The sequence below is a fragment of the Mycobacterium pseudoshottsii JCM 15466 genome (assembly GCF_003584745.1).
GTDB classification, from domain to species: domain Bacteria; phylum Actinomycetota; class Actinomycetes; order Mycobacteriales; family Mycobacteriaceae; genus Mycobacterium; species Mycobacterium marinum.
Genome location: NZ_AP018410.1, coordinates 4436857 through 4552199, shown reverse-complemented (window position 1 = coordinate 4552199; position 115343 = coordinate 4436857). Strand labels below are relative to the sequence as shown.

The 115343-nt window shown below is 65.7% G+C and carries 83 protein-coding genes, 2 tRNA genes and 4 pseudogenes (2 of these 89 only partly in view); 58 read left to right on the top strand and 31 right to left on the bottom strand.

Annotated features, from left to right (window positions below; genetic code table 11):
• The 5 genes from MPSD_RS20550 to mnmA form a co-directional block, all read left to right on the top strand.
• Positions 1–43, top strand: the end of a protein-coding gene (locus MPSD_RS20550) for a GNAT family N-acetyltransferase (RefSeq protein ID WP_020786487.1). The gene continues 818 nt to the left of window position 1, outside the view; only the last 43 of its 861 coding nucleotides appear in the window; its start codon lies beyond the left edge, outside the window; its stop codon occupies positions 41–43.
• Entirely contained in the window at positions 43–879 is an 837-nt protein-coding gene (locus MPSD_RS20545) for a lysophospholipid acyltransferase family protein (RefSeq protein WP_020786488.1), read from the top strand. Before MPSD_RS20550 ends, MPSD_RS20545 begins: the two co-directional genes overlap by 1 nt.
• 79 nt (positions 880–958) lie before the next feature.
• The gene (locus MPSD_RS20540) at positions 959–1459 is read left to right on the top strand and encodes a DUF427 domain-containing protein (RefSeq protein ID WP_020786489.1); all 501 of its coding nucleotides are present in this window, start codon (positions 959–961) and stop codon (positions 1457–1459) included.
• A 60-nt stretch (positions 1460–1519) separates the two neighbouring features.
• A complete protein-coding gene (locus MPSD_RS20535; RefSeq protein WP_011740002.1) occupies positions 1520–2701 on the top strand; it encodes a cysteine desulfurase family protein in 1182 nt (393 codons plus the stop codon).
• Positions 2698–3789, top strand: coding sequence for a tRNA 2-thiouridine(34) synthase MnmA (mnmA, locus tag MPSD_RS20530; RefSeq protein ID WP_011740003.1), 1092 nt, complete (start codon positions 2698–2700; stop codon positions 3787–3789). The genes MPSD_RS20535 and mnmA overlap by 4 nt, the downstream gene beginning before the upstream one ends.
• Here the strand turns inward: mnmA and MPSD_RS20525 are convergent.
• Positions 3786–4415 carry a sensor domain-containing protein gene (locus tag MPSD_RS20525; RefSeq protein WP_011740004.1) on the bottom strand — a complete coding sequence of 210 codons (630 nt, stop codon included), beginning with the start codon at positions 4413–4415 and terminating at the stop codon, positions 3786–3788. The genes mnmA and MPSD_RS20525 overlap by 4 nt on opposite strands.
• 95 nt (positions 4416–4510) lie before the next feature.
• On the opposite strand from MPSD_RS20525, the gene MPSD_RS20520 reads away from it, so the two are divergent.
• Positions 4511–5524, top strand: a complete 1014-nt coding sequence (locus MPSD_RS20520; RefSeq protein WP_015355111.1) for a uroporphyrinogen decarboxylase/cobalamine-independent methonine synthase family protein — start codon at positions 4511–4513, stop codon at positions 5522–5524.
• Between the two features lie 379 nt (positions 5525–5903).
• A complete protein-coding gene (locus MPSD_RS20515) occupies positions 5904–7085 on the top strand; it encodes a B12-binding domain-containing radical SAM protein (protein WP_232022607.1) in 1182 nt (393 codons plus the stop codon).
• Here MPSD_RS20515 and MPSD_RS20510 read toward each other — a convergent pair.
• Positions 7082–8284, bottom strand: a complete 1203-nt coding sequence (locus MPSD_RS20510) for an ISAs1-like element IS2404/ISMul1 family transposase (RefSeq protein WP_420811951.1) — start codon at positions 8282–8284, stop codon at positions 7082–7084. The genes MPSD_RS20515 and MPSD_RS20510 overlap by 4 nt on opposite strands.
• Positions 8285–8503: 219 nt before the next feature.
• On the opposite strand from MPSD_RS20510, the gene MPSD_RS20500 reads away from it, so the two are divergent.
• The 5 genes and pseudogenes from MPSD_RS20500 (at position 8504) to MPSD_RS20480 (ending at position 15241) form a co-directional block, all read left to right on the top strand.
• Positions 8504–8722: a hypothetical protein gene (locus MPSD_RS20500; RefSeq protein ID WP_020786492.1), complete on the top strand. Its 219-nt coding sequence runs from the start codon at positions 8504–8506 to the stop codon at positions 8720–8722.
• 289 nt (positions 8723–9011) lie between these two features.
• A complete protein-coding gene (gene ligA / locus MPSD_RS20495; RefSeq protein WP_020786493.1) occupies positions 9012–11075 on the top strand; it encodes an NAD-dependent DNA ligase LigA in 2064 nt (687 codons plus the stop codon).
• Between the two features lie 57 nt (positions 11076–11132).
• Positions 11133–11741 (top strand): TetR/AcrR family transcriptional regulator, encoded by a 609-nt coding sequence (locus tag MPSD_RS20490; RefSeq protein WP_085979884.1) that lies wholly within the window; start codon positions 11133–11135, stop codon positions 11739–11741.
• 172 nt (positions 11742–11913) lie between these two features.
• Positions 11914–12346, top strand: a pseudogene (locus MPSD_RS20485) (MmpS family transport accessory protein).
• A pseudogene (locus MPSD_RS20480) lies at positions 12343–15241 on the top strand (MMPL/RND family transporter). Before MPSD_RS20485 ends, MPSD_RS20480 begins: the two co-directional pseudogenes overlap by 4 nt.
• Before the next feature lie 10 nt (positions 15242–15251).
• Here the strand turns inward: MPSD_RS20480 and MPSD_RS20475 are convergent.
• Positions 15252–15908 carry an ACT domain-containing protein gene (locus tag MPSD_RS20475; RefSeq protein ID WP_020786497.1) on the bottom strand — a complete coding sequence of 219 codons (657 nt, stop codon included), beginning with the start codon at positions 15906–15908 and terminating at the stop codon, positions 15252–15254.
• 157 nt (positions 15909–16065) lie between these two features.
• Between MPSD_RS20475 and gatC the strand changes: the two genes are divergently transcribed.
• The 5 genes from gatC to MPSD_RS20450 all read left to right on the top strand — a co-directional run bounded on the left by gatC (position 16066) and on the right by MPSD_RS20450 (position 21345).
• Positions 16066–16365, top strand: a complete 300-nt coding sequence (gene gatC, locus MPSD_RS20470; protein WP_011740011.1) for an Asp-tRNA(Asn)/Glu-tRNA(Gln) amidotransferase subunit GatC — start codon at positions 16066–16068, stop codon at positions 16363–16365.
• Positions 16362–17843, top strand: a complete 1482-nt coding sequence (gene gatA, locus MPSD_RS20465; protein WP_012393519.1) for an Asp-tRNA(Asn)/Glu-tRNA(Gln) amidotransferase subunit GatA — start codon at positions 16362–16364, stop codon at positions 17841–17843. The genes gatC and gatA overlap by 4 nt, the downstream gene beginning before the upstream one ends.
• Positions 17844–17942: 99 nt before the next feature.
• A complete protein-coding gene (locus MPSD_RS20460; RefSeq protein ID WP_011740013.1) occupies positions 17943–18974 on the top strand; it encodes an ATP-dependent 6-phosphofructokinase in 1032 nt (343 codons plus the stop codon).
• A gap of 226 nt (positions 18975–19200) precedes the next feature.
• Positions 19201–20709: an Asp-tRNA(Asn)/Glu-tRNA(Gln) amidotransferase subunit GatB gene (gene gatB / locus MPSD_RS20455; protein WP_015355117.1), complete on the top strand. Its 1509-nt coding sequence runs from the start codon at positions 19201–19203 to the stop codon at positions 20707–20709.
• Positions 20710–20745: 36 nt separating this feature from the next.
• The gene (locus MPSD_RS20450) at positions 20746–21345 is read left to right on the top strand and encodes a flavin reductase family protein (protein WP_012393521.1); all 600 of its coding nucleotides are present in this window, start codon (positions 20746–20748) and stop codon (positions 21343–21345) included.
• Positions 21346–21370: 25 nt separating this feature from the next.
• Here MPSD_RS20450 and MPSD_RS20445 read toward each other — a convergent pair whose 3' ends face one another.
• Positions 21371–22492: a PQQ-dependent sugar dehydrogenase gene (locus MPSD_RS20445; protein ID WP_012393522.1), complete on the bottom strand. Its 1122-nt coding sequence runs from the start codon at positions 22490–22492 to the stop codon at positions 21371–21373.
• A 230-nt stretch (positions 22493–22722) separates the two neighbouring features.
• On the opposite strand from MPSD_RS20445, the gene MPSD_RS20440 reads away from it, so the two are divergent.
• Positions 22723–23571, top strand: a complete 849-nt coding sequence (locus MPSD_RS20440) for a DoxX family protein (RefSeq protein ID WP_012393523.1) — start codon at positions 22723–22725, stop codon at positions 23569–23571.
• A gap of 8 nt (positions 23572–23579) precedes the next feature.
• Here MPSD_RS20440 and MPSD_RS20435 read toward each other — a convergent pair whose 3' ends face one another.
• Entirely contained in the window at positions 23580–23939 is a 360-nt protein-coding gene (locus MPSD_RS20435) for a PH domain-containing protein (RefSeq protein ID WP_369797349.1), read from the bottom strand.
• A gap of 71 nt (positions 23940–24010) precedes the next feature.
• Between MPSD_RS20435 and MPSD_RS30300 the strand changes: the two genes are divergently transcribed.
• From MPSD_RS30300 to ilvC, 4 genes are all read left to right on the top strand, one after another.
• Positions 24011–24142, top strand: a complete 132-nt coding sequence (locus MPSD_RS30300) for a hypothetical protein (RefSeq protein ID WP_011740018.1) — start codon at positions 24011–24013, stop codon at positions 24140–24142.
• 143 nt (positions 24143–24285) lie between these two features.
• The gene (locus MPSD_RS20430; RefSeq protein WP_012393526.1) at positions 24286–26142 is read left to right on the top strand and encodes an acetolactate synthase large subunit; all 1857 of its coding nucleotides are present in this window, start codon (positions 24286–24288) and stop codon (positions 26140–26142) included.
• On the top strand, positions 26142–26651 hold the full coding sequence (ilvN, locus tag MPSD_RS20425) for an acetolactate synthase small subunit (RefSeq protein ID WP_011740020.1): 510 nt from the start codon (positions 26142–26144) through the stop codon (positions 26649–26651). The genes MPSD_RS20430 and ilvN overlap by 1 nt, the downstream gene beginning before the upstream one ends.
• Positions 26652–26723: 72 nt before the next feature.
• Positions 26724–27725 (top strand): ketol-acid reductoisomerase, encoded by a 1002-nt coding sequence (gene ilvC / locus MPSD_RS20420; RefSeq protein WP_036427193.1) that lies wholly within the window; start codon positions 26724–26726, stop codon positions 27723–27725.
• Positions 27726–27811: 86 nt separating this feature from the next.
• Here ilvC and wrbA read toward each other — a convergent pair whose 3' ends face one another.
• Together wrbA and MPSD_RS20410 are read right to left on the bottom strand one after the other, a co-directional pair.
• A complete protein-coding gene (wrbA, locus tag MPSD_RS20415) occupies positions 27812–28414 on the bottom strand; it encodes an NAD(P)H:quinone oxidoreductase (RefSeq protein ID WP_015355124.1) in 603 nt (200 codons plus the stop codon).
• Positions 28411–29841, bottom strand: a complete 1431-nt coding sequence (locus MPSD_RS20410) for a phytoene desaturase family protein (protein WP_086085634.1) — start codon at positions 29839–29841, stop codon at positions 28411–28413. The genes wrbA and MPSD_RS20410 overlap by 4 nt, the downstream gene beginning before the upstream one ends.
• A 30-nt stretch (positions 29842–29871) precedes the next feature.
• Here MPSD_RS20410 and serA point away from each other — a divergent pair, with 30 nt between their 5' ends.
• Both serA and MPSD_RS20400 read left to right on the top strand, forming a co-directional pair.
• Positions 29872–31458 (top strand): phosphoglycerate dehydrogenase, encoded by a 1587-nt coding sequence (gene serA, locus MPSD_RS20405; protein ID WP_086085635.1) that lies wholly within the window; start codon positions 29872–29874, stop codon positions 31456–31458.
• A gap of 55 nt (positions 31459–31513) precedes the next feature.
• Positions 31514–32533 (top strand): 3-isopropylmalate dehydrogenase, encoded by a 1020-nt coding sequence (locus MPSD_RS20400; RefSeq protein WP_015355127.1) that lies wholly within the window; start codon positions 31514–31516, stop codon positions 32531–32533.
• Here the strand turns inward: MPSD_RS20400 and MPSD_RS20395 are convergent.
• On the bottom strand, positions 32433–33707 hold the full coding sequence (locus tag MPSD_RS20395) for an MFS transporter (RefSeq protein ID WP_134427185.1): 1275 nt from the start codon (positions 33705–33707) through the stop codon (positions 32433–32435). The two genes, MPSD_RS20400 and MPSD_RS20395, sit on opposite strands and share 101 nt — an antisense overlap.
• Before the next feature lie 161 nt (positions 33708–33868).
• Complete coding sequence (locus tag MPSD_RS20390; protein ID WP_420811950.1) at positions 33869–35071, bottom strand: ISAs1-like element IS2404/ISMul1 family transposase; 1203 nt, start codon at positions 35069–35071, stop codon at positions 33869–33871.
• A 232-nt stretch (positions 35072–35303) separates the two neighbouring features.
• On the opposite strand from MPSD_RS20390, the gene MPSD_RS20380 reads away from it, so the two are divergent.
• From MPSD_RS20380 to MPSD_RS20365, 4 genes are all read left to right on the top strand, one after another.
• Positions 35304–36101 (top strand): fumarylacetoacetate hydrolase family protein, encoded by a 798-nt coding sequence (locus tag MPSD_RS20380; protein ID WP_020786501.1) that lies wholly within the window; start codon positions 35304–35306, stop codon positions 36099–36101.
• 59 nt (positions 36102–36160) lie between these two features.
• A complete protein-coding gene (gene gltX, locus MPSD_RS20375; protein ID WP_020786502.1) occupies positions 36161–37567 on the top strand; it encodes a glutamate--tRNA ligase in 1407 nt (468 codons plus the stop codon).
• Positions 37568–37710: 143 nt separating this feature from the next.
• Positions 37711–37782: transfer RNA gene (locus MPSD_RS20370), tRNA-Gln, on the top strand.
• Between the two features lie 72 nt (positions 37783–37854).
• Positions 37855–37927: transfer RNA gene (locus MPSD_RS20365), tRNA-Glu, on the top strand.
• Between the two features lie 16 nt (positions 37928–37943).
• On the opposite strand, the gene MPSD_RS20360 is transcribed toward MPSD_RS20365, so the two are convergent.
• The gene (locus MPSD_RS20360; protein ID WP_011740027.1) at positions 37944–38465 is read right to left on the bottom strand and encodes a pyridoxamine 5'-phosphate oxidase family protein; all 522 of its coding nucleotides are present in this window, start codon (positions 38463–38465) and stop codon (positions 37944–37946) included.
• Positions 38466–38617: 152 nt separating this feature from the next.
• Between MPSD_RS20360 and MPSD_RS20355 the strand changes: the two genes are divergently transcribed.
• Complete coding sequence (locus MPSD_RS20355) at positions 38618–39583, top strand: NAD(P)H-dependent flavin oxidoreductase (protein ID WP_086084753.1); 966 nt, start codon at positions 38618–38620, stop codon at positions 39581–39583.
• A 25-nt stretch (positions 39584–39608) separates the two neighbouring features.
• Here MPSD_RS20355 and MPSD_RS20350 read toward each other — a convergent pair whose 3' ends face one another.
• The 4 genes from MPSD_RS20350 to MPSD_RS20335 all read right to left on the bottom strand — a co-directional run bounded on the left by MPSD_RS20350 (position 39609) and on the right by MPSD_RS20335 (position 45609).
• A complete protein-coding gene (locus MPSD_RS20350; protein ID WP_086084754.1) occupies positions 39609–42470 on the bottom strand; it encodes an MMPL/RND family transporter in 2862 nt (953 codons plus the stop codon).
• Entirely contained in the window at positions 42467–42895 is a 429-nt protein-coding gene (locus tag MPSD_RS20345) for an MmpS family transport accessory protein (RefSeq protein ID WP_012393537.1), read from the bottom strand. The genes MPSD_RS20350 and MPSD_RS20345 overlap by 4 nt, the downstream gene beginning before the upstream one ends.
• Before the next feature lie 218 nt (positions 42896–43113).
• The gene (locus tag MPSD_RS20340) at positions 43114–44364 is read right to left on the bottom strand and encodes an aminotransferase class I/II-fold pyridoxal phosphate-dependent enzyme (protein ID WP_036426398.1); all 1251 of its coding nucleotides are present in this window, start codon (positions 44362–44364) and stop codon (positions 43114–43116) included.
• Between the two features lie 543 nt (positions 44365–44907).
• A complete protein-coding gene (locus MPSD_RS20335) occupies positions 44908–45609 on the bottom strand; it encodes an IclR family transcriptional regulator (RefSeq protein WP_012393539.1) in 702 nt (233 codons plus the stop codon).
• A gap of 82 nt (positions 45610–45691) precedes the next feature.
• On the opposite strand from MPSD_RS20335, the gene leuC reads away from it, so the two are divergent.
• From leuC to MPSD_RS20320, 3 genes are all read left to right on the top strand, one after another.
• Complete coding sequence (gene leuC, locus MPSD_RS20330; protein WP_020786507.1) at positions 45692–47113, top strand: 3-isopropylmalate dehydratase large subunit; 1422 nt, start codon at positions 45692–45694, stop codon at positions 47111–47113.
• Between the two features lie 24 nt (positions 47114–47137).
• Positions 47138–47734, top strand: a complete 597-nt coding sequence (gene leuD / locus MPSD_RS20325) for a 3-isopropylmalate dehydratase small subunit (RefSeq protein ID WP_011740035.1) — start codon at positions 47138–47140, stop codon at positions 47732–47734.
• Between the two features lie 224 nt (positions 47735–47958).
• Positions 47959–48621, top strand: a complete 663-nt coding sequence (locus MPSD_RS20320; protein ID WP_086084755.1) for an HU family DNA-binding protein — start codon at positions 47959–47961, stop codon at positions 48619–48621.
• Positions 48622–48682: 61 nt separating this feature from the next.
• Here the strand turns inward: MPSD_RS20320 and mutT1 are convergent, their stop codons facing one another.
• The 3 genes from mutT1 to cofC form a co-directional block, all read right to left on the bottom strand.
• Entirely contained in the window at positions 48683–49621 is a 939-nt protein-coding gene (gene mutT1 / locus MPSD_RS20315; protein ID WP_011740037.1) for an 8-oxo-(d)GTP phosphatase MutT1, read from the bottom strand.
• Positions 49622–49700: 79 nt separating this feature from the next.
• A complete protein-coding gene (locus tag MPSD_RS20310) occupies positions 49701–51917 on the bottom strand; it encodes an RNA degradosome polyphosphate kinase (RefSeq protein WP_012393542.1) in 2217 nt (738 codons plus the stop codon).
• Between the two features lie 78 nt (positions 51918–51995).
• Positions 51996–52649 carry a 2-phospho-L-lactate guanylyltransferase gene (gene cofC / locus MPSD_RS20305; protein WP_086084756.1) on the bottom strand — a complete coding sequence of 218 codons (654 nt, stop codon included), beginning with the start codon at positions 52647–52649 and terminating at the stop codon, positions 51996–51998.
• 191 nt (positions 52650–52840) lie between these two features.
• On the opposite strand from cofC, the gene MPSD_RS20295 reads away from it, so the two are divergent.
• Together MPSD_RS20295 and MPSD_RS20290 are read left to right on the top strand one after the other, a co-directional pair.
• Positions 52841–53848, top strand: coding sequence for an NAD(P)H-dependent glycerol-3-phosphate dehydrogenase (locus MPSD_RS20295; protein ID WP_020724647.1), 1008 nt, complete (start codon positions 52841–52843; stop codon positions 53846–53848).
• Positions 53849–53939: 91 nt separating this feature from the next.
• Complete coding sequence (locus MPSD_RS20290; protein ID WP_086084757.1) at positions 53940–55061, top strand: D-alanine--D-alanine ligase family protein; 1122 nt, start codon at positions 53940–53942, stop codon at positions 55059–55061.
• Here MPSD_RS20290 and MPSD_RS20285 read toward each other — a convergent pair.
• Complete coding sequence (locus MPSD_RS20285; RefSeq protein WP_015355140.1) at positions 55058–55642, bottom strand: DUF3515 domain-containing protein; 585 nt, start codon at positions 55640–55642, stop codon at positions 55058–55060. The two genes, MPSD_RS20290 and MPSD_RS20285, sit on opposite strands and share 4 nt — an antisense overlap.
• 207 nt (positions 55643–55849) lie before the next feature.
• Here MPSD_RS20285 and MPSD_RS20280 point away from each other — a divergent pair, with 207 nt between their 5' ends.
• Genes MPSD_RS20280 through MPSD_RS20260 form a run of 5 tightly spaced genes read left to right on the top strand, consistent with a single transcriptional unit; the run spans position 55850 to position 59449 of the window.
• Complete coding sequence (locus tag MPSD_RS20280; protein ID WP_015355141.1) at positions 55850–56815, top strand: thiamine-phosphate kinase; 966 nt, start codon at positions 55850–55852, stop codon at positions 56813–56815.
• Positions 56816–56840: 25 nt separating this feature from the next.
• Positions 56841–57131 (top strand): DUF1330 domain-containing protein, encoded by a 291-nt coding sequence (locus tag MPSD_RS20275; RefSeq protein ID WP_011740044.1) that lies wholly within the window; start codon positions 56841–56843, stop codon positions 57129–57131.
• Positions 57128–57811 carry a uracil-DNA glycosylase gene (locus MPSD_RS20270; RefSeq protein WP_020786510.1) on the top strand — a complete coding sequence of 228 codons (684 nt, stop codon included), beginning with the start codon at positions 57128–57130 and terminating at the stop codon, positions 57809–57811. The genes MPSD_RS20275 and MPSD_RS20270 overlap by 4 nt, the downstream gene beginning before the upstream one ends.
• 5 nt (positions 57812–57816) lie before the next feature.
• Positions 57817–58749 carry an NADP-dependent oxidoreductase gene (locus MPSD_RS20265; RefSeq protein ID WP_020786511.1) on the top strand — a complete coding sequence of 311 codons (933 nt, stop codon included), beginning with the start codon at positions 57817–57819 and terminating at the stop codon, positions 58747–58749.
• 49 nt (positions 58750–58798) lie between these two features.
• Complete coding sequence (locus MPSD_RS20260) at positions 58799–59449, top strand: nitroreductase (RefSeq protein ID WP_012393550.1); 651 nt, start codon at positions 58799–58801, stop codon at positions 59447–59449.
• Between the two features lie 155 nt (positions 59450–59604).
• On the opposite strand, the gene rpmB is transcribed toward MPSD_RS20260, so the two are convergent.
• On the bottom strand, positions 59605–59799 hold the full coding sequence (gene rpmB / locus MPSD_RS20255) for a 50S ribosomal protein L28 (RefSeq protein ID WP_011740047.1): 195 nt from the start codon (positions 59797–59799) through the stop codon (positions 59605–59607).
• Between the two features lie 281 nt (positions 59800–60080).
• On the opposite strand from rpmB, the gene MPSD_RS20250 reads away from it, so the two are divergent.
• Genes MPSD_RS20250 through MPSD_RS20240 form a run of 3 tightly spaced genes read left to right on the top strand, consistent with a single transcriptional unit; the run spans position 60081 to position 64727 of the window.
• Positions 60081–61775: a DAK2 domain-containing protein gene (locus MPSD_RS20250; RefSeq protein ID WP_117420489.1), complete on the top strand. Its 1695-nt coding sequence runs from the start codon at positions 60081–60083 to the stop codon at positions 61773–61775.
• A 2-nt stretch (positions 61776–61777) separates the two neighbouring features.
• On the top strand, positions 61778–64009 hold the full coding sequence (gene recG, locus MPSD_RS20245; protein WP_015355144.1) for an ATP-dependent DNA helicase RecG: 2232 nt from the start codon (positions 61778–61780) through the stop codon (positions 64007–64009).
• Positions 64010–64013: 4 nt separating this feature from the next.
• Positions 64014–64727, top strand: coding sequence for an HNH endonuclease family protein (locus MPSD_RS20240; protein WP_020724652.1), 714 nt, complete (start codon positions 64014–64016; stop codon positions 64725–64727).
• Positions 64728–64731: 4 nt separating this feature from the next.
• On the opposite strand, the gene MPSD_RS20235 is transcribed toward MPSD_RS20240, so the two are convergent.
• Positions 64732–65580 carry an aldo/keto reductase gene (locus MPSD_RS20235; RefSeq protein ID WP_036426399.1) on the bottom strand — a complete coding sequence of 283 codons (849 nt, stop codon included), beginning with the start codon at positions 65578–65580 and terminating at the stop codon, positions 64732–64734.
• A gap of 614 nt (positions 65581–66194) precedes the next feature.
• Here MPSD_RS20235 and MPSD_RS20225 point away from each other — a divergent pair.
• From MPSD_RS20225 to coaD, 6 genes are all read left to right on the top strand, one after another.
• Positions 66195–67256, top strand: coding sequence for an alpha/beta hydrolase (locus MPSD_RS20225; protein WP_272890004.1), 1062 nt, complete (start codon positions 66195–66197; stop codon positions 67254–67256).
• A gap of 186 nt (positions 67257–67442) precedes the next feature.
• Positions 67443–68210: a DsbA family protein gene (locus MPSD_RS20220; RefSeq protein WP_020786514.1), complete on the top strand. Its 768-nt coding sequence runs from the start codon at positions 67443–67445 to the stop codon at positions 68208–68210.
• A gap of 5 nt (positions 68211–68215) precedes the next feature.
• The gene (locus tag MPSD_RS20215) at positions 68216–68854 is read left to right on the top strand and encodes a vitamin K epoxide reductase family protein (protein ID WP_086084758.1); all 639 of its coding nucleotides are present in this window, start codon (positions 68216–68218) and stop codon (positions 68852–68854) included.
• A gap of 42 nt (positions 68855–68896) precedes the next feature.
• The gene (locus MPSD_RS20210) at positions 68897–72292 is read left to right on the top strand and encodes a pyruvate carboxylase (protein WP_086084759.1); all 3396 of its coding nucleotides are present in this window, start codon (positions 68897–68899) and stop codon (positions 72290–72292) included.
• On the top strand, positions 72289–72843 hold the full coding sequence (gene rsmD, locus MPSD_RS20205) for a 16S rRNA (guanine(966)-N(2))-methyltransferase RsmD (RefSeq protein WP_081435690.1): 555 nt from the start codon (positions 72289–72291) through the stop codon (positions 72841–72843). Before MPSD_RS20210 ends, rsmD begins: the two co-directional genes overlap by 4 nt.
• Before the next feature lie 73 nt (positions 72844–72916).
• Complete coding sequence (gene coaD, locus MPSD_RS20200; protein WP_011740055.1) at positions 72917–73390, top strand: pantetheine-phosphate adenylyltransferase; 474 nt, start codon at positions 72917–72919, stop codon at positions 73388–73390.
• Between the two features lie 73 nt (positions 73391–73463).
• On the opposite strand, the gene MPSD_RS20195 is transcribed toward coaD, so the two are convergent.
• The 3 genes and pseudogenes from MPSD_RS20195 to MPSD_RS20185 form a co-directional block, all read right to left on the bottom strand.
• Entirely contained in the window at positions 73464–73646 is a 183-nt protein-coding gene (locus MPSD_RS20195; protein WP_011740056.1) for a hypothetical protein, read from the bottom strand.
• A gap of 156 nt (positions 73647–73802) precedes the next feature.
• Positions 73803–74699, bottom strand: coding sequence for a formyltetrahydrofolate deformylase (gene purU / locus MPSD_RS20190; protein WP_015355151.1), 897 nt, complete (start codon positions 74697–74699; stop codon positions 73803–73805).
• A gap of 33 nt (positions 74700–74732) precedes the next feature.
• Positions 74733–75860: pseudogene (locus tag MPSD_RS20185) on the bottom strand (permease).
• 552 nt (positions 75861–76412) lie between these two features.
• Between MPSD_RS20185 and MPSD_RS20175 the strand changes: the two are divergent.
• Together MPSD_RS20175 and MPSD_RS20170 are read left to right on the top strand one after the other, a co-directional pair.
• Positions 76413–77675 (top strand): glycosyltransferase, encoded by a 1263-nt coding sequence (locus tag MPSD_RS20175; protein ID WP_020786520.1) that lies wholly within the window; start codon positions 76413–76415, stop codon positions 77673–77675.
• Positions 77676–77835: 160 nt separating this feature from the next.
• On the top strand, positions 77836–78633 hold the full coding sequence (locus MPSD_RS20170) for a class I SAM-dependent methyltransferase (protein WP_020786521.1): 798 nt from the start codon (positions 77836–77838) through the stop codon (positions 78631–78633).
• Positions 78634–78683: 50 nt separating this feature from the next.
• Here the strand turns inward: MPSD_RS20170 and MPSD_RS20165 are convergent, their stop codons facing one another.
• On the bottom strand, positions 78684–79940 hold the full coding sequence (locus MPSD_RS20165) for a saccharopine dehydrogenase family protein (protein ID WP_086084760.1): 1257 nt from the start codon (positions 79938–79940) through the stop codon (positions 78684–78686).
• A gap of 281 nt (positions 79941–80221) precedes the next feature.
• Here MPSD_RS20165 and MPSD_RS20160 point away from each other — a divergent pair, with 281 nt between their 5' ends.
• The 6 genes from MPSD_RS20160 to MPSD_RS20135 all read left to right on the top strand — a co-directional run bounded on the left by MPSD_RS20160 (position 80222) and on the right by MPSD_RS20135 (position 94312).
• A complete protein-coding gene (locus tag MPSD_RS20160) occupies positions 80222–81310 on the top strand; it encodes an LLM class flavin-dependent oxidoreductase (protein ID WP_020786523.1) in 1089 nt (362 codons plus the stop codon).
• A 948-nt stretch (positions 81311–82258) separates the two neighbouring features.
• Entirely contained in the window at positions 82259–84007 is a 1749-nt protein-coding gene (locus MPSD_RS20155; RefSeq protein ID WP_086084768.1) for an AMP-binding protein, read from the top strand.
• 4 nt (positions 84008–84011) lie between these two features.
• Positions 84012–84650, top strand: a complete 639-nt coding sequence (locus tag MPSD_RS20150; protein ID WP_012393568.1) for a chorismate--pyruvate lyase family protein — start codon at positions 84012–84014, stop codon at positions 84648–84650.
• A 118-nt stretch (positions 84651–84768) separates the two neighbouring features.
• Positions 84769–86877, top strand: coding sequence for a p-hydroxybenzoic acid--AMP ligase FadD22 (locus MPSD_RS20145; RefSeq protein WP_020786526.1), 2109 nt, complete (start codon positions 84769–84771; stop codon positions 86875–86877).
• Positions 86878–86893: 16 nt separating this feature from the next.
• Positions 86894–93208, top strand: coding sequence for a type I polyketide synthase (locus MPSD_RS20140; RefSeq protein ID WP_086084761.1), 6315 nt, complete (start codon positions 86894–86896; stop codon positions 93206–93208).
• Positions 93209–93622: 414 nt separating this feature from the next.
• The gene (locus MPSD_RS20135) at positions 93623–94312 is read left to right on the top strand and encodes an LppX_LprAFG lipoprotein (RefSeq protein WP_011740064.1); all 690 of its coding nucleotides are present in this window, start codon (positions 93623–93625) and stop codon (positions 94310–94312) included.
• Between the two features lie 39 nt (positions 94313–94351).
• On the opposite strand, the gene MPSD_RS20130 is transcribed toward MPSD_RS20135, so the two are convergent.
• Both MPSD_RS20130 and fadD28 read right to left on the bottom strand, forming a co-directional pair.
• Positions 94352–97102, bottom strand: a complete 2751-nt coding sequence (locus tag MPSD_RS20130) for an MMPL family transporter (protein ID WP_086084762.1) — start codon at positions 97100–97102, stop codon at positions 94352–94354.
• A gap of 1 nt (position 97103) precedes the next feature.
• Positions 97104–98846, bottom strand: a complete 1743-nt coding sequence (fadD28, locus tag MPSD_RS20125; RefSeq protein WP_086084763.1) for a fatty-acid--AMP ligase FAAL28/FadD28 — start codon at positions 98844–98846, stop codon at positions 97104–97106.
• Positions 98847–99278: 432 nt separating this feature from the next.
• Here fadD28 and MPSD_RS20120 point away from each other — a divergent pair.
• Both MPSD_RS20120 and pks2 read left to right on the top strand, forming a co-directional pair.
• A pseudogene (locus MPSD_RS20120) lies at positions 99279–100110 on the top strand (phthiotriol/phenolphthiotriol dimycocerosates methyltransferase).
• Positions 100111–100669: 559 nt separating this feature from the next.
• The gene (pks2, locus tag MPSD_RS20110) at positions 100670–106969 is read left to right on the top strand and encodes a sulfolipid-1 biosynthesis phthioceranic/hydroxyphthioceranic acid synthase (RefSeq protein ID WP_020786534.1); all 6300 of its coding nucleotides are present in this window, start codon (positions 100670–100672) and stop codon (positions 106967–106969) included.
• 190 nt (positions 106970–107159) lie between these two features.
• On the opposite strand, the gene MPSD_RS20105 is transcribed toward pks2, so the two are convergent.
• The 5 genes in view from MPSD_RS20105 to MPSD_RS20085 are tightly spaced (at most 33 nt apart) and all read right to left on the bottom strand, a layout consistent with a single transcriptional unit that may run on beyond the window.
• The gene (locus MPSD_RS20105) at positions 107160–108404 is read right to left on the bottom strand and encodes a phthiocerol/phthiodiolone dimycocerosyl transferase (RefSeq protein WP_020786535.1); all 1245 of its coding nucleotides are present in this window, start codon (positions 108402–108404) and stop codon (positions 107160–107162) included.
• Positions 108405–108437: 33 nt separating this feature from the next.
• The gene (locus MPSD_RS20100; protein WP_020786536.1) at positions 108438–109268 is read right to left on the bottom strand and encodes an ABC transporter permease; all 831 of its coding nucleotides are present in this window, start codon (positions 109266–109268) and stop codon (positions 108438–108440) included.
• A complete protein-coding gene (locus tag MPSD_RS20095; protein WP_012393577.1) occupies positions 109265–110134 on the bottom strand; it encodes an ABC transporter permease in 870 nt (289 codons plus the stop codon). Before MPSD_RS20095 ends, MPSD_RS20100 begins: the two co-directional genes overlap by 4 nt.
• Positions 110131–111126 (bottom strand): ATP-binding cassette domain-containing protein, encoded by a 996-nt coding sequence (locus MPSD_RS20090; protein WP_020786537.1) that lies wholly within the window; start codon positions 111124–111126, stop codon positions 110131–110133. Before MPSD_RS20090 ends, MPSD_RS20095 begins: the two co-directional genes overlap by 4 nt.
• A 10-nt stretch (positions 111127–111136) precedes the next feature.
• Positions 111137–115343: the 3' portion of a type I polyketide synthase gene (locus tag MPSD_RS20085; protein WP_232022894.1), read on the bottom strand. 200 nt of this gene lie beyond the right edge of the window; 4207 of the gene's 4407 nt are visible here — the last part of the coding sequence; its start codon lies off the right edge, out of view; it ends in the stop codon at positions 111137–111139.

The window sequence follows — 115343 nt, the reverse complement described above, 5'->3', positions numbered from 1 at the left end:
GGCCGCGGAAATGGCGGGCGAGCTGGCGGGCGGAGCGGCCTGATGAACACTGAGGCCGGGCACTCCTGGCTGCCTCGCACCTCGTGCGACATCAGCTGCGTCAGCCTCGGCCACCCGGCGGTGCCCCGCCGGGTACCGGCCATCCTGCGGGTGGCGTTGCGCATCGTCTGGGCGCTGCTGCTGATGCCGGGGCTGCCGCTGCTCGGCGTGCCGGTGCCCGGCCGCAGCCACGCCCAACGCGCATACTGCCGGCTGGTCCTGCGTTGTTTCGGTGTCCGGATCACGGTGTCGGGCAGCCCGATCCGCAACCTGCGCGGGGTTCTGGTGGCCAGCAACCACATCTCCTGGCTGGACGTCTTTGCCATCGGCGCGGTACTGCCAGGTTCATTTGTGGCCCGCGCGGACATGTTCACCGGACCCGGGGTCGAGATTGTGGCCCGACTGCTGAAAATCATTCCGATCGAGCGGACCAGCCTGCGCCGGCTGCCCGGCGTGGTCGACACCGTCGCCCGCCGGCTGCGCGCCGGACAGACCGTGGTGGCCTTTCCGGAAGGAACCACCTGGTGCGGGCTGGCGTCGGGCAGCTTCTATCCCGCGATGTTTCAGGCCGCGATTGACGCCGGCCGTCCGGTGCAGCCGCTGCGGCTGACATATCACCACGTCAACGGGGCCATCTCGACCACCCCGGCCTTCGTCGGAGACGACACCCTGGCGCGCTCGGTTCGCCGGGTGCTCGCCGTGCGTCGCATCGTGGCGTCGGTGCATGTCGATTCCCTGCAACTGCCGGGCCGCGATCGCCGGGCCCTGGCCAGCCGCTGCCAGTCCGCAGTGCACGCTGGGGCGGCGCACCCGGCACACCGGCCCGCGCTGGTGGCCTGAAAAGGCCTCTCACCCTGCGGCAACGTGTCTGTGGACAATGGGTGACAGGGACCGTCAGCCCAGCGTGCAGGAGGCCGTCATGACAACATGGCCAACACCCGATCCGCCCGTCGGCGGCCAGGAGTCGGTGTGGGACTATCCCCGGCCGCCGCGGTTGGAGCCGTTCGCCGGTTCGATCACCATCGAGCTGGGCGGCCAGACGATTGCGTCGGCGACCCGAGCCTGGCGCGTGCTCGAGACCAGTCACCCACCCACGTACTACCTGCCCGAAGATGCGTTCGGCGACGGTGTGTTGCGCCCGGCGGCGGGCGGTTCATGGTGCGAGTGGAAGGGCCGAGCGAGCTACTTCGACCTGGTAACCCCGGCGCGACAGGCCGCGCACGCGGCATGGACCTACCCAAACCCCACCCACCCCTTCCAGCCCATCGCTGGTGCGATCGCGGTGATGGCGGCCCAGGTGGACCGCTGCACGGTCAATGGCGAGCCGGTGGTGCCCCAACCCGGCGGTTTTTACGGCGGATGGATCACCAGCTGGATTGTCGGCCCGTTCAAAGGCATTCCCGGATCGATGGGGTGGTAAGCGCGGCCGCCGGCTCAGGAGTTTGGGGTCGCTGACCTGGCCGGTATAGTGGGGCGAGTCATGGTCTACCTCGATCACGCCGCCACCACCCCGATGCATCCAACCGCCATCGAGGCGATGACGGCTGTGCTGGCCACCGTGGGCAACGCGTCGTCGCTGCACACCACCGGGAGGGCTGCGCGCCGGCGCCTCGAGGAATCCCGCGAGCTGATCGCGGCCAAGCTGGGGGCACGCCCCTCGGAGGTGATTTTCACCGCGGGGGGCACCGAGAGCGACAACCTGGCCGTCAAGGGAATGTACTGGGCGCGCCGAGACGCGCAGCCCGCCCGTCGGCGCATCGTCACGACTCGGGTGGAGCACCACGCCGTTTTGGACACGGTGGACTGGCTGGTTGAGCACGAAGGCGCCGAGGTGACCTGGCTGCCCACCGACGCCGATGGCTCGGTGTCGGCCAGCGCGTTGCGCGATGCGCTGGAGAGCCATGACGATGTCGCGTTGGTATCGGTGATGTGGGCCAACAACGAGGTCGGCACGATCATGCCGATCGCCGAACTGGCCGGGGTTGCCGCCGAGTTCGGTGTCCCCATGCACAGTGACGCCGTGCAGGCCGTCGGCCAGATACCGGTGGACTTCGGTGCCTGCGGCCTGGCGGCGATGAGTGTGACGGCACACAAGTTCGGCGGCCCACCCGGAGCCGGGGCGCTGCTGATGCGACGCGACGTCAGTTGTGTGCCGCTGCTGCACGGTGGTGGCCAAGAGCGCGATATCCGGTCCGGCACCCCCGACGTCGCCAGTGCGGTCGGTATAGCGGCGGCGGCGCGGATCGCGGTGGACGGGCTGGAGGCCAACAGTGCGCGGCTGCAGACGTTGCGGGACCGCCTCGTTGCCGGGGTGCTCGCCGAAATCGACGACGTTCGTCTCAATGGTGCCCGCGATCCGCTACGGCTGCCCGGCAACGCGCACTTCACCTTCCGCGGTTGCGAAGGTGATGCGCTGCTGATGCTGCTGGACGCCAACGGAATCGAGTGCTCGACCGGATCCGCCTGCACCGCCGGTGTCGCGCAGCCGTCGCATGTGCTGATCGCGATGGGCGCCGATCCGGCCAGCGCGCGCGGCTCGCTTCGTCTTTCGCTGGGGCACACGACAGTCGAGGCGGACGTCGATGCGGCGCTGCAGGTGCTGCCCGCAGCGGTGGCTCGCGCCCGCTCTGCCGCCGTGGCTGCCGCGGGAGCGGCCTGGTGAAAGTTCTAGCCGCAATGAGCGGAGGCGTCGACTCATCGGTGGCGGCCGCCCGCATGGTCGATGCCGGCCACGACGTCGTCGGCGTGCATCTGGCGCTGTCGACCGCGCCGGGCGCGCTGCGTACCGGCTCCCGGGGTTGTTGCTCCAAAGAGGACGCATCCGACGCGCGCCGGGTCGCCGATGTGCTTGGAATCCCGTTCTATGTATGGGATTTCGCCGAGAGGTTCAAAGAGGATGTGATCGACGACTTCGTGTCCTCCTACGCCCGCGGTGAGACCCCCAACCCCTGTATTCGCTGCAATCAGCGCATCAAGTTCTCGGCGCTGTATGCCAAAGCGTTGGCTCTGGGCTTTGACGTGGTGGTTACCGGCCACTATGCCCGGCTATCCGAGGGGCGGCTGCGCCGCGCTGTGGACCAGGACAAGGACCAGTCCTACGTGCTGGCGGTGCTGACCGCCGAGCAGCTGCGCCACGCGATGTTCCCGATCGGGGACACCCCCAAGCCGCAGATTCGGGAAGAGGCGTCCCGGCGCGGCCTGGCGGTGGCCGACAAGCCGGATAGCCACGACATCTGTTTCATTCCGTCGGGCAACACCCAGACGTTTCTGGGCGAGCGGATAGGGGTTCGTCGCGGCACAGTGGTGGACGCGGCCGGTGCGGTGCTGGCCACCCATGACGGCGTGCACGGTTTCACCATCGGGCAGCGAAAGGGCCTGGGGATCCCCGGGCCGGGGCCCGACGGCCGCCCGCGCTACGTGACGGCGATCGACGCCGAAACCGGCACGGTTCGGGTCGGTGACGTGGCCGATCTGCAGGTGCACGCGCTGACAGGGCGGGCGCCCATCTTCACCGCGGGTACCGCTCCGACGGGCCCGCTCGAGTGTGCGGTTCAAGTGCGTGCGCACGGTGAAACCACCAGTGCGGTAGCCGAATTGGTCGGCGACGAACTGTCGGTGCGGTTACATTCCCCGCTGCGGGGGGTGGCACGGGGGCAGACGCTGGTGTTGTACCGCCCCGATCCGGACGGCGATGAGGTGCTGGGCAGTGCCACCATCACCGCAACCTCGGCGTGCTCGCCGGTGTCCTAGCCCGGCACGTTGGCGGCGATGTTGGTGAGCACGATGTCAGAGACCGAATCCGGGAACCCGCAGAAGGTGACTTCCAGCAGGGCCACCGAAAGCACCCGGTAGTCGCGGCCGCAGTCACCGGGGCGCATGCGCAGCGAGTCGGCGTCGGCTTTCCAGCTGCTGACGAACAACCAGCCGCTGGAACTGTCTGCGCAACTTCCGACGGCGCCCACCAGATCGTCGAAGGCTCGTCGGGCGATGTCGGCGTCCGGATACACCGCCGCGGCTTCGGAGATCAGAGCGCTATCTGGCGGATCTTGGAAGGTGGTCTTGTGGAACCCCGCGATGTCGGGTCCAAAGGTGGTGGTCTCGGAGAAGATGAACCGGCATTCCACCGGCGCGGTCTTTGCCAGGGCATCGATATCCACCGGATAGCTGCCGTCCATCGCCGGAATGATCGTCAGGTCCTCGCCGGCGCCGGTGATCGCGCGCATCCGGGTTTGGTCCAATAGCAGGGCGCCGGCCTGCCGGGCCTCCGGGGCGGACGCACCGAACGCGGGTAGCGCTTCGCCGTCCACCACTCGCGTACACGCCGCTGCCAGGAGCGTGGCGCAACACATCAACAGCGGTCGAATCAGTCTGGCCATCTGCCACCCCTTTATGCTTGCAACCTACCCCGGCGGTCCGTCGGTAAACACCCCTGGCTGTGTGCCACCGATGTGATGTCGAATACGGTTGGCAAGTGAGTGTTTTCGCAACGGCGACCGGCGTCGGGTCCTGGCCGGGCATCCTTGCGCGGCCGGCCGCCGAGGTCGTCGTTGGCGAGTTGGCGGATGCGCTGGCCTATCTGGTGGAGTTGCCCGCCAGGGGAGTGGGTGCCGACATGCTCGGGCGGGCGGGCGCGCTGCTGGTCGACTTGGCCCTGGACACGGTGCCGCGCGGCTACCGCATTGTGTCGCGGCCCGGCGCGGTGACCCGCAGGGCCATCAGCATGCTCAACGAGGACATGGACGCCCTGGAAGAAGCTTGGGAGACCGCGGGCCTTCGGGGCGGCGGGCGGGTGGTCAAGGTGCAGGCTCCCGGGCCGATCACCCTGGCGGCCGGGGTGGAGTTGAGCAACGGGCATCGGGCCATCACCGACCCCGGGGCCGTGCGTGATCTGGCCGCCTCGCTCGGCGAGGGAGTGGCCGCCCACCGGGCGGAATTGGCGCGCCGTCTCGATACACCGGTGGTGGTGCAGTTCGACGAGCCGACGCTACCGGCGGCCCTGGAGGGGCGGCTGACGGGCGTGACTTCGCTGGCCCCGGTCGCCGCACTCGACGAGGCGGTGGCGCTGGGGCTGCTCGATACCTGCGTCGAGGCCGCCGGCGCCGACGTGGCGCTGCATAGCTGCGCGGCGGCGCTGCCGTGGGATCTTTTGCAGCGCAGTGGTATCAGCGCGGTGTCGGTGGATGTCGCAACACTGCGCGCCGCGGACTTGGACAGCATCGCGGCGTTCATCGACTCGGGCCGTACGGTGGTGCTCGGCGTCGTGCCCGCCAGCGTTCCCGACCGCCGGCCTTCGGCCGAAGAGGTCGCCGCCGACGTGGTCGCGGTGACCGACCGGCTTGGCTTCGGCCGCACGGTGCTGCGCGACCATGTTGGGGTCGCGCCGGGCTGCGGTCTGGCCGGCGCGACGCCGCAATGGGCCCGCACCGCGATCGGCCTCGCCCGCAAGGCCGCCGAAGGCCTGGCTCGAGATCCCGATGCCATCTGAGGGTGCGATGTTCGGGGCCTGTGGCCCTGGCGGAGACCTCACCCTGTTCCGCTGATTGGTGGACATGCGGGTCGACGGGTGTATGCATCCGATTGGCGGACAGACCGCACTCGTTCGCGTGAGTAGGGTTCGGAAATATCCCATACGGAACGGAATGGGTGAGTGATCGATTCGCGAGACAACGGCGATTCTGCGAGCCGAAAGCCATTCCTGATTTTTTTCGCGAGTGTGGGTTAAGCTCGCGCGAAGTCTGTTGGTTCGGGCCATGCAGACCGTGAGTGAAAATCAGGTTATCAACTGCTGATTTCGGTCGTGGGGTCCAGAAGTGACGATATTGCTTGTCAATCCTCCCGGTGCCCGCCGTAATGGGCGCTCCTATTTGAGCGAGCAGAAGCTTGGCGACCCGTGGGTGTATTCCACCATGCCGATGGAGCACCTCGGCATGATGTCGATCAAGGCTTACGCCAAGACCCAGGGGATCGAGATTGCCACCGTCAACGGGCTCGTTGCCGGGCACAGTTCGGTACAGGAAACGTGGTCGGCCATCGAGAACGCCGTGCGTTGCAGCGGTAAGCCCCGGCTGGTCGGCTTTTCGTGCATCGACACCCTTCCTGAGGTGCTGTGGCTAGCGCAGCGCGTTCGCGAGACCTGGGACGACGTGCAGATCGCCCTGGGAAATGCGATCGCGACATTGAATTACGAGCGGATTTTGCGCCAGCATGACTGCTTTGACTTCGTGATCGTTGGAGACGCCGAGGTCGGATTCACCAAGCTCGCCAATGCCGTGGCCAATGGCGCTGCGCTTGACGACGTTCCCGGGTTGGCCCGCCGGGACGATCGCGGGCAGATCATCTGCTCGCCGTCGCGCCTGATCGACCTCGACGAGCTGCCCCGTCCGGCCCGCGACGAGTTGCCGAGCGTTCTTGCCGATGGCTTTTCCGCCGCGGTCTTTTCGACCCGTGGCTGCCCCTACCGCTGCACGTTCTGCGGCACCGGAGCCATGTCGGCGATGCTCGGGCGCAACAGCTACCGGGCCAAGTCGGTTGACGCGGTGGTCGACGAGATCGCGTACCTGAAATCCGATTTCGACATTGGCTTTCTCTGCATCACCGACGACCTGTTCATCTCCAAGCATCCCAGCTCGCAACAACGCGCGGCCGAGTTTGCTGACGCCATGATCAACAGCGGCGTTGACGTCAAGTTCATGATGGATATCCGCCTGGACTCCGTGGTGGATCTAGAACTGTTCAAACACCTGCACAAAGCGGGTTTGCGCCGGGTTTTCGTCGGCTTGGAAACCGGTTCTTATGATCAACTCCACGCGTACAGCAAACAGATCATCAATCGCGGACAAGATGCCGCCGACACGATCAACGCACTGCAGCAGGTGGGCGTTGACGTAATACCGGGCACCATCATGTTTCATCCCACGGTGCAGCCGGACGAATTGCGCGAGACCGCGCGGCTGCTACGGGCCACAAAATTCATCTCCACCTATAAGTTCATGGGCAAGATCACCCCGTATCCGGGAACACCCCAGGGCTCCGGCGTTGTTGATTAGCAGGCTTGTGAGCTGGGGGATTGTGGATTGAGGAGGTCTAGGCGGCGGTTGGCGGTCAAAGCGGTGATCCGGCAGGCTTCGGCGATGTTGTCGGCGCCGTTGAGGCGGTGCAGATTGATCGCGGTGTTGCGTAGCGTTGCTAGGACCTGTGCGCCGTTTCCGGTATGTGCCCTTTGACGGTCTTCGTCGAAGGTGACGTCGCGTATCCAGTGCAGGCTGTTCTCGATTCCCCAGTGTTGACGCATCCAGGTCATGATCGCGGTAGGGCGGGCGTGCTCGAACGGCAGGCTGCAGATGGCATAGACCACCTCCACGCTGCGCTGGTCGGTGGCGGTGATCAAGCGTTCACGAGTGATCCGAATGATTTGTTTTGCGTAGGGGAAGCCGATTCCTCGTGCAGCGGTGATGATTTGCAGGGTGCGGGTCTCGACACGGCCGTGGCCGCGGGAGTCGTCGGTAGCGGCTGTGGGCACCTCGGCCCAGGGCAGCGCGGTGATACGCGCAAGTATTTTGGCTTGGTTGGACTTGACGATCATCAGGTAGTGCGACTTCAAGGTGGCGCAGATCAACTTCGCGGTGACGACCTGGGTATGCATCGCATCCACGGTGACCAGCCACCGCAAGCTACCCGGCAGCAGCGTGAGCAGGGCACGTACGCAGGGAATTTCATTGCTTTTCTCGGCGACAGCGAGTTGACCGAGCACCAATCGGGCACGGTGGGCGAACACCGACACGAGATGCGTGGCTGTCGCTTTGGCGCGTAAAGCACCACGCAGCATCTTGCCGTCCAACGCGATCGGCACCAATCCACTGGGGTCGCTGCTGGCCACGTGTGCAGTGAAGTAACTGCCCATCCTGGCGTTGAGGTCGGCGGGGTCTAGCCGAGACAAAACAGCGCGGAAGGTCTTCTCACTGGGCCGCCGGAACCGGACCCCTAATTGGGCCAACACATCATCGGGAGCGGTGGCCGCCCATGTGGCAAAACCAGCATAGCCGCGCATCCCCGCGGCAGTGGCCAGAACCGCGATCGCCAACAAAGCCATCAGCGAATACCTCCGACCGCGTGGGCCCCTCGGGTCTGGCACCGAGGCCAACACATCGAGAAACTCCGATCCGATGAGCTCGCTGCGCTCACCAGGACTCCAGCGGTCGAACACCTCTGGAACCGACGACACAGGCAATACTGAAACGGTAGGCACGGGCAACTCCAGACCAACGACGAACAGTAACCAACTCGATCGTTCTCCAGATAGCCCGTGCCTACACTCCGGCCCCAATAGCGCGGCACCAAAGATCATCAACCCAGCTCACAAGCCTGCTAATCAACAACGCCGGAGCCCTGGGGAACACCCCTATGCCAGGAGTATTCGGATCTGGGCTATCTACGCGAGGAATGGCCGCTGGGTGAATGGGACTTCGTGGACCCGGAGGCCGCGCGTGTTTATGCCGATGTCTGTTCGCTCATCGCGCCACGCCCGGACCTGCCCTACGACGAGGCCGAGAAGTTCTTCCTGGCGCGCCTTGACGAATGGGACGACGTCATCGCCGCGCGAATTGAGCAAACGGCAGCCGACGGCACCGGCACACTCGAGCCGCCCGGCGGCCCTCAGACGCCGGAACTGCTGTCGTTGACCTGACAATCCCGGGCCTTGCGGGCTGATTGGCGCACCAACCGAGCCGGGGCCGACTGGAATCGAGCGGGTCAGGACTGAGAACCCACGGGCAGTCCGATAGCTGCCCGAGGACCCCGCCACCCCACGTCCGCGGATCGGCAACTACGTATTGTGGCTGCGTTGCGCCTGATAATCGAGATGTCGGCGGTCCGGGTGGACGTCGCAAGGCCGTGTGCGGCGAGGCCGCACGCACGGATGGGAAGGGGGATGGGGCGCCGGGTCCGCCGCGCGGACGTCGTGCCCCTGATCGCCAATGACTCCTGAGGTGTTGCGGCAGTGGCAGGAACTGGCCGAGCAGGTGCGTGAACACCAGTTTCGCTACTACGTGCGCGACGCGCCGGTGATCACCGACGCGGAATTCGACGAATTGCTGCGCCGGCTGGAGGCGCTCGAAGAACAGTATCCCGAGCTACGCACACCCGATTCTCCCACTCAGCTGGTCGGTGGCGCCGGTTTCGCGACCGAGTTCGAACCCGTCGAGCATCTGGAAAGAATGCTCAGCCTCGACAACGCGTTCAACACCGAGGAACTCACCGCCTGGGCCGGCCGCATCCACGCCGATGTCGGCGACAATGCGGCCTATTTGTGTGAGCTCAAGATTGACGGCGTGGCGCTGTCGCTGGTGTACGAAGGGGGGCGGCTGACCCGGGCCTCCACCCGGGGCGACGGCCGCACCGGCGAAGATGTCACGCTCAATGCCCGCACCATCGAGGACGTTCCGGAACGGCTTTCCCACAGCGAGGACCACCGCATGCCCGAGGTGCTCGAGGTCCGCGGTGAGGTGTTCTTTCGGGTGGCTGATTTCCAGGCGCTCAACGCGAGCTTGGTCGAGGAGGGCAAGGCACCGTTCGCCAACCCCCGCAACAGCGCGGCCGGGTCGTTGCGGCAAAAGGACCCGGCGGTCACGGCCCGGCGCAGATTGCGGATGATCTGCCATGGGCTGGGCCACACCGAAGGCTTTCGCCCGGCGACGCTGCACCAGGCCTACCTGGCGTTGCAGGCCTGGGGGCTGCCGGTTTCTCAGCACACCACGCTGGTCGCCGACCTGGCCGGGGTACAGGAGCGCATCGACTACTGGGGCGAGCATCGCCACGAGGTCGACCACGAAATCGACGGCGTGGTGGTCAAAGTCGACGATGTCGCCCTGCAGCGGCGGCTCGGTTCCACCTCACGGGCACCGCGCTGGGCGATCGCGTACAAGTACCCGCCCGAGGAAGCCCAGACCAAGCTGCTCGATATTCGGGTCAACGTCGGCCGAACCGGGCGAGTTACGCCGTTTGCGTTCATGACGCCGGTGAAGGTCGCGGGCTCGACGGTGGCACAAGCCACCTTGCACAACGCGTCGGAGGTCAAGCGCAAGGGCGTGCTGATCGGCGACACGGTGGTGATCCGCAAGGCCGGTGACGTGATCCCCGAAGTGTTGGGTCCGGTGGTCGACCTCCGTGATGGGTCCGAACGCGAATTCGTCATGCCCACAACGTGTCCGGAGTGCGGCGCGCCGCTGGCTCCGGAGAAGGAGGGCGACGCCGACATCCGCTGTCCGAATACCCGCAGCTGTCCGGGGCAGTTGCGGGAGCGGGTTTTTCATGTCTCCAGCCGCAATGCCCTCGACATCGAGATGCTGGGCTATGAGGCTGGCGCCGCGCTGCTTTCGGCGCGGGTGATCGGCGATGAAGGCGACCTGTTCGGGCTCACCGAGGAAGAGCTGCTTCGCACCGACCTGTTCCGCACCAAGGCCGGTGACTTGTCCGCCAACGGCCGGCGGCTACTGGCCAATCTGGACAAGGCGAAGGCGGCGCCACTATGGCGCGTGCTGGTGGCGTTGTCCATCCGCCATGTCGGACCGACAGCGGCACGCGCACTGGCCACCGAGTTCGGCAGCATCGATGCGATCGTCGCCGCGACCACCGAACAGTTGGCCGCCGTTGAGGGAGTGGGACCGACGATCGCCTCCGCCGTTTCGGAGTGGTTCACCGTCGACTGGCACCGCGAGATCGTCGAGAAGTGGCGGGCCGCCGGTGTGCGGATGGCCGATGAGCGCGACGACAGTGTGCCGCGCACACTGGCCGGGGTAACCGTGGTGGTCACCGGCTCGTTGCCCGGATTCTCACGGGACGAGGCCAAGGAGGCGATCGTGACCCGTGGCGGCAAAGCCGCCGGTTCGGTATCGAAAAAGACCTCCTACGTCGTCGCCGGTGACGCACCCGGCTCGAAGTACGACAAGGCGGTCGAACTCGGCGTGCCCATCCTCGACGAAGATGGGTTTCGAAAGTTGTTGGAGCAGGGCCCCCCGGCCGAAGTGGGGGAGCCGACCTAGCGGTCGCAACCCCCGACGACCGGGCCGCGACGATTGTGGCTACCACCGGCGAGTTCTATCGTGGGCGCTATGACGCAGACTGCCGACCGGTCCGCGCAGGTATCACCGTGGTCGCCGCGTGAGGCGGAGTTGCTCGCGGTGACGTTGCAGTTGCTGCAAGAACATGGCTACGACCGGTTGACGATAGACGCCGTTGCCAACACCGCCCGGGCCAGCAAAGCCACCGTGTACCGGCGCTGGCCGTCGAAGGCCGAATTGGTGCTGGCGGCATTCATCGAGGGGGTGCGACAGGTCGCCGTCGCGCCGAATACCGGCTCGCTGCGCGACGATCTAGTGAAGATCGGCGAGGGCATTTGCGGCCAGGCCCACCAACAAGCCAGCACCATCCGCGCGGTGCTCGTCGAGGTGTCGCGGCACCCCGCGCTCAGTGACGCGCTGCAGCGTCAATTCGTGGATCAGCGCAAGGCGTTGATCCAGCAAGTGCTGCAACAGGCGGTCGACCGGGGGGAGATCACCCAGGCGGCCATCACCGACGAACTCTGGGACCTGTTGCCCGGCTATCTCATCTTCCGGTCCATCATCCCCAACCGGCCGCCGACCCCTCACACGGTGCAGCTTCTGGTTGACGACTTCATCATGCCCGGCCTGACCCAAGCCACCGGGTGACCGTTGAGCCCCGGCGAGATCGGCGCGCGCCAGGAGGATACAGGCACGTTTCTTGTGCAGTACGGTCCAGTACCGTACTGTCATAGCAGTCAAACTCACTTGAAGTGCACCGCCACCCGGGCACGGGTGCTTCGGCCCCTCGTCGAAAGGCCAACGAGTGAAGGAGATTTCAATGGAAGCCCTCGTCAGAAGGGGGTGGATGATGATTGTCGCGGTGGCCGTCGTCGTGATCGCGGGATTTGCGATCTATCGTTTGCACGGGATTTTCGGGTCGCACAACAACGCTTCGGGTGGCCAACGGCATCTCGAATGAAATCGTCCCCTTCAACCCCAAACAGGTAGTTCTGGATGTGTTCGGCGCCCCGGGGGCCGTGGCGACCATCAACTACCTCGACGTGAACGCTCAACCCCAGCAAGTCGCGGACGCGCCGCTGCCCTGGTCCTTCACCATCACCACCACGGAGCCGGCGGTTCTGGGCAACGTGGTGGCGCAGGGCAACGGCGGCACCATTGGCTGCCGGATCACGGTCAACGGTGAAGTCAAGGACGAGCGGATCGTCAACACCCCCGATGCCTACACCTTCTGTCTGGACAAGTCCGGATGAGTGACCAGCAGCCCACGCCGCCTCGCATCCCGCACGCGATCTGCCGGCTCGCGGTGCCCATCGTGCTGCTGTGGCTGGCCCTTGCCGCGATAACCAACGCTTCGGTGCCACAGCTGGAGGACGTCGGCAAGACCCACAACGTGGCGATGAATTCCCCCGATGCGCCGTCCTTGCAGGCGACCAAGCGAATCGGCAAGGTGTTCGGTGAGTTCGACTCCGACAGCTCGGCCATGGTGGTGCTCGAAGGCGACAATCCGCTCGGCGCCGACGCCCACAAGTTCTACGACATCCTGATTCACAAGCTCGAACAAGACACCAAGCACGTCGAGCATGTACAAGACTTCTGGGGCCGACACGCTCACCGCGGCGGGCGCGCAGAGCGCCGACGGCAAGGCCGCCTACGTGCAGGTCTACCTGACGGGAAACCTCGGTTCGGCGCAGGCCAACGAGTCGGTGGACGCGGTCCGTGACATCGTCGAGCACACCCAGGCGCCGCCGGGTATCAAGGCATATGTCACCGGCCCCGCGCCCCTGATCGCGGATCAGTTCGAGGTGGGCAGCAAGGGGACCGCCAAGGTCACCACGATCACCGTCGGGGTGATCGTGGTGATGCTGTTCTTCGTTTACCGCTCCGTCCTCACCACGCTGCTGGTGCTGCTCACCGTGCTCATCGAGATGGCCGCCGCCCGCGGCATCGTCGCCGTGCTGGGAAATGCCGGAATCATCGGGCTCTCAACCTACGCAACGAATCTGCTCACGCTGCTGGTCATCGCCGCCGGAACCGACTACGCGATCTTCGTGGTCGGCCGCTATCAGGAGGCCCGCTCTGCCGGCGAGGAACGAGATACCGCGTTCTACACGATGTTTCGCGGTACCGCCCACGTCGTCCTGGGCTCGGGCCTGACCGTTGCCGGTGCCGCGGCATGTCTGAGCTTCACCCGGTTGCCCTATTTCCACAGCCTGGGTATCCCAGCCGCACTGGGCATTCTGGTTGCGCTGCTGGCCGCGCTGACCCTGGGGCCTGCGGTGCTGACGCTGGGCTCGGCGGTGGGCGTCTTCGAGCCCAAACGCGCGATGCGAACCCGCGGCTGGCGGCGGATCGGCACCGCGATCGTCCGGTGGCCCGGCCCCGTTCTGGTGGTGGCATGCGCGTTGGCGCTGGTGGGTCTGCTGGCCCTGCCGGGATACAAGACCAGCTATGACACGCGCCCCTACATGCCCTCCAGCGCCGCGGCCAACGTCGGATACGCGGCCGCCGAGCGGCACTTTTCCCGCTCCCGGTTGGAGCCCGAGCTGCTGATGATCGAAACCGATCACGACCTACGCAACCCGGCCGACATGCTCATCCTGGACCGGGTGGCCAAGGCGGTTTTTCATGTACCCGGCATCGCCCAGGTGCAGTCGATCACCCGGCCGTTGGGCACCCCGCTTGATCACAGTTCGCTGGCGTTTCAGATGAGCGCGCAAAGCGCCAATCAGATCGAAAACCTCACCTACCAAAGAGATCGCGCGAACGACTTGCTCAAGCAGGCCGGCGAACTATCGACCACGATCGACCTGCTGAACAAGCAATACGCCCTGCAGCAGGAACTCGCGGCCACGACGCACGGCGAGGCCGAGAACTTCCACGACACCATCGCGACGATGAAAGAGCTGCGCGACAAGATCGCGAATTTTGACGACTTCTTCCGGCCGATACGCAGCTACTTCTATTGGGAGAAGCATTGCTATGACATCCCGGTCTGCTTTGCGCTGCGGTCGATCTATGACGCGCTCGACGGGATCGACCAGCTCACATCGAAATTCGAGGACCTCACGGCGACCCTGGACCGGCTCGACGCGCTGCAGCCCAAACTGGTGGGCTTGATCCCACCCCAGATCGCCAGCCAGGAGACCAATCGCGAACTGCTGATGGCGAACTACGCGACCCTGTCGGGCATCTATGCGCAGACGGCGGCAGCGATCGAAAACGCCACGGCACTGGGCCGGGCTTTCGATATGGCCAAGAACGACGACACCTTCTACCTGCCGCCCGAGGTCTTCAACAATCCCGACTTCAAACGCGGTCTGAAGCTTTTCCTTTCGCCTGACGGCAAGGCGGCCCGCATGATCATCACCCACGAAGGTGATCCCGCCACCCCCGAGGGCATCTCGCACATCGACCCGATCAAGAAGGCCGCCCACGAAGCCGTCAAGGGCACCCCGTTGGCCGGGGCGCAGTTTTTCCTCGGCGGCACCGCGGCCACCTACTACGACATCCAAGACGGCGCCAAGTACGACCTGATGATCGCCGGGATCGCGGCGCTGAGCCTGATCTTGCTGATCATGATGTTTCTCACCCGAAGCCTGGTTGCCGCGCTGGTCATCGTAGGCACGGTTGCGCTGTCACTGGGGGCCTCATTCGGCCTGTCGGTGCTGGTGTGGGAGTACCTCTTTGGCATCAGGCTGTATTGGGTGGTGCTTGCCCTGGCCGTGATCCTGCTCTTGGCCGTGGGATCCGACTACAACCTGCTACTCATCTCACGGTTCAAAGAGGAGATCGGTGCCGGACTCAAGACCGGGATCATCCGTGCCATGGCGGGCTCCGGCTCGGTGGTCACCTCGGCCGGCCTGGTGTTCGCCGTCACCATGTGCGCCTTCGTGTTCAGCGGTTTTCAGGTGCTCGGTCAGATAGGAACCACCATCGGTCTTGGCCTGTTGTTCGACACCCTGATCGTGCGCTCGTTCATGACACCGTCGGTCGCCACGCTGCTTGGGCGCTGGTTCTGGTGGCCGTTGCGGGTGCGCCCCCGTCCGGCCAGCCAGATGCTGCGCCCCTACGGTCCACGGACGGCCGTTCGTCAACTGCTGCTATGGGAAGACGACGACCCGGTGGTTGCCAAAGAATCGCACTAGCCGCGCCGCGCTAGCGCAGCATGGTGGCCACGATCCCGGCCAGATAGCCCAGCCGAGCCACCTCCGAGGGCCGAAATTCCGGGCCGGGCCGCCCCAGCACCACCGCAGTGTGCTGGTCGCCCAGCGGCGCGGCCACCATCCTGGTGTCCATATCGCGCCAGACCTTTGGCACCCACTCGGCGCTTCCGTCCAGCGGTTTGGCTTGCTCGATCGGAAGCCACGGTGCCGAAGCGGCACGCGTCTCCGGGGCGCCCGGGCTTCCGGCCAACCGCTGCAACTCGCCCTCGACGCTGCGCAGCACCGTGCACCAGCTGACCCGCAGCACTCGGGGCGCCTCGTTGGCCAGAACCTGCAGCCGGGACGTGTTGTCCCGCGCCGTGGCGACGTGGTCAAGAAGCTCCAGCTCACGGTGGGCTTCCAAGAGGCCGGTATGCGGACGCACGCTGTCCACTCGGACGCCGTTGAGGGATTCCGCGGCGGTGATCAATGCGTCCGGCATGGCGCCCGGAGCAAGCTCGACGACCAGATCATCGATTGCATATCCACAGCCGCGCTCGACGACGTCGAGCGACAAGATGTCAGCACCTACCGAACCGAGTGCGACCGCCAGCGACCCCAGGCTGCCTGGACGGTCCAGCAGTTCGATGCGCAACAGATACGAAGGCACGCGCATCACTGTTGCACAGCGATGCGCGTGGGGCATTTCGGCAGGAGACGATCGGGCCGCATCACGGCCGCCTCGAACTGCTCGGGAGACGGGCATCGCGTCGCATTCGGTGACGGGCGTGAAACCGGCCCGACGGGCGCGGTTAGGCTTTTCGCTCGTGTCCCAGATCTCCCGCGACGAGGTGGCCCACTTGGCCCGGCTTGCCCGTCTGGCGTTGACCGAAGATGAGCTTGACAGCTTCGCTGGTCAACTCGACGCCATCCTGACGCACGTCAGCCAGATCCAGGCCGTCGACGTCACCGGCGTCGAAGCCACCGATAATCCGCTCAAAGACGTCAACGTGATGCGCGCAGACCAGACGGCGCCGTGTCTGACGCAGGAAGAGGCGCTGGCCGAGGCGCCCGCAGCGGTTGACGGCCGCTTCGCCGTTCCGCAGATTCTGGGGGATAGCGAATGACCGACCTCATCCGATCCGATGCCGCCACGCTGGCCGCCAAGATTGCCGCAAAAGAGGTGTCCGCGACCGAGCTGACTCAGGCCTGCCTGGACCAGATCGAGGCGACCGATGACAGGTACCACGCCTTCCTGCACATCGGGGCGCACGAGGCGCTGTCTGCGGCGGCGGCCGTCGATACCGCCCTGGCCGCGGGGGAGCGGCTGCCGTCGGCGCTGGCCGGGGTGCCGCTGGCGCTCAAAGACGTGTTCACCACCGTCGACATGCCCACCACCTGCGGGTCCAAGATCCTCGAAGGCTGGCGCTCCCCGTACGACGCCACGCTCACCCTGCGGCTCCGCGCGGCCGGAATCCCGATTCTGGGCAAGACCAACATGGACGAGTTCGCGATGGGCTCCTCGACGGAGAACTCCGCCTATGGCCCGACCCGCAACCCATGGAACCTCGACCGGGTACCCGGCGGCTCCGGCGGTGGTAGCGCCGCGGCCTTGGCCGCCTACCAGGCTCCACTGGCCATCGGCTCGGACACCGGCGGGTCGATCCGCCAGCCGGCCGCGCTGACCGCGACCGTCGGTGTCAAACCCACCTACGGCACCGTTTCCCGATACGGGCTGGTGGCCTGTGCCTCCTCCCTGGATCAAGGGGGGCCGTGCGCGCGCACCGTGCTGGACACCGCCATGCTGCACCAGGTGATCGCCGGTCACGACGCCAAGGACTCCACCTCTTTGGAAACCGAGATACCCGATGTGGTCGGCGCGGCCAAGGCCGGCGCGTCCGGTGACCTGCGCGGCGTGCGCATCGGGGTGGTCAAGCAGCTGCGGGGCGACGGCTACCAGCCCGGAGTGCTGGCCTCGTTCGAGGCCGCGGTAGCGCAGCTGACCGCGCTTGGCGCCGAGGTGAGCGAGGTCGACTGCCCGCACTTCGACCATGCGCTGGCCGCCTACTACCTCATCCTGCCGTCGGAAGTGTCGAGCAACCTGGCGCGCTTCGACGCGATGCGCTACGGGCTTCGGATCGGCGATGACGGGACCCACAGCGCCGAAGAGGTGATGGCCATGACGCGGGCCGCCGGGTTCGGGCCCGAGGTCAAACGCCGCATCATGATCGGCGCGTACGCGTTGTCGGCGGGCTACTACGACGCCTACTACAACCAGGCGCAGAAGGTTCGCACCCTGATCGCACGCGATCTGGACGAGGCCTATCAATCAGTCGACGTGTTGGTTTCGCCGGCGACCCCGACCACCGCGTTTCCGCTCGGGGAGAAGGTCGACGATCCGCTGGCGATGTACCTGTTCGACCTGTGCACGCTGCCGCTGAACCTGGCGGGGCACTGCGGCATGTCGGTGCCGTCGGGATTGTCTCCGGATGACGGGCTGCCGGTGGGGCTGCAGATCATGGCGCCGGCGTTGGCCGACGACCGGCTCTACCGGGTGGGCGCGGCCTACGAGGCCGCCCGAGGCCCGCTACCCAGCGCCATCTGATTCCGCGCGAGCAGACACAGAATCGCGCCAATCCAGCCTATTTCGGCCGATTTTGCGTCTGCTCGCGCCAACGGTCGCCGCCCCAGGCAAGATGAAGGGATGCGGATTGGAGTACTCACGGGAGGCGGCGACTGTCCAGGGCTGAATGCGGTGATCCGGGCGGTGGTGCGCACTTGCGACGCCCGGTACGGCTCATCGGTGGTCGGATTTCAGGACGGCTGGCGCGGGTTGCTGGAGAACCGGCGGCTGCAGTTGCGCAACGACGACCGCAACGACCGGCTGCTGGCCAAGGGCGGAACGATGCTCGGCACCGCCCGCGTACACCCCGACAAACTGCGGGCCGGGTTGCCCCAGATCAAACAGACGTTAGACGACAACGGCATTGACGTGCTCATCCCGATCGGCGGCGAAGGCACGCTGACCGCCGCGCACTGGCTGTCCGAAGAGAACGTTCCGGTGGTCGGCGTGCCCAAGACGATCGACAACGACATCGACTGCACCGATGTGACTTTCGGCCACGACACGGCCTTGATGGTGGCAACCGAGGCCATCGACAGGCTGCACAGCACCGCGGAATCCCACCAGCGGGTGATGCTGGTCGAGGTGATGGGTAGGCATGCGGGCTGGATCGCGCTGAACTCCGGGCTGGCATCTGGCGCACACATGACGCTCATCCCTGAGCAGCCCTTCGACATCGAAGAGGTGTGCCGTCTGGTCAAACAGCGCTTCCAGCGAGGCGATTCGCACTTCATCTGTGTGGTCGCCGAGGGCGCCAAGCCCGTTTCGGGCTCGATGCAGTTGCGCGAGGGCGGACTCGACGAATTCGGTCACGAACGATTCACCGGCGTCGCCGCTCAGCTCGGCTGGGAAGTGGAAAAGCGCATCAACAAGGATGTCCGGGTGACCGTGCTGGGCCACGTGCAACGGGGCGGACAGCCGACGGCCTACGACCGGGTTCTGGCCACCCGGTTCGGCGTCAATGCCGCTGACGCCGCACATGCGGGCGAATACGGCCAGATGGTGTCGCTGCGCGGTCAGGACATCGGCCGTGTACCCCTGGCCGACGCCGTTCGGCAGCTCAAGCTGGTACCGCAGAGCCGCTACGACGACGCCGCTGAGTTCTTCGGCTGAGGCCGGCCCGCTTCGCCCGGCTTCGCCGGTTTCGCGACCACCACGGGGCTTGTCGGTGGTGGCCCGCTTCGCCCGGCTTCGCCGGTTTCGCAACCACCACGGGGCTTGTCGGTGGTGGCCCGCTTCGCCCGGCTTCGCCGGTTTCGCAACCACCACGGGGCTTGTCGGTGGTGGCCCGCTTCGCCCGGCTTCGCCGGTTTCGCAACCACCACTAGGATCGAACGACATGACGGTCACTAGCGCTGAGCTGCTCGATTACGACGAGGTCATTGCACGCTTCGATCCGGTGCTAGGCCTCGAGGTACACGTGGAGCTGTCCACCGCGACGAAGATGTTCTGCGGCTGCGTGACCACGTTCGGCGCCGAGCCCAACACGCAAGTTTGCCCGGTCTGCCTGGGTCTGCCCGGATCGTTGCCGGTGCTCAACCGGGTCGCTGTCGAGTCGACGATTCGCATCGGGTTGGCGCTCAACTGCGAGATCGTTCCCTGGTGCCGCTTCGCGCGGAAGAACTACTTCTACCCGGACATGCCCAAGAACTACCAGATTTCGCAGTACGACGAGCCGATCGCCATCAACGGCTACCTTGAAGCGCCGCTCGAAGACGGCAGCACCTGGCGGGTAGAGATCGAACGTGCCCACATGGAAGAGGACACCGGCAAACTCACCCACCTCGGCAGCGAGACGGGCCGTATCCACGGAGCGACGACCTCGCTCATCGACTACAACCGCGCCGGTGTGCCGCTCATCGAAATCGTCACCAAGCCCATCGAAGGTGCCGGTGCCCGGGCGCCACAGGTCGCGCGGGCCTATGTGACGGCGTTGCGAGACCTATTGCGGGCATTGGACGTATCCGACGTGAGAATGGATCAGGGTTCGATGCGCTGCGATGCGAACGTGTCGCTAAAGCCTTCAGGCGCAGCGAAATTCGGTACTCGGACCGAGACCAAGAATGTCAACTCGCTCAAGAGCGTTGAAGTTGCCGTCCGCTACGAAATGCAGCGCCAAGCTGCCGTCCTGGAGGCCGGTGGGCAAATCACCCAGGAGACGCGGCACTTTCACGAGGCCGGCTACACGAGCCCGGGACGGGTCAAGGAGACGGCGGAGGACTATCGGTACTTCCCCGAGCCCGACCTGGAGCCCGTCGCACCCAGCCGCGAATTGGTGGAGCAATTGCGCCACACCATTCCGGAATTGCCGTGGTTGAGCCGCAAGCGAATTCAGCAAGAGTGGGGCATCTCCGACGAGGTGATGCGCGATCTGGTCAATGCCGGCGCGGTGGACCTGGTGGCCGCGACCATTGCGCATGGCGCTTCGAGCAAGGAGGCGCGCTCGTGGTGGGGCAACTTCCTTGTGCAAAAGGCCAATGAGGCCGGCATCGGCCTGGACGAATTGGCCATCACCCCGGCTCAGGTCGCGGCCGTCGTGGCATTGGTGGAAGCGGGCAAGTTGTCCAACAAACTGGCCCGCGAGGTCGTGGAGGGCGTGCTGGCCGGGGAAGGTGAGCCCGACCAGGTGATGTCCGCCCGTGGCCTGGAACTGGTCCGCGACGATTCGTTGACCCAGGCGGCGGTTGATGAGGCCCTGGCCGCCAATCCGGAAGTGGCGGAAAAGATTCGCGCCGGCAAGGTCGCGGCCGCCGGCGCGATCGTCGGGGCGGTGATGAAGGCCACCCGCGGCCAGGCCGATGCGGCTCGGGTGCGGGAGTTGGTGCTGGTGGCCTGCGGCCAGGCCTAGCTTCGCTGAGTGTTCGCTGACCAATCGTGAGAAAGAGTGTCACAACCGGCGTTGTGCATCCATGATGTTGATGTGGTCGGTGAACCGTTCGAAGACATGATGGCGATGCTGGACGCGCCGGTGTTTGTGGTGACAACCCAGGCCGACGCGGTCCCGTCGGGTTGCCTGGTCAGTTTTGCCACCCAGACCAGCGTGCAGCCACCAAGTTTCATGATCGGGATGCCCACCACCAGCCGCATGGTGGAGCCGGCGAGCCGCTCCGACTGTGTCGCGGTGCACGTGCTGGCCCGTCGTCACCAGGCCCTGGCCGAACTCTTCGGCAGCCAAGCGGGCGAGGAGGCTGACAAATTCGAACGTTGCTCGTGGCGCGCCGGTCCCTACGGCATGCCGATTCTCGACGATGCGGCCGCGTGGTTCGTCGGCAAGATCTTGAGCCGCAGCGACGTTGGCGACCACGTGGCCTACCTGCTGGAGCCGATTGCTGTCTGGGCTCCCGATGCCCCGGAAGAACTGCTCTACCTGTCCGACCTCGATATTGAGGACTTCGAACCCGGCCAGGAGGAGCCGACCCGGTTCCACAAACCCGCTGAGGTGACGCGCCGATACGGCGTGCGATTCACCCTCGACTATCCCTAGTCGCGCCCTAGTAGGGGCCCGATCGTCAGGTCTTGTCGTCGTTGTTGCGGGGGAATCCGCCGCCCTGCGGGAACAGCGGAAACACCACGTCATCAAGCTTCTCGGCATCGCCGGCGGTCCTGTTGACCGTGGCGCCCCAGACGTTGCCGTCCGGTGACATGCGCAATGCCCAGGCATGTGCGTGCGTGTCTTTGCGCACCACATCCGGCTCACCGGTGACCGCCCCGGTCGACGCCGCGAGCCGGACCGCCACCGTCAGCTTGGTTTCAATCAGGTTGACCAGCACGGTCCCGTCCATCGCCGCGCACCCGGCCACGCCGGGTTTGTCCGGCCAGGTCCACACCGTGGAAACCTCTGAGTTCTTGGTAATGCGCTGCAACCGATCCGCGGTCGGCGTGCGATCGGCGATGTAGAGCGAGCCGTCGACGGGGTCGATGCACATGCCGCCCCCCGAGCCGACGCCGGCCAGCGCCGTGGTGGGCGGGGCTTGCCCGATCGTGGTGGGCTGCTCGATCCGCAGCACCTTGCCCGCCAGCGAATTGGGATCGGCGGCCATCTCTGGGCTACCCGCGTCTCCGGTCATGACGACCAGCGTGGTGGGGCTGGTGAAGATCAACGCGCCGGTATTGCCGGTGGGGCCCTTGGGGATACCGGTCAGGATGTCCTTGGGGACATCGCCGTCGGCGATGCGGATCACCCGGTTATCGGTGGGCGTGCTGATGTAGGCGTACATCAACCGGTCCTGCGAATAGGTCGGCGAGAGCACGATATCCATCAAGCCGCCATCGCCGGCCGGGTCGACCGGGATGACCACCTTCACCTTCGGTTCTGCGCTGACCGACACCTCCTTGACGGCGCCGGTGGTGCGCTCGGCCACCAGTGCGGACTTGCTGTCCAAGCCCATGATCAAGCCGCTGGTGCTGTCCAGGCAGCCCTGCATCACTCCGGGGGCCGGGCATTCCTTGGGGAATGGTGTCGGAGGCAGCGGCGGCGGGGGAGGAGGCGTCGAACTCGGCTGAGGCCGCAGTTCGGGGTTGGTGGTGAACGGCTGGGATTGGGCGTCGTTGAACCGCGCGCAGCCGCTCGATACCAACGTCACCGCGCACAACGCAGCGAGCGCGTACCGAATCGACCGCCGTATCCGCATGACCGACAGGCTACGGACATTGTCTGCGGCGCCGCCACCGGCCGCCACCGTGCGTCGTCGAGGCGGTTGTGCTCGCAGGCCCACCGCACTGGTTTGGATGACCGCGGTCCCTCGGCTGAGGGCCGATTTGAGGGTACCGGCGGACCCGTCTGGTACGAAGTGCGGATTTAACAGGCGAAAGCGCCGCTCAAATCCCCAATTCAGGTCTAGTTGCCCTTACCCTGGCACGAGTGACCAGTTCGAATGACTCACGTTGGCAACGACCGGACGATTCCCCTGGACCGATCCCGGGACGCCCCGTCACGGCGAGCCTGGTCGACCCCGAAGACGACTTGACCCCTGCGAAGTACTCGAGTGACTTTGGCAGCGCCGGAACCACCACCGTCATCCCGCCATACGACCCGACCAACTCCGGAGCTGTGCCTTCGGGATACAACCTGATGGACGCGCAGGAACCGTTGCCCTACGTCCAGCCCCAGCCGGGCGCGCGCCACATCCCGGCGACGCCCGCAGCTCTGGACATGGACGAGGACGACGAGCGGATACGCGCCGCCAGCCGGCGCGGGACCCAAAACTTCGGCCTTCTGATCCTGCGGGTTGGGCTGGGGGCGGTGCTGATCGCGCATGGATTGCAGAAGTTGTTCGGCTGGTGGGGCGGCTCCGGGGTGACCGCGTTCAAGAACTCGCTCTCAGATGTGGGCTTTCAGCATGCCGACATCCTGGCCTACGTAGGCGCCGGCGGCGAGATCGTCGTGGGAGTGCTGCTGGTTCTGGGCCTGTTCACGCCGCTGGCCGGGGCGGGCGCACTGGCCTTCCTGATCAACGGCACGCTCGCCAACGTTTCGGCGCGGCCGCATTCACAGTTCTCCTACTTCCTGCCCGACGGCCATGAGTACCAGATCACCCTGGTTGTGATGGCCGTCGCCGTCATCCTGAGCGGTCCCGGCCGCTATGGCCTCGACGCGGGCCGCGGCTGGGCGCACCGGCCGTTCATCGGGTCCTTCGTCGCCCTGCTAACGGGCATCGCCGCCGGTATCGCGATATGGGTGTTGCTCAACGGGGTGAATCCAGTCGCCTGAGCCCGGTCTCACCGGTACGGATTGGGGACGCGCCCTGAGCTGGCTTCGGTCAGCTGCGGCAGAGTCGCGAAGGTGACCGCGGGCAACCGCAGTTCACCGCCATTTCTGAGTTGGGCCCGCGCCCAGGAATCGCGGTTAAACCGCAAACCTTCGATGTCATCCCAGGCCACGGTGGTACTGCCCAGCAATGTCCGCGCGGTCACCCCGTTCTCGTCGGCGACCGTCCGCAGCCGGATGATCAGCGCCGAAACCAGCACCGGGAGAAGGAGCAGCGGAGCGCTTGGCGGCCAGGCCAGCACCGGTATCAGCAGACCCAGCGTCGCAAAGCCAACCGCAAGGTGCGCAATGGGCGACACCCTGATCACCACCGCCGTTTGAGTAGTCACCCTCGTATCATTCCATCGCCGCGCAATCGGGTCCGTCTGGCCATGTCGGGGCGGTGGCGCCGGTGCGGACCGGCGCCGAAGCCGACGGTGAGCACCAGCTCGAGGCCTCGGATTTGACGGTTGAGCTGTGCGAAGGCTACCGTCAGACGCTATGGATACCGCCGGAACCCCCGGAAAGCTTGTAGTACTTGGTCGGCGCGTTGTTGCCTGACTAGGTCAATCGAGCACCAACGCGCAACCCTCGTGCAGCAGGTGAGCTGACGGGGGTTTTTTGTTGCCTAACCAACGAGACTTCGACAGCGAAGCGGGACAAAGGACTAGAAGGACAGTGAGCGCACCGACCAAGCGACACTCCCCGACATCAGAGCCGCAGCCGCGCGGCGTGGCAGCTGGCGTGAACTCTTCGCCGGTTCACTCGAAACATGTTGCACCGGAGCAGCTTACCGGCGCCCAGTCGGTCATCCGGTCGCTGGAAGAACTCGACGTCGAGATCATCTTCGGGATTCCCGGCGGTGCCGTCCTGCCGGTGTATGACCCGCTGTTCGACTCGCAGAAGCTACGTCACGTGCTGGTCCGTCACGAACAGGGCGCCGGTCACGCGGCCAGCGGCTACGCGCATGCCACCGGCAAGGTCGGGGTGTGCATGGCGACCTCGGGCCCGGGCGCGACGAACCTGGTGACTCCGCTGGCCGACGCCCAGATGGACTCGATCCCGGTGGTCGCCATCACCGGTCAGGTTGGCCGCGGGTTGATCGGCACCGACGCCTTCCAGGAAGCCGACATCTCTGGCATCACGATGCCGATCACCAAGCACAACTTCTTGGTTCGCACCGGTGACGACATCCCTCGGGTGCTGGCCGAGGCCTTCCACATCGCGGCCTCGGGGCGCCCCGGCGCCGTGCTGGTCGACATCCCCAAGGACGTGTTGCAGGCCCAGTGCACGTTCAGCTGGCCGCCGCAGATGGATCTGCCGGGTTACAAGCCGAACACCAAGCCGCACAACCGGCAGATCCGTGAGGCCGCCAAGCTGATCGGGGCCGCGCGCAAGCCCGTGCTGTACGTGGGCGGCGGCGTCATTCGTGGCGAGGCGACCGAGCAGCTGGCCGAGTTGGCCGAACTGACCGGCATTCCGGTGGTCACCACCCTGATGGCGCGTGGCGCGTTTCCTGACAGCCACCGCCAGAACATGGGCATGCCGGGCATGCACGGCACGGTGGCCGCGGTGGCGGCCCTGCAGCGCAGCGACCTGCTGATCGCCCTGGGCACCCGCTTCGACGACCGGGTCACCGGAAAGCTCGACTCCTTCGCCCCCGAGGCCAAGGTGATCCACGCCGACATCGACCCTGCCGAGATCGGCAAGAACCGCAACGCCGATGTTCCGATCGTGGGTGACGTTCAGGCCGTTATCACCGAGCTGATCGCGATGCTGCGCCACTACGACATTCCGGGCAACATCGAGATGTCCGAATGGCTGGCGTACCTGGAGGGTGTGCGGGCGACGTATCCGCTGAGCTACGGACCTCAAAGTGACGGCAGCCTGGGCCCGGAATACGTGATCGAGAAGCTGGGCGAGATCGCCGGCCCCGACGCCATCTATGTCGCCGGAGTCGGGCAGCACCAGATGTGGGCGGCACAGTTCATCAAGTACGAGAAGCCGCGCACCTGGCTCAACTCCGGCGGGCTGGGCACGATGGGCTTCGCCATCCCGGCGGCCATGGGTGCCAAGATCGCGCTGCCCGACACCGAGGTCTGGGCGATCGACGGCGACGGATGCTTCCAGATGACCAATCAGGAACTGGCCACCTGCGCGATCGAGGGCATCCCGATCAAGGTCGCACTGATCAACAACGGCAACCTGGGCATGGTGCGGCAGTGGCAGAATCTGTTCTACGAGGAGCGCTACTCACAAACCGACCTCGCCACCCACTCACACCGCATCCCAGACTTCGTCAAGCTGGCCGAGGCCCTGGGCTGTGTGGGATTGCGTTGCGAGCGAGAAGAAGATGTCGCCGACGTGATCAACCAGGCCAGGGAGATCAGTGACCGGCCAGTGGTCATCGACTTCATCGTCGGTGCCGATGCGCAGGTCTGGCCGATGGTTGCCGCCGGAACCAGCAACGACGAGATCCAGGCGGCCCGCGGCATCCGCCCGCTGTTCGACGACGAGAGCGAAGGGCACGCCTGATGAGCACGAAGACTCACACCTTGTCGGTGCTGGTCGAAGACAAGCCCGGTGTGTTGGCGCGCGTCGCGGCGCTGTTCTCGCGGCGTGGTTTCAACATCGAGTCGTTGGCTGTGGGTGCTACCGAGCAGAAGGACATGTCGCGGATGACCATCGTGGTCTCCGCCGAGGCGACTCCGCTCGAGCAGATCACCAAGCAGCTCAACAAGTTGATCAACGTCATCAAGATCATCGAGCAGGATGACGACCACTCGGTGGCCCGGGAACTGGCGCTGATCAAGGTTCGGGCGGATGCGGGCACCCGCAGTCAGGTGATTGAAGCGGTAAATCTGTTCCGTGGCAAGATCATTGACGTATCGCCGGAATCGCTGACCATCGAGGCCACTGGCGACCGCGGCAAGCTGGAAGCGTTGCTTCGAGTACTGGAGCCGTTCGGCATCCGCGAAATCGCCCAGTCCGGAATGGTGGCGTTGTCCCGCGGTCCGCGCGGCATCGGCACCGCCGCCAAGTAAATTCGTACGTTTCGAAAAGACAAGTAAGAAGGAGATATTCACGTGGCAGACGTGTCATCCCAGGCATTGGAGATGTTCTACGACGATGACGCCGACCTTTCGATCATCCAGGGCCGCAAGGTCGGTGTGATCGGCTACGGCAGCCAGGGACATGCGCACTCGCTGAGTCTGCGCGACTCGGGTGTCCAGGTGCGGGTCGGGCTCAAAGAGGGCTCGAAGTCGCGGGCCAAGGTCGAGGAGCAGGGCATCGAGGTCGATACGCCGGCCAAGGTGGCCGAGTGGGCCGACGTCATCATGGTGCTGGCACCCGACACCGCCCAGGCCGAGATCTTTGCCAACGACATCGAGCCCAACCTCAAGCCCGGTGACGCCTTGTTCTTCGGTCACGGCCTCAACGTCCACTTCGGCCTGATCAAGCCGCCGGCCGACGTCACCGTGGCCATGGTGGCCCCGAAGGGGCCCGGCCACCTGGTGCGCCGTCAGTTCGTCGACGGCAAGGGCGTGCCGTGTCTGATCGCGGTCGACCAGGACCCGACCGGCAAGGGTGAGGCGCTGGCGTTGTCCTATGCCAAGGCGATCGGCGGCACTCGGGCCGGCGTCATCAAGACCACCTTCAAAGACGAGACCGAGACCGACCTGTTCGGCGAACAGGCCGTGTTGTGCGGTGGCACAGAGGAACTGGTGAAGACCGGTTTCGACGTGATGGTCGAGGCGGGCTACCCGCCGGAGATGGCCTACTTCGAGGTGCTGCACGAGCTCAAGCTGATCGTCGACCTGATGTACGAGGGCGGCATCGCCCGGATGAACTACTCGGTGTCGGACACCGCGGAGTTCGGTGGCTACCTGTCCGGTCCGCGCGTGATCGACGCGGGCACCAAGGAGCGGATGTGCGCCATCTTGCGCGACATCCAGAGCGGCGACTTCGTCAAGAAGCTGGTCGCCAACGTCGAGGGCGGCAACAAGCAACTCGAGGCGCTGCGCAAGGAGAACGCCGAGCACCCGATCGAGGTCACCGGTAAGAAGCTGCGCGACCTGATGAGCTGGGTGGACCGCCCGATCACCGAGACGGCCTAGCCCTTTGCGGCTCACGGCGCCGAGCGTCACACCAGCGTGGCGCTCGGCGTCGACCGTCACCCTGGCGTGACGCTCGGCGATCGGGCTTAGCCGGAGGCGAGCCGATCGGCGGTGTGCACCACGCGGCGCGCCAGGTGGTCCAAAGCGTTGGCGGTCGGCTCGTCGATGTCGTTGATGTTGTCGTGGGTGGCCACCAGGCTCGCTCCGTAGGGATTGCCGTCGACGAACTTGAGCGCGTCGGTGTACCCCGGCGCCACGATGATGCCCCCGAAATGCATCAGCGTGACATACAACGTGAGCAGGGTGGTCTCTTGACCGCCGTGGGCGGTGTTGGTTGAGGTGTAGGCCGCGTAAATCTTGTCGGCCAGCTTGCCTTCGGCCCACAGCCCGCCGAGTGAGTCGAGGAACTCGCGCAGCTGTGCCGCGACCGATCCGAAACGGGTGGGTGAACCGAAAATGACCGCGTCGGCCCACACGATGTCGTCTCCGGTGGCAGCCGGAAGGTCTTTGGTCGCTTCGTAGTTGGCTGACCACGCGGGATTGTGGGCGAATGAATCGGGGTCGCGGGTTTCGGCGACGTGTCGCACCCGTACCTCGGCGCCGGCGGACTCGGCCGCGGCGGCGACGTGCCGCGCCATCGTTGTCCCGTGGCCGGTGGCCGAGTAGTAAATGACCGCGAGTTTTGTCATAGCGATAGCTTAGGCATTTCGGCAATCCCAAACTCGCGACGCAAGAGCGTGCGCGCACAGTAGTAGCCGGCCATGCCATGGACCCCGGCGCCGGGTGGGGTTGCGGCCGAACACAGGTACACCTTCGGAATCGGCGTGCGCCAAGGATTTAGCCGCGGGGTGGGGCCAGCCATCGCTCGCCAGACGGAGTTTGCCCCCACTGCGATGTCGCCGCCCACGTAGTTGGCGTTGTGCGCGGCCATCGCGGCCGCGGGCACGCTGCGAGCCGCCACCACGACGTCACGGAAGCCGGGCGCGAACCGTTCGACGACACGACACACCGCCTCGGTGGCATCGACGGAAGACCCCGCCGGCACATGGGCGTAGGTCCAAAATGGCCGGTGGCCGCCGTCGTCGACGCGGCCGGGATCGGACGTGTGGGGCGAGGACGCCAGCACCATCGGCCAATCGGCGTGGCGCCCGGCGGCGATTTCTGCTTCGGCGTGCGCCATCTGTTCGCGGGTACCGCCGAGGTGAAATGTCGGGGCCGTCGCGATCCGGTCATCCGACCACGGGATGTCGCCGTTGAGCACGAAGTCGACCTTGGCTACCCCGGATCCAAATCGGTACCGGCGCAATGCGGTCGCGTACCGGTTGGGGATCGTGTCCCGATACACTTGCAGCAATGCCGTGGGTGCGGTGTCGAAGACGGCGACGCCCTGGGGCGGTTCGGTCACCTCGATCCCGGCGGTCAGCTCGCCGCCGTGCGCGCGCAGATCGGCGATCAGCGCGTCGGCAATCACCTGGCTGCCGCCGATCGGGATGGGCCAGCCGACCCTATGGGCCAGGGTGGCCAGCATCAGCCCCGCGCCGGCCGACACCAGCGAAGGCAGCGGCGAAATAGCGTGGGCAGCAACGCCGGTGAACAATGCGCGGGCATCTTCGCCAGCGAGTCCGCGCCATGCTGGGGTGCCCTGCGCCAGCACGCGTAGACCCAGATGCATGGCGGGGCGCAGCGCGGTGGGTACCGACCGCTTGTCGCCGAGTAGCAAATCGACCGCGGCGTCGCAGTTCTCTACGAGCGGGCCCAGCAAGCGCTCCCAGGATGGGCCATGCTCGAGTTCGGCGCAGGTTTGCCGCAGATCGCGGTAGGCGATCGCCGCTGGGCGGTCCGGCAGCGGGTTGGCATAGGAGATGTGCGGCACGGCCAGCCGCACGCCCCGGGCGGCCAGATCGAACTCGACAAAAAACGGCGACGCCAGCGCCAGTGGGTGCACCGCTGAGCACACGTCGTGCAGGACTCCGGGAAATTCGAAGTCAGCTGCCGTGCGGGAGCCGCCACCGAAGGTCTGTTGGACCTCTATGACCTGCACTCTTAGACCTGCACGAGCACAGATCACCGCTGCGGTCAACCCGTTGGGCCCGCTGCCGACGACGGTGACGTCCACCCCATGATTACAGCCGACTACGCTGGCCGCGTGAACCTCCCTGTTGTGTTAATAGCCGACAAACTTGCTCAATCAACAGTCGCTGCCCTGGGAGACCAGGTCGAGGTGCGCTGGGTGGACGGTCCTGACCGGGAAAAGCTGCTGGCCGCGGTGCCCGAGGCCGACGCGTTGTTGGTGCGTTCGGCCACCACGGTCGACGCCGAGGTACTTGCCGCGGCGACCAAACTCAAGATCGTCGCGCGCGCCGGCGTGGGGCTGGATAACGTCGACGTGGATGCGGCTACCACGCGCGGTGTGCTGGTGGTCAACGCTCCCACCTCCAACATTCACAGCGCCGCCGAGCATGCGATGGCGCTGCTGCTGGCCGCCGCTCGCCAGATCCCGGCCGCCGACGCCTCATTGCGCGAGCACACCTGGAAGCGGTCATCGTTTTCCGGTGCGGAGATCTTCGGCAAGACCGTCGGGGTGGTGGGTCTGGGCCGGATCGGGCAGTTGGTCGCACAGCGGGTCGAGGCGTTCGGTGCCCATGTGGTCGCCTACGACCCCTACGTGTCGCCCGCGCGCGCGGCTCAGCTGGGCATTGAGCTGCTGCCCCTGGACGACCTGCTGGCCCGTGCCGACTTCATCTCGGTGCACCTGCCCAAGACGCCCGAGACGGCCGGCCTGCTCGGCAAGGAGGCGCTGGCCAAGACCAAGCCCGGCGTCATCATCGTCAACGCCGCACGCGGCGGACTGATCGACGAGTCAGCGCTGGCGGAGGCCATCACCAGCGGCCACGTCCGTGGGGCCGGGCTCGACGTGTTCGCCACCGAACCGTGCACCGACAGCCCGCTGTTCGAGCTACCGCAGGTCGTGGTCACACCGCATTTGGGGGCCTCCACCGCCGAGGCCCAGGACCGGGCCGGAACCGACGTCGCCGCCAGCGTGAAGCTGGCGCTGGCCGGTGAGTTCGTTCCCGACGCGGTGAACATCGCCGGTGGTGCGGTCAACGAGGAGGTGGCCCCGTGGCTGGATCTGGCCTGCAAACTCGGGGTACTGGCCGCCGCGCTGTCCGATGAACCACCGGTGTCGCTGTCGGTTCAGGCCCGTGGCGAGCTGGCGTCTGAAGACGTCGAGGTGCTCAAGCTGTCGGCACTGCGCGGTCTGTTCTCGGCGGTCGTCGAAGACCCGGTGACCTTCGTCAATGCGCCGGCGCTGGCCGCCGAACGCGGTGTTTCCGTCGAGATCAGCAAGGCCTCCGAGAGCCCCAACCACCGCAGCGTCGTCGACGTGCGTGTCGTCGGGGCGGACGGCTCGGTGGTGAGCGTCTCGGGCACGTTGTACGGCGCGCAGTTGACCCACAAGATCGTTCAGATCAACGGCCGGCACTTCGACCTGCGGGCCGAGGGGGCCAACCTGATCGTCAACTACGTCGACCAGCCGGGGGCTTTGGGCAAGATCGGCACGCTGCTGGGTGCGGCCGGGGTGAACATCCATGCCGCGCAGCTCTCCGAGGACGTGGAGGGCCCGGGCGCCACCGTTCTGCTGCGCCTGGACCAGGATGTGCCTGAGGACGTGCGTTCGGCCATCGCCGCCGCGGTGGGCGCCAACAGGCTTGAAGTTGTCGATCTCTCGTGAGCCGCGGCGGTGACGGCGTGCAGCGAAACGACGTGGGGGCAGGAGAGCGATACCGATGAAATTAGCGATCGTTGCCGGTGACGGGATCGGTCCCGAGGTGGTGGCCCAAGCGGTCAAGATCCTCGACGTGGTCCAGCCGGGTGTCGAGAAGACGAACTATGACCTGGGTGCACGGCGTTTTCATGCCACCGGCGAGATATTGCCGGATTCGGTGATCGCGGAGTTACGCGAGCACGATGCCATCTTGTTGGGCGCGATCGGTGACCCGTCGGTGCCCAGCGGCGTGCTCGAGCGGGGTCTGCTACTACGGCTTCGATTCGAGCTGGACCACCACATCAATCTTCGTCCGGGTCGGCTGTATCCGGGAGTGAAGAGCCCGTTGGCGTTGGAGCCGGGCAATCCCGAGATCGACTTCGTGGTGGTGCGTGAGGGAACGGAAGGCCCTTACACCGGAAACGGCGGCGCGATCCGGGTCGGCACGGCCAATGAGGTTGCCACCGAGGTCAGCGTGAACACCGCGTTCGGGGTGCGCAGAGTGGTGCGGGACGCCTTCGAACGAGCCATGCGGCGGCGCAAGCACCTGACCCTGGTGCACAAGAACAACGTGCTGACCTTTGCGGGCTCGCTGTGGTGGCGGACCGTGCAGGAGATCGGCGAAGAGTATCCCGATGTCGAGTTGGCCTACCAGCACGTCGATGCGGCGACCATCCACATGGTTACCGATCCCGGCCGCTTTGACGTGATCGTCACCGACAACTTGTTCGGCGACATCATCACCGACCTGGCGGCGGCCGTGTGCGGTGGAATCGGCCTGGCCGCCAGCGGAAACATCGATGCGACCCGGACCAACCCGTCGATGTTCGAGCCGGTGCACGGAAGTGCGCCCGATATCGCCGGTCAGGGCATCGCCGATCCGACCGCGGCCATCATGTCGGTGTCGCTGCTGCTTGCCCACCTGGGCCTGGACGACGCGGCTAGCCGGGTGGATCGGGCGGTCGAGGGTTACTTGGCAACTCGCGGGAACGAACGGCTTGCCACCGCCGCAGTCGGCGAGCGGATTGCGGCCGCTCTCTAGGCTCCAACCCGGGCGGACGTAGCCGGGTGGGAACCAGCGGTATCGCTGCCAGCGGGAACAACCCGCACAGTCCCCAGGCCAGTGGGTAGGCAGCCGTGGTGATCAGCGCACCGAAGATGGGAGGCCCGGCGGCCGCCATCAGGCGCTGAGTGGTGTTTTGAACGCCCAATGCGCGTCCGCTCCAGTACGGCCCGGCGTATTCCGTGATCGCGGTTGCCTGCAGCCCATTGTCGAGCACTGCGATCACCGTGATCGTGATCATCAGTAGGACGTCATACCGGGAGCCCTCGTCGTCGACGAGCGCGAGCAGGAACAGGGCGGCAGCCGACGCGATCGCGATGACGCGCACCGGTCGCATCCGCGAACCCACGCGGTCGGACCAGCGGCCTACCGCGATGCGGCCCAGCGCGCCCAGCAGCTGCGAGACGGTCACCAGGATTCCGGCAGTGGCAACCGGCCAGCCGTGATGATTCATCAGCCAAACCAGCATGAACGTGACGGTCACGGTCTGGGGCATCATCAGCAGCGCCGAGGACGCATGAATTCGCCACAACACCGCCGAACCCCGATACGGGCTGGCAAGTTCTTCCTTGCTGGCCACCTTGCGGGACTTGCGGGGCGGGTCGACCACGCCGACCAGGCTGGCTACCGCGGCGATCGTGCAAAAGGCAGCGGGAAACATCAACGCGTTGTGAATGCTGTGTTCGGCCAGCTCGGGGATCACCAGCGCACCTAGGGCGATTCCCAGGGGTTGCGCCGTCTGACGGATACCCATCGCCAACCCACGTTGATGGGGCGGAAACCAGCCGGACACCAACCGGCCGCCGGCGCTGTTACAGCTGGCGGCCGCCATGCCGCCGAGGAACAGATAGATGCCCATCAACAACAGCGAATCCACCGATGCCGCGGCATAGGCGGCGATCGCGGTGAGCGCCGAGCCCACGGTCATCACGATCTGCTCGCCGACGTGGTCCAACACATAGCCCCAGGCGACCAGCGTTACCACCATGCCCCAGCTGGGCATGGACGCCAGCAGACCCGCCTCGGCCAGCGGGGTGTCGCGCGCGTTTTCCAACCGGGGGATCAGGAAGGCGACACCGTTGATGAATAGAAATGAGCTTGCTGTGACGATCAGCGAGACGATCACAATCCACCACCGCGCGGAAAGACTCAGTTCCTGTGTGGCGCTCGACTCATCAGGCACTAGCTAATGCTTGCACACCTCTGCGCTGTCGGGTGGCGCAGCGGGATCGGCGGACTCGGCGCAGGGCGCCATCGAATCGCTTTCCAGTAAGATCGCCGGGCCGCAGCGCGCCAGGGCTCCGGCGTTGTTGATTAGCAGGCTTGTGAGCTGGGGAATTGTGGATTGAGGAGGTCTAGGCGGCGGTTGGCGGTCAAAGCGGTGATCCGGCAGGCTTCGGCGATGTTGTCGGCGCCGTTGAGGCGGTGCAGATTGATCGCGGTGTTGCGTAGCGCTGCTAGGACCTGTGCGCCGTTTCCGGTATGTGCCCTTTGACGGTCTTCGTCGAAGGTGACGTCGCGTATCCAGTGCAGGCTGTTCTCGATTCCCCAGTGTTGACGCATCCAGGTCATGATCGCGGTAGGGCGGGCGTGCTCGAACGGCAGGCTGCAGATGGCATAGACCACCTCCACGCTGCGCTGGTCGGTGGCGGTGATCAAGCGTTCACGAGTGATCCGGATGATTTGTTTTGCGTAGGGGAAGCCGATTCCTCGTGCAGCGGTGATGATTTGCGGGGTGCGGGTCTCGACACGGCCGTGGCCGCGGGAGTCGTCGGTAGCGGCTGTGGGCACCTCGGCCCAGGGCAGCGCGGTGATACGCGCAAGTATTTTGGCTTGGTTGGACTTGACGATCATCAGGTAGTGCGACTTCAAGGTGGCGCAGATCAACTTCGCGGTGACGACCTGGGTATGCATCGCATCCACGGTGACCAGCCACCGCAAGCTACCCGGCAGCAGCGTGAGCAGGGCGCGTACGCAGGGAATTTCATTGCTTTTCTCGGCGACAGCGAGTTGACCGAGCACCAATCGGGCACGGTGGGCGAACACCGACACGAGATGCGTGGCTGTCGCTTTGGCGCGTAAAGCACCACGCAGCATCTTGCCGTCCAACGCGATCGGCACCAATCCACTGGGGTCGCTGCTGGCCACGTGTGCAGTGAAGTAACTGCCCATCCTGGCGTTGAGGTCGGCGGGGTCTAGCCGAGACAAAACAGCGCGGAAGGTCTTCTCACTGGGCCGCCGGAACCGGACCCCTAATTGGGCCAACACATCATCGGGAGCGGTGGCCGCCCATGTGGCAAAACCAGCATAGCCGCGCATCCCCGCGGCAGTGGCCAGAACCGCGATCGCCAACAAAGCCATCAGCGAATACCTCCGACCGCGTGGGCCCCTCGAGTCTGGCACCGAGGCCAACACATCGAGAAACTCCGATCCGATGAGCTCGCTGCGCTCACCAGGACTCCAGCGGTCGAACACCTCTGGAACCGACGACACACGCAATACTGAAACGGTAGGCACGGGCAACTCCAGACCAACGACGAACAGTAACCAACTCGATCGTTCTCCAGATAGCCCGTGCCTACACTCCGGCCCCAATAGCGCGGCACCAAAGATCATCAACCCAGCTCACAAGCCTGCTAATCAACAACGCCGGAGCCCTGCGCAGCGCGCCCAGGCCCGCTGGGTGGGATTGCGGGGCTTCTCATCGGGCCGTGCCAGCCCGAATCGTCGCCCCGCTAGGCTCATCCGAATGCGCCTTGGACGTATTGCCAGCCCTGACGGGGTCGCCTTCGCCAGCATCGAAGGCGAGTTAGACAATCCGGGTGCGATGACCGCCCGGGAGATCGCGGAGCACCCTTTCGGGACGCCGAACTTCACCGGCCGCTCGTGGCCGTTGGCCGATGTGCGGCTGCTGGCCCCGATACTTGCCAGCAAGGTGGTCTGTGTCGGCAAGAACTACACCGATCACATCGCGGAGATGGGCGGCCAAACCGGTCCGACGCCGGCGGATCCGGTGATATTCCTCAAGCCCAACACGGCGATCGTCGGTCCGAACGTGCCGATTCGGTTGCCCGCCAAGGCATCACCAGTCCACTTCGAAGGCGAACTGGCGATTGTGATCGGCCGGCCGTGTAAGGACGTCTCGGCCGCGCAGGCGGTCGACAACATCCTCGGCTACACCATCGGCAATGACGTGTCCGCCCGCGATCAGCAGAAATCCGACGGGCAATGGACCCGGGCCAAAGGCCATGACACATTCTGTCCGGTCGGGCCATGGATCGTTACCGATGTCGACCCTGCCGACCTCGAACTGCGCACCGAAGTCAATGGTGCGGTCAAGCAGCACGCGCGTACCTCGCTGATGATCCACGATGTGGGTGCCATCGTGGAGTGGATCTCGGCGGTAATGACATTGCTGCCCGGTGATCTCATCCTCACCGGAACACCCGCGGGGGTCGGTCCCATCGAAGACGGTGACACCGTCTCCATCACCATCGAGGGGATCTGCACCCTGACCAACCCCGTAGTCCGTAAAGGAAAGTCGTGACTTCATCCAGCGTCCGGGTCCGATTCTGCCCGTCGCCCACCGGTATCCCTCATGTTGGAATGGTTCGCACCGCGCTGTTCAACTGGGCCTATGCCCGGCACGCCGGTGGCACCTTTGTTTTTCGCATCGAGGACACCGACGCCGCACGCGATAGTGAGGAAAGCTATCTCGCCCTGCTCGACGCGTTGCGCTGGCTGGGCTTGGACTGGGATGAGGGGCCCGAGGTGGACGGGCCCTACGGGCCCTATCGGCAGTCGCAGCGCACCGAGATCTATCACGACGTAGTGGCCAAGCTGTTGACGGCGGGTGAGGCCTATTACGCCTTCTCGACGCCCGAGGAGGTCGAAGCCCGCCACATCGCCGCCGGCCGCAACCCCAAGTTGGGTTACGACAACTTCGACCGTCAGCTGACCGATTCCCAGCGCGCGGCCTACCTGGCCGAAGGCCGTAAGCCAGTGGTGCGGCTGCGGATGCCCGACACCGATCTGGCTTTGCATGACCTGGTGCGTGGGCCGACCACCTTCGCGGCGGGCTCGGTGCCCGACTTCGCGTTGACCCGGGCAACCGGAGATCCGTTGTACACCTTGGTCAACCCCTGCGACGACGCGCTAATGAAGATCACCCACGTGCTGCGCGGCGAGGACCTGCTGCCGTCCACGCCGCGCCAGATCGCGCTATACCAGGCGCTGATGCGCATCGGGATTGCCGAGCGCGTTCCGGAATTCGCGCACTTGCCAACGGTATTGGGGGAGGGGACCAAAAAGCTCTCCAAGCGGGACCCGCAGTCCAATCTGTTTGCCCACCGCGACCGGGGCTTCATTCCCGAAGGCTTGCTCAACTACCTTGCGCTGCTCGGCTGGGCCATCGCCGATGACCACGATCTGTTCAGCCTGGATGAGATGGTGGCCGCGTTCGATGTGGCCGACGTGAATTCCAACCCGGCGCGCTTCGATCAGAAGAAGGCTGACGCGATCAATGCCGAGCACATCCGGATGCTCGACGTCGCGGATTTCACCGCCAGATTGCGCGCGTACCTGGATACCCACGGCCATCAGCTCGCGCTGGACGACGCGGCGTTCGCCGTCGCCGCGGAGTTGGTGCAGACCCGCATCGTGGTACTCGAGGATGCGTGGGCATTGCTGAAGTTCCTCAATGACGACCGGTACGCGATCGACCCCAAAGCCGCGGCCAAGGAGCTGGGGCCCGACGCCGGCCCAGTGCTAGACGCCGCTATCGCGGCGCTTGACGGTGCGGCCGACTGGACCACTGCCGACATCGAGGCGGCCCTCAAGACCGCGTTGATCGAGGGTATGGCCCTCAAACCGCGCAAGGCGTTCGGCCCGATCCGGGTTGCCGCCACCGGCACCACGGTTAGTCCGCCGCTGTTTGAATCACTGGAACTGCTCGGCCGCGAACGTAGTTTGGGCAGGCTCCGATCGGCGCGCGATCAGGTCGGTTCGCCCTAGTGTGACGAGAATCGAAGGCGCCATGCGCAATACCGGCTGAGTCTTTGGTAGTGTGCACGTCGGCCGACAATGGTTGGCAGTAGTGGGGTCGCGATGCGGGTAAATCTCGCAGATCCGCTCTGACCAGCTGTTTTAGGCCAAAATGGGGTATGGTGTAATTGGCAACACAGCTGATTCTGGTTCAGCCATTCTAGGTTCGAGTCCTGGTACCCCAGCAAAAGCCCACCAATGCAAGCGATTAGGTGGGCTTATCCGGGTGAGCTATGCTGACTGCTCGGATTGGTTCTGGCCCCGTCGTCTAGCGGCCTAGGACGCCGCCCTCTCACGGCGGTAGCGTGGGTTCGAATCCCATCGGGGCTACAACAGAACAAGTGCGTTACCGGTCGGTCCGACCGGTACCCAGCACAGCCGGCGCGGTGCTGCCTCCGACCGGCATGGGCGGCAGCCCGAGCTTGCGGTGGTCCCAGGATCGGGTTCGGTGGCTGAGGATCCGAACGCCGACGCGTTTGTTCATCATCTGGTCGACCATGGGCTTCACGTCGTCGGTGTAGGGCCCGGTGTAGCGTTCCCACACGCTGACCCCCACCCGGTGCAGCGCCTCGGGATCGTCGATTATCTCGGCGACACCCTCGAAGGAAACCCCGCGCAACGTGTCATAGGTATTGCCGTCTTCGAGCAGGAAGCTCACCCGCGGATCCCGTTTGAGATTGACGGCCTTTTGTGACTTGGCCTTGGTCTCCAGCCAGATCTCACCGTCGACCACGGCGTACCACATCGCGGTCAGGTGGGGCTGGCCGTTCGGCCCGATCGTGGCCAGTGTGCCGGTGCGACTGGTGGTGACGAAGTTGGCGATTTCAGCCTCGGACATGACGATGTCTGCGCGCTGCTTTGTTCCCATTCGGTCAGTGTGGCAGGCACGGGCTCAATCCCTACCGGCGGACGGCCTGCCAGCAGCGACCGCGGTGCCGCGAACTTCGGTGACCGCCCCGGCCGCGGGCCATGGTAGAAAGCCGAAACAGCAGCTCAACAATTCTCTGAAGGGGGCTAGCGGTGTCGCTGAATACCCGTCTCACAGAATTCCTCGGAGTCCAACACCCGATCCTGCTGGCACCGATGGCAATGACGTCGGGGGGCCGGCTCGCTGCGGCGGTGACCGCCGCGGGTGGCCTGGGCCTGATCGGTGGAGGCTATGGCGAGGCCGAGTGGCTGCAGCGCCAGTTGGAGCAGGCGCAGGGGCAACGGGTCGGATGTGGGTTCATTACCTGGAGCCTCGCCCGCAATCCCGAGCTGCTCGACCTGATCCTGGCCGCGAACCCGGCGGCGATCATGTTGTCGTTCGGTGATCCACACAACTTCGCCGGCCCCATCCACGATGCCGGCATTCCGCTGATCTGCCAAATACATACCCGCGAGCAGGCGCTGCGTGTGCTGGAAGTCGGTCCGGACATCATCGTGGCCCAGGGCAGCGAGTCAGGTGGACACGGAATGAGTGTGCGCTCCACTTTCACGCTGGTTCCCGACGTGGTGGACCTGGTTGCCCAACGCTCGGCCGAAACGCTGGTCGTGGCGGCCGGGGGGATCGCCGATGGCCGCGGGCTGGCAGCAGCGCTGGCGCTGGGCGCAGACGGCGCCCTGGTGGGTACCAGATTCTGGGCTTGCCCAGAGGCGCTGGTATCGCCGCGAGCCCACCAGCGGGCGGTGGAGGCCAGCGGGGACGACACCATCCGTACCCGCGTCTACGACATTGTGCGGCAGCGGGGTTGGCCGGCGGAATACGATCTTCGGTTGCTCAGCAACTCGTTGATCCAGGCATGGCATGGCAACGAATCCGAACTGATACGGCGACTGCCGGACCTGCTGGGCGCCTTCGAAAACGCGGTCGCGGCAGAGGACTTCGAGATGGCCACGGTGCTGGTTGGCGAGGCGGTAGGTCTGATCTCGAGAGTTGGCCCCGCCGCTGACATCGTGTCCGAGATGGTCTGCGATGCCATCCGGATACTGAACCGGTCGGGTTAGCCGCCGGCGGCGGGCACGTTCGACGTCAAGCCAGCACAGACGTCGCGGCCGCACCGGGACTGGCCGTAACGGCCGGCGGCGAAGCGGCGTGCGTGGGTACCCGGCGCGGCCACCAGAACCAGCGGCCGAGCAGGGCCGCGATGGCGGGCATCATGAAAGAGCGGACAACCAGGGTGTCGAACAACAGTCCGATCATGATGGTGGTGCCGACCTGGCCGACCACGCGCAGGTCGCTGGTGAGCATGAAGCCCATCGTGAAGGCAAACACCAGTCCGGCGATGGTGACGACGCGGCCGGTGCTGGCCATGGCTCGGATCATGCCGGTCTTGAGGCCGGCGCCGATCTCTTCCTGGAATCGGGCGACCAGCAGCAGGTTGTAGTCCGATCCGACGGCCAGCATGACGATCACGGCCATGGGCAGCACCAGCCAGGGCAGCGGCATGTGCAAGATGTGCTGCCACAACAGGACCGAGAGTCCAAAGGCGGCGCCCAGCGAGAGTGCCACCGTGCCGACGATGACCGCGGAGGCCACAACGCTTCTGGTGATGGCCAGCATGACCACGAAGATCAGACACAGGGTGGCCACCACCGCGATCAGTAGGTCATAGGTGCTGCCCTCGCTGATGTCCTTGTAGGTGGCCGCGGTGCCGGCCAGGTAGATGTTGGCGGCTGCCAGTGGGGCTCCTTTCACCGCCTCGCTCGCGGCCAGCAGGATCGGGTCGATGTGGGCGATTCCCTCGGCGGTGGCGGGATCGCCCTTGTGGGTGATGATGAACCGGGCCGCGGTGCCGTCGGGGGATAGGAACAGGGTCAGACCCCGTTGAAAGTCGGGATTGTCGAAGGCTTCCGGCGGCAGATAGAAGGAGTCGTCGTTCTTGGAGGCGTCGAGGGCCTGCCCCATGGCGGTGGCGTTGCGGGTCATGTCGTCCATTTGGGTGATCAGTGCCGAGAAGGTGCTGGCCGTGGTTTGGGTGAGGCTCTTCACGGTTTGCATGGTGGCGATCATCGGGGACAGCAGGGCGAGCAGTTTGGGTTGGAGTTCGTCGATGCGATCGAGGTCGTCGGTGAGCGTGCCGACGTCTTCGCTGAGCTTGTCGACGCCGTCGATCGCGTCGAACAGGGACCGCAGTGACCAACAGATCGGGATGTCCGAACAGTGGCGTTCCCAGTAGAAGTAGCTTCTGATGGGTCGCCACAGGTCGTCGAATTCGGCGATCTGATCACGCAGTTGATCGGTGTTGGCCTGCATCTGCTTGTTGTGGGTGAGCATGTCGTGGCTGGCGTCGTTGAGCTGTTGGGTCAGTTCTTGTTGGCGCGCCGCGATATCGATCATGTGTTGCAGCTCATCGATCATGGTGTACATGTCGGCGACGCGGGCTTTGAGGTAACCCATGTTCTCGATGGTCATGGCGTTTTGCATGTTGAGCTGAAACGGGATCGAGCTGTGGTCGAGCGGTGAGCCCAGTAGCCTGGTGATGCCTTGGACACGTGCGATGCCGGGAAGGTGGAACACGCCTTTGGCGATCCGGTCCAGCAGCATCATGTCGGTGGGATTGCGCAGATCGTGGTTCGCCTCGATCATCAGCACTTCGGGTTCCATGCGGGCCGGGGGGAAGTGGCGGTCCGATGCGCGGTAGCCGATGTTGGAGGGGGCGCCGGCCGGGATGTAATGGCGCTCGTTGTAGTTGGTTTGGTACTTGGGCAGGGCGAGCAGTCCGATCAGCGAGATCAGTGCCGCGGCGACCAGGACCGGGCCCGGCCAGCGCACCACGATGGTGCCGATGCGACGCCAACGCCGGGTTGTGGTGGCGCGTTTGGGTTCGAATACGCCGAATTTGGTTGTTAGGGCGATGACTGCCGGCGCCAGGGTCAATGAGGCCAGGATCACCGCCAGCAGACCGATCGAGCATGGTGACCCGAGGGTTTGGAAGTAGGGGAGCCTGGTGAAGTTCAGGCAGTACATCGCTCCGGCGACGGTCAGCCCGGATCCCAAGACGACGTGACTTGTCCCGCGGAACATGGTGTAGTACGCGAGCTCTCGGTCCCGGCCGGCCATCCGGGCCTCTTGGTAGCGGCCGACCAGAAAGATGATGTAGTCCGTCGACGCCGCGATCGTCAGTGCCGTCAAGACATTGATGGCGAAGGTCGATAGGCCAATCAGGTCGTTGGCGGCCAGCGCAGCGATCACGCCGCGTGCCGCAAGCAGCTCGATCCCGACTGTGAGCAGCATCACCACAACGGCCGTAATCGATCGATAGGCGATCAACAGCACGATGGTGATCACCGCAATCGTGACCGCGGTCAACCGTTGCAGACTGCTGTTGCCGGACGTGTCTTGATCGGCGCCGAGTGCACCGGGGCCGGTCAGGTAGGCCTTGATTCCGGGCGGCGGCGGCACATCGTCGAGGATCCGCGCAACTGCGGCAACGGAATCGTTGGCTCTGGCACTGCCCAGGCCACCGGTGAGGTACAGCTGCACATAGGCGGCCTTGCCGTCGACGCTTTGCGAACCCGCGGCCGTGAGCCTGTCGCCCCAGAAATTGTCGATGTGTTGGATGTTCGTCTTGTCCTGCGACAGCTTGGCAATTAGTGCGTCGTAGTAGCGGTGGGCTTCGTCGCCGAGTTTGGCATTGCTCTCCAGCACGATCATCGTGGTGTTGTCGGAGTCGAACTGCTGAAAGTCTTTGCCGATGCGCCGCATCGCGATCAGTGACGGAACATCACTGGGGCTCAACGACACCGAATGCTCTTTGGCGACCTCTTCTAGTTGTGGTGCCAGCAGGTTGGCGCCGACGGTGAGCGCGATCCAGAGCAAAATGACCGGTAGCGAAAACTTTTGGATAGTCCGGGCGATAAAGGGGCGCCCCGCGCTGTGTGCCGGCGTCACGCAGATTTCACTAGGCAGCTAGTCGCGGCATCGTGGGCATCGGCCGTGCGCTCGGCGCGGACCACGCCGTTGACGGTGATGCGACAGCTCAGGGTCGCGCTGTTGCCCTGCGCCACGAGGTGGGCAACCACCGAGGTCAGTGTGGTCACGATGGTCAACGACCACGGGATCGCGGCGTTGGCGACTTCGTGTGGTTCGGCCTGGGCATCGAGGTAATTGACCGTGACGACCGTTCCCGGAGGGCCAAAAACCTCGTAGCGAACGTACTTCGGGTTGAACGCGACAATGGCGTCGGAGTTGCCCGCATCCGGCACATATCGATGTGAGCCGAAGACGCCATGCAAGCGCATTACCACCGATGCCCCGACAATTGCGACGAGGATCATCACGATCGGCACCCACATCCGCCTAAAAAGGCTGACCATTGAACCCCCGTTCGGTATCGCCCGGTCGTCGCGTTATGCGACGAACCCATCGTGACCATGAGGGCACCGTGATTGCGCCGCGAGGCGGGTAAATTCTTGCATTTCATCGGACCGGCTCGCGCCCGAATCCTGGGAACAAAGCGGGTGAAACTACGCGCTGGGGCGGGTCCGCCGCCGAGAGGGCGTCATCGGGTCGCGGTGCCCGAAGGCGACATCGCTCAGGTGGGCGCATTATCGAGCTGCGGGATGGTCCGGTTTCCGGTCAATTCCTTGTAGACGGCCGCGATGGCTTTTACCGTCGGCTCGACATCAGCGATGTCGTGGCCCGCGGTTGAGATCAAGCGCAGTTGAACGATCCCGGGCGGTACCACCGGATAGGTCACCGCTGAGCAGAATATTCCGTGCTTATGGCGCAATTCGGTCAAGAATGCGAGAGCCGACAGCGGGTCCATCGGCAGGTACACCGGCGTGATGAGAGAGTTCGCTTTCCCGATGTTGAGACCTTCTTCGGTCAGCGAGGCCTGAAGTTTGCCGGCCACCGCGTGCGCTCGTCGGCGCAGGTCGTCGCTACGCCGCAGCAACCCCAAACGCACCCGGTTACCCGCGACGATCGGCCAGGGCAAGCCACGGGAGAAGATCTGGGACCGCATCGTGTAGCGAAGCTTCCAAATGACATCGGCCTGTGATGCGACGAATGCTCCGGCGCCCGCGGCGGCCTTGGTGAAGGTGCCGAAATAGAGGTCGATATCGTCCTGGACGCCCTGTTGTTCCCCGGTGCCGCCGCCGTTGGGGCCGAGAACGCCGAATCCATGTGCGTCGTCAACGAGCAACCGGAAGTCGTACTGCTGCTTGAGTGCCGCGATTTCGCGCAATGCGCCCTGATCGCCGGACATTCCGAAGACTCCCTCTGTGACCACCAACACCCCGGAGTCGGGGCCCCGCACCCGGTTGATTTCGGCCAGGTGTGTCTCGAGTTGGTCAATGTCGTTGTGGGCGAACATTCGGGTCCGTTCACCGCGTTTACGGTGCAATCGAATCCCATCGATGATGCAGGCATGGTTTTCCGCATCCGACACGATCCAGTCCACCTCGGTGGTCAGGGAGTCAATCAGCGAGATCATGCCTTGATAGCCATAGTTGAGGACCAGTGCTGCCGGCTTTTGCGCATAGTCGGCCAGTTCGCTCTCGAGTAGCTCGAGATCGTCGGTTTCGCCGGACATCATTCTCGAGCCCATGGGAGTCGCCAGTCCGTAGCGGCCTGCGAACTCGGCATCGGCCGCCCGGACTTCGGGATGATCGGCCAGCCCAAGGTAGTTGTTGAGGTTCCAGATGATGTATTCATCGTCGCGCCACGTCATTCGCGTGCCGGCGGCTCCGCCTAACTTGGGAAATGTCGCTATCCCGTGGATGGCACGTGAAAGTTGAAACAGCGGATCCTGATCTGCGACAAGTTTGGCGAATAGATCCATGGTTCCCCCATGATTGGTTGGCTCTGCGAGCTACGAGGATGTCGACGAGACAGCGGCTTAGTGCCCGGCGGTAACGGATCAGGTTGCCGACGGTGGAGCCGGGTAGTGCTTGGTGGTTGCGGCCCGAGGCGGTCGGGGATTGCTCACCGCCCAAGCCGTGCCGCGTCAGGTGAGCGTGGCCGGTAAGCCGCTCGCGTTTCGCCAAAGCGCGGATTCGGCAAAATTGTGCGCACCCGAGCGTCGTTGCAGCGCCGGCACTCCGGCGCAGACGGCGCCGCATCCTGGATCGCCGCTACGAGGATCGAGCGCATCTGATTGGTCCTGACCTAATGTGCGAACGGTCGGCGAGCGCGGCCGTGTGGTTCCGGTTACAGACAGGATTACGGTAACGACAATAACCTAGCGCGCCCGGGGCTGCGGCGTTTCGGGAATGAATCGATTGCCGCAGGCAGGGGCGCGGCGATCGCCACCAGGCCTCGACGCGCGGGCGGCTGAACCGGGTGGTGTGACACAAGATTGGGGCCGCCGGCCAAACGGGTAGCGCTAGAGCCGGCGGGCGAGTTCGTCGGCCGCGGCCAACAGGTCGGCGGCCCAACGCGCCCCGGGCCGTCGACCGATCCGGTCGATCGGACCGGATACCGATATGGCGGCGACGACGACACCGCGGCCATCGCGCACCGGCGCCGAGACGCTTGCTACTCCGGGTTCGCGCTCGGCCACGCTCTGCGCCCAACCCCGGCGGCGTACTTCGGCCAGCACCCGGTCGGTGAATTTGGCGGTTGGTAGGACGGCCTGCTGGGTGGCCGGGTCGCTGTGGGCCAGTAGCACCTTGGCTCCGGAGCCCGCCGTCATCGGTAGCCGGGCGCCGACCGGAACCGTATCGCGAAGGCCCGCAGGTGGTTCCAGCGCCGCCACGCACACCCGTGACGTGCCTTCGCGGCGGTACAGCTGCACGCTTTCGCCGGTGGTCTCGCGCAATCGGGGCAGCACGGTCGCGCCGGCGGTCAGCAGGGGATCGTCGACATGGGCCGCGAGCTCGGTGATCGCGGGGCCCAGGCCCCAGCGTCCGTCCTCGTCCCGCCCCAGCAGGCGATGGACCTCCAGGGCCGCCGCCAGCCGGTATGCGGTGGCTCTGGGCAGGCCGGTCCGTTCGCATAGTTCGGCCAAACCGCAGGGTGATTCCGCGGTGGCGCGCAACAGACCCACCGCTTTGTCGATGACGCCGATGCCGCTATCCTGTCTCACAAGGAGATACTAGCGTCTCGTATTATGAGATGGAACCCTCATTGATCGCGAGCCGCGGATACACGAATCGAGGCAATTCGAGATGGCACTGCAGACGCGCGAGGCGCGCACGCTGGCTGAGAAGGTCTGGGACGACCACGTCGTGGTGTCCGGTCGGAACGAGGCTCCCGACCTGATCTACATCGATCTGCATCTGGTGCATGAGGTCACCAGCCCGCAGGCATTCGATGGTCTGCGCCTGGCCGGCCGCCCGGTGCGACGGCCCGATCTGACCATCGCCACCGAGGATCACAATGTGCCGACCGTCGATATCGATAAGCCGATCGCCGACCCGGTGTCTCGGACCCAGGTGGAGACATTGCGGCGTAATTGCGCGGAATTCGGCATCCGGCTGCACCCCATGGGTGATGTCGAGCAGGGCATCGTGCACGTCGTGGGACCTCAGTTGGGCCTCACTCAGCCGGGAATGACCATCGTCTGTGGTGACAGCCACACTTCGACCCATGGCGCGTTCGGTGCCTTGGCGATGGGCATCGGCACTTCCGAAGTCGAGCATGTGCTCGCAACACAGACGCTGCCGTTGCGGCCGTTCAAGACGATGGCGGTCAATGTGGATGGGCAACTACCCGAAGGAGCGTCGGCCAAGGACATCATCCTTGCGCTGATCGCCAAGATCGGCACCGGCGGTGGGCAGGGGCACGTCATCGAATACCAGGGCAGCGCGGTTGAATCGCTGTCCATGGAAGGCCGGATGACGATCTGCAACATGAGCATTGAGGCCGGCGCCCGAGCCGGGATGGTGGCGCCGGACGAGACCACTTACGAGTACTTGCGAAACCGGCCACACGCCCCAACCGGTGCCCAGTGGGATGCCGCGCTTGGGTACTGGCAACAACTGCGGACCGATCCTGGCGCCGTCTTCGACACCGAGGTCCATCTCGACGCCGCCGAGCTGAGCCCCTTTGTTACGTGGGGAACCAATCCCGGCCAGGGCGTGCCGCTTTGCGCCACGGTGCCCGATCCCGAGCTCATCGGCGATGACGGCGAGCGCCAGGCCGCCGAGAAAGCATTGGCGTACATGGACCTTGAGCCAGGAAAAGCCATGCGCGATATCGCGGTCGATGCCGTGTTCGTCGGGTCGTGCACCAACGGCCGGATCGAGGATCTGCGGGTCGTGGCCGAAGTGCTGCGTGGCCGCAAGGTCGCCCCAGGGGTGCGAATGCTCATCGTTCCCGGCTCCATGCGGGTGCGTGCCCAGGCCGAGAAGGAGGGCCTGGGTGAGGTCTTCACGGTCGCGGGCGCCGAATGGCGGCAGGCGGGATGCTCTATGTGCCTAGGGATGAACCCCGATCAGCTCGCGCCGGGGGAGCGCTGTGCGGCGACGTCCAACCGCAACTTCGAGGGGCGCCAGGGCAAGGGCGGGCGGACACATTTGGTCTCGCCGGCGGTGGCCGCCGCAACCGCGGTTCGCGGCACCCTATCCGCGCCTGCCGATTTGAATTGAACTCAAACAAACAGAGGAAGAGTCATGGAAGCCTTTGACACCCACACCGGCATCGGTGTACCGCTGCGCCGGTCCAATGTCGACACCGATCAGATCATTCCCGCGGTTTTCCTGAAGCGTGTCACGCGAACCGGTTTCGAGGACGGGTTGTTCGCCAGCTGGCGCTCGGATCCGTCATTCGTGCTAAACCTCAGCCCCTTTGACCGGGGCTCGGTGTTGGTGGCCGGGCCGGATTTCGGCACCGGATCCTCCCGCGAGCATGCCGTCTGGGCGCTCATGGACTACGGATTCCGGGTGGTCATCTCCTCGAGGTTCGGCGATATTTTTCGCGGGAACGCGGGCAAGGCGGGCCTGTTGGCCGCCGAAGTCGACCAAGATGGCGTTGAACTTCTTTGGAAGCTCATCGAGCAGAGTCCAGGTTTGGAAATCACTGTCAATCTTCAAGATCGAAATGTGATTGCCGGAACAGTGGTGCTGCCGTTCAGGATTGACGACCACACCGCGTGGCGACTCCTTGAAGGTCTTGACGATATAGCCCTTACGCTGCGTAAACTCGATGAAATCGAGGCATACGAGGCTGCTTATCCGGCGTGGAAACCGCGCACTTTGCCTACCTCCTGAAGGCTCTTGGGGCGGGGAATTTTCCCTTCCGTGAGCCGCTGTGGTGTGGGCAAGCAACACCCATTTTGGGGTCACTCCACCGGTCAAGGGCGGCAATCGGATTGCCGAAATTGCGTTCGACGGGTCCTGAAATTGCGCGTGGCTCTTGGAAATCAGGCAGGTGAGGGTTTACCGTGTCCACTAGTCGGTTCCATAAACGAGGACCGCTAGCTTCGGAGGGTTGGATGAACAAAGCAGAGCTCATTGACGTGCTCACACAGAAATTGGGCTCGGACCGTAGGCAGGCAACCGTGGCCGTCGAGAATGTTGTCGACACCATTGTGCGCGCCGTGCACAAGGGCGACAGCGTCACGATTACCGGATTTGGGGTGTTTGAACAGCGTCGCCGTGCGGCCCGGGTGGCCCGCAATCCGCGTACCGGTGAGACGGTGAAGGTCAAGCCGACGTCCGTCCCGGCATTTCGCCCAGGCGCGCAATTCAAAGCGGTTGTCTCTGGCGCGCAGCGTCTCCCGGCGGAGGGCCCGGCGGTCAAGCGTGGCGTGATGGCGAGCGCCGCTGCCAAGAAGGCAGCAAAGAAGGCTCCCGCCAAGAAGGCCGCGACCAAGACCGCTGCCAAGAAGGCTGCGACCAAGGCTCCCGCCAAGAAGGCCGCGACCAAGGCTCCCGCCAAGAAGGCCGCGACCAAGGCTCCCGCCAAGAAGGCCGTGACCAAGGCCACCAAGGCTCCGACCAAGAAGGTGACCAAGGCAACAGTGAAGAAGGCCGCCGCCAAGGCGCCAGTCCGCAAGGCTGCGACCAAGGCACCCGCCAAGAAGGCTGCGGCAAAGAGGCCGGCCACCAAGGCTCCCGCCAAGAAGGCGACGAGCACCCGGCGCGGTCGCAAGTAAGTCAGCTCACACGCAAATACCCTTCGGGTGGCAGCGATGCCCCCCGAAGGGTATTCGTGCGTTAGGCCCGCACGTTGGCGGCCAGCGCGCCGCCGATGTGGTCGGCGGCGATGACGCGGCCGCCGGAAAGCGACAGCACCCACGTACTGCCTTTGTGGTTGCGCGATCGGTCGGAGCGGACGCCGTCGCGTTCGCACCACCAAGCGATCAGGTCCGGAATCACCTTGCCCTGTGAGCAGATCACGGGTGTGCCATCGCGCGTAGCGATCTGCAGTAGCCGTTGCCGGCCGCGTTTGGCGTTCTTGGCGTAGGCCTCTTCGGTGAGGGTGCGCTCGTTGTGGATGACCACTCCCAATTCCTCGGCCAGCGGCTGCACCGTCTGATGGCAGCGCAGCCGGTCGGCCGCGTACACCGTGTCGGCACCGAAAGCGAGTAGCTGTGGCACGAGTGCCTCGGCCTGGGCTCGTCCCTTCTTGTCGAGTGGCCGTTGGGTGTCATCTCCGGAGAAGCGTGACTTGCTGCCGGCGCTGCCGTGCCGGACCACCAGGACGGTCTTGGTATCCGCCGGCTTTTTGCCGAACCGCCGCAAGACCTTTCGATCCTGTGCGTAGTCAAGCTTGGTCATCGCGTCGGCGACCGGTAACCAGATCAGCTTGTCGACCTCGTTTCCGGCGGTGAACTCCCCGCCGAGGCTGCGCGCGGCCCAGTAGTAGACCTTCTTGAGGCCCTGCTCGACGGGATAGCTCACCATGATCAGTCGCCTGCCGAGGTGGGCGTGCTGGCCCGTCTCCTCGCACACCTCACGCGCGGCCGCAACCGCTGCGGTCTCGCCGGGATCCACTTTGCCCTTGGGCAGCGACCAGTCGTCATAGCGAGGGCGGTGGATCAATGCAATCTCGATTGCCCCCTTGGCCTTTCCCGGGCGCCACAGCACCGCACCGGCGGCATATACGATTCGGTCTCCCGAGCGTCGGCGGACAGACGAGCTGGGGATCGACAAGTTAACTCCTGCAGGTCAATTCGGCCTGGGCCGCGCGCGGTCGGTTAGGTGGCACAAAACTCGCCGGAGTTTCACAGTGTTAGGGGCTGCGGTGCCGCTCCATCAGTGATACCTGATGGTCGCGAACGGTACGGCCTTCCTGAGGCGACGCGGTCCACTGACCGTCGGGCCCCAGTTCCCAGCAGCGGGTGGCAGGGTCGAGTGCGGACTCGAACAAGTCGTCCAACTGCGCGGTCAGCCGCGGGTCCTTGACCTGAGCCATCACCTCCACCCGCCGATCGAGATTGCGGTGCATCATGTCGGCGCTGCCAATCCAGAACTCGTCAATCGCGCGGAAATGCAGGATTCGCGAATGTTCTAGGAATCGGCCGAGAATCGAGCGGGCGGTGATGTTTTCCGAGAACCCCTCGGCCCCGGGGCGCAGCGCGCAGATGCCACGCACCACGACCTCGATCCGGACCCCCACTTGCGAAGCGCGGTAGAGCGCGTCGATGACCTGTTCGTCGACGAGGGCGTTCATCTTGAGCCGGATGTGGCCCTTTCCCGCCTGGGGGCCGTGTTCAAGGTGTGCGGCCACCTCGCGTTCGACGCGTTCAATGATGCCGGCACGAATCCCGTGCGGGGCCACCAACAGATTGCGATAGGACAGCTTTCGCGAGTAGCCGGTCAACGAATTGAACAGGTCGGTGAGGTCTGCGCCAATGTCGGGCGCGGCGGTCAGCAGGCCGACATCCTCATACAGGCGCGCGGTCTTGCTGTTGTAGTTTCCCGTCCCGATGTGGCAGTACCGCCGGATCACCGGGCCCTCACGACGCACGACCAGTGCTGTCTTGCAGTGCGTTTTGAGCCCGACGATGCCGTAGGCCACGTGCACGCCCGCCTGCTCCAGCGCGCGGGCCCAGCGGATGTTGGCCTGCTCGTCGAAGCGGGCCTTGATCTCGACCAGCGCCACTACCTGTTTGCCCGCCTCGGCCGCGTCGATCAGCGCCCGAACAATCGGCGAATCCCCGGAGGTGCGATACAGCGTCTGTTTGATCGCCAGCACGTTGGGGTCTGCGGCGGCTTGTTCGATGAACCGCTGCACGCTGGTGGAAAACGAATAGTAGGGATGGTGCACCAAGACGTCACCCTCGCGCAGCGTCGCGAAGATGCTCTTGGGCGTTTCGCGCTCGGCGAAGGCGGGATGGGTGGCCGGAACGAAGGTCCGATCCTTGAGGGCGGGGCGGTCCAAACCGTAGATCTGCCACAGCGATGAGAGATCCAGCAGCCCCGGCACCTCGATGACATCGCCGGGATGCACGTCGAGCTCACGCAGCAGCAACTCCAGCATGCCTTCGGTCATGTCGTCGGCAACTTCTAGCCGCACCGGCGAACCGAACCGTCGGCGAGCCAATTCCCGCTCGAGCGCCTGCAGCAGGTCTTCGTCGCGATCCTCCTCGACTTCGAAGTCTGCGTTGCGGGTGATGCGAAACGCGTGATGCTCGACGATTTCCATCCCGGGGAAGAGCACCGGAAGAAAGGCCGCGATGAGTTCCTCCACGGGCAGGAAACGGTGTACGGCCGCCCCTTCGGCTCCGTCGGTATCTGTGCCGCCCAGTTCGACGAAGCGATCGACGTTGTCGGGCACCTTTACCCGGGCGAAGTGCTGGCCACCGTCTTCGGGTTGGCGCACCGTGACCGCCAGGTTCAGGCTCAACCCGCTGACAAACGGGAACGGGTGCGCGGGGTCGACGGCCAGCGGAGTCAGTACCGGAAATACCTGCTCGTGGAAATAGGTCGACAGTTGCTCGCGCTCAGCCTGATCCAGGTCGGCCCAGGTGACAACGTAGATGCCTTCCTCGCCGAGCGCGGGCAACACCGAATCGCGAAACACCCGCGCATGGCGGCTGGCGATGCGCTGCGTCTGCTCGCCGATGCGGCCCAGCTGCTCCCGTGGGGTGAGGCCGTCGGCGGACAGAGCCGACAATCCCATCTGGTCGCGGCGTTTGAGACCGGCCACCCGAACCATGTAGAACTCGTCGAGATTGGACGCGAAGATGGCCAGGAACTTTGCCCGTTCGAGCAACGGCATCGAGTCGTCGGCGGCGAGCGCGAGCACCCGGGCGTTGAACTCCAGCCAGCTCAGTTCGCGGTTGAGGTAGCGGTCCTCGGGCAGCTGGTCGGTGGTCGCGGCCGGCGTCGCGGCCGGCGGTGCCGCCGGGGTCCTGTCGCCTGGCTCCCGTGCGTTCGTGTCTGGCCGTGCCTCTGTGACTGGGCCGGTTTCGATTTCGGTCACCCAGCGATCATTGCCTATCACCGGGTGACGTTGCCAGCGCTGAACCGACATCCGTTTGCTGTTTTTGTTCCGTTCATCCCCGCACAGCCGCCATGCGGGCTAGCGATGGTGGGCGACGACTCGTGCAGTGGCCGGTCCGACCCCGAGGCTGCGGGCGGCCGCCAAGTCCGCCGGAGTGTCGACGTCGCAACGCAGGCCGGGCCACGCGCCGGTCAGCTCGACGGCCCCGGAACGGCGATGTCGGGCGCTGGAATCCGGCCCGAACTGGGGATCGAGTGCGCTTCCGAAGGCGCACAGGGCCGCGGTGCCGGTGCCGAGCCGATCGGCGACGAAGCTGCGCTGGTGAGCGCGTGCGGCGCAGATCGCATCGGCGAGCTCCTGGGTCTGCATCGCAGGCAGATCGCCTTGCAGCACAACAATATTTGGCACGGAACCGGATACCACCTGTTCGGCGGTGAGGATGGCGTTGTTCAGCGGGTCGGGATCACCTTGGCGAGTCGGGTCGGCCAACACCTCGGCGCCGAGCTCGGTTGCCGCGGCCGCGGCGGATTCGTCCGGTGTGATGACGGTGATCGAGCGCAGGTCGCCTACCCGCGCCGCGGCGGTCAAAGTGTCCATCAGCATGGCCAGCGCCACACTTTCCCGGGCTGCCGCGGAGAACACCGGGGCCAATCTCGTCTTGGCCGCACCCAATCGCTTGACGGCGATGATCAGGCCGACATCACCCGTACCGTCGGCCCGTATGCCGCTCATGAAGGCCATCCTGCCAGCGCTGGTTTCGGTGCTACCCAGCTGCCACCCCGCCGCCGCCCGCTTTCACTGGGCTGGCGCCTGCCGCAGTGACCCCCGCCGCAACAGCGTGACGGCGGCCCCTGCCGGGGTCTACTGTGTAGCGGCTACCGGTGCCGTCGCAAACGACAAATGGGACAAATAGGGGTGTGGGGATGGCCAGCACGGGAACCGTCACGGTGATGGGAGCCGGTGCCTGGGGCACCGCCCTGGCCAAGGTGTTGGCCGATGCCGGGGGCGAGGTCAAGCTGTGGGCCCGGCGCGCCGACGTTGCCAACCAGATCAACGACAGCCGATACAACCCCGACTACCTGCCCGGTACGTTGCTGCCGCCGGGGATCCGGGCCACCGCCGACGCGGCAGAGGCGCTCGCCGGCGCGGATACGGTGCTGCTGGGTGTACCCGCGCAGACGATGCGGACCAATCTCGAGCACTGGACAACCCTGATTCCACGTGGCGCGACCCTGGTGAGTCTGGCCAAGGGCATCGAGCTGGGCACTCTGATGCGGATGAGTCAGGTGATCGTCTCGGTCACCGGAGCAGACCCGGCCCAGGTCGCGGTGATCTCGGGCCCCAACCTGGCTAGCGAGATCGCCGAGTGCCAGCCCGCTGCCACCGTCGTGGCCTGCAGCGACTCCGGCCGGGCCGTCGCGTTACAGCGTGCGCTCAACAGCGGCTACTTCCGTCCCTATACCAACACCGATGTCGTCGGCACCGAGATCGGGGGAGCGTGCAAAAACGTCATCGCGCTGGCGTGCGGTATGGCCGCGGGCGTTGGCCTGGGTGAAAACACCGTGGCAACCATCATCACCCGCGGATTGGCGGAGATCATCCGGCTCGGTATCGCCCTGGGCGCCAAGGGGGCGACGCTGGCCGGGCTGGCCGGGGTAGGTGACTTGGTAGCGACCTGTACGTCGTCGCGCTCCCGCAACCGGTCGTTGGGCGAGTGCCTGGGCCGCGGCGAGATCCTGCAATCGGCACTGCACAGCAAGGAAGGCCACGTCGTGGAAGGGGTGACGTCGTGCGAATCGGTGCTCGCGCTGGCGTCCAGCTACGACGTCGAAATGCCGCTCACCGACGCCGTACACCGGGTCTGCTACAAGGGCCTGTCGGTAGACGACGCGATCGCGTTGTTGCTGGGGCGTAGTACCAAACCCGAATAGGTCAGACCCGCTCTGTCGGCGCCGCCCGATTGCCCTGGTTAGTGCGGGTAGTCCGGCCTGGTCGCTCAGCACCCGGTAGCCTCTCCAGGTTGTGAGTGGCAGCAGCCGGCGTGGCGAACGTCTCCGGGTTGCCGTCGTGTTCGGCGGACGCAGCAACGAGCATGCGATCTCATGCGTGTCTGCGGGCAGCATTCTGCGCAATCTTGACCCGCGACGCTTCGAGGTGATCGCGATCGGGATCACCCCGCAAGGCTCGTGGGTGCTCACCGACGGCAACCCGGATGCGCTGGCAATCACCGACCGGCGGCTACCCGAGGTGAGCTCCCAGTCCGGCACCGAGCTGGCCTTGCCGGCAGATCCGCGCTGGGGCGGCCAATTGGTCTCGTTGCCGCCCGGTGCCGGAGAGGTGCTGGCCTCGGTCGACGTGGTGTTTCCAGTGCTGCATGGACCGTACGGCGAGGACGGAACGATCCAGGGACTACTCGAACTCGCCGGCGTTCCCTATGTTGGCGCCGGGGTGCTGGCCAGCGCGGCCGGTATGGACAAGGAGTTCACCAAGAAACTGTGGAGTGCGGCGGGGCTACCGATCGGCCCGCATGCCGTGCTGCGCCCATCGCGACAATCGCTGGACCGCGAGGAACTGCAGCGGCTGGGGTTGCCGGCTTACGTCAAACCCGCGCGCGGCGGCTCCTCGATCGGTGTCAGCCGGGTCTCGAGCTTCGATGAGCTGCCCGCCGCGATCGCCGCCGCCCGGCGACACGATCCGAAGGTGATCGTCGAGGCCGCGATCAACGGTCGCGAGCTGGAGTGCGGCGTGCTCGAGTTCCCCGACGGCAGATTGGAAGCCAGCACCCTGGGAGAGATCCGGGTGGCCGGTGTGCGTGGACGCGAAGACGGATTCTATGACTTTGAGACCAAATACCTCGACGACGCTGCCGAATTGGACGTGCCGGCCAAGGTCGAAGACGACGTCGCTGACGCGGTGCGCCAGCTGGCGATTCGCGCTTTCGAGGCCATCGACTGCCAAGGCCTGGCCCGAGTCGACTTCTTCCTCACCGACGACGGCCCGGTGATCAACGAGATCAACACGATGCCAGGGTTCACCACGATCTCGATGTACCCGCGGATGTGGGCGGCCAGCGGGGTCGACTATCCCACCTTGCTGGCCACCATGGTGAAGACCGCGTTGTCGCGGGGCATCGGCCTGCGCTAACCCGCCGGGGCCGGGTCGATCGGCACCGGCGCAATGGCGCGGTCGATGATCTCGGACAACTCCTGGATGGGGGTGGGCCCCGACCCCGCGGGCAAGGTCAGCGCCACGTAGACCGGACGGTCCACGGTGTACCAGGTGGATCTGCTCCCCGCCGTCGCGGTGCCGGCGGCCTCGGTTTGGTCGCTGACCCGAAACCACTGCACCCGGTCGACGACCTGAATCGGCGACCCCACCACGAAGTCGGCCGGGCGGTCCAGCCCGCAGCGCAATATCACCGGCTCATCGGCGGCCGCGGAGCTCCAGGCGCCGGTGCCTTGCGGTGCGGGTTGCACCATGGGCGCGCGCTGATAGTCGCCGAGACGCTGCGGCAACGCGGTCAGCAGCGCGTGGCACGCAGGACTGGCCGCCTGCGGGGCCGGAACCGAGGGGACGGCGACCGGTTGTCGCGGTACCTCGCGGTTGGCCGCGATCACCAGAATTGTCCCGAGGGCGGCCACGGCCAGCAGTGCGGCGGCGATGATCAGGACTCGTGGCGGACCATCGGGATCGGGTTGGGGGTTGGCCGGGGTGTCGCCTGTCACCGCGTCGGATACCTCCGGTTCAACTCGACTCTCCTGTCCCACCCGGTCCGCCCCGGAACCGCAACCGGCCCGCGCGGGTGTTTCGGGTCGTCAGGGCTCATACACTAACGCGGTCCGCCCGGGCGGGCAGGAACCCCAAAATTACCGCAGACCGCTCTCGGTTCGCGGGTATGCGAGTCCGGGCCGGTACACCACGAAGGAGGTGGCGTGGGTCAGGACACGTCGGGACAGACACCGACCCTGCGCGAGCTCGGGGAGTTCGCCGTGATCGACCGGTTGGTGCAGGGGCGCAACCAGCCCGCTGTCGTTGAGCTGGGGCCAGGCGATGATGCTGCGGTGGTGGCCGCCCCCGACGGCCGTACGGTGATTTCCACCGACATGCTGGTCCAAGATCGCCACTTCCGGCTGGACTGGTCGAGTCCCCACGACGTCGGTCGAAAAGCGATCGCCCAGAACGCCGCCGACATCGCCGCGATGGGCGCCAGGCCTACCGCGTTCGTGGTGAGCTTGGGCGCACCCGCCCACACGCCGGTGGCCGAGGTGACTGCGTTGCTCGACGGCATGTGGGAGGAGGCCGGGCGGATCGGCACCGGAATCGTCGGCGGCGATATGGTCCGGTGTCCGCAATGGGTGGTGTCGGTCACCGTTCTGGGTGACCTCGAAGGTCGCCCGCCGGTCACCCGTGGCGGCGCCAAGCCGGGCTCGTCGGTTGCGGTCGCTGGCGAACTGGGCCGTTCGGCGGCCGGATATGCGCTGTGGCACAACGAGATTGCCGGGTTTGACGAACTTCGCCGCCGCCATCTGGTACCCGACCCGCCCTACGGCCAGGGTGTGGCGGCCGCGGTGGCCGGGGCTCAAGCGATGATCGACGTCTCCGACGGCTTGGTCGCCGACCTGCGCCATATCGCCGATTCCGCTGCGGTCGGCATCGACGTCGCCACGGCGGCGTTGGCCCAAGATCATCGCGCGCTGATCGCAGCCGCGGATGCGGTGGGCGCCGATCCGTGGGGGTGGGTGCTCGGTGGGGGTGAGGACCACGCGCTGGTGGCGTGTTTTTCCGGTGCGGTGCCCGATGGCTGGCGGGTGATCGGGCGGGTGTTGGACGGGCCGGCCCGGGTGCTGGTCGACGGCCAGCAGTGGAGCGGCTACGCCGGCTGGCAGTCATTTGACTAGCGCGGCAATTGAGTAGGGTGACGCGGTGACCGTCTACGCGATCGCCCAATTGAGATTCACCGACCGGCCCGCCTATGACCGGTACCAGGCAGCGTTTATGCAGGTCTTCGACCGCTACGCGGGAACGCTGCTCGCTGCCGACGAGTCACCGACGGTGGTCGAGGGGCAGTGGGACCGCGAGAAAGTGGTGCTGATGTCGTTCCCTGACGAAGCGGCATTTCGGGACTGGGCGCAGTCGCCGGATTACCAGGACATCGCCAAGGATCGCCGGGAGGGCGCCGATACGGTCGTGTTGCTGGCTCGGGGGGTGCAGTGACCGCGCGGGCGCTCGATGAACTGGTCGAGCCGGGGTGGGCGAAAGCTCTCGAGCCGGTCGCCGACCAGGTAACTGCGATGGGGCAGTTCTTGCGGGCCGAACTCGCGGCGGGCCGTAAGTACCTGCCCGCGGGGCCGAACGTCTTGCGCGCGTTTACTTTTCCCTTCGACCAGGTGCGAATTCTGATCGTTGGCCAAGATCCCTACCCGACACCCGGACACGCGGTGGGACTGAGCTTTTCGGTAGCCCCCGATGTCCGCCCGCTCCCACGCAGCCTGTCCAACATTTTCCAGGAGTATGCGGACGATCTGGGCTATCCGATGCCCGCCTGCGGCGACTTGACGCCGTGGGCGCAGCGCGGTGTCATGCTGTTGAACAGGGTGCTCACGGTTCGGCCCAGCAACCCGGCGTCACATCGGGGCAAGGGCTGGGAAGCGTTGACCGAGTGCGCCATCCGGGCTTTGGCCGCGCGGTCGCAGCCGATGGTTGCCATTCTCTGGGGGCGCGACGCGTCGACCCTGAAGCCGATGTTGGCCGACGGCGATTGTGCTTCGATCGAATCTCCACACCCATCGCCGCTATCGGCGTCTCGTGGTTTCTTCGGTTCACGGCCGTTCAGCCGGGCCAACGAATTGCTTACCGGCAGGGGAGCCGACCCGATTGACTGGCGCTTGCCCTGAGCGCCATGAGGGCGTTGCGTGCGCACCGGCGCGGCGGCCCGGAAACGCTGGCCGTCGAGCGCGCACCGGTGCCGGTGCCGGCGGCCGGCGAGGTCGTGGTAGCCGTGCGCGCTGCCGGCATCACGTTCGACGAGTTGACCTGGGACCAGACCTGGACCCGCGATGGTGTCAGCCGGACACCGGTGATCCCGTCACGCGAAGTCTCCGGAGTGATCCATGAAATCGGATCGGGTACCGAAGATTTCCATTGTGGTGATGAGGTCTACGGGCTGATCGGTTTCGATCGAGACGGTGCGGCAGCCGATTTCGTCGCGGTGCCCGCCGCACACCTGGCCGCCAAGCCTGCGACGATCAGCCATACCGTGGCGGCGGCGCTGCCGCTGGCCGGGTTGACCGCGCTGCAGGCACTTGTCGATCACGCGGCGGTACGGCCCGACGAAGCGGTATTGGTGCACGGAGGGGCCGGGGGAGTCGGGGCCCTGGTGGTCCAACTGGCGGCCATCCTCGGCGCCAACGTCACCGCTACCGTTCGCAGCGATGCCGGCGAGCTGGTCAGCCGCCTGGGTGCCCAGCGGGTAATCGACACCCGCGCCGAAGCATTCGAGCGGACCGCCACGGATTTCGACGTCGTCATCGACACGGTGGGCGGGGACACATTGGACAGATCCTTCGCGGTGTTGCGCCCAGGCGGACGGCTGGTCACCCTCTCGGCACCGCCGCCCGCCGGCAAGGCCGACGAACATGGCGTTACTGCAGTGTTTTTCATCGTGACGCCCAACCGCGATCAGCTCAACAGGCTCGGCGAGCTGGTCGGCAGTGGGCGGCTGCATGTCGAGATTGCGCAGAGTTTTCCGCTGGCAAAGGGGCGCGAGGCGTTCGAAAGCGGACGGGGTGCCGCTCGGCGAGCGGGCAAGACCGTCATCACGGTTGGACAGTGACAGCGGCCGGCTCGACGCGGATTGCGCTACGGCCTGAGACCATCGAGGCATGTACGACTTGGATGAGACCATCCGTCTGCGGCGTTCGACGCGCATGTTCCTGCCCCGCCCGGTGCCGCGGCGGTTGGTGCAGGAAGCGCTCGAACTTGCGATGTGTGCCCCCTCGAACTCCAATGTGCAGCCCTGGCATGTCGTGTTTACCAGCGGTGCGGCACGCGACCGATTGGTCGCGGCGATGCTGGAAAGGGCGCGCTCCGAGCCGCCCAATGTTGCGCGATTGCCGCCGGCATTCACCCACCTACGCAGCGCACTGGGAGCACAGGTCTACGGGGCGATGGGCATTGCTCGCGATGACACGCAGGCCCGACAGACCGCTGTGCTGCGCAACTGGGAGTTCTTCCGGGCCCCGCTGGGTGGCATCGTATCGATGCACCAGGAGCTGGGGCTGGTCGACAGCATGGGTGTCGGCATGTTCCTGCAGAACCTGATGCTGGCGCTGACCGCGCGCGGTCTGGGCACCTGCGTACAGGTCTCCATCGCCGGCTATCCCGAGATCGTCCGCAAGCAGGTGGGCATACCTTCGCACCTGACCATCCTGTGTGGCCTGGCGATCGGCTATCCCGACCCGGACTTTGCCGGCAATCAGCTGCGCGTTGGTCGCGACGATGTTGCTGAACACGTCGTTTTTCTCGACGATTGACTGGCCAGCGGGCGCGAGAAGAGCTTGCGGTGACCGGAGTTGGGCGGGCCCGTACACGCCAAATCGCCCGGCTCTATCGAGACGGGCGAACAGGCGCGAGCAACCACGAACTCGGTGGCGCCGCTACTGGCTGGGCCGAACCCGCCGGTGGCTGTTCAGCCGCGGCTGACCTTACCGGCCTTGATGCACGAGGTGCAGACGTTGAGGCGCTTCTTGTTGCCGCCAGGGCGGGTCACGGCGCGCACGGTCTGGACGTTGGGGTCCCACCGGCGACTGGTGCGGCGGTGGGAGTGCGACACCGACTTGCCGAAGCCGGGGCCTTTCCCGCAGATATCGCACACAGCGGCCATTGTTGCACTCCTCAAGTCTGTTGGGTTCCGGCGACCCGGCCGGGACAGCCTAGATCTACCCAGGCCGTCCTAGGATACCGACGTCCCCGGCAAGCACCAAACGAGCCACCGCTAAGGGTGGCGTCAGGGCCGGTCTCGTCGGACCGCCTGGCTAGGCTCGATGGGCCGGGTCCCCGGTGGCCCGGGGTGTTCCCTCGCGCATGAACCGACGCAAACTATCCGCAACGTCACCGGAGCTACGCTGGCGCCCACCGGGGCTAGGCAGAGGAGGTGGGGGCAGGTTGGGCACGACTGAACGCCCGCTGGATGCCTTGGCCCTGCGAGACTGGGCGCACACCGGCGTCAGCGACCTGATCACCCACCTTGACGAGATCAACCGGCTGAACGTGTTTCCGGTCGCCGATTCCGATACCGGCGCGAACATGCTGTTCACTATGCGATCCGCGCTTGCTCAGGTCGATTCGACGGGTGGTGCGGGGCCCGAACACCCCGAAGACCCCGAGCACAGGGATGTCGCCCAGGTCGCGGCCGCGTTGGCGGCCGGCGCCCTCAACGGCGCACGCGGCAATTCCGGGGTGATCCTGTCACAGATCCTGCGCGGTGTTTCCGATGTGACCGATAGCGCCGCCGCCGGTCAACCGTTGGCCGCAATCGACGCGGCACTGCTGGCCGCGGCCCTGTGGCGCGGCGTCGAGCTGGTCATCACGTCGATGGGCGGTGAGGAAGTGCCGGGCACCATCGTCTCGGTCCTGCGCGCCGCCGCGGTCGCGGTCCGGCAGTGTGCTGACGCCGGCGAAGGGTTGGCCGCCGCCGTCGCCGCGGCGGGGGACGCGGCGGTGGTTGCGCTGGAGAAGACCCCCGAGCAGCTCGACGTGCTGGCCGACGCGGGTGTTGTCGATGCCGGCGGACGAGGATTGTTGGTCCTGCTGGACGCGCTGCGCTCGACCATCACCGGTCAGACTCCCGCGCGATCGGTCTACGAGCCGGCCCCGCGCTCGCCGGCGCTCGGGGCGGGGGTGCCGGCACCCGTACCGCAGTTCGAGGTGATGTACCTGCTGGCCGGTTGCGATGCTGCGGCGGCCGACACGCTGCGCGATCGGCTCTCGGAGCTGGGGGATTCGGTGGCAATTGCCGCCGCACCATCGGAGAGCTATTCGGTGCATGTGCATACCGACGACGCGGGCGCGGCCGTCGAGGCCGGGCTGGCGGCGGGGCGGCTGAGCAAGATCGTGATCTCGGCGCTCAGTTCCGGGACCACTGCACTGGCGGCCGGCGGTTGGACCCGCCAGCGCGCCGTGCTGGCCATTGTCGACGGCGATGGTGCCGCCGAACTGTTTGCCGCCGAAGGTGCGTGTGTGTTGCGTCCCGGCGCGGGGGCCGCGGCGCCCGCGTCCGACCTGAGCGCACACCAGTTGGTGCGCGCGGTGGTCGACACCGGTGCCGCGCAGGTCATGGTGTTGCCCAACGGCTACGCCGCCGTCGAGGAACTGGTGGCCGGCTGTACGGCGGCCATCGGCTGGGGCGTTGACGTGGTCCCGGTGCCGACGGGGTCGATGGTGCAGGGCCTGGCCGCGCTGGCCGTGCACGACCCGGCCAGTCAGGCGGTCGACGACGGCTACATCATGGCCCGGGCCGCCGGGGCCGCCCGGCACGGATCGGTACGTATCGCCACCGAGACGGCACTGACCTGGGCTGGAACCTGCAAACCGGGCGATGGTCTGGGTATCGCCGGCGATGAGGTGCTGATCGTCGCCGATGACGTCGCCGCGGCGGCGATCGGGTTGGTCGATCTGTTGTTGGCGCCGGGAGGAGACTTGGTGACGGTGCTGATAGGCGCCGGTATCGATGATGATGAACGGATTGCCAGGCTGGTTGAGAGCCTGGAAAAACACATGCACGACCATCACCCGGGGACCGAGCTGGTGATCTACCGCACCGGTCATCGCGGTGACGCGCTGCTGATCGGGGTGGAGTAGCCATGGTGGCATTGAGCGATCGGCTCGACTTCGTTCTGGGTGCCAAGGCGGCCGAGGCTCTCGACGAGGAGTTCGGCATCCGGACTGTCGACGACCTCTTGCGGCACTACCCGCGCAGCTATGTCGAAGGCGGGGCACGCCGCGGCACCGACGATGAGCAGCCCGAAGTGGGGGAGCACATCACCATCGTCGATGTCATCACCGAAACCAAGTCGTTTCCGATGAAGAAGACCCCGAGGCGGTTGTGTCTGCGGATCACCCTCGGGTCGGGGCGCAACAAGGTGACCGCCACCTTCTTCAACGCCGACTACATCAAAAAGGGCCTCACCAAGAACACCCGGGTGATGCTGTCCGGCGAAGTCGGGTACTTCAAGGGCGTCATGCAGCTCACGCACCCGGCGTTTCTGATCCTGGATTCGCCGGACGGCCAGCATCACGGCACCAAATCATTGAAGAGCATCGCCGACGCCTCCCAGGCCATCAGCGGCGAACTGGCGATGGAGGAGTTCGAGCGGCGCTTTTTCCCGATCTATCCGGCCAGCACCAAGGTGCAGAGCTGGGACATCTTCAAGTGTGTGCGCCAGGTGCTCGAAGTGCTCGACCCGGTGGACGAGCCCCTGCCAGCGGCGTTACGCGCCGAGCACGGCCTGATTTCCGAGGACGACGCCTTGCGCGCGATCCACCTCGCCGAGGATGAGTCCGAACGCGAACAAGCGCGCCGGCGGCTGACCTTCGACGAAGCCGTCGGGTTGCAGTGGGCGTTGGTGGCCCGCCGGCACGGTGAGCTATCCGAGTCGGGGCCGCCGGCCCCGGCCCGATCCGACGGCCTGGCCGCCGAGCTGTTGGCACGGTTGCCTTTCGAGCTCACCGCGGGGCAGCGCGAAGTGCTCGACGAGTTGTCCGACGGGCTGGCGGCGACCCGTCCGATGAACCGCTTGCTGCAAGGCGAGGTGGGCTCGGGCAAGACGATCGTGGCGGTGCTGGCGATGCTGCAGATGGTCGATGCGGGCTACCAGTGTGCGCTGCTGGCTCCTACGGAAGTGCTTGCCGCACAGCATCTTTTGTCTATCAACGATGTTCTCGGTCCGCTGGCGATGGGGGGCCAGCTGGGCGGCGCCGACAACGCCACCCGGGTGGCGCTGCTGACCGGCTCGATGACAGCGGGGCAAAAAAAGCAGGTTCGGGCCGAAATCGCCAGCGGTCAGGTCGGCATCGTCATCGGTACCCATGCGCTGCTGCAGGACGCGGTGGAATTCCACAATCTCGGCATGGTGGTGGTCGATGAACAACACCGCTTCGGCGTCGAGCAGCGAGACCAACTGCGGGCCAAGGCTCCCGCCGGCATCACACCGCATCTGCTGGTGATGACGGCCACGCCGATACCGCGCACCGTAGCGCTCACCGTCTACGGCGACCTGGAGACCTCCACCCTGCGTGAGCTTCCGCGCGGGCGTCAGCCGATCACCACCAACGTCATCTTTGTGAAAGACAAACCCGCCTGGCTCGATCGGGCCTGGCAGCGCATCGTCGAAGAGGTTGCCGCGGGTCGCCAGGCCTACGTGGTGGCCCCGCGCATCGACGAGAGCGACGAGAGCGACAAAGCCGAAAACGGCGCCCGCCCGTCGGCGACCGCCGTGGGGCTCTATTCCCGTTTGCAGGCCGCCGAACTGGCGGGGCTGCGATTGGCGTTGATGCACGGACGCCTGTCTGCCGACGAGAAGGAAGCCGCGATGGCGGCCTTCCGCGCCGGCAACGTTGATGTGCTGGTGTGCACCACGGTCATCGAGGTGGGTGTCGATGTCCCCAATGCCACGGTGATGCTGGTGATGGACGCCGACCGCTTCGGCATCAGCCAGCTGCACCAGCTGCGCGGCCGCATCGGGCGTGGCGAACATCCCAGCCTTTGTCTGCTGGCCAGCTGGGTTTCGCCGGGCTCGCCGGCGGGGCGACGGCTGCGCGCGGTCGCTGAGACCATGGACGGCTTTGATCTTGCCGAGCTGGACCTCAAGGAGCGCCGGGAAGGAGACGTGCTGGGCCGCAACCAGTCCGGCAAGGCGATCACCCTACGCTTGCTGTCGCTGGCCGAGCATCGGGTATTCATCGAGGCCGCCCGGGACTTCTGCAACCAGGCGTATCAGCAGAGCACTGGCGGCGGTGGCCCACATCCCGGGTTGGCTCTGATGGCGGCGCGCTTCACCAACACCGATCGCATCGACTACCTGGACAAGTCATAACGTCGTGAACCGAAAGATGCTGCTGTGGCTGTCGGTGGCCGCGCTGCTTGCGGTGCTGGTCGCCTATCAGAGCGTGCGGGCGTCGACGGCCAGGCACGCAGAGGAGTTCGCCGCGCGGGCCGGCGTTCCGACGGTCCAACCCGGGACCGACGTGCTCGCCGGGATCGGCGTGCTGCCGCGGCGAATGCACCGCTACGACTACCGCAGGGCCGCATTCGGCGCGGCCTGGGACGACAACAACGACGCCCCCGGCGGCCACAACGGGTGTGACACTCGTGACGACATCCTCGACCGCGATCTCGTCGACAAGACCTATGTGGTGACCAAGCGGTGTCCGAATGCGGTGGCCACCGGCACGCTGCACGACCCGTATACCAACACCATCGTCGTCTTCCAGCGTGGCGCCAGAGTGGGGCAATCGGTGCAGATCGATCACATCGTCCCGCTGTCGTATGCGTGGGACATGGGCGCATCGGACTGGCCGGCAGCGCGGCGGCTGCGGTTCGCCAACGATCCGGCCAACTTGCTGGCCGTGCAGGGGCACGCCAATCAGGACAAAGGGGACTCCCCGCCGGCCGGGTGGATGCCGCCCAACGCCGCGTTTGCCTGCCAATACGCCATGCAATTCATCGCCGTGCTGCGCGGATATGCGCTGCCGGTCGATCGGGCGTCGAGCGACGTCCTGCGCCAGGCCGCGGCGACCTGCCCGACCGGGTAGCCGGTTACACCCCGGCGAAGGTCATCGGGTCCTCACGCAGGCGGGTCCCGTCGTTGAGGCCGTTGATGGCGTCCATGTGCTGGGAGGCCAGCTCGAACTCGAACACGTCCAGGTTGGTGGCGATGTGCTCGGCATTGGAGGAACCGAAGATGACGGCATTGCCCAGTTGCAGGTTCCAGCGCAGCAGCACCTGGGTGGGCGTCTTGCCGTACTCGCCCGCGATCGAGGTCACGGTCGGGTTGTCGGCCAGCTGGCCGAGCGCCAGCGGGGTGTAGGACTGCGTCACCACGTTGTGCTGGGCATTTGCCTTGCGCAGCTCGTCCTGGTTGAGCAGCGGGTGCAACTCGACTTGGTTGACCGCGGGGGTGACGAAGGTCAGGTCGATGACGTTGGAGACGTGTTCCTCGGTGAAGTTGGACACCCCGATGGAGCGGGTGAAGCCTTCACCGCGGGCCTGGATGAGGCCGCCGAACGCGTCCACGTACTTGCCCACCGCCGGGGCCGGCCAGTGAATCAGGTACAGGTCGACGTAGTCCAAGCCCAGCCGGTCCAGGCTGGCCTTGCAGGCCTCGCGGGACGCGGTGAAGCCGTGGTCGGCGGTGGCGACTTTGGTGGTGACGAACAACTCCGCCCGGGGAATGCCGGATGCGGCGAGGGCCCGCCCGACTGCCGCCTCGTTGCCGTATGCGGCGGCGGTGTCGATGAGCCGGCAGCCGATTTCCAATGCCGCGGACACCGCGCGCTCGGTCTCGTCATCCGACAACCCAGCGACGCCCATGCCGAGGACCGGCATGGTGTTCTCGTCATTGAGCGCTATCGATGGGGCAGAGGGGCTGGGGGCGCCCGGCATCATCTCGCCTACCTGTGAAAATTGAACGTTCGCGGATTTTGACTAAGTCGGGTTCGAACCTCTGGCGACCAGGCCACCGTGATTTTATCGGCGCTCAGTTCAAAGTCGAACACGGTGGAAGTCGCTCGCAATCCGTCTGGGGGTTTACCGACTCAGGGGATCACGATATTACCGAGTTGTATATGTCACCTAATCAACGCCCGTGCCGCTGCTTCGTCGCAGGTGACGGCGACGGCGTTGCGCCCTGTGACGCTCGGTGTCGGGGGGCGCTTCGGGTGAACTTGTCCGGCGGTGGCCAGCGCCGATGCGTGGAAGATGGTCGGATGGCTGCCGCGCATCCGGCCCGCGGCTGCAACCGTGGTCCAGATTCGGCAACAGGGCTACCACGTACAGTTGGTCGCAGGGCACGTCGGACTCGCCGACCGCGCGCCGGGTTTCCCGTTCACTGCGGTTTACCTCGGGGGTTGTCGGGATCCAGCAGTTGCCGAGCCCGACGACGGCTACCGAATGATCGTCGTCCAGCAAGACGAGGCTTGTCTAGCGATTCTAGGGAGTAGCCCATGACAAATAGCCTGCCAGGTGAGACGGACCTCCATCCCGAAACGGTGCACGCGACGATGAGCTGGCTGAGTCGCGTGCAGAACACCGTCACCGTCGTCGGCGCCAAGGTCATCCCATGGGTTCCCGATGTCGCCAAACGGCTGATCACACGGGGTCGCTCGGTCATCATCGACGGAAACACCCTCGATCCCGCATTGCAGCTGATGTTGTCGGGCATGCGGGTCGTGGGTCTGGACGGGCTGGTGATCGATGACGACCTGGCCGCTTCCCGCGCCCACATGCGCGAGGCGATGTTGGGATTTCCCGGTCCGCAGATCCATGTCGATGTCGAGGAATTAACCCTGCCCGGACCTGCCGGCGACATCAGCGCCAGGCATTACCGTCCGCCCGGCGATGCGGCCGCGCCGTTGCTGGTCTTCTACCACGGGGGCGGGTGGGCACTCGGCGACCTCGACACCCACGACGCGGTCTGCCGACTGACTTGTCGCGATGCGGGCATCCATGTCCTGGCGATCGACTACCGGCTGTCGCCCGAGCATCGCGCCCCCGCCGCGATCGACGATGCGTTCGCGGCCTTTGAGTGGGCGCACGCGCACGCCGCCGAGCTTGGTGCTCTGCCGGGACGGGTTGCGGTCGGTGGCGACAGTGCGGGGGGCAACCTGGCGGCCGTGGTGAGCCAGCTGGCCCGAGACAGCGGAGGCCCGGCCCCGATTTTCCAGTGGCTCATCTACCCACGAACCGACTTTGCCGGGCGGACCCGTTCCGCGAGCCTGTTCGCCCGAGGGTTCTTGCTGACCAAACGCGACATCGACTGGTTTCACTCCCAGTACCTGAAGGGCTCCGGCATTGAGCCCACGGACCCGCGGGTATCGCCGTTACGAGCCGAATCACTGGCCGGGCTGGCGCCGGCGCTGATCGCGGTGGCAGGCTTCGACCCGTTGCGTGACGAAGGCGAGAACTACGCGACCGCCCTGCGGGCCGCCGGCACCCCGGTTGACCTGCGCGCCATGGGGTCGCTGACGCACGGGTTCCTCAATCTGTTTCCGCTCGGTGGTGGTTGTGCCGCCGCAACCAGCGAGCTGATTTCTGCGCTGCGTGCACACCTGACCCGGGTTTGAGCGGTGCCGGTGGGGTGGCTTCGCGCCGTGGGTGCGGACCGTTGCGGGCACCATCGGTCAATATCGTCGTGGGTCTCAGCTGCGGCTGGCCGGCCGCCGGTACTCTAGAGGCGCCCGACCACCGGAGGCTGAACGAGCCCGCAAGCGAAGCGCAGCCGACCAATACATGTGAGGATCAGCAAACCTGTGGCCGACAAAAACAAGCGTCCCCCGCGGATCGACCTGAATTCGCCCGACGGCAAGTTCGGCCGGCTCATCCAGATCGGTGGCACCGCGTTCGTCGTGTTCTTCGCGGTCGCCCTGGTCTTCTACATCGTGACCTCGCATCAGAAAAAGGGCGGCGGTGCCGCCGGTCCCGACGACTCGGTCCGGGTGACGTCGAGCAAGCTGGTCACCCAGCCGGGGACCCAGGACCCCAAGGTCGTGATGACCTTCTACGAGGACTTCCTGTGTCCGGCGTGCGGCATGTTCGAGCGCGCGTTCGGCCCGACGGTGTCCAGGCTGGTCGGCATCGGGGCGGTCGCCGCCGATTACACGATGGTCGACATTCTCTCCAGCCCGCGCAACCAGAACTATTCGGCGCGAGCCGCCGCCACGGCGTACTGCGTCGCCGATGAGTCCATCGATGCGTTCCGGCGGTTCCACACCGCGATGTTCAGCAAGGACATTCAGCCGTCCGAGGTCGGCAAGACATTCCCCGACAACGCGAAGTTGATCGAAATCGCGCGTGAGGCGGGTGCGGCGGGAACGGTGCCGGACTGCATCAACAGCGGCAAGTACCTCGACAAGGTCAACGGGTTGGCGGTGGCAGCCAATGTGCATGCCACCCCGACGGTCAAGATCAATGGCGAGGAATACGAATGGTCGACGCCGGAAGCGCTGGTGGCCAAGATCAAAGAGATCGTGGGCCCCATTTCGGGCATTGACGCGGTCGCAGCCAACGCGACATCCTGACCATTGTGGTGTCAGCTGACTCCGCCGAGCGATCCAGCGACCTGACGTCAGGCGCCGTTCGCCAGGTGCACGTGCCCATGGCCAGCGCATGGTGGGTGCTGATCTGCGGTGTGACGGGCCTGCTTGCGTCCGGAGCGCTGACCGTGGAGAAGGTCAGGATCCTGCTCGACCCCAGCTATGTTCCCGCATGCAACATCAACCCCATCGTGTCGTGCGGCTCGGTGATGACGACCGCGCAGGCCTCGCTGCTGGGCTTTCCCAACCAGCTGTTCGGCATCGCGGCGTTCACCGTGGTGGTGGTCACCGGCGTGCTGGAGGTGACGAAAGTACCCCTGCCACGTTGGTATTGGGTGGGGCTGACGATCGGTGTCCTGGTCGGAACGGTGTTCGTGCACTGGCTGATTTTCGAGAGTCTCTACCGCATCGGGTCGCTGTGTCCGTACTGCATGGTGGTCTGGATCATCACCGCGACTTTGTTAGTCGTGGTTGGCTCGATAGCATTCCGTCCGGACCCGGACAGCACCAGCGGCGCTGCTGTGCGGGTGCTTTTCCAATGGCGGTGGTCGATTGCCACGCTGTGGCTCACCGCAGTGTTTCTGCTGATCATGGTTCGCTTCTGGAACTATTGGTCGACACTGCTCTAGGTGTCGAGTTTGCGTTGCGACGGGTGAAGTAAGGGGTCAATCATGATCTCAAAAGTGCTGGTGGCCAACCGCGGTGAGATCGCGATCCGCGCGTTTCGCGCCGCCTACGAATTGGGCGTCGGCACCGTTGCCGTCTACGCGTACGAGGACCGCAATTCACTGCACCGGTCCAAGGCCGACGAGTCCTACCAGATCGGCGAGGTCGGGCACCCGGTGCGCGCCTACCTGTCGGTGGACGAGATCGTCGAAACCGCCCTCCGTGCGGGTGCGGATGCCATCTACCCGGGCTATGGGTTCCTGTCGGAGAACCCGGATCTGGCCGGGGCGTGTGCGGCGGCGGGCATCACCTTCGTCGGCCCCCGCGCCGAGCTGCTCCAGCTGACCGGAAACAAGTCCCGCGCGGTCACCGCGGCCAGGGAGGCCGGGCTGCCCGTGCTGAGGTCGTCGGCGCCGTCGGCCTCGGTGCAGGAGCTGGTGGCTGCGGCGCAGTCGGAGACCACCGGCCTGCGCTTTCCGCTCTTCGTCAAGGCGGTTGCCGGCGGTGGTGGCCGTGGCATGCGCCGGGTCAACGACATCTCCGCGCTGGCCGAAGCGATCGAGGCAGCCAGCCGCGAAGCCGAGTCCGCATTCGGTGACCCGACGGTGTATCTCGAACAGGCGGTGTTGAACCCCCGTCACATCGAGGTGCAGATCCTGGCGGACACGCAAGGCAACGTGATTCACCTCTACGAGCGCGACTGCAGTGTGCAGCGCCGTTACCAGAAGGTCATCGAGTTGGCGCCGGCGCCTAACCTGCCCGGTGAGCTGCGCGACAAGATCTGCGCGGATGCGGTCGCCTTCGCCCGTCACATTGGCTACACCTGCGCCGGTACCGTCGAGTTCCTGCTGGACCAAAGTGGTGAATACGTCTTCATCGAGATGAATCCGCGGATTCAGGTGGAGCACACCGTAACCGAGGAGATCACCGACGTCGACCTGGTTTCCAGCCAGATGCGGATCGCCGCGGGGGAGTCGCTCGAAGATCTGGGTCTACGACAGGAAACCGTCCGGCCGCACGGCGCCGCCCTGCAATGCCGGATCACCACCGAGGATCCGACCAACGGTTTCCGGCCCGACACCGGGCGGATCAGCGCCCTGCGCGCCCCCGGCGGCGCGGGCATCCGCCTGGACGGCAGCACCAACCTCGGTGCGGAGATCAGCGCGCACTTCGATTCCATGCTGGTCAAGCTGACCTGCCGGGGACGGGATTTCTCGACGGCGGTGAACCGGGCACGCCGGGCGATCGCCGAGTTCCGGATTCGCGGCGTATCGACCAACATTCCCTTCTTGCAGGCGGTTCTGGATGACCCGGACTTCCAAGCCGGGCGCATCACGACGGCGTTCATCGACGAACGCCCCCAGCTGCTGACCGCGCGCACCTCGGCCGACCGCGGCACCAAGATTCTGAACTACCTGGCTGATGTCACGGTCAACAAGCCGCACGGCAGCCGCCCGTCCAAGGTCTACCCGAACGACAAGCTGCCCCAGGTTGATCTGGATGCCCCGCCGCCGGCCGGCTCCAAGCAGCGCCTGGTCGAATTGGGGCCGGAGGGTTTCGCGCGCTGGCTCCGGGAATCGCCGGCGGTGGGGGTCACCGACACGACCTTCCGAGACGCCCACCAGTCGTTGCTGGCCACTCGGCTGCGCACCAGCGGATTGAGCCGGGTGGCGCCCTATCTGGCGCGGACCATGCCGCAGCTGCTCTCGGTGGAGTGTTGGGGTGGTGCGACCTACGACGTGGCGCTGCGCTTCCTCAAAGAGGACCCGTGGGAGCGGCTGGCCACGCTGCGCGCGGCGATGCCCAACATCTGCCTGCAGATGCTGCTGCGTGGCCGCAACACGGTGGGGTACACGCCCTACCCCGAGGTGGTTACCTCGTCCTTCATCGAGGAAGCGACCGCGACCGGCATCGACATCTTCCGGATCTTCGATGCGCTCAACAACCTGGAGTCCATGCGGCCCGCGATCGACGCGGTGCGCGAAACCGGTTCTGCGATAGCCGAAGTCGCGATGTGCTACACTGGCGATCTGAGCGACCCGGCCGAGCAGCTCTACACGCTGGACTACTACCTGCGGCTGGCCGAGCAGATCGTGGAGGCGGGCGCGCATGTGCTGGCCATCAAGGACATGGCCGGACTGTTGCGGGCCCCGGCGGCTCACCAGCTGGTCACCGCACTGCGCAGTCGCTTCGATTTGCCGGTGCATGTGCACACCCACGACACCCCGGGCGGCCAGCTCGCCAGCTATGTCGCCGCCTGGCATGCGGGGGCCGACGCCGTCGACGGCGCCGCCGCCCCGCTCGCCGGTACCACCAGCCAGCCCGCGCTGAGTTCGATCGTTGGCGCCGCCGCGCACACCGAATACGACACCGGTCTGTCACTGGCGGCGGTTTGCGCGCTCGAGCCTTACTGGGAGGCGGTGCGAAAGGTCTACGCGCCCTTCGAGTCCGGGTTGCCGGGTCCGACGGGTCGGGTCTACCACCACGAGATTCCGGGCGGCCAGCTGTCGAACCTGCGCCAGCAGGCGATTGCGCTGGGGCTGGGGGACCGGTTCGAAGAGGTCGAAGATGCCTACGCCGGAGCCGACCGGGTGCTGGGCCGCTTGATCAAGGTCACCCCATCCTCGAAGGTGGTCGGCGATCTGGCCCTGGCGCTGGTTGGTGCCGGGGTGAGTGCGGACGAATTCGCTGCCGAGCCCGCACGATTCGACATTCCGGACTCGGTCTTGGGCTTCTTGCGTGGCGATCTGGGCGACCCGGTCGGGGGGTGGCCGGAACCATTGCGGAGTGCGGCCCTGGCCGGGCGCGCACCGGCGAAGCCCGTTGGTCAGCTCACCGGCGAGGACCACAGCGCGCTGGCCGCGCCGGGACCCAAACGCCAGGCGACCTTGAACCGGTTGCTGTTCCCGGCGCCGACAAAGGAGTTCGAGGAGCACCGCGAAGCCTACGGCGACACGTCCCAAATGTCGGCCAACCAGTTCTTCTACGGCCTGCGACAGGGCGAGGAGCACCGGGTCAAGCTGGAGCGCGGGGTGGAACTGTTGATCGGCCTGGAGGCCATCTCCGAACCCGACGAGCGTGGAATGCGAACCGTCATGTGCATCATGAACGGTCAGCTGCGGCCGGTACTGGTGCGTGACCGCAGCATTGCCAGTGCGGTCCCGACCGCCGAGAAGGCCGACCGCGGCAATCCTGGACACATCGCCGCGCCGTTCGCCGGCGTGGTCAGCGTGGGCGTCGCGGTCGGGGATCGGGTGAGCGCCGGGCAAACCATCGCCACCATCGAGGCGATGAAAATGGAGGCCCCGATCACCGCGCCCAACGATGGCACCGTCGAACGGGTTGCCGTGTCGTCGACCGCCCAGGTGGAGGGCGGCGACCTGCTGGTGGTGGTGAGCTGACCCGGATCATCGGTGGCGTCGCCGGCGGCCGTCGCCTCGTTGTCCCGCAGCGTGGTACCAGACCCACCACCGATCGGGTGCGCGAGTCGCTGTTCAACATTCTTGCGGCGCGACGCGCGATGACCGGCCTGGCCGTGCTGGACCTGTATGCCGGTTCGGGAGCGCTCGGACTGGAGGCACTCTCGCGCGGCGCGGCCGCCGCGCTGTTCGTGGAGTCCGATCAGCGCACCGCGGCCGTTCTGGCCCGCAACATCGAGGCTCTGGGGCTCGCCGGCGCGACACTGCGCCGGGGTGCGGTCGCTGCGGTCCTGGCGGGTGGCACCGCGTCGCCGTTCGACCTGATCCTGGCCGACCCGCCCTACGATGTCTCCTGCGCCGAGATCGAAGCCGTCTTGGCGGCTTTGGACTCCCACGGGTGGGTGCACCAGGCAACGGTGGCCGTCGTGGAGCGGCCGGCCACCGGTGCGGCGTTGACCTGGCCGGCCGGCTGGTCGGTGTGGCCCGAGCGGGTTTACGGCGACACCCGTTTGGAGCTGGCCGACCGGTCGTAGGCCAGCGTGTACCGTCATCGGTCATGACCGCCGGCGACCAGGCAGGCCGAAGCGACGAGGAGAAGCGGCGCATATGACGGGCGCGGTATGTCCGGGTTCGTTCGACCCGGTGACGTTGGGGCACGTCGACGTCTTCGAACGCGCCGCCGCCCAGTTCGACGAGGTGGTGGTGGCGATTCTGGTCAATCCCGCCAAGAAGGGCATGTTCGACCTCGATGAGCGGATCGCGATGATCGAGGAGTCGACGGCTCACCTGCCCAACCTGCGGGTCGAGGCCGGGCAAGGCTTGGTGGTCGACTTCGTCAAGGCCCAGGGGATGAACGCCATCGTCAAGGGGTTGCGCACCGGCACCGACTTCGAGTACGAGCTGCAGATGGCGCAGATGAACAAACACATCGCTGGCGTCGACACATTCTTCGTCGCGACGGCGCCGCGGTATTCGTTTGTGTCGTCGTCGCTGGCCAAAGAGGTGGCGATGCTCGGCGGCGACGTCTCCGAACTACTGCCGGAACCGGTGAACCGCCGCCTGCGGGAGCGGACAAAATAGCAGCGGACCTAGCCGCGGTTGGCGACTAGGTCCGCTCACCTGTCCACAGTGTCGAGTGACGATGCGGCCCCGACTAGCGTGGGTCGAAGCAGCCGTAGAAGGTTTGCGTCGCCGTGTCGTAGCAGGTGTAGGTGCCGTAGTCGGGCTGGTGGCTGGGGGCCGCGCTGGCGGCTCCGGCCGCTGCGAAGGCGGCCAGGCCGATGGCCGAGGCCAACAGCGACATCCCGGCGAGGGCACGGATTCGGGCAGCGATCATAGATGCCTTTCTGTTCGGTCATCGGGTGCGGGTGAGGCGAATGTCGCCGTCCAAGCAAGGTTGATGGCGCGCGCTTGGCGAAACCTTGGCACATTCTTGGTGCCCCGGGGTGCATCGGTGTCGCGGGTATGCCGGCGTTGACGGCCGGCCGCGGCGTCAGAAGATGATGGTCTGGTTGTGGTGCACGATGACGCGGTCCTGGCAGTGCCACAGCACCGCACGCGACAGCACGGCGCGCTCCACGTCGGCGCCGACTCGCACCAGGTCGTGCACGGTGTCATTGTGGTCGACCCGAACGACGTCTTGTTCGATGATCGGCCCCTCGTCGAGAGCTTCGGTCACGTAGTGTGCGGTGGCGCCGATCAGCTTGACGCCACGTTCCCGGGCGCGTTTGTAAGGAGACGCGCCGGTGAAGGCGGGAAGAAACGAGTGATGAATGTTGATCAACGGGCAACCGATGGCGTCGAGAAACGTGGGGCTGAGGATCTGCATGTAGCGAGCCAGGATCACCAGATCCACGTTGCCGCTTAACAACTGAAGTTGACGCTGTTCGGCGTCGGCGCGAGTGTCCCGAGTCACGGGGATGTGGATGAACGGCACACCGAACGGGCGCACATGGTCGGCCAGATCAGGGTGGTTGGCGATCACCATGGCAACCGACATCTCGAGTTCGCCACGTCGGTTGCGCCACAGCAGATCTAACAAGCAGTGGTCTTCCTTGGAAGCCATGATCGCGACTCGTTTGGGTTTGGCCGCTTCAGTGAACCGGTAGTCGATGTCGAACTTGTCGGCGACGGCACTGCCGAACTCGCGCTGCAGTTCGTCGATGGCAGCGGTGAGCCCGGGTAGGTGAAAGATCGCCCGCTGCAGGAATGTTCCGCCCTCGGGGGCGGTGGAGTGCTGGTCCAGGGAAATGATGTTGGCGCCGGCCTGGGTCAGGAACGTGCTGACGGCGGCGATGATCCCAGGGTGGTCGTGGCAACGCAGTAGTAGCCGACCGATATCGGCCGGCGGCGGTGGACCGCCAGGCGGCGGTGGAAAATTCTGAGACATTGCCGCCGGAAAGGATACCGCCGGCGCCCTCGGCTAGTGACACTGATGGCCGTGTTGGTGGCCTTCGGCTTCGGGAGAGCCGCCCATCATGCGCAGCATCGGCATGCCGCCACTGGTGATGAAGCGAGTCACCAGCACTGCCGCGATTCCGAGAAAGATGATGTTGAGCCAGGTGGTGTAGTTCCACGAAATGCCCGCGTGCAGGACCGTGGCGCTGCGCTGTCGAGGAATCAAGTTCGCCGCGCCAAAGATGAGTTCGATCAGGTATCCAGCGACGACCATCGAGACATAGAAGGTGCCCAGCAGGGTCAACATCATCTTCGTTCCGTAGTACTTCCGGTAGATGTTCAAGATCGGCAGGATCAGCAGGTCGGCGAAGATGAAGGCGATGACACCGCCGAAGCTGATGCCACCGTTCCACAGCACCGCGGCAAGTGGCACATTGCCGATCGAGCAGACGAAAGAGACGATCGCGACGACGGGGCCAACGAGCGGTCCCTACACCACCGACAAGTTCGGATGATTCGCCAAAAAGAAGTTCTGCCAGAAAGTTTCGGGAACCCAAGCCGCGATTGCGCCGGCGATCACCAGACCGAGAACGAGGTCGCGCAGAATTGCCGCCCACTCCATCACGAACACGTGCGACACCGAGGTGAAGGCGCGGCGGGAGAACAGCCGGCGCAGAAACGAGTCCTCGCCGCCCACCGACATGTCCATGGCGGCGTGACCTTCCATGGAGCCGGCGATCCCGCGTTCGGCCTGCTCGCGGGCCGCGTCGATGAGCCGGGTGCGTACGAACAGCCGGAACAACACGGCCAACACGATGATCATCAGCGGGCCACCGACGAACTCCGCGGCGGTGAACTGCCAGCCCATCAACAACGTCAGGATGATGCCCAGCTCGACGACCAGGTTGGTGGAACCTATCTCAAACGCCATGGCTGCGGTGAAGTTCGCGCCCTTGCGAAACAGCGATCGTGCCAGCGCCACCGCGGCGTAGGAGCAGGACGACGAAGCGGCGCCCAGTCCGGCGGCAACCGCAAGCGTGCGCGGTTTGTCGTTGCCCATCAAAGCAACGATCGTCGAGCGGCGCACCACGGCCTGCACCATCGCCGACAACGTGAAGCCCAAGATCAGCGCCCACAAGATTTCCCAGGTCATCGATCCGGTCAGGGCCAGTGCATGGCCGACCGCTCCCAATACTGTGCCCGCCACCCGGTCCTCCGTTTCGCATCATCCATCCGGCAAGTCTTCATTCTGGGCCGACCCGCTCCCTTGCGGCAACATATACCCTATGGGGGTATCGGCACAAGGGGGTGCCGTGTCCGGAATCCGCAGGATATGCGGCTGTTTTGGGGGGCGCATGCGGGTTCGCCTCCCGCTTGCTGGCGACCGGGCGTCCCGGCCGTCGGTGAACCGGTTGGCGGCAGCGTCGCATTGGCTGGCGATAGAGTTCCGGGCGGCTGCGCAAAAGCGTTGGCACACAATGAAACACGATGTTCGAGATGGGCAATGAAGCGCGGGCGCCCGGGTGGATGTGATCGCGACCGGGCGCTGCGGTGAACGAGTCGACCGGATCGGCATCGCCCACGCCATTTTGGCCCGATCTTCCAGACCGCGGGCGTCCAGGGGGTACGCTACGGCGTTTGGGTGGGGCGTAACGAACAACGGTTACCGACAACTTGCCGACAAACGTCGTGAAGGGACGCGGTCATGAGCATCGCAACAAACGCACCGCAGCCCGTCAGGAGGCAGCGGGTCCTGTTTGTCGCCGAGGCAACGACGCTGGCCCACGTCGTGCGACCGTTCGTCGTCGCGCTGTCGCTGGACCCGAGCCGCTATGAGGTGCATTTCGCGTGTGACCCGCGGTTCAACAAGCTGCTGGGGCCGATCCCGTTTCCCCATCACCCGATCTACACCATCCCCAGCGAGCGATTTCTCGGCAACCTGGTGCAGGGCCGTTTCTATACGACCCGGACATTGCGCCAGTACGTCGAGGAGGACAGCAGGGTGCTGGCCGAGGTTGCGCCGGATCTGGTCGTCGGTGACCTTCGCATTTCGCTATCGGCCAGCGCCCGACTGGCCGGCATTCCCTACGTCGCCATCGCCAACGCCTACTGGAGTCCCTACTCGCGCCGTCGTTTTCCGCTGCCCGAGGTGTTCTGGAGCCGCCTGTTCGGTGTTCGGCTGGTCAAGCGCGCCTACCGGCTGGAGCGACCGTTGTTCTTCGCTCTGCAGTGCATGCCGCTGAATCGGGTCCGGCGCAAGCACGGATTGCCGAGCCTGGGTTTGAACCTGTGCCGCATTTTCACCGATGGCGACCAAACCCTGTACGCGGATATCCCCGAGCTGCAGCCGACCTACAACCGGCCGGACAACCACCAGTATCTCGGCCCGGTTCTCTGGTCGCCGTCGGGGGAGACGCCGGACTGGTGGGATTCGCTGCCGGCGGACCGGCCGATCGTCTACGCGACCCTGGGTACCTCCGGGGGGCGGAATCTGTTGCAGGTGGTGTTGAACGGCCTGGCCGATCTGCCGGTGACGGTCATCGCTGCCACCGCCGACCGTAGCGACCTGGACAATATCCCGGCCAATGCCTATGTGGCGGACTATCTGCCGGGCGAGGCGGCCGCGGCTCGCTCCGACGTGGTGATTTGCAACGGGGGCAGCCTCACGACGCAGCAGGCCCTGGTGGTTGGGGTGCCGGTGCTGGGGATCGCTAGCAACCTGGACCAGCACCTCAACATGCAGGCCATCGAGGCAGCCGGAGCGGGCTTGCTGCTGCGCACCGAGCGGCTCAAGGCTCGCTCGGTGTCGGCGGCCGTGCGCCAGCTGCTCGACCGACCTGGATACCGGCAATCCGCTCAGGAGCTCGCCGAGGTGTTCGGACGCGAATTGGCTCGCTTTCCTCAGCATGTGGAGAGCGCTTTGCGGCGCGTATCCGAGGGTGCGGTCGCGAAATCGGCGGCCGGCTAGCAGGGGTAGCGCCTGTCAATCAGGTCAATTAGTAGGTTTGGACCAGCGGTCGGCTCATCGGCGGCATCGGACGATTCGGTCCCCACAGATCCTCGATTCAAACGTTAGTTCGATGCCGCACTGCGGCTAACGTTTCTCCTCTCGGCGAAAGGAACCCTTCATGGGAGCAACCGAAACTTCAAAGGCGCTGGTGTGGCGCCTCACCGAAGAGTCATGGAACTACGGTCAGTTCCACTTCGGGAAGGATCGTCGGATGAACCGGGTCAGGGCCGTGCAACGGGCGCTCGCCGGTAGGGCGGCGCCTGTTTACCTCGAGATCGGTGTCTCCCATGGGTTTGCGTTCCGGCGAATAGCTGCCGACGAGAAGACGGCAATCGACCCCGAGTTCAAGCTGTCGGCGCGGACCCGCAAGCTGGCCTCGGCCAAGGCGCGTGTCACCCATTACTTCGAGACGACCAGTGACGCCTTTTTCGCCAATGATGCCGGCTATCTCGAGCACAACGGTGTCGATGTGGCCTTGGTCGACGGGCTGCACACCTACAAGCAGGTAGTGCGTGATGTCGAGAACATCCTGCGCTACCTCAAGGACGACGGGGTCATCGTCCTGCACGACTGCAACCCCACGCATCCTTCGATCGCCTATCCGGCGGCGTCCTATGAAGACTTTCGTGCCGAGAACCGCTGGTGGCAGATGTTGTGGAGCGGCGACGTCTGGAAGGCGATCGTTCATCTGCGCAGCACTCGGGCGGATCTGCAGGTCGCGGTGCTCAATTGCGATTTCGGCGTCGGGATCGTGCGTAAGGGCTCGGCGGAATCGCAGTTGTCCTACACGGCGGACCAGATCGAGGCCCTCGACTACGTGGATCTGGTCGCCGACCGCGAGCGCCTACTCAACCTGAAGCCGCCCACGTATTTCGACGACTTTCTCGCATCCGACGGAATCAGCCCGAAGATCTGATCGGCCGGCGACCGCCGCTCGGGCGCTGACCTGAGCGGCGGCGCCAGGAGTCAGTGCAGTCGGGTCGCGCTCACAACGACGCCGGTCTGGGGCAGCCGCGCCAGCAGTGCATCCCCCATGGCGGCGGCGGGGGTCAGCACACCGCGCAACTCGGAGAGCCGATCGCGGTCCAGCGCCAGGGCCAGACCGCTTTCGCCGAGCAGCACGGCCGTCGAGGCATACGCGTCGACGTTGTGTGTGAACGTCGCCAGGTAGCGGGCACCGGTGGTCGTGGTGGTGTACGTCTCACAGCGGTAATGGCCGCGTTCCCGGCTTTTTTGGCTCGGGCCGGTGCCTGGTTTCGGAGTGACCCGCTCTAACGCACGTTGCGGTAGGCGACTGAAGTACTTGTTGCCCAAACCGATGCCGCCGGCGATAGCGCCCGTGACGGCAGCGGAGGCGATTGGTGCCGCAAACGACCGACCGAGACTCATCGTCTCCGAGTAGCGGAATTGCTTGCCATAAGCCCAATCCTGTAATGCATTGCTACGTCGGACAATTCGAGTGTTGAATGGGCCCTGTACGAATGCGCCGGTCCAGAAGCCCGCGAGCTCAGGAGCCAGGTCGCGTCCGCGCCGCATGGAAAAGTCCGGCTGCGGACCGAGATCGGGTTCGGCACTGCGGTCGGTGGTCAGCGTATAAGGGTCGTTGACCAACCGGTACGCCTCGGGATCGCTCGATGCGGTGCGCATCGCTTCGGAATAGGTTGCCACCGAGCCGCCGGAGGCCCAACGCTGGGAGAACGAGCGGAGCACCAGGTTGGTCTCGGCCAATTCTCCGGTGCCGTCTTCGGCGGCACGGCGGTACAAGTGGTGGACGTTCAGATCCGATGGAATTGAATCGAATCCACACGCGAGCACTATTCGGGCGCCGGTGTCAGCGGCCTGTTTGTGGTACAGGTCGATGCTGTTGCGGCAGAACATCAATTCGCCGGTCAGATCGGCGTAGTCGGTGCCAGCCTTGGCGCAGGCCGCCACCAGAGGCAGGCCATAGCGCGTGTAGGGGCCAACGGTGGTGAGGATGACCTGTGCCCGGGTGGCCATCTCCTCGAGCGTCGCCGGTTGTGATGCGTCGGCGACGACGAGTGGCCAGTCGCTGGCTAGTGGGCCCAACTTGTCCCGCACGGCCCGCAGCCGTTGGGGCGAACGGCCGGCCAGGGCGATCCGAGCGTTCGTGTCACGTTGCGCAAGGTGTTGGCCGGTCAGCATGCCGGAGAAGCCGGTTGCGCCGTATAAGAAGATGTCGAACTCGCGTTGCGCTGAACTCATCGGGCGAGACTACCCGAGCGGGCTGGGGAGGCTGAGTTACGGGCGACCAGCGATGAATGCAATTGCGTAGGAACGCAGTCGCCGCGTCATCGGCGCGAGATGGTAGGGCCGGCCGGCGATCCGCAGGCCGCCAGTTGGCTGCGGGATGTCCACAGAAACGTCAGGTAACCTCGCCGCAGTCACACCGCGACGGACGGCAAGGTAGGCGGATTTTGAAGAAATCGAGCGGTTCTCGTTACGGCTTTGTCGACGCTCCGGTGCACTCGCGCCTCCCACCGAGCATGATCGCGCGGTCGAGCATGATGGCCGGCGCAGTGATGGGCGCCGACTCGTATTGGATCGGTGACCATCTCAACGCGCTGGTGCCACGGTCGGTGGCGACCCCCGAATTTCTCGGTCTTGGGGCGCGGCTGGTGCCCAAGGTTGATGCCAACTACGAGCCTTGGACGATGCTGGGAAACCTCGCCGCGGGCAACCGGATCAACCGCTTGCGGCTCGGTGTGTGCGTGACCGATGTCGGCCGTCGCAATCCAGCGGTTACCGCGCAAGCCGCGGCGACTGTGCATCTGCGGACCAGAGGCCGAGCCATTCTTGGCATCGGTGTTGGAGAACGTGAGGGCAACGAGCCCTACGGGGTGGAGTGGAGCAAGCCCGTTGCGCGGTTCGAAGAGGGCCTCGCGACGATTCGTGCCCTGTGGGATTCGAACGGGGCGCTGGTCACGCGTGAGTCGCCGTACTTTCCACTGCGCAATGCCCTGTTCGACCTGCCGCCCTACAAGGGAAAGTGGCCCGAAATCTGGGTCGCGGCGCACGGTCCGCGGATGCTGAGGGCTACTGGACGCTACGCGGACGCCTGGGTGCCCATCGTCATCATCCGGCCCACCGACTACAGCCGCGCGCTGGAAGCGGTGCGTGCCGCGGCATCCGATGCCGGTCGTGACCCGATGTCCATCACCCCTTCGGCAGTGCGCGGCGTGGTCACCGGGTGGAGTCGCGACGACGTGGATGAAGCACTGGACTCGGTGATCGTCAAAATGAACGCGCTCGGAATGCCCGCGGAGGCCTGGGCGCGCCACGGTGTCGAGCACCCGATGGGAGCCGACTTCACCGGCGTGCAGGATCTGATCCCCCAGACGATGGACAGGGAAACGGTCCTCTCCTACACCGCGAAGGTTCCGCCCGGCCTGATCCGCGAAGTGGTGGCCAGCGGCACGCCGGACGAGGTCATCGATCAGGTCGCCGAGTGGCGTGACCACGGTCTGAGGTATCTGCTGGTGATCAATGGCAGCCTGGTCAACCCGAGCCTGCGCAAGACCGTCACTGCGGTGCTGCCGCACGCCAAGGTGTTGCGGGGGCTGAAGAAGCTGTGACCGGCCACCGGCGAATCCGCTCGGAGCCGGTTCGCGGCTAGCCTGGGCTCGTTGCGGCCGCAGATCGATCAAAGCCATTGCTGAAGTTAGCTATTCGGGTCGCTCAGCGATCGGCCGGAAGTCGTTGCGGGCACTTTGGTGGATGGATCCGCAGCGCTGAATCGGTGGCCTCGGGGGCGCGGCGAGTTGGCCCCAACCCGTTGCCTGGTAACGATTTAGCGGCGACGCCTCAGCGCACCGCCGCGCGACACCGCGTGCCCGAGATGCCACATTGCCTTTGTCGCAACGGTTTTGCCGCGACTGGTTACGGCCTGCTCGGGGCTAGGGGAGTGGGGCGATCACCGCCGGGCGTGGTTACCGCAGCGGCGTGTATCGCCAAACGTTGCGCGCGCCAAACTTATTTAGCAGTGCTCGTACTTAGCACTTCTCATGAAAATCGGCTGTTGGTTGGTTATCCAGAGATGATTTGCTGAGGTGATTGTCGTAGACCCCTCGATGCTTCAGATTGCACCCGGCGTCCGGGCCCTGGGAAGGGTGATTGGATGGCCCAAATTTTCCCAGGACCGTCGGTCCCAACATCTCACCTATCGCTGATCCTTAGTAACCTCAAAGCTCATGTCCACCAAACGGGTTCCAGCAAGAGCCATGGCCGTGAGTGACGACCATGTTAAATCTTGCTGCGAGCCGGTGGCGCGAGGGCTGTTATGGCGGTGCGGCCATATCGATTTCGAGTTGCGGCGCGGCTTTGCGCGGCACGCCGTCCCGCTGATTCGGGTTTCGACTGACACAGCAGCGAAACGCCCGTAGTCTCTTCCGTCGAGAGCAAGGATGATCATGGACACCAACGCCGTTTCGTTTCGTGCCCGGGACGAGGTGACGACGCAACTGGCACCGGGAACGGGTGGCCAAGCAGTACCAACGTCCAATGGGATGATGACGCGATTCGCGATGAGCGAGTCCTCGCTTACCGATCTGCTGCACAAGGCGGCCACCCAGTACCCCAATCGCGCGGCCTACAAGTTCATCGACTACGACGTGAACCCGGACGGGTTCACCGAAACGCTCACCTGGTGGCAAATCTATCGGCGCGCCAAGATCGTGGCCGAAGAGCTGCGCGGCTACGGGGCCAGCGGTGATCGGGTCGCGGTATTGGCTCCGCAAGGCCTTGAATACATCATCGCCTTTCTGGGCGTGCTAGAAGCCGGACTTATCGCTGTCCCCCTTCCAGTGCCCCAGTTCGGCATTCACGACGAACGAATCTCGGCAGCGCTGCAGGATTCCACGCCGAGCGTCATTCTTACGACTTCGCCGGTGATCGACGAGGTCACCAAATATGCGCCACACGCACGCGCCGGGCAGGGCGGCACACCCATTGTGGTGGCGGTCGACTTGCTGGACTTGGATTCCGCGCGGGAGCTCGATCTCACGCCGCCGGCCCATTCGAGCACCGCGTATTTGCAATACACGTCGGGGTCGACCCGTTCGCCCGCCGGTGTGGTCCTCTCCCACAAGAACGTCATCACCAACTGCGTCCAGTTGATGTCCGATTACCTTGGGGAGACAGAGAAAGTTCCCTCGACCGCGGTGTCGTGGCTGCCGTTCTATCACGACATGGGGCTGATGCTCGGCATCATTCTGCCGATGATCAATCAAGACACCGCGGTATTGCTGAATCCGATGGCATTCCTGCAGCGGCCGGCCCGCTGGATGCAATTGATGGGCAAATTTCGTGGACAGATTTCCTGTGCGCCAAACTTCGGTTTCGAATTGGCGGTCCGCCGCACGTCGGACGAAGATATGGCCGGATTGGATCTCGGACACGTCCGGGGGATCGGTAGCGGTGCGGAGCGCGTGAATCCGGCGACGCTGCAGCGCTTCATCGACAGGTTCGCCCCCTTCAACCTGCGCGACACGGCGATCCGACCCTCCTACGGGCTCGCCGAGGCGACGGTGTTCGTGGCCACTGCGGAACCGGGACGCCCGCCCAGAAGCGTCAACTTCGATTACCAGAGCTTGTCGGTCGGTCGGGTCGAGCGGTGCGCGAATGAAGCCGACGACGGTGCCAAGCTGGTCAGCTACGGTTCGAGCTGGACATCTGAGGTGCGGATCGTCGACCCCGAGGCCAGGACGGAATGTCCGGCGGGGACGGTCGGCGAAATTTGGGTGCAGGGGGATAATGTTGCCATGGGCTATTGGCGTAACCCCCAGCTCACCGAGCGCACGTTCGATGCGAAGCTGACCGACCCCTCGCCGGGCACCTCGATCGGTCCGTGGCTTCGAACCGGAGACCTCGGGGTGATGTTCGAAGGCGAGTTGTTCATCACGGGCCGCATCAAGGATCTGCTGATCGTGGACGGATCCAATCACTATCCCGACGATATTGAGTCGACGATTCAGGAAATCACCGGTGGCCGGGTGGTGGCGATAGCGGTGCCCGATGCCGACGGTGAGAAGTTGGTCACCATCGTGGAGTTCGCCAGCTGGGGCCACTCGGGTGAGGAGGCCATCGACAAGCTGCGCTCGGTCAAGCGGGAGATCAGCTCCGCGATATCGCGGGCACACCGAGTGCGGGTCGCAGATGTCGTGTTGGTGGCGACCGGTTCGATTCCGGTCACGACCAGCGGCAAAGTTCGACGTTCATCCTGTGTGGAGCGTTACCGAAACGACGGATTCACCCGTTTGGACCGGTCCGCATGACGGCATGTTGGCGGCTTTACCCGAGAAACAAGAAATGACCGAGTGTCATCTGTCTGATGAAGATATCCGAAAGCTCAATCGCGACCTTCGGATACTGATAGCGACGAACGGCACCCTCACTCGGATTCTGAACGTGCTTGCCAACGACGAGATCGTCGTAGAGATAGTCAAGCAGCAGATTCAGGATGCCGCGCCGGAAATGGATGGGTGCGACCATTCTTCGATCGGCCGCGTCTTGCGGCGCGATATCGTGCTGAAGGGCCGCAGGTCGGGAATTCCGTTCGTCGCCGCAGAATCATTCATTGCCATCGACTTGCTGCCTCCCGAAATCGTGGCGAGCCTGCTGGAAACGCATCGTCCTATTGGCGAGGTGATGGCCGCCAGCTGTATTGAAACCTTTAAGGAAGAGGCGAAGGTCTGGGCGGGAGAGTCACCGGCCTGGCTCGCGCTCGATCGGCGTCGTAACTTGCCGCCGAAAGTTGTCGGCCGTCAGTACCGTGTGATCGCGGAAGGCCGGCCGGTGATTATCATCACCGAGTATTTTCTCCGAAGTGTATTCGAAGATAATTCGCGTGAAGAACCTATTCGTCACCAACGTTCCGTCGGTACCAGTGCGAGGAGTGGGAGATCGATTTGTACCTAATGGCCGGTTCCCCGTGGGTTTATGGGGGTGACGATGCCAGAGGTCGCAGAATTTGTATCCATGGATCCAATTCAGTCGGCAAGCCAGAAACAGCATCGGCTAGGGCGGTCATCCAATAATGCGGAATGAGAATGTAGCGGGACTGCTCGCCGAGCGGGCATCGGAAGCGGGATGGACTGACCAGCCTGCCTATTACGCGCCGGATGTGGTGACTCATGGTCAGATCCATGATGGAGCCGCACGGCTCGGCGCGGTGCTAGCCAATCGTGGCCTTTGCAGGGGGGATCGTGTCCTGCTGTGTATGCCGGATTCGCCGGAGCTGGTGCAGGTTTTGCTGGCATGCCTGGCACGCGGGATCCTGGCGTTTCTGGCAAACCCGGAGCTGCACCGTGACGACCACGCGTTCCAGGAGCGGGACACGCAGGCGGCGCTGGTAATCACCTCCGGTCCTCTTTGTGACCGATTTGCGCCGTCGACGGTGGCGGATGCCGCGGATCTATTTTCCGAGGCGGCCCGGGTCGGGCCGGCGGACTACGAGATCTTGGGTGGTGACGCCGCCGCGTATGCCACCTACACCTCCGGTACAACGGGTCCGCCCAAGGCGGCGATTCACCGGCACTGCGACGTGTTCGCGTTTGTCGAGGCCATGTGTCGCAATGCGTTGCGGCTGACTCCCGCCGACATCGGGCTGAGCAGCGCGCGCATGTATTTCGCCTATGGCCTGGGAAATTCGGTCTGGTTTCCGCTGGCCACCGGCAGTTCGGCGGTGGTCAATCCGCTACCGGTGGGCGCGGAAGTCGCGGCGACGCTGAGCGCCCGATTCGAGCCCTCGGTGCTCTACGGTGTGCCGAATTTCTTTGCCAGAGTTGTCGACGCGTGTTCTGCGGATTCGTTCCGTTCGGTGCGATGCGTGGTATCGGCGGGCGAGGCCGTGGAGGTGGGGCTGGCCGAGCGGCTCACCGAATTCTTTGGCGGTATCCCGATCCTGGACGGGGTCGGATCGACCGAGGTCGGGCAGACGTTCGTATCCAATACCGTCGACGAGTGGCGCCCGGGGAGCCTGGGCAAGGTTCTTCCGCCCTACCAGATTCGCGTCGTGGCACCGGACGGTGCGGCCGCCGGGCCCGGGGTGGAGGGTGACCTCTGGGTCCGCGGACCGTCGATTGCCGAGAGCTATTGGAACTGGCCGGAGCCGCTGCTGACAGATGAGGGTTGGCTGGACACGCGTGACCGGGTCTGCATCGACGACGACGGATGGGTCACCTACGCCTGCCGCGCGGACGACACCGAAATCGTCGGGGCGGTCAATATCAATCCGCGCGAGATCGAGCGGCTGATCGTCGAGGAGGACGCTGTCGCCGAGGTCGCGGTGGTTGGAGTCAAGGAAGCCACCGGCGCATCGACACTGCAGGCATTTCTCGTTCCGGCGAGCGCCGAGGGCATTGACGGGTCGGTCATGCGCGACATCCACCGACGATTGCTCACCCGCCTGTCTGCATTCAAGGTGCCGCACCGATTTGCCGTTGTTGAGCGACTTCCCAGAACCGCCAACGGGAAGTTGTTGCGCAGCGCGCTGCGTGGCCAGACCCCGGCCAAGCCGATCTGGGAACTCGCTTCGGCCGAGCACCGGTCCGACGCGCCCGGCCAACTCGATGATCAGTCGGCGTCTGCCCTGGTTTCGGGCTCCCGCGAAGTGAGCCTCAAAGAGCGGCTGGCCGCGCTGCAGCAGGAACGTCACCGGCTGGTACTCGACGCCGTATGCGGGGAGACCGCGAAGATGCTCGGTGAGCCGGATCCGCGCTCGGTCAATCGCGATCTCGCCTTCTCGGAGCTCGGCTTCGACTCGCAGATGACCGTCGAACTCTGCCACCGATTGGCCGCGGCCACCGGGTTGCGCGTGCCCGAGACGGTTGGGTGGGACTACGGCTCGATATTGGGACTGGCCCAGTACCTGGAGGCCGAACTGTCCGGCGCGGACCGGCGGGTGACGCCGCAGTCAGCGCGCAGCGGCGCGCGGGCGCTGCCGCTGATCGAAGCGCAGCTGAACAAGGTCGAAGAGCTGACCGCGGCCATCGCCGACGGTGAGAAGCCGCGAGTGGCCGAACGGTTGCGTGCCCTGCTCGGCACGATCACCGAAGGGCAGGAGCACTGGGGCCAGCGCATCGCCGCCGCCTCGACCCCCGACGAAATTTTCCAGCTGATCGATTCGGAATTTGGCGAATCATGAACAGGAGCAACTGAGTATGACCACCAGCGGTGAAAGCGCCGACCAGCAGAACGACAAGCTCTTCCGCTACCTGAAGAAGGTCGCTGTCGAGCTCGACGAGGCACGCGCGCGACTGCGGGAATACGAACAACGCGCAACCGAGCCGGTGGCGGTGGTAGGAATCGGCTGCCGGTTTCCCGGCGGCGCGGATGGCCCGGAAGGGCTGTGGGATCTGGTTTCGCAGGGGCGCGACGCCGTAACGGAGTTCCCGAATGACCGAGGGTGGGACACCGAGGGGTTGTTTGACCCGGATCCGGATGCCGAGGGCAAGACCTACACGCGGTGGGGTGCGTTTGTCGAGAACGCTACCAACTTCGATGCCGGGTTCTTCGGCATCCCGCCAAGTGAGGTCCTGGCGATGGATCCCCAGCAGCGGCTCATGCTGGAGGTCTCCTGGGAGGCGCTCGAGCATGCCGGGATCGACCCGATGTCGTTGCGCGGGTCCTCGACGGGGGTCTTCACCGGAATTTTCGCGCCCAGCTACGGCGGCAAGGACGTCGGTGCGTTGCAGGGGTACGGGCTGACCGGCTCGCCGGTGAGTGTGGCCTCGGGACGGGTCGCTTACGTGCTGGGGCTGGAAGGCCCGGCGCTGTCGGTGGATACGGCGTGCTCGTCGTCGTTGGTGGCGATCCATTGGGCGATGGCCTCGTTGCGTTCCGGGGAATGCGACATGGCATTGGCCGGTGGTGTGACGGTGATGGGGCTGCCGTCGATCTTCGTCGGGTTCAGTCGGCAGCGGGGGTTGGCCGCAGATGGGCGATGCAAGGCATTTGCCGCGGCGGCCGACGGGACCGGCTGGGGCGAAGGTGCCGGGGTGCTGGTGCTCGAGCGGCTATCCGATGCGCAACGCAACGGACACAACGTATTGGCGGTGGTGCGGGGCAGCGCGATCAATCAGGACGGCGCGTCCAACGGCCTGACCGCGCCCAATGGGCTCGCCCAGCAGCGCGTGATCCAGGCGGCATTGGCAAATTGTGGGCTGACTTCCGCCGATGTCGACGTGGTCGAGGCCCACGGGACCGCAACCACATTGGGTGATCCCATCGAAGCCGAGGCGTTGTTGGCCACCTATGGGCAGGGACGCCCGACGGATCAGCCGCTGTGGGTGGGCTCGATCAAATCGAACATGGGTCACACTCAGGCCGCCGCGGGTGTGGCAGGGGTGATCAAGATGGTGCAGGCCATGCGGCACGGCCTGATGCCGGCGTCGCTGCACGTCGATGAGCCTTCCAAACGAGTGGATTGGGAAAGCGGCGCGGTGTCGGTGCTGGCCGAGGCTCGGGACTGGCCGGATGCCGGGCGCCCGCGCCGGGCCGGTGTGTCCTCGTTCGGGATCAGCGGCACCAACGCGCACGTGATCCTGGAAGAGGCTCCGGCACCGGAAGCGGTGCCGGACAGCGAATCCAACAAGGGCGAGCCGAGTTTGCCGGTGGTGCCATGGGTGATTTCGGCGCGATCGGCCGAGGCGCTGACGGCGCAGGCCGGCCGACTGTTGGCCCATGTCCAAGCCGACCCGCAGTCCAACCCGGTCGACATCGGGTTCTCGTTGGCGGGCCGATCGGCGTTCGAGCATCGGGCCGTGGTGGTCGGCGCCGATCGCCAGCAATTGCTGACCGGTCTGGCGACGCTGGCCGACGGCGCGCCGGGCGCGGGCGTGGTGACCGGGCAAGCGGGGTCGGTAGGCAAGACCGCCGTGGTATTCCCCGGGCAGGGCTCGCAGCGCATCGGCATGGCCCGGGAACTCCATGACCAACTTCCAGTGTTTGCTGAAGCATTTGACGCGGTGGCCGACGAGCTGGACCGCCATCTGAGAATCCCTCTGCGTGAAGTTATGTGGGGATCCGATGCGGCGCTGCTGGATAGCACCGAATTTGCTCAGCCGGCATTGTTCGCGGTGGAGGTGGCGTTGTTCGCGGCGCTGCAACGCTGGGGACTGCAGCCCGACTTCGTGATGGGCCACTCGGTGGGAGAGCTGTCCGCGGCCTACGTCGCCGGGGTGCTGACATTGGCCGATGCGGCCATGCTGGTGGTTGCGCGCGGCCGGTTGATGCAGGCCCTGCCGGCCGGCGGAGCCATGGTGGCGGTGGCCGCCGCCGAAGACGAGGTGTTGCCGTCACTGACCGACGGTGTGGGCATCGCCGCGATCAACGCCCCCAAATCGGTGGTGATCTCCGGGGCCGAGGCCGCGGTGACCGCCATCTCCGACCAGTTCGCCCAGCAGGGTTGGCGGGTGCATCGGCTGGCGGTCTCGCATGCGTTCCATTCGCCCCTGATGGAGCCGATGCTCGAGGAGTTCGCGCGGATCGCCGCCCAGGTTGAGGCGCGGGAACCACAGATCGCGCTGGTGTCGAATGTGACGGGCGAATTGGCCAGTGCCGATGGCGGTTTCGGATCTGCGCAGTATTGGGTCGAGCACGTTCGGCGGGCGGTGCGCTTCGCCGACAGCGCGCGGCAGCTGCACACACTCGGGGTGACCCATTTCGTGGAGGTCGGACCCGGTAGCGGATTGACCGGCTCCATCGAGCAGTCGCTGGCGCCCGCCGAGGCGGTCGTGGTGTCGATGCTGGGCAAGGACCGTCCCGAGGTGGCCTCGGTGCTCACCGCGTTCGGCCAGCTGTTCAGCACCGGGATGTCGGTGGATTGGCCGGCGGTATTTGCCGGCTCGGGTGCCACCCGGGTGGACCTGCCGACGTACGCCTTCCAGCGCCGGCGGTTCTGGGAGGTACCGGGCGCCGATGGGCCCGCCGACGCGACCGGACTGGGTCTCGGCGGTGCCGAGCATGCCCTGTTGGGTGCGGTGGTCGAGCGTCCCGATTCCGGTGGCGTGGTGTTGACCGGCCGGCTGGCGCTGGCCGATCAGCCTTGGCTGGCCGATCACGTGATCGGCGGAGTCGTGCTGTTCCCCGGGGCGGGCTTTGTGGAATTGGCCATCCGCGCCGGTGACGAGGTCGGCTGTGCCGTCGTCGAGGAGTTGGTGCTGGCCGCGCCGCTGGTGCTGCACCCCGGAATGGGCGTGCAGGTGCAGGTGATCGTGGGAGCCGCCGATGACTCCGGGAACCGGGTGCTGTCGGTGTATTCGCGCGGTGATCAGAGCGAGGACTGGCTGCTCAATGCCGAGGGCATGTTGGGGGTCGAGGCGGCAAGCTCCGGTGCGGATCTGTCGGTCTGGCCGCCGGAGGGCGCCGAGAGCGTCGACATCTCCGATGGCTATGCGCAGCTGGCCGACCGCGGCTATGCCTACGGCCCGGGATTTCAGGGGCTGGTGGGGGTCTGGCGGCGCGATTCCGAGCTGTTCGCCGAGGTGGTCGCTCCCTCCGGAGTGGCCGTCGACAAGATGGGAATGCACCCGGTGGTACTGGACGCGGTGCTGCACGCGCTGGGGCTGACCGCCGAGCAGAACCCGGATTCCGATGAGACAAAGCTGCCGTTCTGCTGGTGGGGCGTGTCGCTGCACGCCGGCGGTGCCGGCCGGGTGCGGGCGCGCCTGACCATGTCCGGGCCGGATTCGATCTCGGTGGAGATCGCCGATGCCGCGGGGCTGCCGGTGTTGACGGTGGGCGCGCTGGTCACCCGGGCGATGTCGGCGGCCCAGCTGCGCGCCGCGGTTGCGGCGGCCGGCGGTGGCGCACCCGACCAGGGACCACTGGACGTGATCTGGTCGCCGATACCGCTGAGCGGGAGCGGCACCAACGGGTCTGCTCAGCCCGCCGTGGTGTCGTGGGCGGACTTCTGCGCCGGCGGTGACGGTGGCGCGGCCGGCGATGCCGGTGTGGTGGTGTGGGAGCCCAACCCCGCAGGCGAGGATGTGGCGGGGTCGGTGTATGCGGCCACCCACGCCGCCCTGGAGGTGTTGCAGTCCTGGTTCGACGGGGACCGCGCGGGCACCTTGGTGGTGTTGACCCACGGCGCCGTGGCGATGCCCGGCGAGAACGTCAGCGACCTGGCCGGCGCTGCGGTATGGGGAATCGTGCGGTCGGCGCAGGCCGAGAATCCCGGCCGGATCGTGCTGGTCGACGCGGACGCCGCGGTGGAGGCGGCGGAGCTGGTCGCAGTTGGGGAACCCCAACTCGTGGTGCGCTCCGGCGTGGCACACGCCGCTCGGCTGGCCCCGGCCGCGCCGCTGCTGGCGGTGCCGGCGGATGAGTCGGCGTGGCGGTTGGCCGCCGGTGGCGGCGGAACGTTGGAGGACCTGGTGATCGAGCCTTGTCCGGAGGTCCAGGCGCCCTTGGCGGCCGGACAGGTCCGGGTGGCGGTGCGTGCGGTCGGTGTCAATTTCCGCGACGTGGTGGCGGCATTGGGGATGTATCCCGGTGAGGCCCCGCCGCTGGGGGCAGAAGGCGCGGGGGTGGTCCTCGAGGTCGGTCCGCAGGTATCCGGGGTTGCCGTCGGTGACTCGGTGATGGGTTTCCTTGGTGGTGCCGGTCCGCTGTCGGTCGTGGACCAGCAGCTGATCACCCGGATGCCACAAGGGTGGTCGTTCGCCCAGGCTGCCGCCGTGCCGGTGGTGTTCCTGACGGCCCTGTTCGGGTTGCAGGACCTGGCCAAGATACAGCCCGGCGAATCGGTGTTGATCCATGCCGGAACCGGTGGTGTGGGCATGGCGGCGGTGCAGCTGGCTCGCCACTGGGGCGTCGAGATCTTCGTCACCGCCAGCCGCGGCAAGTGGGACACGCTGCGCGCCATGGGATTTGACGACGACCACATCGGCGACTCCCGCACGCTGGACTTCGAGGAGAAGTTCCTCGCGGTCACCGACGGCCGTGGGGTCGATGTGGTGCTCGACTCGCTGGCCGGTGATTTCGTGGATGCTTCGCTGCGACTGCTGGTACGCGGCGGGCGTTTCCTCGAGATGGGCAAGACCGATATCCGCGACGCCGACAAGATCGCCGCCAACTACCCCGGCGTGTGGTACCGGGCTTTCGACCTGTCCGAGGCCGGCCCGGTGCGCATGCAGGAGATGCTGGCCGAGGTGCGGGAGCTGTTCGACACCGCAGTGCTGCATCGGTTGCCGGTCACCACCTGGGACGTGCGCTGCGCGCCGGCGGCCTTCCGGTTCATGAGCCAGGCCCGCCACATCGGCAAGGTGGTGCTGACCATGCCGTCGGCGCTGGCCGACGGGCTCGCCGATGCAACGGTGCTGATCACCGGTGCCACCGGGGCGGTTGGTGCGGTGCTGGCCCGCCACATGCTCGACGCCTACGGCGTGCGTCATCTGGTGTTGGCCAGTAGGCGAGGCGATCGGGCCGAGGGGGCTGCCGAACTGGCCGCCGAGTTGTCCGAGGCCGGCGCCAATGTGCAGGTGGTGGCCTGTGATGTGGCGGACCGCGGCGCGGTGGAGGCGATGTTGGCCCGGTTGTCGGGGGAGTACCCGCCGGTGCGTGGCGTGATTCACGCCGCCGGTGTGCTCGACGACGCGGTGATCAGCTCACTGACACCGGAGCGGATCGATACCGTATTGCGGGCCAAGGTGGATGCGGCCTGGAATCTGCACGAGGCCACCTTGGATCTGGATTTGTCGATGTTCGTGCTGTGTTCCTCGATCGCGGCGACCGTCGGCTCGCCGGGGCAGGGCAACTACTCGGCAGCAAACTCGTTCCTGGACGGGTTGGCGGCGCATCGGCAAGCCGCGGGGTTGGCCGGGATATCGGTGGCGTGGGGGCTGTGGGAGCAGTCCGGCGGCATGGCTGCCCATCTGAGCAGCCGCGACTTGGCCCGGATGAGCCGCAGTGGGCTGGCTCCGATGAACCCGGAGCAGGCGGTAGGGCTGCTCGATGCGGTGCTGGCGATCAACCATCCCCTCATGGTGGCTACGCTCTTGGATCGGCCCGCCCTGGAGGCCCGGGCTCAGGCCGGCGGCTTGCCGCCGTTGTTCGCCGGGGTGGTGCGCCGGCCGCGGCGGCGCCAGATCGAGGACACCGGTGATGCCGCCCAGTCGAAGTCGGCGCTGGCCGAGCGCCTCAATGGGCTGAGCGCAGGCGAACGCCAAGACGCCCTGGTCGGCCTGGTGTGTTTGCAGGCCGCCGCGGTGCTGGGCCGGCCGTCCCCCGAGGACATCGATCCGGAGGCAGGATTCCAGGACCTTGGCTTCGACTCGCTGACCGCGGTAGAACTGCGCAACCGGCTCAAGAGCGCCACGGGCCTGACGTTGCCACCCACGGTGATCTTCGACCATCCGACACCGACTGCGATCGCCGAATATGTCGGCCGGCAGATTCCGGACAGCCAGGCGACCCAAGCCGAAGAAGAAAAGCTGCCCGAATCCGACGGCGAGATGGTTTCGGTAACTGCGTAGCAGGGACGAGCGCCGGTTGCCGGTGAGTTGGCGGGACGCGACGGATCGCTGGAAAGGACTGAAGCGCTGGCTAACTCACCGGTATGGCCGGTATGTGCATCAGGGTGGTCGATGAGCCGATGCTGGCCGCGGCCGCGAGGCCACGTCGACGCACGCTACGATCGGGTACGCCAGCAAGCGCATGATGTTCGGGTCCACCGAGACGCGCCGAATGTTTTGTTGGCCAATTTGATGGACGACGCGCGGCCAATCGTGCTGCGCCGTAGGGCCGCCAGAGGGCACAGTGCCGGACACCAGAGCGGTGAGCGGTATTGCTGTCGGCCCGCTCATGACCGAACCCTGCGCTGGGTTCGGTGCTGCCCGCGGTGCAAGCGGCTTGGACCAATACAGCGAATATCAGCGAGGTGGTAGGGAATGAACCATAGGAAACCGGCGGTTATTTCCGCCCTTCTGGTAGCGCTTGGACTGGTGTTGTGGCTGTCCGGATGTTCTTCTGACAAAACGCAACCCGAGGCTCAAAGTTCGACCACGGTACCGGCCGACCCGGCGTTGATGGCCGAGATCGAGCAGTCGCTCGACGCGACAAAGGCCTTGACCAGCGCGCATCTGGCGATCCGCACGACCGGGAAAGTCGACAGCATGCTCGGGATCAGTAGCGCCGACGTGAATGTCCAGGCCAAACCGCTTGCCGCCAAGGGTGACTGCACCTACAACGGCGAGGCGGGTGTCCCGTTCCGCATCAAGGACGACAACATCTCGGTCAAACTGTTCGACGACTGGAGCAATCTGGGCTCCGTGTCCGACCTGTCGGCCTCACGCGTGCTGGACCCCATCAATGGGGTGACGAAGTTGCTCTCCGGTGTTAACAACCTGCAGTCGCAGGGCAACGAGGTCATCAACGGAATTCAGACCAGCAAGATCACCGGAACGCTGCCAACGGACAGCGTCAAGATCTTGGATCCTGGCGCGCGCAGTCCGCGACCGGCGACCGTGTGGATCGCCCAGGACGGTTCGCACCGCCTCGTTCGGGCCAACGTGGACCTCGGTTCCGGGGCCGTCGAGGTCACGTTGTCCAAATGGAATGAACCGGTCAACGTCGACTGATTGCGGCGGGCCGGCCGTTGACCGGTGCCAAGTCGATTGCTAGTCGGGCTGGGCGACCGGTTCGGTCGCGACGGTGGTGCGGTCAGCCCGATCTTGCATCGCGGCTGGAATGCACACCCGTGCCAGCACCGTCAGCGCGGCGACGCCGAACAGCACCACGGTGCCGATCTGACTCAGCGCGCCCAACGACCCGGCTGAGACCAGCACCAAACCCAGGCCGAAGACCGCGGTCAGGGCCGCCAGCGGCGCACCGGCGTTGCGCAGCGCCGCGGTATCCGCGGGTTGTGCGTCGGAGGTGATCGGGGCTTCGGTGCTGATCGGGGTGGCGGTGCGATCCAGCAGATAGGGAAGCCCGCACGCCGCCAGGATGGCGAAGGACACCAACGGCACCGCCGCGGGGATCTCACGCCCCGCCAGGTATTGCCAGAGGGCCGTCGAAATGCCCAGCGCGGCGAGGTAGGCCGCGAGCAACCCGACTGCCATCACAACGGCGGTGAGCGCTCCGCGCCACATGCTGACCAGAACCACCGCCGCCAGCATCATGGCGGCCAGCAGCACGGCATCGTGGGTGAGGGAGTCCCGGACGTCGGTGGCCACTTGGGCGGCCCCGTTCACGGTGATCTCGGCGTCCTCGAGGCTCCCGTACTTCATCGCCTTGCCGGCCGCGGCTTCGAGCTGTTGTGCCCTTGCCGACGCGTCCAGACCGGGGTTGCCCTCGGAGAAGACGAGTAGCCGGGTGGCCGTCCCGTCCGCCGAAAACATCGACTGCCGGACCTGCTGATAAGACGGGTCCGCGAGGGCCTTACCGGATAGATAGAAGCCACCCTGGCCGGTGTTGGCGAAATCGAGCCTGAGATTTTTCAAGAACGCCGACACCTGCACCAGCTGCGGGAGGGTGTTCTCGATGGTCGTTTCCAGGTTGGGCACAAAAGACTGCAGCTGGGCCAGTGCCGATTGCATCTGAGCGACCACCTGCGGCGCGGAGGAGAACGCGCCCACCGTCTTGCGCGATACCGCGGCGATGCGATCGGCCCCGTCGGTGAGCAACTTCACGTCGTCGACCACCCTGTCGACGGGATCGATCACCTTGCCCGCGGCGACACACAACATGTCGCCGGGACAGTTCGGGACGTCGCCCATCCAACCGCGGACCGGATCCAAATATCCGGACAACTCCACGGTCACGCCTTTGATGTTCTTGGTGCCAGATATCAGCAGGTCGACGTTCTGCTGGATTTGGGCCGCCCCGGCCAGACCGGCGGTGACGCTGCGGTCCAGTTCGTCGACCGCGCCGGACATCTGATCGACGATCGACCCCAACGTCTTGATCGCTCTCACCTGCGGCATGAAGGAGCCGGCCCCGCGATCGAGCTCATCGCTGAGTTTTCCGGCAGCGGCGGTCAGCGACGCGTCGGTCCAGGGCACACCGGCCGGCCATGCCGCCGACTCCACCCTGCGGACGCCGGGAATCTCCATCAGCCGGTGGCTGACCTGGTCGATGGCAATGAGCCCGGCTGGATCTGACAGATCGTGCTTGGCTTCCAGCATCACCACGTCAGGCAGCGGTTGCCAAGGTAACGCCCGCTTGGTGCCGCCTGCGGCCGGGTTCACCGGGCCGTCACCGATGCCCCATTGCATCCCGATGACCGGTACCGCACACACCGCGAGCACCAGGGCGGCGACTACGGCGGTGCGCGGTATCGACACGGGCAGTGTGCGGCGGGCGCCGACGGGTCGTGACGAGGACAGCCGTGACGGCCCGGTGAGCCCGATCAGGGCAGGCAACAGCGTCAGCGAAGCCGCGAGTGCCACAACGACACCCAGCGCGGCGACGCCGACGCCGTGGAGCGCGGGCGTTCGGGCCAGCAGTAGCGGGGCGGTGAGTATCGCGACGCCCGCTGCGGGCATGGCCAACGCGGCCAGGTTGTCGCGGGATGCCGATCGGCCCAGCGGCTGGGCCGCGGTGGCACCCGGGGCATGTCCGGGCCGTGCGACCAGCATGGTGGAAGCGGCGATCGCGCCGATTGTCAGGACCGCGGCCAGGGTCGCGGAGAACACGGTGAAGACCGAGATGTTCTGTCCGGGGATAGCGCGCAGCGCGGCGGCCAGCGGCCACGCCACCGCGAGCGAGAGGCCGGCGGTCAGCAGCACGACTGCGGCGGCCACGAGCGAGCGGCGCGCCCACAGCAGTAATAGGACGGCAATCACCGCAGTGGCGAGCACGATCACCGCGCCCTGCCACACCGTCATGTGCGCGGGCACGCTGCTCGACGTGGTCGGACCTACGACGCGGGCACGCAGCCCCGCACTTGCCGGCAGATTGTGCACCACCGATTGCGCGGCTTGCAGCGATTCCCGCGCCTGGGTCGACCCGGCCTGGCCCACCAGCCAGACCATCGCCATCGCCGAGTGGCCATCGGAGCCGGTTCCCAGCGGGACCGTCAGAGGATCTGACCACCAGTCGAGGACGGAACCGATGTGGCGGCTGTCCGCGCGCAGCGCGTTAACCGCCGCGTCGTAGTAGCTCTGATCGGCGGGCCCAAGGGTGTCGGGCCCATCCACCACCAGGTAGGCGACCGCGTTGGTGCCGGTGCCCGGGAAGGCCTGCCCAATCCGGCTGCTGGCGGCAGACGCCGTGGAATCCGGCGACAACAGCGCCGAGCCGGCATCGCTGGACTTTCCCGGCGCTAGCACCACAGCCAGATTCGCGATCACCGCCACCGCAATCCAGGCGGCGACGATGAGGAAGTTGACCAGCCGCGACGACCTATGGGTACCGTCGGTTGACACGCTAGGCGTCCAGGCGGGCGAACTGCTGCTGTCGATACTGCTCGACGCACGCAGCCCGCCTGACCTTGCCGCTAGTGGTGGTCGGGATCGAACCCGGCGCTACCAGAACCAGATCCGCGACGCTGAGGCCGTGCGAATTCGACAGGGCCGAGGTGACTTCACGCTTGACGGCGACCAGCATGTCCATCGCCTCTTGGTCCGAGTCGCCGCGGCGTCGGTATTCGATGATGGCCACCAGCTTCTCGGTGCTGCGGTCTCCGGGAACCGATATCGCCGCGCAGCGGCTCCGGGTGATCTCCTGGATCGTCGCCTCGATGTCGTCGGGAGAGTGGTTGCGCCCGTAGACGATCAACAGATCCTTGATTCGGCCGATGATGAACATCTTGCCGTCAGTGATGAAACCGGAGTCTCCCGTTCGCAGCCACGGCCCCTCCGGGGTGCCTTCAGAGGGAGAGGCCAGCTTGCCGCCGAAGGTCCGTTCGCTTTCTTCGGGCTTGTTCCAGTAGCCGATGGCGACGTTGTCGCCGCACACCCAGATTTCGCCGACGGTCCCGTCCGGGCACTCGGTGCAGGTGTCGGGGTCGACGACCCGCACGATCGGTGAGCGCGGCAAGACGTAGCTGACCAACTGGGTGCCGGCTCCGCTTTCGCACTGCTTGGCCTGGCCGGTGGACAAACTCTCCGCATCGAACTCGACGAGTTCGGGTGGTTGACCCGGTCTGCTGGTCGACACATACACCGTTGCCTCCGCCAAGCCGTAGGAGGGGCGGAGCACCTTTTCCTGCAGGTTGAAGCGGGCAAAGCGGTCGGCGAAGCGTTTCAGGGTTGCCGGCTGTACCCGCTCGCTGCCGCTGAGGATGGTCAGCACGTTGCCGAGATCGAGCCCGGCCATGTCGTCATCCGATACCTTCTTGGCCGCAAGTTCGAAGGCGAAGTTCGGTGCTGCCGAAAATGCGTGCGAACTGGTTGCCAGCATCTGCAGCCACCGCGCCGGACGCTGCAGGAACGACACCGGGCTGGTGAGCACTGCCTGATACCCACCCAGAATCGGTGCGCAGACACCCAGAACCAAACCCATGTCGTGGTAGAAGGGCAGCCACGACACCAGCGTCGAGTCCGGTGGCGCGATCCCATCGGTGTCGGCGAAGTAACCCGACATCAGCTGTTCGAAGTTGGTCACCAGATTCTGATGGGAAAGCATGACGCCGGCCGGTTCCCGGGTCGATCCGGAGGTGTATTGCAGATACGCTGTGGCCGGGTAGTTCTCCGTCCCGGCGCCGGATCCAGCCGCAGCGTCCAGGTCCAGCCGGTCGAGTTCGATGATCGAGGGAGCCGGCCCGGCGGACTGAGCCGAAACATGCTGGGTCACATCGTCGATCACCGGCGATGTGGTGAGAATCGCGACCGGGGACGCGTCACGAAGCACCGATGTGGCGCGCTCATCGCTGGCGCCACCCTGGGGAACCGAAAGCGGAACCGCGATCCGTCCGGCCTGTAGCGCGCCGAGGAAAGCGACGACGTACTCGAGTCCCTGCGGAGCCAAGATCACCGCACGGTCACCGACCGACCCGCAACTGCTCAGCTCTCGGGCCACGTTCAGAGTCCGCCGATACAGCTGCGACCACGTCAGCGTCTCCGCTGCACCGTCCCAGTTCTGTTCGTAGTTCATGAAGGTGAACGCTGGGTCGTTGGGCTGCAGGCGGGCGCAGGCACGAAGCGCCGCGGGAAGGGAACGCGCACTCATGGGCATCACGTTACCGGCCTGGATGCAACGTTGCCCCGGCCTGCCCACGAATCCGGGCGGCGGGCACCCCACCGGGCCCTAAAAGCCGCATTTCGCGAGTTCAACGATGGTTTAAACGGTGGCTTAACGGTGGCTTAGTGGACGTTCACGCAACGCCGGGCAGGTCGAGCCACCCGGTTGATCTTGATTTCTTGTGCGCCCGGATGCGCGGGGAAATGATTGCCGTCGATGGGCCCCATTTCTTGGGGGCGGGTCGGGTCACTACCGGCGGTGGGGGCCGGTTAATCGAGGGGCACAGCAAATGGCGTTGTCCATATTCCCGGCCGCCACCGCACTGCGGTGGCGGGGTACGCCGAATTTTCCTGGACGCGCCGTTGTCGTTCTTGCCATTCTTGCCGTTCTTGGACAGGTTCTCTGCCATACTGCTTCCCCGTGGCCTTAAGTCGTACCCACCGTGTCGTCGCCGGCGTCGCACACACCCGGGTCTACAAGAAAATTTGGAAATACTGGTATCCGCTTATGGCCCGTGGGCTCGGTGCCGATGAGCTTGTGTTCATCAACTGGGCTTACGAGGAAGATCCGCCGATGGACCTGCCATTGGAGGCGACCGACGAGCCGGACCGATGCCACATCAACCTGTATCACCGGACGGCGACCCAGGCTGATCTGAGTGGTAAGCGCGTGCTGGAGGTCAGTTGCGGCCATGGCGGGGGAGCCTCCTACCTCACCCGCACCCTGGGCCCCGCCTCGTATACGGCATTGGACCTGAACCCGGCCGGCATCAAGTTCTGCCAACAACGGCACCACCTGCCCGGTTTGGATTTCGTGCAAGGCGATGCCGAGGACCTGCCTTTCGAGGACGAATCCTTTGATGTGGTGCTCAACGTGGAAGCCTCACATTGCTACCCGCGGTTTCCAGTTTTCCTCGAAGAGGTGAAGCGGGTGCTGCGCCCAGGAGGGTACTTCGCATACGCGAATATCCGCCCCTGCACTGAGATCGCTGAATGGGAGGCTGCCCTGGCCGCTGCCGGGCTACAGCAAATTTTGCACCGCGAGATCAACGCGGAGGTCCTTCGCGGCATCGACATCAATACGCCGAAGTCGCGAGAACTGGTAAAGCGCCATCTGCCGATCTTTTTGCGCGCCGCCGGCCGCAACTACATCGGTGCGACGGGCACCCCCCTATACCGCCTGATGCAAAGCGGACCGCCTGATGCAAAGCGGTGATATCTCCTACCGGATGTACTGCTTCGTCAAGGAGTAGCCGCCCCACCGGCCCCCTGCCTACTCCGCAGCAACGTCATGCGAATGCGTTGGAGCAGAACAAGATTGACGGCGGGATTGAGGGCTGTCCTGGTGGGTCCGCGCGCGGCTTCGGGGCTTCGGGGGGCCCTGCGTCCTGGTTCGGGGCCTCGCCCACGTGTGCCACCGGGTGACGCGAGATTGGCCGGCCGGATCGATTCATCTCACAGCTGAAGGTCATTCTTCTCACAGCAGGCCGGTCGGACCGTCCGATCTCGGGGTTCTTCGGGTCCGGACCCTCGATATACGCCGTGGTGGCCAAGGCCACTTGCCGCTCAATCGGTCGGACCCGTCACAGGCCGGGCATTCGGACAAGCCGTGCCCCCGGCATGCCCTGAGTCGTCTAGGCTTGCTTGCGAGACCCGCCAGCGGTGTCGAGATCCGGCTTGGCCTGGATTGGCGGCTTCGGAACCGGCGCTGTAGCCATTTCGTTGCCCTTGTGAATGATTCGGTGGTGTCGTCGGTGTCACACCGGTTGAACGGTGTGAGATCGGTCGAGCTGAGACAAGGAATATAGATTTATGCAAAAACCTGCCACGCCCGTTGCGATTATCGGGATGGGATGCCGGCTGCCCGGAGGCGTCGACTCGCCCGAGAAACTCTGGGAGTCCTTGCTGCGCGGTGACGACTTGGTCTCCGAGATTCCGCCTGACCGGTGGGACGTTGACGACTACTACGACCCCGAGCCGGGCGTCCCGGGTCGAACGGTATCGCGATGGGGTGGGTTCATCGACGACGTCGCCGGTTTCGACGCCGAGTTCTTTGGCGTCAGCGAACGAGAAGCGACCTCGATCGACCCGCAGCACCGGCAGTTGCTGGAGACCGCGTGGGAGGCGATCGAGCACGCCGGTCTCGATCCGGCGTCGTTGTCGGGCTCCTCGACGGGGGTGTTCGTTGGGCTGTCCCACGAGGACTACCTGGTGCGCAGCGTCCTCGCGGGCGACCTGGCGGGCCCCTACGCGTCGACGGGCCTTATCAACAGTGTGGCGTCCGGGCGCATTGCCCACACGCTGGGCCTGCACGGTCCGGCGATGACGGTGGACACCGCATGCTCTTCCGGTCTGCTCACGGTGCATCTGGCCTGCCGCAGCCTGCACGAAGGGGAGAGCGACCTCGCGTTGGCCGGCGGCTGTGCGTTGCTGCTGGAGCCCAACGGCAGTGTTTCGTTGTCCTCGCAGGGCATGCTCTCTCCGACCGGTCGCTGCCACGCATTCGACGTTGACGCGGACGGCTTTGTGCGTTCCGAGGGTTGCGCGGTGGTCGTGCTCAAGCGACTGTCGGATGCGCTGGCCGACGGAGACCGGATCCTCGCGGTGGTACGCGGTACGGCTGCCAATCAGGACGGTCGCTCCGAGACGTTGCTCATGCCCTCGGAGACCGCGCAGGTCGCCGTCTACCGCGAAGCCCTGGCGGCGGCGGGAGTGGACGCAGCCAGCGTCGGAGCGGTGGAGGTGCACGGCACCGGCACCCCGGTCGGTGACCCGATCGAGTACCGGAGCCTGGCGCAGGTGTACGGCTCCGGCGGCAGCCGCTGCATGCTGGGATCGGTCAAGACCAACATTGGGCACAGCGAGTCCGCCGCGGGAACGGTGGGACTGATCAAGGCGACCCTGTCGCTTGGACACGGGGTGGTGCCGCCGATGGTGCACCACACCCGACTGCCCGACGAGCTTGCGGAGATCGAGACGGGGCTCTATGTGCCCCACGAGATCACGCCATGGCCGGAGGATCAGGGGCCGAGGCGGATCGCGGTGTCCTCGTTCGGGATGTCGGGGACCAACGTGCACGCCATCCTCGAAGAACCGCCCACCCCAGCGCCGGCAAGGGATCAAGCCCCCGCGGAGCCCGGCATGGCCAGCCCATTGCTGTTCGTTTTGTCCTCCACCTCGGCCGACGGGCTCCGCCAGACCGCACGCGAGCTCGCCGAGTGGGTGGGTAGTCGCGCGGACTCCGCGGACTCCACCGAGGCTGTTGACCTGGCCTACACGCTGGCGCGCCGGCGTGCGCACCGGCCGGTGCGCACCGCGGTAGTCGCCGCCAGCCTGCCCGAACTGGTCGAGGGTTTGCATGAGGTCGCCGAGGGCGACCTCATGTATGAGGCCGCGGTCGGACGCGGCGACCGGGGACCCGTATGGGTGTTCTCGGGGCAGGGGTCGCAGTGGGCCGCCATGGGAGCCGACCTGTTGGCCAACGAACCAGTGTTTGCTGCGACCGTTGCCGCGGTAGAGCCGATCATCGCCCACGAGTCGGGTTTTTCGGTGACCGAGGCGATGACGGCGCCGGAGAAGGTGACCGGGATCGACAAGGTGCAGCCGACCCTGTACGCCATGCAGGTTGCGCTGGCCGCCACCATGGAGAAGACCTACGGGGTGCGCCCGGGTGCCGTCATCGGGCACTCGCTGGGTGAGGCGGCCGCGGCCGTCGTCGCCGGCTCGCTGTCGCTGGAAGACGGCGCACGCGTCATCAGTCGCCGGTCCAAGCTGATGCTGCGGATCTCCGGCGCCGGCGCGATGGCATCGGTGGAACTGCCTGCCAAGCAAGTGAATTCGGAGCTCATGGCCCGCGGCATCGATGACGTCGCCGTCGCGGTGGTGGCCTCGCCGCAGTCCACGGTAGTCGGCGGTGCCACCGACACGGTGCGTGATCTCGTCGCGCGGTGGGAGCAGCGGGAGGTGATGGCGCGCGAGGTTGCAGTGGACGTGGCGTCGCACTCGCCTCAAGTTGATCCAATCCTCGAAGATCTGGCCACGGCGCTGGCGGATATCGTTCCGTCGGATCCCAAGGTTCCGTACTACTCGGCCACTCTGTTCGATCCGCGTGAGCGGCCCACCTGCGACGCCGCCTACTGGGTGGACAACCTGCGCAACACCGTGCAGTTTGCTGCGGCGGTGCAGGCCGCGCTGGAGGACGGCTTCCGAGTTTTCGCCGAGCTCTCGCCGCACCCCCTGCTGACCCACGCCGTCGACCAGAACGCCCGCAGTCTCGACATGTCGGCGGCCGCCCTGGCCGGTATGCGGCGGGAGCAGCCGCTGCCGCACGGGTTGCGCGGCCTGCTGACCGATGTGCACAGCGCTGGCGCCGCCGTGGACTTCTCGGTGCTCTATCCAGCCGGACGGTTGGTGAATGCGCCGCTGCCGGCGTGGACGCACCGTCGCTTCTTCGTCGACGGTGAAGGACAAGACAGCAAGGCGCAAGGTGCCTGCTCGGTCACCGTGCATCCGCTGCTCGGCGCACACGTGCGGCTCAGCGAGCAGCCGGAGCGCCATGTGTGGCAGACCGATGTCGGCACCGACACCTTGTCGTGGCTCAGCGATCACCAGGTGCGCAACGTGGCCGCCCTTCCCGGCGCGGCTTACTGCGAGATGGCGTTGGCGGCCGCTGGCGAGGTATTCGGCGAAGCGTTCGAGGTCCGCGACCTGGCCTTTGAGCAGATGCTGTTGCTCGACGAGGAGACCCCGATCGACGCCGTCGCATCGCTGGACTCGCCGGGTGCCGCCAACTTCGTGGTGCAGACCCACGTTGACGGTGAGACCACCCGCCACGCCACCGCGGCGTTGCGCGCCAGCGACGACGAATCCGTGCCGCCGGCCTACGACATCGCAGCACTGTTGGCGGCCCATCCCGTCTCGGTCAACGGAGCCGAGTTGCGCGAAGCGTTCGTCGAACGTGGCATTCAGCACGGTCCCGCATTCAGCGGTCTGGCCATCGCGCGCACCGCGGAGACAGAAGGCGGCACGGTGCTGGCCGAAGTGGCGCTGCCCGCGTCGATTCGGTTCCAGCAGGGGGCCTACGGCGTGCACCCGGCGCTGCTGGATGCCTGCTTCCAGTCCGTCGCCGCGGGCGTCAAGAGCACCGGCGGTGGCGGCTTGCTGTTGCCATTGGGGGTGCGCAGCCTGCGTGCCTACGGGCCGACCCGCAATGCCCAGTACTGCTACACGCGGGTGACCAAGGCCGACGCCAATGGAGGCGAGGCCGACCTGGAGCTGCTCGATGAGCAGGGTTGCGTGCTATTGGCCGTGCGTGGCCTACGCCTGGGCACCGGGACCTCCGAAAGCGGTGAACGCGACCGCGTGCTCAGCGAGCGTCTGCTCACCCTCGAGTGGCAACAACGACAGCTGCCCGAGGTCCTCGACGAGGAGACCGGCTCGTGGTTGCTCATCAGCGCCTCCGATGGTGAGGACTTGATGGCAACGATGTTGGCTGATGCGCTGAAATCCCAGGGCGCGGAGTGCGCCAGCATGGTCTGGTCGGCACAGGACGATCTGGCCGGCGGCATCGAAAAGCTGGGCGCCCAGCTTCGGGCCCGTACCAACAAGGGTGTAGTGATCGTCTGTGGGCCACGTAGCGGCGACGCGGATGAGCAGAGCCTGCTGCAGGGTCGTGAGCAGGTGCGCCACCTGGTTCGGATCACCCGGGAGCTGGCCGAGCTAGAAGGTGAGCTTCCGCGTCTGTTCGTGGTGACCAGGCAAGCTCAGCGAGTTCGGCCAGAAGACGAGATCAACCTGGAGCAGGCCGGACTGCGTGGCCTGTTGCGGGTGATTGGCAGTGAGCATCCGCTGTTGCAGACAACCCAGGTTGACGTTGACGAAAGCACGCAGTCCGAACAGCTCGCCCAGCAACTGTTGGGAGGATCCGAGGAAGACGAGACCGCCTGGCGCGGTGGCGAGTGGTACGTGGCGCGCCTGTTCCCCGGCCCACTGAGCGCTGACGAGCGGCAAACCACCATCGTCGACCACGAGCGTGACAACATGCGTCTGCAGATCCGCACGCCGGGTGACCTGCAGACGCTGGAACTCGCCGCCTGTGACCGCGTTCCGCCGGGGCCCGGTCAGATCGAGGTCGCGGTGACCATGTCCAGCATCAACTTCGCCGATGTCCTGATCGCCTTCGGCCGGTACCCCAGCTTGGAGGGACGGCTGCCGGAGACGGGCACCGACTTCGTCGGCGTGGTGACGGCGGTCGGGGAGGGCGTCACGGATCATCAGGTCGGTGACCGGGTTGGCGGCTTCTCCAAGGACGGATGCTGGCGGAGCTACCTCACCTGCGACGCCAACCTCGCTGTCACACTGCCGGCGGGCCTGTCCGACGAGCATGCGGCCGCGTCCTCCACCGCCCACGCCACCGCGTGGTACGGCCTCAACGACCTGGCCGGAATCAAGGCCGGCGACCGGGTGCTGATCCACTCCGCAACCGGTGGTGTGGGGCAGGCGGCCATCGCGATCGCGCGCGCCGCAGGAGCACAGATATTCGCAACGGCCGGCAACGCAGAACGTCGGCAACTGTTGAATGACATGGGCATCGAGCACGTTTACGACTCGCGCAGCATCGAGTTCGCGGATCAGATCCGGCGCGACACAAACGGGTACGGCGTCGATATCGTGCTGAACTCGCTGACGGGTGCCGCCCAATGCGCGGGCCTGGAACTGTTGGCCTTCGGTGGACGGTTCGTCGAGATCGGCAAGGCCGACGTGTACGGCAACACCCGAATGGGGCTGTACCCGTTCCGGCGCGGCCTGACGTTCTACTACGTGGACCTCGGGCTGATGTCGGTCATCCAGCCCGAACGGGTCCGCGAGTTGCTTTCCACGGTGTACAACCTCACCGCCGAAGGTGTGCTGAGTGCACCGGAGTGCACTCACTACCCATTGGCCGAAGCCGCCGAGGCTATCCGGACAATGAGCAACGCCGCACACACCGGCAAACTGCTGCTCGACATGCCGCGAAGTGGACGCAGAGGGGTAGTGGTACCTCCGGAGCAGGTTGAGGTGTTCCGCGGCGACGGGTCTTACATCATCACCGGCGGCCTGGGTGGCCTGGGGCTCTTCTTCGCCTCGAAGATGGCCGCGGCGGGATGCGGCCGGATCGTGCTGACTGCCCGCTCACAGCCCAACCCCAAATCGCGGCAGGCTATCGAGCGGCTGCGGGCCAATGGGGCTGACATCGTGGTGGAGTGCGGCAATATTGCCGAGCCCGAGACCGCTGACCGTCTGGTCAGTGCGGCGACCGCCACCGGGCTTCCGCTGCGGGGTGTGCTGCACGCGGCCGCGGTGGTCGAGGACGCCACGTTGAGCAACATCACCGACGAACTGATCGATCGGGACTGGTCGCCCAAGGTTTACGGATCCTGGAACCTGCATCGCGCATCGACCGGACAGCCGCTCGACTGGTTCTGCCTGTTCTCCTCGGGTGCGGCCCTGATGGGTTCGCCCGGTCAGGGTGCCTACGCGGCGGCCAACAGCTGGGTCGACGCGTTCGCTCACTGGCGCCGTGCCCAGGGCCTACCGGTCTGCGCCATCGGCTGGGGTGCGTGGGGTGAGGTCGGCCGCGCCACATTCTTGGCCGAAGGTGGCGAGATCATGATCGCCCCCGACGAGGGTATGTACGCATTCGAGCAGATGCTGCGCCATGCCCGCACCTATACCGGCTACATCCCGATCATCGGTGCGCCATGGCTGGCAGACCTCGTCAGGCGCAGCCCGTGGGCTGAGATGTTCCAGTCCAGCGGTCAAAACACGAGGGGCCCAAGTAAATTCCTCGCGGAGCTGAAGTTGCTGCCGCAAGAGGAGTGGGCCGGTCGGCTGCGGCGCCTGATAGCCGAGCAGGCCAGTGTGATCCTGCGTCGCACGGTGGACGCGGACCGGCCGTTCGTCGAGTACGGCCTGGACTCGCTGGGCATGCTCGAGATGCGGACGCACATCGAAACCGAGACCGGGGTGCGGCTGTCGCCCAAGGTCATCGCCAGCCATAACACTGCGCGTGCCTTGTCGCAGCATCTGGCCGACACGTTGGCCGAGGAAGAAGCCCAACCCGCGGCGTCATAACGGCGGATCCGTTGCACTGTAGCGTTCTTCGTGAGACCGCGAGGGGCGCTGCAGTGCAACGGTGCCTTATGGCAGCGAACTAGGCTTGATGGTGGCGAAGGCGAACGATAGCCGATCTGCACAACGTGCGATCCAACAAAAGGGTCCGATCCGACAAAAGGTCGGATCTACAAAAGCGCGCAGGCGCAGGTCATTCCATGAACAACCCGTACTCTGAGGGAACAGAGCACAGGATGTCGCGGATGGCGTCCAACAAGAGCTGAGGCGCCGGGATGCTGCCGTGCAGCTCGATCGAGAGCCGGTCGGTGGCAATCGAGCAGGCGTAGAAGCCGAAGGGGACATCCATCGCGCAGTGGATCCTGCTGTGGAAGTCCACCAGCTCCACGTCTTCCGGTGTGCGGATCGGCGGCAGCGTACTGACGTTCGTGCACAAGACAAATGGTGGCAGTCCGGGGGGAGTTCCCTCCAGGATCCGGCCGGAACGAAGCGCCGATTGGTGAATCATGCCGTCGGACAAGTCAGCCCGGAAAGTTGCGACGATGTCGGCTGCCAACTCGGTGATGTCGGTGTCGGGACCAATCTCGGCGAGATAGGTTGCCAATCCCACCGGGTTGGTGCTCTCGGTCGCCCCTACCGGAGGGCTCAAAAGGAAGCGCAGATCTACGGCGTAGCAGTAGGGAATTGGGACGTGCGGCGTCTCGCGCAACCGCCACTCGGCGAGCAGGATAGCGGCCGCCAGCACCGCGTTGAAGCTGAGCCCATTGTCTCGGCTGAACGAGACCAGGTCAGCGGTCTCCTGGCTGGTGAGTCGGCACCTGGTGACCGGAACCGGCTCGGGCGCTTCGAACTTGCGCATCTCCTCGGCGATGGGCGGAAGGTCATAGGCGAACAAGAGCGGCAAGAAACGCTCGAACCCGGTCAGCGCTGATTGCTTGATACCGCGGCGCTTCAGCAGGTCTTCAGCTGGTTGGGGCGCCGGCTCGGGCGTTATCGGACCGGGGTCGCCGGTAGTGACCACGTCGGTGTAGCGGGACAACAGCTCGTCAAGCAGGCTGCCGAGGTGGTGAGCGTCGGCCAGGCTGTGATGGACATACGCGGTGACCAGGTTCTCCGACTCGCCGAGCGTCAACTGCAGCCTGAACAGCGAGTCGCGCTGATCGAGCTGCACATGCGGGTTTTCGGCCCGCCTGCCGTCGATGACCACCAGCCCCGAGTGCAGCAGGTCATTGGCGACGATGTGGTGGTTCTCGTCGGGACCTTCCTCCAGATGGGCCGCGAACACCGGATGGGCCTGCAAGAGAGCGTCGAAGGCCTCCGACATCGCATCGATATCGACCGGACCTCGCACATGCGCTGTGAACGAGGTGAAAGCCTGGTATCGGGCGTATATTTCCTCGCTGAACGCCAGCTTCCGGATTACGGCTCCGGGGAACACGTTAAGACTCTCCGTTCTTCACTGCATGGTGGATCAATGCGTGCTGGCCCGTCGCCAGCCGACGGCCAGGGGAACCGCGCACACCGCGCAGACGCCCGCGGTCCACAACAGCACCCCGATCATCGGTAACAGGACCGGGCCACCCATCGACAGTCCGCGCATCGCCGAGACCGCATAGCTTACTGGCTGATGGGCCACCACCGGCTGAATCCAGTGTGGGTATTGGTCCAGCGGAATCAGGCCCGTGGAGAAGAAGATCGCGATCGCCTGGGTCAGCTCGACCCCCTCGACGATCACTGCCTGCGACGAATAGAGCGCCACGGTGGTGACCATGACGGCGAAGGCGATGCCCAGCGTCACCGGAACGCACAGCCACATGAGGCTCGCGATCAGACCTTGGCGAAACTCGAAGCCCATCAGGATCCCCACGCCCAGCATCACGAGAGTGGTGAACAGAATCCGAACCGCGTCCGCCAGGATGCGGGCCATCAGACCCGACATCCGGTGCACGGGCAGCACCCACAGTCGGGACAGCAGTCCGCTGGTGCGTTCTCGCATCAGGTCGATCGCGACGAACGCCGATCCGGTGATCGCGGCGCCGAGTGCGATCAACGGAACGATGCTGTACATCGCATCATGGTGGGTTACGGCATAGATCAGATTGCCGAGCACGATCTTCAACACCAGCATGAACAGAATCGGGAAGACCAGCGCTTCGATGAGGGTGACGAAGTCACGCGACCAGCGCGTGAGTATCCGCTGGGTCTGCACCAGAGTCTGCCAAATGACCAGCCGGGCAGAGTGGTCGGTGTGCTGGGACTGTGCGGGCGCAAACGCGATTTCTTGACTTGTCATACCGATCATGGCCGCCGGGACAAAACGATGATGGACACGGGCACCAGGAACAGGGCGAAGCCGGCTAGCCACGCCAAGGTCGGCGTCATTACCGTCCACGTCACCGGTATGGCCGCCTTGGTGGTATCCCCGGCCAACGCGCGCAGCGCCACCACGAACTGCGTTATCGGTTGGTTGCGAACAAACGGGTGGATCCAATGCGGAAACAGCTTGAGCGGCATGAGACCAACGGACAACAGCCCAAAGATCAAGATGGGCAACGACAGCAACGGCAGCATGGCATCGGGGTTCTTGGTGCCGGTGCCGAGTAGGTCGGCACCGAATGACAGCACCGCCCCGATCGCGATCGCCAAAAGGCAGTAGCCGACGATGTAGAGCGGTCCGCGATTGAAGTGGAAGCCGATCGCGTATCCGCAGATCAGCGCCACCGTCAGACCGACGCAGCAGCGGTAGATCGCGGCTGTCACGCGGGCGACTACCGGTGTCAACGGGGCGATCGGCATATACCTGAACCGTCGATTGATGCCCTGCAGGGAATCGGTGGCCGCCCGAAAGGCCGAGGAGATGGCGGCGAACGAAATGGACTGCAGCACGATCAGCGGGGCGATGTATTGCCCCAAGCTGCTGGCGACACCGGAGGCGCCGCCACCCACATAGTGATTCCACGGTATGGCGAACGGTATGTAGAAGCCCACCGTGAAGACCACTGGCGCGCCGACCATGGTGATCAGCTCCGGGTCGCGCAGGCGCGGTTTGGTGAAGCGTCCAACGAGCACCCACCATTGCTGCAGCGTCGACAGACGTGGTTTCGCCGCGCTCGGGCCTGCCCCCTTGAAGGTCGGGACCGGGGTTGGGTCGACCGCCGAGATGCTCACAGCATGGCCCCCGACGCCACGTGACTCAGCGCGTGGGCCTCGCTGGGATCGGTTGTCATGGAAAGGAATACGTCATCAAGAGACGGCCGGCGCAGCGCGATGTCGGCCAGCTCGATATTGGCCTCAGCGATCCTTCGGGCCGCTTCGATGAGGGTGCGGGTGCCATCGGGAGCCGGCATCGTGATGCGGTCCGATTCCGAGGTCACCATGGCCCTGTTGTGCTCGGGCAACAGCGAGCCGAGGGCGGCGACGGTAGCGTCCAGATCCTTCAGATGCCGCGGCACAATCTCGCAGAAGGTGTCGCCGGCGCGGTGCTTGAGCTCATTGGCAGTACCGTCGGCAATGATCTTGCCGTGATCGATCAGGATGATCCGGTCGCTGAGCGCGTCCGCCTCCTCGAGATACTGCGTGGTCAGCAGGGTGGCGATGCCAAGCTTCTTGAAACTGGTGACCAGGTCCCAAATGGCTTGTCGGCTTCTGGGATCCAGCCCCGTGGTCGGCTCGTCCAAGAACGCCACTTGCGGCTCGACCACCAGTCCGCACGCGATGTCGATGCGTCGACGCATCCCGCCTGAGTAGGTGCGCACCAGCCGCTTGCCGGCATAGGTGAGGCCAAATTGATCGAGGAGTTCCTGCGCCCGCTGGCGAGCACGGGACTTGCGCAGCCCGTAGAGGCGGCCGAACAACACCAGGTTCTGCTCCCCGGTCAGCCCGTCGTCGACGGCCACTTGTTGCCCGGTGACCATGATCGAGCGCCGCACTCCGGCCGGCTGGGCGACGACGTCGTAGCCGGCGACGTGGGCCGAGCCGGTATCCGGGCGGGTCAAGGTGGACAAGATGTCCACCATGGTCGTCTTGCCCGCCCCGTTCGGGCCGAGTAGACCGATGACCTCGCCGCGGCCAACCTCGAAACTGATGTCGTTGAGAGCCACGACGTCGCCAAAGGCCTTGCGAACCCCGCGAACCTCTACCGCCAAGTCGTTGTTACGCATCCAATCCTCCTCAGCCGGCATCCAGGCTCGAGAGGTCCACCAGAGCGCCGGCTTCGATTACCCCAACCTTTTCGTCTTCGTCGCGCTCTTCCTGCTCCGCCGCGATGCTCTCCTGGATCAGTTCGCTGAGTGCGGTGGGGAACGACCGCGCCAGCGCCGTTGCTGTTTCCGCGGTGATACGCCGGGTGTCGTACCACCAATCCACATGTAGCGAGCTGCCGGACCGGTAGGCCCGGATTTCGACGGCGTGGCCGAGCCCAGGGAGCGGCTCTCGCACCGGCATTGCCAAGTCGGAATCGAACTGTACCGGAGCACCCACGGGGGGCAGCTCGGGAATCGTGCCGGCGTACCGGAAGTGGATGTCGGGTGTGCGCTGCGCACCCAGCACCCGTCCGGTCGGGGCATACAGGTACCGCAGCAGCCCGTATCCGATCCCATAGTGCGGAACCGACTTGAGGGTGTCGTGAACGGCGTCGAGCCCCTTGAGCGCTGCCGCGCCTTGCCCGGTGGCACACGTCAGGGCAACCGGGTAGTAGGTGGTAAACCTGCCGACGGTCCTGCGCACGTCGACATCCGGCCGCAGCACCGAGCGGCCCTCGCCGTCGAGCTCGACGGCCACCACGCCGTCACCGACGGTTTGGGCGATCGTTCGGCCGAGCGCGGCCAGCAAGATGGTCTGAATCGACCGCCGGAACCGGCGCCGGGCATCGTCGAGCTCGGATGTCTGCTCGGCGTTGAGCACGCTGGGCAGCTTGGTCAGATCGGTGGCGCTGGGTGGCTGGGCGGCATCGCCATCGGTCAACCACAGGTTGGCCTTGGTCGACTGCTCGATCCAGTACGAACGGGTGTCGAGGGCCGCCGGGTGGGTCGCCAACGCCGCGCAGCGTACCGACCAATCCCGCCACCCGGTGGTGACCGGGTCCAGCTTGATCTCTTGATCGCCGAGCCGCTGCGCGAACGCGGTGATGATGTCTGCGCCCAGCAGCTGACGCGAGGCGTCGTCGGCAACCATTTCGTGCAATGCCAAACCGAGGTATTGCGCACCACCATTGGGTGCAGTGACATGCACGGCGATCAGCGGCGCGTTCGAATCACCTTGCTCGGCAATCAGCTCGGCCACGATGTTGGAGACCGCGCTGTGCTCATCCGCCTCGTCGGCGGCCAGGTCACCGGGAAGCTGCCGGGTGGCAAGCTCGGTGAAGTCTGCAGGCGCTGCGATGTGCTGCTCCCACACTCCGCCGTTCTCGACCAGGCGCAGGCGCAACGCGTCGTGGTGGTTGGTCACCGCGCTGAGCACCGCTCGAATGTCCTCGGGGCCCACTTGGGGATCCAGTCGCAGGATCAGGGGTACCCGCCAGCGGCCGGTGTCGCGCAACCCACGGTCGAGGAAGTACGCGATGTTGGGCGGAACTGCTGGATTTGCGTCGGCCTCCGGGGGCTTGGCCAACCCGCTGGACGCGAACGAGGCATCGATGGCGGCCGTCAACGACGCAAGGGTGGGATGTTCATACAGATCCTGCGGCGTGATGGTCAGACCTTCGTTGGCGGCGCTCATCGCGATGCTGATCGCCATCAGGGAATCGCCGCCCATGTCGAAGAAGTTGGCGTTTCGATCGACCGAGCCGACACCCAGGCACTGCGACCAGATCCGCTGCAAGACGTCTTCGGTCTGCGACTCCCCGGTTTGCGCACCGCCGCGGATGCCCGAGTCGGCGCCCGAGCCGAGCTTTGCGCCAACCGATGAGCCGTTGCTCGCGGTGGGAATCTGCGCCCAGGCCATGTGCTTGGGCTCGACCCAATGCCGTTGGCGGGCAAACGGATAACCGGGCAGGGAGACGATGCGCGGCGAAGCCGCACGCCGTGGCGTCCAGTCCACGTCAACTCCGGCCGACCAGAGTTCACCCAGCGCGCGCAGGAAAGTTTCGCGGTCATCCAGGTTCTGGATCGGGTGACGCATGAGCCGGACGCTGCGGTGCCCATCCGACCATTTCGGATGCCGGATCGCCGAACCGGTCAGGCTGCCACCGGGCCCGATTTCAACCAGGATCCGGTTCGGTTGGGACAGCACCACGTCGAGTTCGTCAGCGAACCGGACCGTGGAACTGATCTGACGCGCCCAGGTAGCCGGATCGGTGACCTGCTGCTCGGACAGCCACGTTCCGGTGAGGTTGCTCAACAACGGTGTTTGCGGGGCGCGCAACTGCTGGCGGGACAGAAACTCCTGGAACCCTCCGAGCATCGGTTCCATCGAGCTGGAATGGAAAGCGTGGGTCGCGCGGACCCGGCGCACCGGTATCCCGGCCTCGTTGAGGCGTTGGCTGAATGCCCGGATCTCGTCCTTGGGCCCGGCGACCACGCAGTTGCCGGGATCGTTGACCGCGGACAGCTCCACCCCGTCGCCGAGGTACTGCGCAATGTCATCGGGGCCCACAGCCACGGCGACCATGGCGCCGGGGGGTGACTCGTGCATCAGGCGGGCCCGCAACGAGACCGTCTTGATCGCCGTCTCGAGATCGAAGACCCCGGCCAGGGTGGCCGCGATGTATTCGCCGGTGCTGTACCCGATATACGCGCCGGCGCGCACGCCATAGGTGTCGACCAATTTGGCCAGTGCGTATTCCACCGTGAACAGCGCCGGTTGTGAGCGGTCGATGCGCTCCAAGTCGGTGGCGGTTCCGTTGAAGATCTCGGCATTGAGGTCGACACCCATCTCCGCGCGGAATCCCGCGGCGCAGGCGTCGAAGTGTTCGGCGAAGACCGGTTCGGTCTCGTAGAGCCCCTTGGCCATTCCGACGTGCTGGGCGCCCTGGCCGGGGAACAGGAAGACGACCCGTTCTGCTGCCGCTGCGGTGGCATCGGCGACGCCGGCTACGGATTCGCCGACGAATATGCTGTCGTTGTCGGCCGCGCGCAGCGCCGTTACCGCTTCTTCACGGTCGCTGACGACGGCGGCCATCGTGACGTTGTGCTTGCGCCGCCGGGACAGCGTGTAGGCCACATCGGAGAGGTCTGGGCTGTCCGACCGCTCCAACACCTCGGCCAGGGTGGTCCGCGACTCCGTAAGCGCCGCAGCGGTTTGCGCCGACAGCAGCAGCACCTGGGGGCCGGCCGGCTCGTCGTGCGCAGGCACCGTCGGTGCCTCCTCGAGCACGACGTGCGCGTTGGTGCCGCCGACGCCGAACGAACTCACCCCGGCGCGCAGCACCCCATCCCATTCCCAGGGGCCGTACTTGTTCTGTACGACGAATGGGCTCTGCTCGAGCCGCAGTTCCGGGTTCGGGCTGGTGTAGTGCAGCGTCGCGGGGATCGCCCGGTTTTTCAGGCACAGAATCGTCTTGATGAGACCCGCGATCCCGGCGGCAACTTCCAGGTGGCCGATGTTCGACTTGACCGAACCCAGCACGCAAGGACCCGTACGGGTGGTCTCAGATGCCTCGAAAGCCGTTCGGAGTCCTTGGATTTCGATGGGGTCGCCGAGCGGGGTGCCGGTGCCGTGGCACTCGACGTAGCTCACCGTCGACGCGTCGATGCCCGACACCGCGTGAGCTTCCGCGATGACATCGGCCTGGGCGGCGGGGTTAGGTGCCGCGTAACCCATTTTCGCCGATCCGTCATTGTTGATCGCCGATCCGCGGATGACGGCGTGAATGCGATCCCCGGCGTCGATGGCGGCCTGCAATGGCTTGAGGACCACCATCGCGACGCCGCTGCCGAAGACCGTTCCATCCGATCGCACATCGAACGGTCGGCAGTGGCCCACGGCCGACACCATCGATCCGGGCGAGGTGAAGTAACCGACGTGGTGGGGGACGCACAGCGAGGATCCGCCGGCCAGTGCGACGTCACACTCGCCGGACAGCAGGCTCAGGCAGGCCAGGTGAACCGCGACCAGCGACGACGAGCACGCGGTTTGGACGGCAATGCTGGGGCCACGCAGGTTGAACGCGTGCGAGATCCGCGTTGCCAGGAAGTCCTTGTCGTTCTGCAGGAACAGGCTGAACTGATCGAAGTTGAGCCCTTCGGCCAAAACCGTGTTCGGGTCCCGGTGCGAGAGCAGGTTGTGCAGCAGATAGCCACTGGGAGAGGAGGTTCCGTAGACGCCGATCGAGCCGTCGAACTTGGCGGGGTCGCAGTTCGCGTCTTCGAGTGCATGCCACGCGCACTGCAGGAACAGCCGGTGTTGCGGGTCCAGGACCTGCGCCGCCAGCGGTGGGAAC

Coding starts and splice junctions, on each gene's coding strand:
- coaD (WP_011740055.1), top strand. CDS start 72,917: ATGACGGGCGCGGTATGTCCGGGTTCGTTCGACCCGGTGACGTTGGGG.
- MPSD_RS20340 (WP_036426398.1), bottom strand. CDS start 44,364: ATGGATCTATTCGCCAAACTTGTCGCAGATCAGGATCCGCTGTTTCAA.
- MPSD_RS20155 (WP_086084768.1), top strand. CDS start 82,259: ATGAGCGAGTCCTCGCTTACCGATCTGCTGCACAAGGCGGCCACCCAG.
- MPSD_RS20135 (WP_011740064.1), top strand. CDS start 93,623: ATGAACCATAGGAAACCGGCGGTTATTTCCGCCCTTCTGGTAGCGCTT.
- MPSD_RS20360 (WP_011740027.1), bottom strand. CDS start 38,465: ATGGGAACAAAGCAGCGCGCAGACATCGTCATGTCCGAGGCTGAAATC.
- gltX (WP_020786502.1), top strand. CDS start 36,161: ATGGTTCGCACCGCGCTGTTCAACTGGGCCTATGCCCGGCACGCCGGT.
- gatB (WP_015355117.1), top strand. CDS start 19,201: ATGACGGTCACTAGCGCTGAGCTGCTCGATTACGACGAGGTCATTGCA.
- recG (WP_015355144.1), top strand. CDS start 61,778: ATGGTGGCATTGAGCGATCGGCTCGACTTCGTTCTGGGTGCCAAGGCG.
- MPSD_RS20295 (WP_020724647.1), top strand. CDS start 52,841: ATGGCCAGCACGGGAACCGTCACGGTGATGGGAGCCGGTGCCTGGGGC.
- pks2 (WP_020786534.1), top strand. CDS start 100,670: ATGCAAAAACCTGCCACGCCCGTTGCGATTATCGGGATGGGATGCCGG.
- MPSD_RS20545 (WP_020786488.1), top strand. CDS start 43: ATGAACACTGAGGCCGGGCACTCCTGGCTGCCTCGCACCTCGTGCGAC.
- MPSD_RS20445 (WP_012393522.1), bottom strand. CDS start 22,492: ATGCGGATACGGCGGTCGATTCGGTACGCGCTCGCTGCGTTGTGCGCG.
- MPSD_RS20535 (WP_011740002.1), top strand. CDS start 1,520: ATGGTCTACCTCGATCACGCCGCCACCACCCCGATGCATCCAACCGCC.
- MPSD_RS20225 (WP_272890004.1), top strand. CDS start 66,195: ATGAGCTGGCTGAGTCGCGTGCAGAACACCGTCACCGTCGTCGGCGCC.
- MPSD_RS20210 (WP_086084759.1), top strand. CDS start 68,897: ATGATCTCAAAAGTGCTGGTGGCCAACCGCGGTGAGATCGCGATCCGC.
- MPSD_RS20145 (WP_020786526.1), top strand. CDS start 84,769: ATGCGGAATGAGAATGTAGCGGGACTGCTCGCCGAGCGGGCATCGGAA.
- MPSD_RS20195 (WP_011740056.1), bottom strand. CDS start 73,646: ATGATCGCTGCCCGAATCCGTGCCCTCGCCGGGATGTCGCTGTTGGCC.
- MPSD_RS20260 (WP_012393550.1), top strand. CDS start 58,799: ATGTACGACTTGGATGAGACCATCCGTCTGCGGCGTTCGACGCGCATG.
- ligA (WP_020786493.1), top strand. CDS start 9,012: ATGACTCCTGAGGTGTTGCGGCAGTGGCAGGAACTGGCCGAGCAGGTG.
- MPSD_RS20175 (WP_020786520.1), top strand. CDS start 76,413: ATGAGCATCGCAACAAACGCACCGCAGCCCGTCAGGAGGCAGCGGGTC.
- MPSD_RS20160 (WP_020786523.1), top strand. CDS start 80,222: ATGATCGCGCGGTCGAGCATGATGGCCGGCGCAGTGATGGGCGCCGAC.
- ilvC (WP_036427193.1), top strand. CDS start 26,724: ATGTTCTACGACGATGACGCCGACCTTTCGATCATCCAGGGCCGCAAG.
- purU (WP_015355151.1), bottom strand. CDS start 74,699: ATGTCTCAGAATTTTCCACCGCCGCCTGGCGGTCCACCGCCGCCGGCC.
- fadD28 (WP_086084763.1), bottom strand. CDS start 98,846: ATGAGTGCGCGTTCCCTTCCCGCGGCGCTTCGTGCCTGCGCCCGCCTG.
- MPSD_RS20150 (WP_012393568.1), top strand. CDS start 84,012: ATGTTGGCGGCTTTACCCGAGAAACAAGAAATGACCGAGTGTCATCTG.
- MPSD_RS20265 (WP_020786511.1), top strand. CDS start 57,817: ATGAGGGCGTTGCGTGCGCACCGGCGCGGCGGCCCGGAAACGCTGGCC.
- MPSD_RS20235 (WP_036426399.1), bottom strand. CDS start 65,580: ATGATGCCGGGCGCCCCCAGCCCCTCTGCCCCATCGATAGCGCTCAAT.
- MPSD_RS20165 (WP_086084760.1), bottom strand. CDS start 79,940: ATGAGTTCAGCGCAACGCGAGTTCGACATCTTCTTATACGGCGCAACC.
- rpmB (WP_011740047.1), bottom strand. CDS start 59,799: ATGGCCGCTGTGTGCGATATCTGCGGGAAAGGCCCCGGCTTCGGCAAG.
- MPSD_RS20380 (WP_020786501.1), top strand. CDS start 35,304: ATGCGCCTTGGACGTATTGCCAGCCCTGACGGGGTCGCCTTCGCCAGC.
- MPSD_RS20090 (WP_020786537.1), bottom strand. CDS start 111,126: ATGCGTAACAACGACTTGGCGGTAGAGGTTCGCGGGGTTCGCAAGGCC.
- MPSD_RS20170 (WP_020786521.1), top strand. CDS start 77,836: ATGGGAGCAACCGAAACTTCAAAGGCGCTGGTGTGGCGCCTCACCGAA.
- MPSD_RS20345 (WP_012393537.1), bottom strand. CDS start 42,895: ATGGTCAGCCTTTTTAGGCGGATGTGGGTGCCGATCGTGATGATCCTC.
- MPSD_RS20320 (WP_086084755.1), top strand. CDS start 47,959: ATGAACAAAGCAGAGCTCATTGACGTGCTCACACAGAAATTGGGCTCG.
- leuD (WP_011740035.1), top strand. CDS start 47,138: ATGGAAGCCTTTGACACCCACACCGGCATCGGTGTACCGCTGCGCCGG.
- MPSD_RS20140 (WP_086084761.1), top strand. CDS start 86,894: ATGACCACCAGCGGTGAAAGCGCCGACCAGCAGAACGACAAGCTCTTC.
- MPSD_RS20525 (WP_011740004.1), bottom strand. CDS start 4,415: ATGGCCAGACTGATTCGACCGCTGTTGATGTGTTGCGCCACGCTCCTG.
- leuC (WP_020786507.1), top strand. CDS start 45,692: ATGGCACTGCAGACGCGCGAGGCGCGCACGCTGGCTGAGAAGGTCTGG.
- gatA (WP_012393519.1), top strand. CDS start 16,362: ATGACCGACCTCATCCGATCCGATGCCGCCACGCTGGCCGCCAAGATT.
- cofC (WP_086084756.1), bottom strand. CDS start 52,649: ATGAGCGGCATACGGGCCGACGGTACGGGTGATGTCGGCCTGATCATC.
- MPSD_RS20400 (WP_015355127.1), top strand. CDS start 31,514: ATGAAATTAGCGATCGTTGCCGGTGACGGGATCGGTCCCGAGGTGGTG.
- MPSD_RS20460 (WP_011740013.1), top strand. CDS start 17,943: ATGCGGATTGGAGTACTCACGGGAGGCGGCGACTGTCCAGGGCTGAAT.
- wrbA (WP_015355124.1), bottom strand. CDS start 28,414: ATGACAAAACTCGCGGTCATTTACTACTCGGCCACCGGCCACGGGACA.
- ilvN (WP_011740020.1), top strand. CDS start 26,142: ATGAGCACGAAGACTCACACCTTGTCGGTGCTGGTCGAAGACAAGCCC.
- MPSD_RS20100 (WP_020786536.1), bottom strand. CDS start 109,268: ATGATCGGTATGACAAGTCAAGAAATCGCGTTTGCGCCCGCACAGTCC.
- MPSD_RS20540 (WP_020786489.1), top strand. CDS start 959: ATGACAACATGGCCAACACCCGATCCGCCCGTCGGCGGCCAGGAGTCG.